Source organism: Mycobacterium sp. IDUB_19, assembly GCF_055419445.1.
Window position 1 is genome coordinate 140,617 of the sequence record NZ_JBVAXR010000005.1, and the last position, 93,977, is coordinate 234,593.

At 67.2% G+C, this 93,977-nt stretch carries 68 protein-coding genes and 2 tRNA genes (1 of these 70 running past the window's edge); 41 read left to right on the forward strand and 29 right to left on the reverse strand.

The window, feature by feature from the left end; translation table 11 throughout:
* The 5 genes from ACZY0B_RS06975 to ACZY0B_RS06995 all read left to right on the forward strand — a co-directional run.
* Positions 1 to 769, forward strand: partial view of a uroporphyrinogen decarboxylase/cobalamine-independent methonine synthase family protein gene (locus ACZY0B_RS06975; RefSeq protein WP_463763298.1) — the 3' portion only. Its footprint begins 245 nt before the window's first position; only the last 769 of its 1,014 coding nucleotides appear in the window; its start codon lies off the left edge, out of view; the stop codon is at positions 767 to 769.
* A 42-nt stretch (positions 770 to 811) separates the two neighbouring features.
* Positions 812 to 2,911, forward strand: coding sequence for an NAD-dependent DNA ligase LigA (gene ligA / locus ACZY0B_RS06980; RefSeq protein WP_463763299.1), 2,100 nt, complete (start codon positions 812 to 814; stop codon positions 2,909 to 2,911).
* Between the two features lie 38 nt (positions 2,912 to 2,949).
* Positions 2,950 to 3,558 carry a TetR/AcrR family transcriptional regulator gene (locus tag ACZY0B_RS06985; RefSeq protein WP_463763300.1) on the forward strand — a complete coding sequence of 203 codons (609 nt, stop codon included), beginning with the start codon at positions 2,950 to 2,952 and terminating at the stop codon, positions 3,556 to 3,558.
* Between the two features lie 170 nt (positions 3,559 to 3,728).
* Complete coding sequence (locus tag ACZY0B_RS06990) at positions 3,729 to 4,160, forward strand: MmpS family transport accessory protein (RefSeq protein WP_463763301.1); 432 nt, start codon at positions 3,729 to 3,731, stop codon at positions 4,158 to 4,160.
* Positions 4,157 to 7,072: an MMPL/RND family transporter gene (locus ACZY0B_RS06995; protein ID WP_463763302.1), complete on the forward strand. Its 2,916-nt coding sequence runs from the start codon at positions 4,157 to 4,159 to the stop codon at positions 7,070 to 7,072. The genes ACZY0B_RS06990 and ACZY0B_RS06995 overlap by 4 nt, the downstream gene beginning before the upstream one ends.
* A 10-nt stretch (positions 7,073 to 7,082) precedes the next feature.
* On the opposite strand, the gene ACZY0B_RS07000 is transcribed toward ACZY0B_RS06995, so the two are convergent.
* Positions 7,083 to 7,739, reverse strand: a complete 657-nt coding sequence (locus ACZY0B_RS07000; RefSeq protein WP_463763303.1) for an ACT domain-containing protein — start codon at positions 7,737 to 7,739, stop codon at positions 7,083 to 7,085.
* Positions 7,740 to 7,881: 142 nt separating this feature from the next.
* On the opposite strand from ACZY0B_RS07000, the gene gatC reads away from it, so the two are divergent.
* The 5 genes from gatC (at position 7,882) to gatB (ending at position 13,658) form a co-directional block, all read left to right on the forward strand.
* A complete protein-coding gene (gatC, locus tag ACZY0B_RS07005; RefSeq protein WP_463763383.1) occupies positions 7,882 to 8,181 on the forward strand; it encodes an Asp-tRNA(Asn)/Glu-tRNA(Gln) amidotransferase subunit GatC in 300 nt (99 codons plus the stop codon).
* A complete protein-coding gene (gene gatA / locus ACZY0B_RS07010; RefSeq protein WP_463763304.1) occupies positions 8,178 to 9,665 on the forward strand; it encodes an Asp-tRNA(Asn)/Glu-tRNA(Gln) amidotransferase subunit GatA in 1,488 nt (495 codons plus the stop codon). Before gatC ends, gatA begins: the two co-directional genes overlap by 4 nt.
* A 47-nt stretch (positions 9,666 to 9,712) precedes the next feature.
* Positions 9,713 to 10,744 carry an ATP-dependent 6-phosphofructokinase gene (locus tag ACZY0B_RS07015; protein ID WP_463763305.1) on the forward strand — a complete coding sequence of 344 codons (1,032 nt, stop codon included), beginning with the start codon at positions 9,713 to 9,715 and terminating at the stop codon, positions 10,742 to 10,744.
* A 118-nt stretch (positions 10,745 to 10,862) separates the two neighbouring features.
* Positions 10,863 to 12,083 carry a MinD/ParA family ATP-binding protein gene (locus ACZY0B_RS07020; RefSeq protein WP_463763306.1) on the forward strand — a complete coding sequence of 407 codons (1,221 nt, stop codon included), beginning with the start codon at positions 10,863 to 10,865 and terminating at the stop codon, positions 12,081 to 12,083.
* Positions 12,084 to 12,140: 57 nt separating this feature from the next.
* On the forward strand, positions 12,141 to 13,658 hold the full coding sequence (gatB, locus tag ACZY0B_RS07025) for an Asp-tRNA(Asn)/Glu-tRNA(Gln) amidotransferase subunit GatB (RefSeq protein ID WP_463763307.1): 1,518 nt from the start codon (positions 12,141 to 12,143) through the stop codon (positions 13,656 to 13,658).
* A gap of 25 nt (positions 13,659 to 13,683) precedes the next feature.
* Here gatB and ACZY0B_RS07030 read toward each other — a convergent pair whose 3' ends face one another.
* Complete coding sequence (locus tag ACZY0B_RS07030; protein ID WP_463763308.1) at positions 13,684 to 14,805, reverse strand: PQQ-dependent sugar dehydrogenase; 1,122 nt, start codon at positions 14,803 to 14,805, stop codon at positions 13,684 to 13,686.
* 244 nt (positions 14,806 to 15,049) lie between these two features.
* Between ACZY0B_RS07030 and ACZY0B_RS07035 the strand changes: the two genes are divergently transcribed.
* A complete protein-coding gene (locus ACZY0B_RS07035; RefSeq protein WP_463763309.1) occupies positions 15,050 to 15,892 on the forward strand; it encodes a DoxX family protein in 843 nt (280 codons plus the stop codon).
* Between the two features lie 17 nt (positions 15,893 to 15,909).
* Here ACZY0B_RS07035 and ACZY0B_RS07040 read toward each other — a convergent pair whose 3' ends face one another.
* Complete coding sequence (locus ACZY0B_RS07040; RefSeq protein ID WP_463763384.1) at positions 15,910 to 16,266, reverse strand: PH domain-containing protein; 357 nt, start codon at positions 16,264 to 16,266, stop codon at positions 15,910 to 15,912.
* Positions 16,267 to 16,617: 351 nt separating this feature from the next.
* Between ACZY0B_RS07040 and ACZY0B_RS07045 the strand changes: the two genes are divergently transcribed.
* The 4 genes from ACZY0B_RS07045 (at position 16,618) to ACZY0B_RS07060 (ending at position 20,517) form a co-directional block, all read left to right on the forward strand.
* Complete coding sequence (locus ACZY0B_RS07045) at positions 16,618 to 18,486, forward strand: acetolactate synthase large subunit (protein WP_463763310.1); 1,869 nt, start codon at positions 16,618 to 16,620, stop codon at positions 18,484 to 18,486.
* On the forward strand, positions 18,486 to 18,992 hold the full coding sequence (gene ilvN / locus ACZY0B_RS07050) for an acetolactate synthase small subunit (protein ID WP_463763311.1): 507 nt from the start codon (positions 18,486 to 18,488) through the stop codon (positions 18,990 to 18,992). Before ACZY0B_RS07045 ends, ilvN begins: the two co-directional genes overlap by 1 nt.
* A gap of 60 nt (positions 18,993 to 19,052) precedes the next feature.
* The gene (gene ilvC / locus ACZY0B_RS07055; RefSeq protein WP_463763385.1) at positions 19,053 to 20,054 is read left to right on the forward strand and encodes a ketol-acid reductoisomerase; all 1,002 of its coding nucleotides are present in this window, start codon (positions 19,053 to 19,055) and stop codon (positions 20,052 to 20,054) included.
* A 109-nt stretch (positions 20,055 to 20,163) separates the two neighbouring features.
* The gene (locus tag ACZY0B_RS07060; RefSeq protein WP_463763312.1) at positions 20,164 to 20,517 is read left to right on the forward strand and encodes a nuclear transport factor 2 family protein; all 354 of its coding nucleotides are present in this window, start codon (positions 20,164 to 20,166) and stop codon (positions 20,515 to 20,517) included.
* Between the two features lie 7 nt (positions 20,518 to 20,524).
* On the opposite strand, the gene wrbA is transcribed toward ACZY0B_RS07060, so the two are convergent.
* Positions 20,525 to 21,124 (reverse strand): NAD(P)H:quinone oxidoreductase, encoded by a 600-nt coding sequence (gene wrbA, locus ACZY0B_RS07065; protein WP_463763313.1) that lies wholly within the window; start codon positions 21,122 to 21,124, stop codon positions 20,525 to 20,527.
* Entirely contained in the window at positions 21,121 to 22,563 is a 1,443-nt protein-coding gene (locus ACZY0B_RS07070; RefSeq protein ID WP_463763314.1) for a phytoene desaturase family protein, read from the reverse strand. The genes wrbA and ACZY0B_RS07070 overlap by 4 nt, the downstream gene beginning before the upstream one ends.
* Before the next feature lie 29 nt (positions 22,564 to 22,592).
* Between ACZY0B_RS07070 and serA the strand changes: the two genes are divergently transcribed.
* Together serA and ACZY0B_RS07080 are read left to right on the forward strand one after the other, a co-directional pair.
* The gene (gene serA / locus ACZY0B_RS07075; protein ID WP_463763315.1) at positions 22,593 to 24,179 is read left to right on the forward strand and encodes a phosphoglycerate dehydrogenase; all 1,587 of its coding nucleotides are present in this window, start codon (positions 22,593 to 22,595) and stop codon (positions 24,177 to 24,179) included.
* Positions 24,176 to 25,198 (forward strand): 3-isopropylmalate dehydrogenase, encoded by a 1,023-nt coding sequence (locus tag ACZY0B_RS07080; protein ID WP_463763316.1) that lies wholly within the window; start codon positions 24,176 to 24,178, stop codon positions 25,196 to 25,198. The genes serA and ACZY0B_RS07080 overlap by 4 nt, the downstream gene beginning before the upstream one ends.
* Here ACZY0B_RS07080 and ACZY0B_RS07085 read toward each other — a convergent pair.
* Positions 25,098 to 26,414, reverse strand: coding sequence for an MFS transporter (locus tag ACZY0B_RS07085; protein WP_463763317.1), 1,317 nt, complete (start codon positions 26,412 to 26,414; stop codon positions 25,098 to 25,100). The genes ACZY0B_RS07080 and ACZY0B_RS07085 overlap by 101 nt on opposite strands.
* 105 nt (positions 26,415 to 26,519) lie before the next feature.
* Between ACZY0B_RS07085 and ACZY0B_RS07090 the strand changes: the two genes are divergently transcribed.
* The 4 genes from ACZY0B_RS07090 to ACZY0B_RS07105 all read left to right on the forward strand — a co-directional run bounded on the left by ACZY0B_RS07090 (position 26,520) and on the right by ACZY0B_RS07105 (position 29,116).
* Positions 26,520 to 27,320, forward strand: a complete 801-nt coding sequence (locus tag ACZY0B_RS07090; protein ID WP_463763318.1) for a fumarylacetoacetate hydrolase family protein — start codon at positions 26,520 to 26,522, stop codon at positions 27,318 to 27,320.
* A complete protein-coding gene (gltX, locus tag ACZY0B_RS07095; protein WP_463763319.1) occupies positions 27,317 to 28,783 on the forward strand; it encodes a glutamate--tRNA ligase in 1,467 nt (488 codons plus the stop codon). The genes ACZY0B_RS07090 and gltX overlap by 4 nt, the downstream gene beginning before the upstream one ends.
* A 115-nt stretch (positions 28,784 to 28,898) precedes the next feature.
* A tRNA-Gln gene (locus ACZY0B_RS07100) sits at positions 28,899 to 28,970 on the forward strand.
* A gap of 73 nt (positions 28,971 to 29,043) precedes the next feature.
* Positions 29,044 to 29,116, forward strand: a tRNA-Glu gene (locus ACZY0B_RS07105).
* Positions 29,117 to 29,121: 5 nt separating this feature from the next.
* Here the strand turns inward: ACZY0B_RS07105 and ACZY0B_RS07110 are convergent.
* Both ACZY0B_RS07110 and ACZY0B_RS07115 read right to left on the reverse strand, forming a co-directional pair.
* Positions 29,122 to 29,634, reverse strand: coding sequence for a PPOX class F420-dependent oxidoreductase (locus ACZY0B_RS07110; protein ID WP_463763320.1), 513 nt, complete (start codon positions 29,632 to 29,634; stop codon positions 29,122 to 29,124).
* Between the two features lie 96 nt (positions 29,635 to 29,730).
* Positions 29,731 to 30,432, reverse strand: a complete 702-nt coding sequence (locus ACZY0B_RS07115; RefSeq protein ID WP_463763321.1) for an IclR family transcriptional regulator — start codon at positions 30,430 to 30,432, stop codon at positions 29,731 to 29,733.
* An 86-nt stretch (positions 30,433 to 30,518) separates the two neighbouring features.
* Here ACZY0B_RS07115 and leuC point away from each other — a divergent pair, with 86 nt between their 5' ends.
* From leuC to ACZY0B_RS07130, 3 genes are all read left to right on the forward strand, one after another.
* Positions 30,519 to 31,958: a 3-isopropylmalate dehydratase large subunit gene (gene leuC / locus ACZY0B_RS07120; RefSeq protein WP_463763322.1), complete on the forward strand. Its 1,440-nt coding sequence runs from the start codon at positions 30,519 to 30,521 to the stop codon at positions 31,956 to 31,958.
* 20 nt (positions 31,959 to 31,978) lie between these two features.
* Positions 31,979 to 32,593 (forward strand): 3-isopropylmalate dehydratase small subunit, encoded by a 615-nt coding sequence (gene leuD / locus ACZY0B_RS07125; protein WP_463763323.1) that lies wholly within the window; start codon positions 31,979 to 31,981, stop codon positions 32,591 to 32,593.
* 195 nt (positions 32,594 to 32,788) lie between these two features.
* Entirely contained in the window at positions 32,789 to 33,418 is a 630-nt protein-coding gene (locus ACZY0B_RS07130) for an HU family DNA-binding protein (RefSeq protein WP_463763324.1), read from the forward strand.
* Positions 33,419 to 33,487: 69 nt separating this feature from the next.
* On the opposite strand, the gene mutT1 is transcribed toward ACZY0B_RS07130, so the two are convergent.
* From mutT1 to cofC, 3 genes are all read right to left on the reverse strand, one after another.
* Positions 33,488 to 34,435 (reverse strand): 8-oxo-(d)GTP phosphatase MutT1, encoded by a 948-nt coding sequence (mutT1, locus tag ACZY0B_RS07135; protein ID WP_463763325.1) that lies wholly within the window; start codon positions 34,433 to 34,435, stop codon positions 33,488 to 33,490.
* A 71-nt stretch (positions 34,436 to 34,506) separates the two neighbouring features.
* Positions 34,507 to 36,690, reverse strand: a complete 2,184-nt coding sequence (locus ACZY0B_RS07140) for an RNA degradosome polyphosphate kinase (protein WP_463763326.1) — start codon at positions 36,688 to 36,690, stop codon at positions 34,507 to 34,509.
* An 86-nt stretch (positions 36,691 to 36,776) separates the two neighbouring features.
* The gene (cofC, locus tag ACZY0B_RS07145) at positions 36,777 to 37,427 is read right to left on the reverse strand and encodes a 2-phospho-L-lactate guanylyltransferase (RefSeq protein WP_463763327.1); all 651 of its coding nucleotides are present in this window, start codon (positions 37,425 to 37,427) and stop codon (positions 36,777 to 36,779) included.
* Between the two features lie 143 nt (positions 37,428 to 37,570).
* Here cofC and ACZY0B_RS07150 point away from each other — a divergent pair, with 143 nt between their 5' ends.
* Positions 37,571 to 38,602, forward strand: a complete 1,032-nt coding sequence (locus ACZY0B_RS07150; RefSeq protein ID WP_463763328.1) for an NAD(P)H-dependent glycerol-3-phosphate dehydrogenase — start codon at positions 37,571 to 37,573, stop codon at positions 38,600 to 38,602.
* Between the two features lie 123 nt (positions 38,603 to 38,725).
* Positions 38,726 to 39,835 (forward strand): D-alanine--D-alanine ligase family protein, encoded by a 1,110-nt coding sequence (locus ACZY0B_RS07155; RefSeq protein WP_463763386.1) that lies wholly within the window; start codon positions 38,726 to 38,728, stop codon positions 39,833 to 39,835.
* On the opposite strand, the gene ACZY0B_RS07160 is transcribed toward ACZY0B_RS07155, so the two are convergent.
* Complete coding sequence (locus tag ACZY0B_RS07160) at positions 39,832 to 40,401, reverse strand: DUF3515 domain-containing protein (RefSeq protein WP_463763329.1); 570 nt, start codon at positions 40,399 to 40,401, stop codon at positions 39,832 to 39,834. The genes ACZY0B_RS07155 and ACZY0B_RS07160 overlap by 4 nt on opposite strands.
* A 214-nt stretch (positions 40,402 to 40,615) precedes the next feature.
* On the opposite strand from ACZY0B_RS07160, the gene ACZY0B_RS07165 reads away from it, so the two are divergent.
* Positions 40,616 to 41,584 carry a thiamine-phosphate kinase gene (locus ACZY0B_RS07165; RefSeq protein ID WP_463763330.1) on the forward strand — a complete coding sequence of 323 codons (969 nt, stop codon included), beginning with the start codon at positions 40,616 to 40,618 and terminating at the stop codon, positions 41,582 to 41,584.
* A 9-nt stretch (positions 41,585 to 41,593) separates the two neighbouring features.
* Complete coding sequence (locus tag ACZY0B_RS07170) at positions 41,594 to 42,277, forward strand: uracil-DNA glycosylase (protein ID WP_463763331.1); 684 nt, start codon at positions 41,594 to 41,596, stop codon at positions 42,275 to 42,277.
* Between the two features lie 17 nt (positions 42,278 to 42,294).
* On the opposite strand, the gene ACZY0B_RS07175 is transcribed toward ACZY0B_RS07170, so the two are convergent.
* Genes ACZY0B_RS07175 through ACZY0B_RS07190 form a run of 4 tightly spaced genes read right to left on the reverse strand, consistent with a single transcriptional unit; the run spans position 42,295 to position 46,054 of the window.
* Positions 42,295 to 43,125: an oxidoreductase gene (locus tag ACZY0B_RS07175; protein WP_463763332.1), complete on the reverse strand. Its 831-nt coding sequence runs from the start codon at positions 43,123 to 43,125 to the stop codon at positions 42,295 to 42,297.
* Between the two features lie 2 nt (positions 43,126 to 43,127).
* Entirely contained in the window at positions 43,128 to 44,381 is a 1,254-nt protein-coding gene (locus tag ACZY0B_RS07180) for a hypothetical protein (protein WP_463763333.1), read from the reverse strand.
* A complete protein-coding gene (locus ACZY0B_RS07185) occupies positions 44,374 to 45,603 on the reverse strand; it encodes a sulfotransferase family protein (protein ID WP_463763334.1) in 1,230 nt (409 codons plus the stop codon). The genes ACZY0B_RS07180 and ACZY0B_RS07185 overlap by 8 nt, the downstream gene beginning before the upstream one ends.
* A 4-nt stretch (positions 45,604 to 45,607) precedes the next feature.
* Entirely contained in the window at positions 45,608 to 46,054 is a 447-nt protein-coding gene (locus ACZY0B_RS07190; protein ID WP_463763335.1) for a nuclear transport factor 2 family protein, read from the reverse strand.
* 84 nt (positions 46,055 to 46,138) lie between these two features.
* Between ACZY0B_RS07190 and ACZY0B_RS07195 the strand changes: the two genes are divergently transcribed.
* The gene (locus ACZY0B_RS07195; protein WP_463763336.1) at positions 46,139 to 47,029 is read left to right on the forward strand and encodes an SDR family NAD(P)-dependent oxidoreductase; all 891 of its coding nucleotides are present in this window, start codon (positions 46,139 to 46,141) and stop codon (positions 47,027 to 47,029) included.
* A gap of 2 nt (positions 47,030 to 47,031) precedes the next feature.
* Positions 47,032 to 47,853 carry a mycofactocin-coupled SDR family oxidoreductase gene (locus ACZY0B_RS07200; RefSeq protein ID WP_463763337.1) on the forward strand — a complete coding sequence of 274 codons (822 nt, stop codon included), beginning with the start codon at positions 47,032 to 47,034 and terminating at the stop codon, positions 47,851 to 47,853.
* 21 nt (positions 47,854 to 47,874) lie between these two features.
* On the opposite strand, the gene rpmB is transcribed toward ACZY0B_RS07200, so the two are convergent.
* Positions 47,875 to 48,069: a 50S ribosomal protein L28 gene (gene rpmB, locus ACZY0B_RS07205; protein ID WP_463763338.1), complete on the reverse strand. Its 195-nt coding sequence runs from the start codon at positions 48,067 to 48,069 to the stop codon at positions 47,875 to 47,877.
* Between the two features lie 222 nt (positions 48,070 to 48,291).
* On the opposite strand from rpmB, the gene ACZY0B_RS07210 reads away from it, so the two are divergent.
* From ACZY0B_RS07210 to ACZY0B_RS07220, 3 genes are read left to right on the forward strand one after another with little or no spacing between them, the layout of a single operon-like run.
* Positions 48,292 to 49,977, forward strand: coding sequence for a DAK2 domain-containing protein (locus tag ACZY0B_RS07210; RefSeq protein WP_463763339.1), 1,686 nt, complete (start codon positions 48,292 to 48,294; stop codon positions 49,975 to 49,977).
* Positions 49,978 to 49,979: 2 nt separating this feature from the next.
* Positions 49,980 to 52,199, forward strand: a complete 2,220-nt coding sequence (gene recG, locus ACZY0B_RS07215) for an ATP-dependent DNA helicase RecG (RefSeq protein WP_463763340.1) — start codon at positions 49,980 to 49,982, stop codon at positions 52,197 to 52,199.
* Entirely contained in the window at positions 52,196 to 52,924 is a 729-nt protein-coding gene (locus ACZY0B_RS07220) for an HNH endonuclease family protein (protein WP_463763341.1), read from the forward strand. Before recG ends, ACZY0B_RS07220 begins: the two co-directional genes overlap by 4 nt.
* On the opposite strand, the gene ACZY0B_RS07225 is transcribed toward ACZY0B_RS07220, so the two are convergent.
* Both ACZY0B_RS07225 and ACZY0B_RS07230 read right to left on the reverse strand, forming a co-directional pair.
* Positions 52,909 to 53,754: an aldo/keto reductase gene (locus ACZY0B_RS07225; RefSeq protein WP_463763387.1), complete on the reverse strand. Its 846-nt coding sequence runs from the start codon at positions 53,752 to 53,754 to the stop codon at positions 52,909 to 52,911. The two genes, ACZY0B_RS07220 and ACZY0B_RS07225, sit on opposite strands and share 16 nt — an antisense overlap.
* Before the next feature lie 6 nt (positions 53,755 to 53,760).
* Positions 53,761 to 54,615 (reverse strand): aldo/keto reductase, encoded by an 855-nt coding sequence (locus tag ACZY0B_RS07230; protein WP_463763342.1) that lies wholly within the window; start codon positions 54,613 to 54,615, stop codon positions 53,761 to 53,763.
* Here ACZY0B_RS07230 and ACZY0B_RS07235 point away from each other — a divergent pair.
* The 7 genes from ACZY0B_RS07235 (at position 54,614) to ACZY0B_RS07265 (ending at position 63,004) form a co-directional block, all read left to right on the forward strand.
* Positions 54,614 to 55,732, forward strand: a complete 1,119-nt coding sequence (locus ACZY0B_RS07235) for an alpha/beta hydrolase (RefSeq protein WP_463763346.1) — start codon at positions 54,614 to 54,616, stop codon at positions 55,730 to 55,732. The genes ACZY0B_RS07230 and ACZY0B_RS07235 overlap by 2 nt on opposite strands.
* Before the next feature lie 97 nt (positions 55,733 to 55,829).
* Positions 55,830 to 56,597, forward strand: coding sequence for a DsbA family protein (locus ACZY0B_RS07240; RefSeq protein ID WP_463763348.1), 768 nt, complete (start codon positions 55,830 to 55,832; stop codon positions 56,595 to 56,597).
* Positions 56,594 to 57,241, forward strand: a complete 648-nt coding sequence (locus ACZY0B_RS07245) for a vitamin K epoxide reductase family protein (RefSeq protein ID WP_463763349.1) — start codon at positions 56,594 to 56,596, stop codon at positions 57,239 to 57,241. The genes ACZY0B_RS07240 and ACZY0B_RS07245 overlap by 4 nt, the downstream gene beginning before the upstream one ends.
* 10 nt (positions 57,242 to 57,251) lie before the next feature.
* Positions 57,252 to 60,656 carry a pyruvate carboxylase gene (locus ACZY0B_RS07250; protein WP_463763351.1) on the forward strand — a complete coding sequence of 1,135 codons (3,405 nt, stop codon included), beginning with the start codon at positions 57,252 to 57,254 and terminating at the stop codon, positions 60,654 to 60,656.
* Entirely contained in the window at positions 60,653 to 61,207 is a 555-nt protein-coding gene (rsmD, locus tag ACZY0B_RS07255) for a 16S rRNA (guanine(966)-N(2))-methyltransferase RsmD (RefSeq protein WP_463763388.1), read from the forward strand. The genes ACZY0B_RS07250 and rsmD overlap by 4 nt, the downstream gene beginning before the upstream one ends.
* 24 nt (positions 61,208 to 61,231) lie before the next feature.
* Positions 61,232 to 61,714 carry a pantetheine-phosphate adenylyltransferase gene (gene coaD / locus ACZY0B_RS07260; protein ID WP_463763352.1) on the forward strand — a complete coding sequence of 161 codons (483 nt, stop codon included), beginning with the start codon at positions 61,232 to 61,234 and terminating at the stop codon, positions 61,712 to 61,714.
* A gap of 36 nt (positions 61,715 to 61,750) precedes the next feature.
* Positions 61,751 to 63,004 carry a saccharopine dehydrogenase family protein gene (locus tag ACZY0B_RS07265; RefSeq protein WP_463763354.1) on the forward strand — a complete coding sequence of 418 codons (1,254 nt, stop codon included), beginning with the start codon at positions 61,751 to 61,753 and terminating at the stop codon, positions 63,002 to 63,004.
* A 12-nt stretch (positions 63,005 to 63,016) separates the two neighbouring features.
* On the opposite strand, the gene ACZY0B_RS07270 is transcribed toward ACZY0B_RS07265, so the two are convergent.
* Positions 63,017 to 63,703, reverse strand: coding sequence for a flavodoxin family protein (locus ACZY0B_RS07270; protein ID WP_463763355.1), 687 nt, complete (start codon positions 63,701 to 63,703; stop codon positions 63,017 to 63,019).
* Positions 63,704 to 63,752: 49 nt separating this feature from the next.
* Complete coding sequence (locus ACZY0B_RS07275) at positions 63,753 to 64,928, reverse strand: permease (protein ID WP_463763356.1); 1,176 nt, start codon at positions 64,926 to 64,928, stop codon at positions 63,753 to 63,755.
* A gap of 327 nt (positions 64,929 to 65,255) precedes the next feature.
* Here ACZY0B_RS07275 and pks2 point away from each other — a divergent pair, with 327 nt between their 5' ends.
* Positions 65,256 to 71,555, forward strand: a complete 6,300-nt coding sequence (gene pks2 / locus ACZY0B_RS07280) for a sulfolipid-1 biosynthesis phthioceranic/hydroxyphthioceranic acid synthase (protein ID WP_463763357.1) — start codon at positions 65,256 to 65,258, stop codon at positions 71,553 to 71,555.
* Positions 71,556 to 71,577: 22 nt separating this feature from the next.
* On the opposite strand, the gene ACZY0B_RS07285 is transcribed toward pks2, so the two are convergent.
* From ACZY0B_RS07285 to ACZY0B_RS07320, 8 genes are all read right to left on the reverse strand, one after another.
* Positions 71,578 to 72,840: a phthiocerol/phthiodiolone dimycocerosyl transferase family protein gene (locus ACZY0B_RS07285; protein WP_463763359.1), complete on the reverse strand. Its 1,263-nt coding sequence runs from the start codon at positions 72,838 to 72,840 to the stop codon at positions 71,578 to 71,580.
* Positions 72,841 to 72,857: 17 nt separating this feature from the next.
* Positions 72,858 to 73,688 carry an ABC transporter permease gene (locus tag ACZY0B_RS07290; RefSeq protein WP_463763360.1) on the reverse strand — a complete coding sequence of 277 codons (831 nt, stop codon included), beginning with the start codon at positions 73,686 to 73,688 and terminating at the stop codon, positions 72,858 to 72,860.
* Positions 73,685 to 74,500, reverse strand: coding sequence for an ABC transporter permease (locus tag ACZY0B_RS07295; RefSeq protein WP_463763361.1), 816 nt, complete (start codon positions 74,498 to 74,500; stop codon positions 73,685 to 73,687). The genes ACZY0B_RS07290 and ACZY0B_RS07295 overlap by 4 nt, the downstream gene beginning before the upstream one ends.
* Positions 74,497 to 75,498, reverse strand: a complete 1,002-nt coding sequence (locus tag ACZY0B_RS07300) for an ATP-binding cassette domain-containing protein (protein ID WP_463763362.1) — start codon at positions 75,496 to 75,498, stop codon at positions 74,497 to 74,499. Before ACZY0B_RS07300 ends, ACZY0B_RS07295 begins: the two co-directional genes overlap by 4 nt.
* A gap of 11 nt (positions 75,499 to 75,509) precedes the next feature.
* On the reverse strand, positions 75,510 to 79,925 hold the full coding sequence (locus tag ACZY0B_RS07305) for a type I polyketide synthase (RefSeq protein WP_463763363.1): 4,416 nt from the start codon (positions 79,923 to 79,925) through the stop codon (positions 75,510 to 75,512).
* Positions 79,926 to 79,927: 2 nt separating this feature from the next.
* Complete coding sequence (locus ACZY0B_RS07310; RefSeq protein WP_463763364.1) at positions 79,928 to 85,348, reverse strand: type I polyketide synthase; 5,421 nt, start codon at positions 85,346 to 85,348, stop codon at positions 79,928 to 79,930.
* Entirely contained in the window at positions 85,349 to 91,870 is a 6,522-nt protein-coding gene (locus tag ACZY0B_RS07315) for a type I polyketide synthase (protein ID WP_463763366.1), read from the reverse strand.
* Positions 91,870 to 93,977: beta-ketoacyl reductase (locus ACZY0B_RS07320; protein ID WP_463763367.1), on the reverse strand; the 2,108-nt coding region annotated here is incomplete at its 5' end. The genes ACZY0B_RS07320 and ACZY0B_RS07315, both read right to left, overlap by 1 nt.

Below are 93,977 nucleotides of genomic sequence, written 5' to 3' on the forward strand. Positions count from 1 at the left end.
CAGTTTCCTCGACGAGGACATGGACGCGCTAGAGGAAGCCTGGGAGACGGCCGGTCTGCGCGGTGGTGGACGGGTGGTCAAGGTCCAGGCTCCCGGTCCGATCACGCTGGCCGCCGGGCTCGAGCTGGCCAACGGCCACCGCGCGATCACCGATCCCGGAGCGGTGCGCGATCTGACGGCGTCGCTGGCCGAAGGCGTTGCCACACACCGCGCGGCGCTGTCCCGCCGCCTTGACACACCGGTGGTGGTGCAGTTCGACGAGCCGTCGTTGCCGGCGGCGTTGGGCGGATGGCTGAGCGGGGTCACCGCGCTGAGTCCGGTTGCGGCGCTCGACGAGTCGGTGGCCGTGTCGCTGCTCGACAGCTGCGCCGAGAGGGTGGGCGCCGAGGTGCTGCTGCACAGTTGTGCCGCCGATTTGCCGTGGGACGTGTTGCAGCGCAGTGCAATTAGCGCGATATCGGTCGATGCCGGCACGCTGAAGGCAGCGGACCTGGACGGGATCGCGGCGTTCGTCGAATCCGGTCGCGCGGTGATGTTGGGCGTGGTCGCCGCCACCGCTCCGGAGCGGCCGCCCGCTGCGGAGGAGGTGGCCGCCGCGGTCGTCGCGGTGACCGATCGGCTCGGGTTCGGCCGCTCGGCGCTGCGCGAGCGCATCGGCGTCACCCCGGCATGCGGTCTGGCCGCGGCGACGCCGGCGTGGGCCCGCACCGCGATCGAGCTGGCCCGTAAGGCCGCCGAGGCGATCGCCCGGGACCCCGACGCCATCTAACGCCCCGGGATCGATGTCGGGCGCCTTCGATAGCCTGCCAAGGTGAGTTCGCCAGAAGCTGACCCCACGCTGCCCGATTCCTTGGGGCCCGAGGTTCGCCGGCAATGGCGTGAACTCGCCGACGAGGTGCGCGAACACCAGTTCCGCTACTACGTGCGCGATGCGCCGGTCATCTCCGACGCGGATTTCGACGACCTGCTGCGGCGGTTGGCTGCGCTCGAGGAGCAGCATCCCGAGCTGCGCACACCCGATTCGCCGACTCAGCTGGTCGGCGGCGCGGGATTTGCCACCGATTTCACCTCGGCGGAGCACCTGGAACGGATGCTGTCGCTGGACAACGTGTTCAGCAGCGAGGAATTCGACGTGTGGACCGCACGCATCCACGCCGAGGTCGGCAACGACGTGCCCTTTCTGTGTGAGCTCAAGATCGACGGCGTCGCGCTGTCGTTGGTCTACCGCGACGGCCGACTGGTGCGTGCCGCGACGCGGGGGGACGGCCGCACCGGCGAGGACGTCACGAACAACGCGCGCACCATCGACGACGTCCCGGAACGGCTGACGGCCAGCGACGACTATCCGATCCCTGACGTCCTCGAGGTACGCGGCGAGGTGTTCTTCCGGCTTGCCGACTTCGAAGCGCTCAACGCAAGCCTCGTCGAGGACGGCAAGGCGCCGTTCGCCAATCCGCGCAACAGCGCCGCGGGGTCACTTCGGCAGAAGGATCCCGCGGTGACCGCCCGCCGCAAGCTCCGGATGATCTGCCACGGCGTGGGACACACGGAAGGATTTCGGCCGGCCTCCCTGCACGACGCGTACCTGGCGCTGGGTGGCTGGGGTCTGCCCGTTTCCGAACACACCACCCGGGTCCAGGACGCCGCCGGTGCGCTGGACCGGATCGCCTACTGGGGCGAGCATCGCCACGACGTTGATCACGAAATCGATGGTGTCGTCGTCAAAATCGACGACGTGTCGGTGCAGCGCCGGCTGGGGTCGACCTCGCGGGCGCCGCGCTGGGCGATCGCCTACAAGTACCCGCCCCAAGAGGTGCAGACCGAGCTGCTCGACGTTCGGGTCAACGTCGGCCGGACCGGACGCGTGACGCCCTACGCGGTCTTGACTCCGGTCAAGGTCGCCGGTTCGACGGTCGGGATGGCCACCCTGCACAACGCCGCCGAGGTCAAGCGCAAGGGCGTGCTGATCGGCGACACCGTGGTGATCCGCAAGGCCGGCGACGTGATTCCCGAAGTGCTCGGTCCGGTCGCCGATCTGCGCGACGGCACCGAACGCGAGTTCGTCATGCCTACCCACTGTCCCGAGTGCGGCACCCTGCTGGCTCCGGCCAAGGAGGGCGACGCCGACATCCGCTGTCCCAACTCCCGGTCGTGCCCAGCGCAGTTGCGGGAGAGGGTGTTTCACGTCGCCGGTCGCGGCGCGTTCGACATCGAGGGTCTGGGCTACGAGGCCGCAACCGCACTGCTGGCGGCCGCGGTGATCGCCGACGAGGGAGACCTGTTCACCCTTACCGAGGACGATCTGCTGCGCACCGAGCTGTTCACCACCAAGGGCGGCACGCTGTCGGCCAACGGTAAGCGGTTGCTGGCCAATCTGGACAAAGCCAAGGCGCAGCCGCTGTGGCGGGTGCTGGTGGCGCTGTCGATCCGGCACGTCGGGCCGACGGCCGCGCGCGCCCTGGCGACCGAGTTCGGCAGCCTCGACGCCATCACGTCGGCCTCGACCGAGGAGCTGGCAGCGGTCGAGGGCGTCGGGCCCACCATCGCCGCCGCGGTCACCGAATGGTTCACCGTCGACTGGCATCGCGCGATCGTGGACAAGTGGCAAGCGGCCGGCGTGCGGATGGCCGACGAGCGCGACGCCAGCGTGCCGCGCACGCTGGCCGGGCTGAGCATTGTCGTCACCGGTTCGCTGACCGGATTTTCCCGCGACGACGCCAAGGAGGCCATCGTGGCCCGCGGTGGTAAGGCCGCGGGCTCGGTGTCGAAGAACACCGCCTACGTGGTCGCCGGCGATTCGCCGGGCTCGAAATACGACAAAGCGGTGGAGCTGGGCGTGCCGATCCTCGACGAGGACGGCTTTCGCCGGCTGCTCGAGGACGGCCCCGCCGCGGACGTCACAGCCGATTAACTCCGGCAGTACTGGTCCGTACTGTCCGCAGCGGATCTATGGTGGGCGCTATGACCCAGACCGCCGATTCGTGCACGGAGCCATCACCGTGGTCTGCGCGCGAGGCCGAGCTACTGGCCGTCACCCTGCGGTTACTGCAAGAACACGGCTACGACCAGTTGACGATCGACGCGGTGGCCGGTGCCGCCCACGCCAGCAAGGCCACGGTGTACCGGCGCTGGCCGTCGAAAGCCGAACTGGTGCTGGCCGCCTTCATCGAAGGCGTCCGTCAGGTCGCGGTGGCGCCCAACACCGGCACCTTGCGGGGGGATCTGCTGCTGCTGGGGGAGACGTGCGGTCAGCATGGCCTCGAGCACGCCTCCACCATCCGCGCGGTGATGGTCGAGGTGTCGCGCCATCCCGCGCTCTGCGACGCCCTGCAGGAGCAATTCCTCAAGCAGCGCAAGGCCATGATTCAGCGCGTGCTGCAACAGGCCGTGGACCGCGGCGAGATCCGCCAAGACGTCGTCACCGATGAGCTCTGGGATCTGTTGCCCGGGTATCTGATCTTCCGATCCATCATCCCCGGCCGGCCGCCCACTCGTCGCACCGTGCAAGCTCTCGTCGACGGGTTCCTCATCCCCGGTCTCACTCGATCCAGCACGTAAAAATCAACGGCCGCGCGTCGATAGATGTGTACGGGCGCGTCTCTTGTAGAGTACGGTCCAGTACCGTACTGTGATATCCGTCGAGCGCCCTTGCGCGAGACGACTGCCGTAGTCATAGAGTGATCGAGAACGCCCGACCATCGAAAGGCCGACGGGTGAAGGCGATTTCAATGTCTACTTTGCTTAGGCAAGGGTGGATGGTGTTGGTCGCGGTACTCGTGGTCGTCATCGCGGGATTCGGAATCTATCGCCTGCACGGAATCTTCGGCTCGCACAACAACGCCTCGCCCAACAGTGGCCTGTCCAACGAAATTGTGCCGTTCAACCCCAAGCAGGTAGTGCTCGAGGTCTTCGGCGCACCGGGCGCGGTGGCAACGATCAACTACCTGGACGTCAACGCCCAGCCGCAGCAAGTCAAAAACGCGCCGCTGCCCTGGTCGTTCACCATCACCACGACGGAGCCCGCGGTCGTCGCCAACGTCGTGGCCCAAGGCGACGGGGACACCCTCGGTTGCCGCATCACCATCAACGGCGAAGTCAAAGACCAACGCACCGTCAACAAAGTCGACGCCTACACCTTCTGTCTGGATAAGTCGGGATGAGCAACCAAAGCAACGATCAGGAGACGCGGCCGTTCGTACCGCGAAACATCCGCCGGCTCGCGCTACCGATCCTGCTGTTCTGGGTGGCAATGGCCGCCATCACGAACATCGCGGTGCCGCAGCTCGAAGAGGTGGGGAAAACCCACAATGTGGCGCTGAACTCGCCAGATGCCCCGTCGCTCAAGGCGATCAAGCGCATCGGTCAAGCGTTCCATGAGTTCGACACCGACAGCTCGGCCATGATCGTGCTGGAAGGCGACAAGCCGCTCGGCGCCGACGCGCACCGCTTTTACGACGGAATGATCCGCAAGCTCGAGCAGGACAAAAAGCACGTCCAACATGTCCAGGACTACTGGGGCGACACTCTCACCGCGGCGGGATCGCAGAGCAGCGATGGCAAGGCCGCCTACGTTCAGGTGAACCTCGCCGGTAATCAGGGCTCGGCTCTGGCTAACGAGGGTGTGGGCGCGATCCGCGACGTCGTCGACCGCATGAGGCCGCCACCGGGAGTCAAGGTCTACGTGACCGGGGCGGCGCCGCTGATCTCCGATCAGTTCGATGTCGGCAGCAAGGGGACCGCGAAGGTCACCGCGATCACCATCGGGATGATCGCGTTGATGTTGTTCTTCGTTTACCGATCGGTGCTCACCACACTGCTGGTGCTCGCCACGGTCCTGATCGAAATGTCCGCCGCCCGAGGTCTTGTCGCGGTTCTGGGTAACGCCGGAATCATCGGGCTGTCGACGTATGCGACGAATATCCTGACCCTGTTGGTGATCGCCGCCGGAACGGACTACGCGATATTTTTCGTGGGCCGCTACCAGGAAGCGCGCGGGACCGGTGAGGACCGGGAAAAGGCTTTCTACACCATGTATCACGGCACCACCCACATCGTGTTGGGCTCCGGGCTGACCGTGGCCGGCGCGGTAGCCTGTCTGAGTTTCACTAGGTTGCCCTACTTCCAAAGTCTGGGTATCCCAGCCGCTTTGGGAGTCCTGGTTGCGCTATTGGCGGCGCTGACCCTCGGGCCCGCGATCCTCACGCTGGGCGCCAAGGCGGGCATCTTCGAACCCAAGCGGGCGATGAGAACCCGTGGCTGGCGGCGGATCGGCACCGCGATCGTCCGTTGGCCCGGCGCCGTTCTCGCGGCCGCGTGCGCGCTGGCCCTGGTCGGCCTGATCGCCTTGCCCGGATACAAGACCAGTTACGACACTCGTCCGTACATGCCGGCCAGCGCGCCGGCCAATGTCGGTTACACGGCCGCCGAGAAGCACTTCTCGCGGGCCCGGCTGGAGCCCGAGTTGCTGATGGTCGAGACGGATCACGACATGCGTAACCCGGAAAGCATGCTCATCCTGGACAAGGTGGCCAAGGCCGTGTTCCACGTGCCCGGGGTCGCGCAGGTGCAGACCATCACCAGGCCGCTGGGTACCCCGCTCGTCCACAGCTCGCTCGCGTTCGTGGTCAGCAATCAGAGCGCGGCGCAGCAGCAAAACCTGACCTACCAACGAGATCGGGCCGACGACGCGCTCAAGCAGGCCAACGAACTGTCGAAGACCATCAACATTTTGAAGCAGCAGTACGTATTGCAGCAGCAGCTCGCCGGGACCACCCACGACGAGACTGAAAGCTTTCACGACACGCTCGCCACGATCCAGGATCTGCGCGACAAGATCGCGAATTTCGACGACTTCTTCCGGCCGATTCGGAGTTATTTCTATTGGGAGAAGCACTGTTTCGACATTCCTGTCTGCGCCGCGTTCAGATCCCTGTTCGACGCGCTCGACGGCATTGACCAGCTCACTGAGAAGTTCGAGAACCTCACGGCCTCGCTCGACAAGCTCGACGCACTGCAGCCCAAACTGGTGGCGCTGATCCCGCCGCAGATCGACAGTCAGCAGACCAATCGCGATCTGACGTTGGCGAATTACGCCACGCTGTCCGGCATTTACGCGCAGACCGCGGCGGCGATCGACAACGCGACGGCGCTGGGGCGGGCTTTCGACGCGGCCAAGAACGACGACACCTTCTATCTGCCGCCCGAGGTGTTCAACAACCCCGACTTCATGCGCGGGCTGAAATTGTTCCTCTCGCCGGACGGCAAGGCCGCACGCATGATCGTGACGCATGAAGGCGATCCCGCTACGACCCAAGGCATTTCGCACATCGATCCGATGGCGAAGGCCGCGCACGAGGCCTTGAAGGGCACGCCGATGGCCGACGCGGGCATCTATCTCGGCGGGACGGCGGCGACGTACAAGGACATCCAGGACGGCGCCAAGTACGATCTGTTGATCGTGGCATTCGCCGCGCTGAGCCTCATCCTGCTGATCATGATGATCATCACCCGCAGCCTGATCGCCGCGGTTGTCATCGTGGGCACGGTGGCCCTCTCGCTGGGCGCCTCGTTCGGGCTGTCAGTCCTGGTGTGGCAGTACCTGTTCGGCATTCAGTTGTATTGGGTCGTGCTCGCGCTGGCCGTAATCCTGCTGCTGGCGGTCGGATCCGACTACAACCTGCTATTGATCTCCCGATTCAAGGAAGAGATTCATGCCGGCATCAACACCGGCATCATCCGGGCGATGGCCGGCTCCGGCTCGGTGGTCACCTCGGCCGGCATCGTCTTCGCCGTCACCATGTGCGCGTTCGTTTTCAGCGGTTTCCTGGTGCTCGGTCAGATCGGGACCACGATCGGCCTTGGGCTGTTGTTCGACACGCTGATCGTGCGCTCATTCATGACGCCTTCTATCGCAAGGCTGCTCGGTCGCTGGTTCTGGTGGCCGCAACTGGTGCGCCCGCGTCCGGCCAGCACGATGTTGCGGCCCTACGGCCCGCGTCCGGCGGTTCGTCAGCTGCTGCTGTGGGAAGACGACGACGCGGTGATGGCCGGCTCGAAGGCCGGGTCGCATTGATCGTCAGAGATCAGCGCAGCATGGTGGCGACGATCCCGGCCAGGTAACCCAGGCGCGCCACCTCCGAAGGCCGGAATTCCGGGCCCGGACGGCCCAGCACCACCGCCGTGTGCGGGTCGCCCAGCGGGGCGGCCACCATCGTGGTGTCCATGTCGCGCCACGCCTGCGGCACCCACTCGGCGGTACCGTCCAGCGTCGCGGCCTCCTCGATCGGCAACCACGGCGCCGAGACCGCGCGAGTTTCGGGCGCGCCGGGACTGGCGGCGAGGCGCTGCAGCCCCCCGTCGGAACGATGCATCACCGTGCACCAGCTCACCCGCAGGACCCGGGGCGCCTCGTCGGCCAGCACCTGCAGCCGCGCCGCCTTATCGCCGGCGGCGGAAACATGGTCGAGAAGTTCCAGCTCGCGGTGCGCTTCCAGCAGGCCGGTGTGCGGGCGCACGCTGTCCACCCGCACGCCGTGCAGCGACTCGGCCGCGGTGATCAGCGTGTCGGGCATCGCCCCCACCGGCAGTTCGATGACCAGGTCATCGGTCGCATAACCCGCGCGGCGCTCGACCACGTCGAGTGACAGGATGTCGGCGCCGACCGAACCGAGCGCCACCGCCAGCGCGCCCAGGCTTCCCGGGCGGTCGACGAGCTCGATGCGCAACAGATACGACGGCACGCGCCCACTTTTGCACAGTGCCGCGCGTACGGCATTTCCGCAGGGCGGGGTCGCCGACGAGGGTGAAACCAGCTTCACGGTGGGCGGCGAGCGTGCGGCCGGCTGCACGTTCGCGCCCGCAGCCCGGTTAGGCTTTTCGCTCGTGCCCCAGATCTCCCGCGACGAGGTCGCGCACCTGGCCAGGCTGGCCAGGCTGGCGTTGACCGATACCGAGCTGGACAGCTTCGCCGGCCAACTCGACGCCATCCTGACCCACGTCAGCCAGATCCAGGCGGTCGATGTCACCGGCGTCGAGCCGACCGACAACCCGCTCAAGGACGTCAACGTCACCCGCCCGGACGAGACCAGGCCGTCGCTGACGCAGCAGGAGGCGCTGGCCGCGGCGCCGTCGGCCGTCGACGGCCGCTTCGCCGTTCCGCAGATCCTCGGGGACAGCCAGTGAACGAGATCATCCGATCGGATGCCGCGACACTGGCCGCCAAGGTCGCCGCCAAGGAGCTGTCGTCTGTCGAGATCACCCAGGCCTGCCTGGACCAGATCGCCGCGACCGACGACCGCTACAGCGCGTTTCTGCACGTCGCAGCCGACGAGGCGCTGTCGGCGGCGGCCGCCGTCGACGCGGCGGTGGCGGCCGGCGAGCAGCTGCCCTCGGCGTTGGCCGGTGTCCCGCTGGCGCTCAAAGACGTGTTCACGACCGTCGACATGCCCACCACCTGCGGATCCAAGATCCTGCAGGGCTGGCGCTCGCCGTACGACGCCACCGTCACCGCCCGGCTGCGCGCGGCCGGCATCCCGATCCTGGGCAAGACCAACATGGACGAGTTCGCGATGGGCTCGTCGACGGAGAACTCGGCCTACGGCCCCACCCGTAACCCGTGGGACCTCGAGCGGGTGCCCGGCGGGTCGGGCGGTGGCAGCGCGGCGGCGTTGGCCGCCTTCCAGGCGCCGCTGGCCATCGGCACCGACACCGGGGGCTCGATTCGCCAGCCCGCCGCGCTGACCGCGACCGTCGGGGTCAAGCCCACCTACGGCACGGTGTCGCGCTACGGCCTGGTGGCCTGCGCGTCGTCGCTGGATCAGGGCGGCCCGTGCGCGCGCAGCGTGCTGGACACCGCGCTGCTCCATCAGGTGATCGCCGGGCACGACCAGATGGACTCCACCTCCATCGATGCCGCGGTGCCCGACGTGGTCGGGGCCGCCAAAGCCGGCGCGCACGGCGATCTGAGCGGCGTGCGGATCGGCGTGGTCTCCCAGCTGCGCGGCGAGGGCTACCAGCCCGGGGTGCTGGCGTCGTTCGAGGCCGCGGTGCAACAGCTGACCGCGCTGGGCGCTCAGGTGAGCGAAGTCGATTGCCCGCACTTCGATTACGCGCTGGCGGCCTACTACCTGATCCTGCCGTCGGAGGTGTCCAGCAACCTGGCGCGCTTCGATGCGATGCGTTACGGCCTGCGGGTCGGCGACGACGGCAGCCACAGCGCCGAGGAAGTGATGGCGCTGACGCGGGCCGCTGGCTTCGGGCCAGAAGTGAAGCGCCGCATTATGATTGGTGCCTACGCGCTCTCGGCGGGCTACTACGACGCCTATTACAACCAGGCGCAGAAAGTCCGCACCCTGATCGCTCGCGATCTCGACGAGGCCTACCAATCCGTCGATGTGCTGGTGTCGCCGGCGACACCGACCACGGCGTTTCGGCTGGGGGAGAAGGTCGACGATCCGCTGGCCATGTACCTGTTCGACCTGTGCACGCTGCCGCTGAACCTGGCCGGCCATTGCGGGATGTCGGTGCCGTCCGGGCTGTCCCCGGACGACCAGCTGCCGGTAGGGCTGCAGATCATGGCGCCCGCGCTGGCCGACGACCGCCTCTATCGCGTCGGTGCCGCCTACGAGGCCGCGCGCGGACCGCTGCCGGTGGCTCCGACCGTTTAGCGGGCCCAAATCGCGCCGTCAGTAGCCGGCACGGGCAAGATAAAGGGATGCGGATCGGAATTCTCACCGGAGGCGGGGACTGTCCGGGTCTCAACGCCGTCATCCGGGCGGTGGTACGCACCTGCGACGCCCGGTACGGCTCGTCGGTGGTCGGCTTTCAGGACGGGTGGCGCGGGTTGCTGGAAAACCGGCGCATCCAGCTGCAGAACGACGATCGCAACGACCGGCTGCTGGCCAAGGGCGGAACGGTGCTGGGCACCGCCCGCGTGCACCCCGACAAGCTGCGGGCCGGGCTGGACCAGATCAAGCAGACCCTGGACGACAACGGCATCGATGTGCTCATCCCGATTGGCGGTGAAGGCACGCTGACCGCCGCGCATTGGCTGTCCGAGGAGAACGTTCCCGTGGTCGGCGTGCCGAAGACGATCGACAACGACATCGACTGCACCGACGTGACTTTCGGTCACGACACCGCGCTGACCGTGGCCACCGACGCCATCGACCGGTTGCACAGCACCGCCGAATCCCATCAGCGGGTGATGCTGGTGGAGGTGATGGGCCGCCACGCGGGCTGGATCGCGCTGAACGCGGGGCTGGCGTCCGGTGCGCACATGACGCTGATCCCCGAGCAGCCCTTCGACATCGAGGACGTGTGCCGGCTCGTCAAGCGCCGCTTCCAGCGCGGGGACTCGCACTTCATCTGCGTGGTGGCCGAGGGAGCCAAGCCGACCCCGGGCTCGATCGCGTTGCGCGAGGGCGGGATTGACGAGTTCGGGCACGAACGCTTCACCGGCGTGGCTCAGCAGTTGGGCATCGCGGTGGAGAGGCGGATCAACAAGGAAGTCCGCGTCACGGTGCTGGGTCACGTCCAGCGCGGCGGCATCCCGACGGCCTACGACCGGGTGCTGGCCACCCGGTTCGGGGTCAACGCCGCCGACGCCGCGCACACCGGCGAATACGGCCAGATGGTGTCGCTGCGCGGGCAGGACATCGGCCGGGTGCCGCTGGCCGACGCGGTGCGCCACCTGAAGCTGGTGCCCGAGGACCGCTACGACGAGGCCGCCGCGTTCTTCGGCTGACACCGCGGCCCGGCGGGCAAACGACCGGTAGCGCCGGCGCGACGACCGTCTGAATTTGCCGCCCGATCGGCCAGCGTCGTAAACGAGCCGACTTTTCTGGTTTAACCGGCAGGTCGAAATGGCTACCCCAGCCGGTATGCGCAACCGCGAGGGGGTTCGCGGAGTCAATGCCCTATCTGCTGCTCCGGCGTATCCGTCGGGCACGTCGAAACCTGTGCCTCCTCGGGTGCCGAGCTGGCGGGCCGACGCCGATCCGACGGCGGCCACGGTGCCGGAGCCGCGCTATGGGCCGCCCGGGCGTCCGCCGCGGCCGTCCGGGCCGCCGACACCTTCCCCCGGGATGCGGGCACGGCGGGCGGCGGCGCCGTATCGCCGTGATCTGACGCTGGGCGGCACCGCTCTGGATGGCCTGGACCACCGGGAAAACGCTCCGTCGGGCAGGCGCGGCTGGCGAGAGGTGATCCACCGGGTGATCGGGATCGATCTCGGTCCGGGCAAGGACGCCGCATACGAGCAGGCGCTGCGCGAACGGATCGGCACCGGCATCGGCGGCGTATTTCCGATCGCCGTGCTGAACTTCAAGGGCGGCGTCGGCAAGACCGCGGTCGTTGAGGCGCTCGGGTCGACTCTCGCCGAGGCACGCGGCGACCGGGTCATCGCCGTCGACATCGACGCCGGAGACCTGGCGGAACGCCACGGCCGCCGCAACCCGCTGAGCCTGGCCGATCTCCTTGCACGCGATTCGGTGACCCAGTACGCGGAGATCCGGGCGCACACCCACATGAACAGCTTCGGCCTGGAAGTGCTCGGGTTGCCCGACTACGGCCGCACCGACTGGCGGTTGGAGCGCCAGGACATCGCCAAGGCGTTTTCGATTCTGCGCAAACACTATTCGGTGGTGTTGGTGGATTGCGTCAAGGCAATCAATTCCAGCGTGATGGACGCGGTGCTGCCCGAGGCGCGGGCTCTTGTGGTGGTCAGCGGCACTTCCATCGATGCGGTACGTAAGAGCAGGACGACGCTGGAGTGGTTGTCCAACAACGGATATCGGCAGCTGATGAAGTCGACGGTACTTGCCATGAACTACACCGAGCCGGCGAAGTTCGACGGTGTGGTCACCAACGAATTCGCGGCACTGGCTGCTCGCGTCGGTGCCACCGTGGTCTTGCCCTTCGATCGCCACGTGCACGAGGGCACAGAGCTCGGGCTGGATCGGTTGAGTAAGGAGAGCCGGCGCGGCTACCTGGAGATGGCGGCCGCGCTGGGCGACATGGCCGCCGGCCGGGCCGTAGGCCAGAAAGTCGAGCTGCGGTCCTGGCGGGAGCCCCGCTTGTCCTGATCGCCGGCTGTTGTGCCGGGCCCGGCGGTCCGCGCCGCCACCATTAGGATCGTTTCCATGACTGTGACCTCCGGGGCGGCTGAGCTGCTGGATTACGACGACGTCCTCGCGCGTTTCGATCCGGTGCTCGGGCTGGAAGTACACGTCGAGCTGTCCACCGCGACCAAGATGTTCTGCGGCTGCTCCACCACATTCGGTGCCGAACCCAACACCCAGGTGTGCCCGGTGTGCCTGGGGTTGCCGGGTTCGCTGCCCGTGCTCAACGGGGCCGCGGTCGAGTCGGCGATCCGCATCGGGCTGGCCCTGAATTGCGAGATCGTGCCGTGGTGCCGCTTCGCCCGGAAGAACTACTTCTACCCGGACATGCCGAAGAACTACCAGATCTCGCAGTACGACGAGCCGATCGCCATCAACGGCTACCTCGACGCGCCGCTGGAAGACGGCACCACCTGGCGGGTCGAGATCGAGCGTGCTCACATGGAAGAGGACACCGGCAAGCTCACTCACCTGGGCGGCGAGACGGGCCGCATCCATGGCGCGACGACGTCGCTGATCGACTACAACCGCGCCGGCGTGCCCCTGATCGAAATCGTCACCAAGCCCATCGAGGGAACCGGAGCCCGGGCACCGCAGATCGCCCGCGCTTACGTAACGGCGCTGCGAGACCTGTTGCGCGCGTTGGAAGTATCCGATGTACGGATGGATCAGGGCTCGATGCGTTGTGATTCCAACGTGTCGCTGAAGCCGACCGGTGCCACCGAGTTCGGCACCCGGACCGAGACCAAGAACGTCAACTCGCTGAAAAGCGTTGAGGTCGCGGTTCGTTACGAAATGCAACGCCAGGCCGCAGTTCTGGTGTCCGGCGGTCAAATTACGCAGGAAACCAGGCACTTTCAGGAAACCGGCGGATTCACCAGCCCGGGTCGCGCCAAAGAAACGGCGCAGGACTACCGCTATTTCCCCGAGCCCGACCTGGAGCCCGTCGCGCCCAGTCGCGAGCTGGTCGAGCAGTTGCGTCAGACCATCCCCGAGCTTCCGTGGTTGAGCCGCAAGCGGATTCAGGAAGAGTGGGGTGTTTCCGACGAGGTGATGCGTGACCTCGTCAACGCCGGCGCGATCGAATTGGTCACCGCGACCATCAAGCATGGCGCGTCCAGCACCCAGGCGCGCTCCTGGTGGGGAAACTTCCTGGTGCAGAAGGCCAACGAGGCGAACATCGAATTGGACGAGCTGGCCATCACGCCCGCCCAGGTGGCCGCGGTGATCGGACTGGTCGACGACGGCAAGCTGTCCAACAAGCTGGCCCGCCAGGTCGTCGAAGGTGTGCTGGCCGGAGAGGGCGAACCCGAGCAGGTGATGACCGCACGCGGTCTGGCGCTGGTCCGCGACGACTCGGTCACCCAGGCCGCGGTCGACGAGGCCCTGGCCGCCAATCCCGATGTGGCGGAAAAGATTCGCGGCGGCAAGGTGGCCGCGGCGGGCGCGATCGTGGGCGCGGTCATGAAGGCCACCCGCGGGCAAGCCGATGCGGCACGGGTGCGCGAGTTGGTGCTGGCCGCCTGCGGGCAGGCCTAACGCGAATCAGCAGGCCGCGCGCCGTCTAGGCCTTGTCGTCGTTGTTGCGCGGGAAGCCGCCGCCCTGCGGGAACAGCGGGAAGACCACGTCGTCAAGTTTTTCGGCGTCACCGGCGGTCTTGTTGATGGTGGCGCCCCAGACGTTTCCGTCGGGCGACATCCGCAGGGCCCACGCGTGGGCGTGGGTGTCTTTTCGGACGACGTCGGGTTCACCGGTGACCGCGCCCGTGTTGGGCGCAAGCCGCACTGCCACCGTCGATTTGGTGTTGACCAGGTTGACCATCACGGTCCCGTCCATCGCCGCGCATCCGGCCACGCCCGGTTTGTCCGGCCACGTCCACACCGTGGAGACCTCCGAGGCCTTGGTGATGCGTTGCAACCGGTCCGCGGTCGGCGTGCGGTCGGCGACATACAGCGAGCCGTCGACGGGATCGACGCACAGGCCGCCGCCCGAGCCGACGCCGGACAGCGCCGTCGTCGGCGGTGCCTGGCCGACGGTGGTCGGCTGCTCGATGCGCAGCACCTTGCCGGCCAACGATTTAGGGTCGGCGGCCATGGCCGGGTTACCGGCATCGCCGGTCAGCACCAGCAGCGTGGTCGGGCTGGTGAACAGCAGTGCTCCGGTGTTTCCCGTGGCGCCCTTGGGAATCCCGGTCAGGATGTCCTTGGGGATATCGCCGTCGGCGATGCGGATGACCCGGTTATCGCTGGGCGTGCTGATGTAGGCGTACATCAGGCGGTCTTGGGTGTAGGTCGGCGACAGCACGATATCCATCAAGCCGCCATCCCCGGACGGGTCGACCGGGATGACCAGTTTCACCTTCGGCTCGGCGCTGACCGAGATCTCCTTGACTGCGCCGGTGGTGCGTTCGGCGACCAAAGCGGTTTTGCTGTCGGGCCCCATGATCAGGCCGCTGGTGCTCTCCAAGCAGCCCTGCATCACTCCCGGAGCGGGGCAGGCCTTGGGGAAAGGCGTGGGCGGCAGCGGCGGCGGCGGGGGAGGCGTCGAGCTGGGCTGCGGCTTGAGTTCCGGGGCGGTGGTGAAGGGCGCGGACGCGGCGTCGTTGAACCGCGCGCAGCCCGTCGCCACCAGCATTACCGCGCAGAGCGCGGCGAGCCCGCACCGAACCGGCCACCCCAAACGCATGACCGACAGGCTACGGATAGTGCGGGCACCGGCGCCACAGGCGTGCCCTTGTGGACGCCCGCAAGCCGGTCGTGCAGGGCGGGCGGTGGGCGCCGGTTCTTCGGCGCGCGTTCCCTATTTCGGAACGATCGAGAGCCCATTTGGGGCCAATCCGGGCCTGTTTAGCGGTCTGAGCGTCAATTACCTGGCGAAAGCGCCGCACAAATCCCCGATTCACGCCCGCAATGCCCTTACCCTGACACCCGTGACCGGTCAATCTAATGACGCACCCTGGCAGCGGCCCGGCGAAGCTCCGGAGCCGGCCCCGGGACGCCCCGCCGCAGCGCGCTTGGTCGACCCCGAAGATGACCTGACCCCGGTCGGGTATCCGGGCGACTTCGGACCCACCTCCGTCATCCCTTATCAAGACCCGAACCAGGCGCCCAGCCCGGCCGCACCGTCGTACCACGTCCTCGACCAGCCGGAGCCGCTGCCGTACGTGCAGCCGCAGTCGGCGCCCCGGCATTTAGCGGCCGAACCCGCCGAGATCGACGCGAGCGAGGACTTCGAAGCCGAACGCGCCATCGGTCGGCGCGGCACCCAGAATCTCGGTTTGCTGGTGTTGCGGGTCGGCCTCGGGGTGGTGCTCGGTGCGCACGGCCTGCAGAAGCTTTTCGGCTGGTGGGGCGGTCAGGGCATCGGCAGCTTCAAGAACTCGCTGTCCGATGTCGGCTACCAGCACGCCGACATCTTGTCCTATGTGAGCGCGGGGGGTGAGATCGTCTCGGGCGCGCTGCTGGTCCTGGGGTTGTTCACCCCGGTGGCCGCGGCAGGTGCGCTGGCGTTCCTGATCAACGGTCTGCTCGCCACCGTCTCGGCGCGGCCGCACACCTTCGGGTTTTTCCTGCCACAGGGGCACGAATACCAGATCACGCTGATCGTGATGGCCGTCGCGGTCGTGCTGGCCGGACCCGGCCGCTATGGCCTGGACGCCAACAGGGGATGGGCGCATCGGCCCTTCATCGGGTCGTTCGTGGCGCTGCTGGCCGGCATCGCCGCCGGTATCGCCGTGTGGGTGCTGCTCAACGGGGTCAATCCGGTCGCCTGAACTGCCCCGCTAGGCCGTCATCGGTAGGGATTGGGTACGCGCCCGGAACTGACTGCCGTCAGCTGCGGCAGCGTCGCGAAAGTGACCGCCGGCAAGCGCAGCTCCGCCCCGCTTTTCAGCTTGGCGCGCCCCCAGGAACCGCGGTGGAATCGCAGTCCGTCGATGTCGTCCCAGCCGACCGTCTGGCTCCCCAGCAGGTTTCGCACCGTCACGCCCTTGTCGTCGGCCACCGTGCGCAGCCGGATGATCAAAGCCGACAACAGCACCGGGATCGCCAGCAGCGGCGTCGCTAACGGCCACGCCAGCACCGGGATCAACAATCCGAGGGTCAAGAATCCCACGGCGAAGTGCGCGATCGGTGAGATCTTGATCACTACGGGCGCGGGTGTCGGGGCGGTAGAACCGGAAGCCACCCAAGCATCATTTCACTCCGGCTTGCGTTGACGATCACGCGCCGACGCCGGCGCCCGGATATCGGTCCCCGCCGCACTGGATTTGACGGTTGAGCAGTGCGAAGGCTACCGTCGAACGTTATGGAAACCACCGGAAAGCCCGGGATGCTCGTAGTAATTAGTCGGCGCGTTGGCGGCTGACTAGCTCCTGCAGCATGTGAAGCTATCCGGCACCAACGCGCAACCCTCGATCAGCGGGAGCTGACGGGGGTTTTTTCTTGTGTATCAACGAAACTCCACAGCCAAATCAGGACTAAGAGGACAATTACCAGAGTGAGCGCACCCACCAGGCCACAGACACCCGGGTCGCAGCATGGCGACGACTGGGCACCGGACTCCGCTGAAGGCGCAGCAAAAGTTCCGGCCAAGCAATCCAAACATATTGCACCGCAACAACTTACCGGCGCACAGTCGGTAATCCGGTCGTTGGAGGAGCTCGACGTCGAGATCATCTTCGGGATCCCGGGCGGCGCGGTGCTGCCGGTCTACGACCCGCTGTTCGACTCGAAAAAGCTGCGGCACGTGCTGGTTCGCCACGAACAGGGCGCCGGTCACGCGGCCAGCGGCTACGCGCACGCCACCGGCAAGGTCGGCGTCATGATGGCCACGTCGGGCCCCGGAGCCACCAATCTGGTGACCCCACTGGCGGATGCGCAGATGGACTCGATACCCGTGGTCGCCGTCACCGGCCAGGTCGGGCGGTCCCTGATCGGTACCGATGCCTTCCAAGAGGCCGACATCTCGGGCATCACCATGCCGATCACCAAGCACAACTTCCTCGTTCGCTCCGGCGACGACATTCCCCGGGTGCTGGCCGAGGCTTTCCACATCGCCTCGTCGGGGCGTCCGGGCGCGGTGCTCGTCGACATCCCCAAGGACGTGCTGCAGGGCCAGTGCACGTTCAGCTGGCCACCGCGGATGGACCTGCCCGGCTACAAGCCGAACATCAAGCCGCACAACCGGCAGATCCGTGAGGCCGCCAAGCTGATCGCGCGTGCGCGCAAACCAGTGCTCTACGTCGGTGGCGGCGTCATCCGCGGCGAGGCGACCGAGCAGCTGCGGGATTTGGCTGAGCTGACCGGGATCCCGGTGGTCACCACGTTGATGGCACGGGGCGCGTTCCCGGACAGCCACCCGCAGAACCTGGGCATGCCGGGCATGCACGGCACTGTTGCCGCGGTGGCGGCGCTGCAGCGCAGTGATCTGCTGATCGCGCTGGGCACCCGCTTCGACGACCGGGTGACCGGACAGCTCGATTCCTTTGCGCCCGAAGCCAAGGTCATCCACGCCGATATCGACCCGGCCGAGATCGGCAAGAACCGGGCGGCCGATGTGCCGATCGTCGGCGACGTCAAAGCCGTCATCACCGACCTCATCGCGATGCTGCGCCAGTACGAAACCCCGGGCAAGATCGACATGACGACCTGGTGGGCATATCTGAACGAGGTTCAGTCGACCTATCCGCTGAGCTACGGCCCGCAGAGCGACGGCAGCCTGAGCCCGGAGTACGTGATCGAGCAGCTCGGCAAGATCGCCGGGCCCGACGCCATCTACGTCGCCGGCGTGGGTCAGCACCAGATGTGGGCTGCCCAGTTCATCTCCTACGAGAAACCACGCACCTGGCTCAACTCCGGCGGGCTGGGCACCATGGGGTTCGCCATCCCGGCGGCCATGGGCGCCAAGGTCGCTCGCCCCGAGGCGGAGGTCTGGGCGATCGACGGCGACGGGTGCTTCCAGATGACCAACCAGGAGTTGGCCACCTGCGCGATCGAGGGCGTGCCGATCAAGGTGGCGCTGATCAACAACGGCAACCTCGGCATGGTGCGACAGTGGCAGAGCCTGTTCTACGAGGAGCGCTACTCGCAGACCGATCTGGCCACGCACTCACGCCGCATCCCGGACTTCGTGAAGCTGGCCGAGGCATTGGGTTGTATCGGATTGCGTTGCGAGCGTGAAGAAGACGTCATCGACGTGATCAATCAGGCGCGTGCGATCAACGATTGCCCGGTCGTGATCGACTTCATCGTCGGCGCCGATGCGCAGGTGTGGCCGATGGTGGCCGCCGGGACAAGCAATGACGAGATTCAGCACGCCCGCGGCATTCGGCCGTTGTTCGACGACGAAACCGAAGGGCACGCCTGATGTACGCCAAGACGCACACACTTTCGGTGTTGGTCGAAGACAAGCCGGGTGTGCTCGCGCGCGTCGCGGCGCTGTTCTCCCGGCGCGGTTTCAACATCGAGTCGCTGGCTGTGGGTGCCACCGAGCAGAAGGACATGTCGCGGATGACCATCGTGGTGTCCGCCGAGGAGACTCCGCTCGAGCAGGTCACCAAACAACTCAACAAGCTGATCAATGTCATCAAAATTGTCGAGCAGGACGAGGACAACTCGGTGGCTCGCGAGTTGGCGCTGGTCAAGGTGCGGGCCGATTCCACCACCCGCGCTCAGGTAATCGAAGCGGCAAACCTGTTCCGCGCCAAGGTAGTCGACGTATCCCTGGATTCGCTGACCGTCGAGGCGACCGGTACCCGCGGCAAGCTCGAGGCGCTGCTGCGAGTGCTGGAACCGTTCGGTATCCGCGAAATCGTCCAATCGGGAGTGGTGTCGCTGTCCCGCGGGCCGCGTGGTATCGGCACCGCCAAGTAGCGTCGCGCACTCCAAAAGTCCAACGAGAAGGAGAGATTCACCGTGCCAGAGGCATTAAAGATGTTTTACGACGATGACGCAGATCTGTCGATCATTCAGGGTCGCAAGGTCGGCGTCATCGGATACGGCAGTCAGGGGCACGCGCACTCGCTGAGCCTGCGCGACTCGGGGGTGCAGGTGCGTGTCGGGCTCAAGGAGGGCTCGAAGTCACGGCCCAAGGTCGAAGAGCAAGGTCTGCAGGTCGACACTCCGGCCGAGGTCGCCAAGTGGGCCGACGTCATCATGCTGCTGGCGCCCGACACCGCTCAGGCCGAAATCTTCACGGAAGACATCGAGCCGAACCTCAAGCCCGGCGACGCACTGTTTTTCGGCCACGGGCTCAACATCCACTTCGATTTGATCAAGCCGCCCGGCGACGTCACGATCGCGATGGTCGCCCCGAAAGGACCCGGACACCTGGTGCGCCGGCAGTTCGTCGACGGCAAGGGCGTGCCGTGTCTGATCGCCGTCGACCAGGACCCGACCGGCAAGGGCGAGGCGCTTGCGCTGTCCTACGCCAAGGCCATCGGCGGTACCCGCGCCGGCGTCATCAAGACGACCTTCAAAGACGAGACCGAAACCGACCTGTTCGGTGAGCAGGCCGTGTTGTGCGGTGGCACAGAGGAATTGGTGAAGACCGGTTTCGATGTGATGGTCGAGGCGGGCTACCCGCCGGAGATGGCGTACTTCGAGGTGCTGCACGAGCTCAAGCTGATCGTCGACCTGATGTACGAGGGCGGCATCGCCCGGATGAACTACTCGGTGTCCGACACCGCGGAGTTCGGCGGATACCTGTCGGGGCCGCGCGTCATCGACGCCGGCACCAAGGACCGGATGCGGGAGATCCTGCGCGACATCCAGAGCGGCGAGTTCACCAAGAAGCTGGTCGCCAACGTCGAAGGCGGCAACAAGCAGCTCGAGCAGCTGCGCAAGGAGAACGCCGAGCACCCCATCGAGGTCACCGGCAAGAAGCTGCGCGACCTGATGAGCTGGGTGGACCGCCCGATCACCGAGACGGCATAGGGCTTTTCGCGCCGAACGTGCACTCAGGGCGAACTTTCGGCGATTTTCTCGCCGTGAGTGCACGTTCGGCAGCTTAGGACGAAGCCGGGCTGACCAGGATGGTGACCGCGTGAACCTTGATCCGGTCGCGTTCAGCAGGCAGTGGGTCGATGCATGGAACGCTCACGATGTCGAGGCGGTGCTTGAGCACTTTCACGACGATGTGGTGTTCACGTCGCCGGTGGCCGTCAAGGTTGTGCCAGAGACCGGCGGAGTCGTTCGCGGCAAGTCGGAACTGCGACGTTACTGGGCCCGGGCGTTGCAGCGTATTCCTCACCTGCGGTTCAGCGTTGAGGATGTCTACCTGGGCATCGACACCATCGTCATTGCGTACCGCAACCAGGATGGTGACCGGGTGAGCGAAGTTCTCCGGTTCAGCGGCGACCTGGTAATCGAAGGCCACGGAACGTATTTGGTGCGGTAGCCGCGGGTTACGACGTCAGGCGGTCGGCGATTGTCACGACGCGGCGCGCCAGGTGCTCCAACGCGTCGCCGGTGATGTCGCCGATGTCCTCGATGTTGTCGTGCGTGGTGACCAGGCTGGCCCCATAGGGGTTACCGTCGACGAACTTGCTGGGATCGGTGTACCCCGGCGGCACGAGGATACCGCCGAAGTGCATCAGCGTGAGGTAGAGCGCGACGAGCGTGGTCTCCTGGCCGCCGTGCACGGTGTTCGACGACGTGAAGCCGGCGTACACCTTGTCGGCCAGTTTGCCCTCGGCCCACAGCCCGCCCAGGGAGTCCAGGAAGGTGCGCAACTGCGACGCCGGCGAGCCGAACCGGGTGGGCGAGCCGAAGATCACGGCGTCGGCCCACACGATGTCGTCGCCGCTGGCCGCGGGAAGGTCCTTGGTGGCGTTGTAGTTCGCCGTCCAGGCCGGGTTCTGCGCGAAGGATTCCGGGTCGCGCGTCTCGGCGACGGGGCGTACCCGTACTTCGGCGCCGGCGGTCTCGGCCGCCGCGGCGACGCGCTTGGCCATCGTGGTGCCGTGGCCGGTGGCCGAGTAGTAGATGATCGCCAGTTTGGTCATGGCGTCAGCTTAGGCATCTCCCTGATGCCGAATTCGCGGCGCAACAGGCTGCGCGCGGCGAAGTAACCGGCCATGCCGTGCACCCCACCGCCCGGCGGGGTGGCCGCCGAACACAGATACGCCTTCGGAATCGGTGTGCGCCAAGGGTCCAGCCGCGGTGTGGGCCCGGCGATCGCGCGCCACGCGGAATTTCCGCCCATCCCGATGTCGCCGCCGACGTAGTTGGCGTTGTGGTCGGTCATGTGTGCGGCGGGCACCGCGCGGGCAGCGAGCACGACGTCGCGAAAGCCCGGTGCGAACCGCTCGATGGTTGCCGTGACGGCCCCGGTGGCGTCAAGGGTGGAACCCGACGGGACGTGGGCATATGTCCAGAACGGGCGGCGACCCCGGCTGTCGATGCGGCCGGGATCGGCGATGTGCGGTGCGGCGGCCAGCACCATCGGCCACTGCGCATGGCGTCCGGCCGCGATCTCCTGCTCGGCGAGCGCCATCTGCTCCCGGCCGCCGCCGAGATGCAGGGTGGGTGCCTGGCTCAGGCGCGGATCCGACCACGGAATCTCGTCGCTGAGCACGAAGTCGACCTTGGCGACTCCGGGGCCAAAGCGGTAGCGGTGCAACGCTTTAGCGTAACGGTCCGGCAGGGCGCCACCGTATATCCGCAACAGTGCGGTCGGCGCGGTGTCGAAGGCGACGACACCGTTTGGCGGGTCGGTGATTTCGACGCCGGCGGTCACTTCGCCGCCGTGCGCGCGCAGGTCGGCGAGTAGCGCGTCGGTGATCGCCTGGCTGCCACCGACCGGGATCGGCCAGCCGACCGAATGGGCCAGCGTCGCCAGCATCAACCCGGCCCCGGCCGCCGTCATGGACGGCATTCGCGAAAGCACATGAGCGGCAACGCCGGTGAACAGCGCGCGACTGTCGTCTCCGTTTAGTAAGCCGGCCAGCGACCCCCACGCCGGCGTGCCCTGTGCCAGCATCCGCAGTCCCAGGCGCAGCGCGCAGCGCGGCGAACCGGGCAGCGACCGCTTGTCGCCGAGCAGCAATTCCACGACGGCATGCCAGTCCGTCACCAGCGGACCCAGCAGCCGGCGCCAGGACGCGCCGTCGGACAGCTCGGCGCAAGTGCGCTCAAGGTCGCGGTAGGCGATCGCCGCCGGCCGACCCGGCAGCGGATTGCCGTAGGCGATGTCGGGTACCGCCAGCCGCACACCGCGGGCGGGCAGGTCGAACTCGGCGAAAAACGGTGACGCCAGCGCCAGCGGGTGGACCGCCGAGCAGATGTCGTGTTCGACTCCGGGAAATTCTGGGTCGGCCGCGGTGCGCGCACCGCCACCCAAGGTGGGCTGCGCCTCGACGACCTGCACTTTGAGTCCCGCGCGGGCGCAGATGACGGCCGCACAGAGCCCGTTGGGTCCGCTGCCGACGACGGTGACGTCCATCGGACAATTACAGCCGATACGCTGGCGGCGTGAACTTGCCTGTTGTGTTAATCGCCGACAAACTCGCTCAATCAACTGTTGCCGCCCTCGGTGACCAGGTCGAGGTGCGCTGGGTAGACGGTCCGGATCGGGAGAAGCTGCTGGCAGCGGTGCCGGAGGCCGACGCGCTGCTGGTGCGTTCGGCTACCACCGTCGACGCCGAGGTACTGGCTGCGGCTCCCAAGCTCAAGATCGTCGCCCGCGCCGGGGTCGGGCTGGACAACGTCGACGTCGACGCCGCTACCGAACGCGGTGTCCTGGTGGTCAACGCTCCGACGTCGAACATCCACAGCGCCGCCGAGCACGCGATCGCGCTGCTGCTGGCCGCGTCCCGCCAGATTGCGGCGGCCGACGCCACGCTGCGTGAACACACCTGGAAGCGGTCGTCGTTCTCGGGCACCGAGCTTTTCGACAAGACCGTCGGCATCGTGGGGCTGGGCCGGATCGGCCAGTTGGTCGCGGCGCGTATCGCGGCGTTCGGCACCCACATCATCGCCTACGACCCCTATGTGTCAGCGGCGCGCGCCGCACAGCTCGGCATCGAATTGCTGCCCCTGGACGAACTGCTGACCCGCGCCGACTTCATCTCGGTGCACCTGCCGAAGACGTCCGAGACGGCCGGCCTGATCGACAAGGAGGCGCTGGCCAAGACCAAGCCCGGCGTCATCATCGTCAATGCCGCGCGTGGCGGCCTGGTGGACGAGGCGGCGCTGGCCGAAGCGATCAGCAGCGGCCAGGTTCGCGGCGCCGGGCTCGACGTGTTCTCCACCGAGCCGTGCACCGACAGCCCGCTCTTCGAGTTGCCGCAAGTGGTGGTGACGCCGCACCTGGGGGCGTCCACCGCCGAGGCGCAGGATCGCGCCGGTACCGACGTCGCCGAGAGCGTACGGCTGGCGCTGGCAGGGGAGTTCGTGCCGGACGCGGTCAACGTCGGCGGCGGCGTGGTCAACGAGGAGGTGGCGCCCTGGCTGGACCTGGCGCGCAAACTCGGCGTGCTGGCTGCTGCCCTGTCCGATGGTCTGCCCGCGTCGTTGTCGGTGCAGGTGCGCGGCGAGCTGGCAGCCGAAGACGTTGAGGTGCTGAAGCTTTCGGCTCTGCGGGGTCTGTTCTCGGCGATCATCGAGGACCCGGTCACCTTCGTCAACGCTCCGGCGCTGGCTGCCGAACGCGGTGTGACCGCCGAAATCAGCACGGCCACCGAGAGTCCCAACCACCGCAGCCTTTTGGATGTGCGGGCGGTCGCCCACGACGGCTCGAGCGTCAACGTCGCCGGCACGCTGTCGGGTCCGCAGTTGGCCGAGAAGATCGTTCAGATCAACGGCCGCAACTTCGACCTGCGGGCCCAGGGCAAGAACCTGGTGATCAACTACATCGACCAGCCCGGTGCGCTGGGCAAAATCGGCACCCTGCTGGGCGCGGCCGAGGTGAATATCCAGGCCGCGCAGCTCTCCGAGGACGCCGAGGGTCCGAGCGCGACGATCCTGCTGCGCCTCGACCAAGATGTGCCCGACGACGTGCGGAAGGCGATCTCGCTTGCGGTCGGCGCCAACAAGCTCGAAGTGGTTGACCTGTCATGAAATTGGCGATCATCGGCGGTGACGGCATCGGACCCGAAGTGGTCGCCGAGGCAGTCAAAATCCTTGATGCGGTCAAGCCGGGCGTGCAGAAGACCGAATACGACCTGGGCGCGCGGCGTTTCCACGCCACCGGTGAGTTACTGCCCCAGTCGGCGCTCGCCGAGCTGCGGGAGCACGACGCGATCCTGCTCGGGGCGATCGGTGATCCCTCGGTGCCCAGCGGCGTGCTGGAGCGAGGTCTGTTGTTGCGCCTGCGCTTTGAGCTCGATCATCACGTCAATTTGCGGCCGGCCCGGTTATACAAAGGGGTGAGCAGCCCTTTGAAACTGGAGGGGCCGGGAAATCCCAACATCGATTTCGTGGTGGTGCGAGAGGGAACCGAAGGTCCCTACACCGGTAATGGTGGCGCGATCCGGGTGGGAACTGTCCATGAGGTGGCGACCGAGGTCAGCGTCAACACCGCGTTCGGAGTGCGTCGCGTGGTGGCCGACGCGTTCGAGCGGGCCCGGCAGCGTCGCAAGCATTTGACGCTGGTGCACAAGAACAACGTGCTGACCTTCGCCGGGAAACTGTGGTCGCGAGTCTTCGCGGAGGTCGGTGCGGAATATCCCGACGTCGAGGTGGCCTATCAACACGTCGACGCCGCCACCATCTTCCTGGTCAACGACCCCGGACGCTTCGACGTGATCGTCACCGACAACCTGTTCGGCGACATCATCACCGACCTGGCCGCGGCCGTGTCCGGCGGAATTGGCTTGGCCGCCAGTGGAAATATCGACGCGACCCGGACGAATCCGTCGATGTTCGAGCCGGTGCACGGCAGCGCACCCGACATCGCCGGCAAGGGTATCGCCGATCCGACCGCGGCCATCATTTCGGTGGGGATGCTGCTCGCCCATCTTGGTGAGGCCGACGCCGCTACCCGGGTGGACCGGGCTGTCGAGACGTATCTGGCGTCTCGCGGGGACGAACGGCTTTCCACCAGCGAAGTCGGCGAACGGATCGCAGCCGGGCTGTAGTTCGCGCCCTGGTTTCTAAGCCGGGCGGCAGCAGCTTGGTCGGCACCAACGGAATCGCCATCAACGGGAACAGACCGCATAACGCCCACGCCGCTGGATATTTGGCCGCGTCGATCAAGACACCGAACAGCGGGGCACCCGCTGCCGCCATCAGCCGCTGTGTGGTGTTCTGCGCGCCCAGCGCGCGTCCGCTCCAGAACGGCCCGGCGTATTCGGTGATCGCCGTTGCCTCCAATCCGTTGTCGAGCACGGCGATTACCGAGATGGCAATCATCAGCGGCACTTCGAACAGCCAATCGTGCTCGTCAGCGAGAGCGAGCACGAACAACGTCAGCGTCGCGGCGATGGAGATGATTCGCACCGGTCGCATTCGCGAGCCGACCCGGTCCGACCAGCGGCCGACCGCGATCCGGCCCACCGCCCCGAGCAGCTGCGACAGGGTGACCCAGCCGCCGGCGGCCGCGACCGACCAGCCGTGGTCTCTCATCAGCCACACCAGCATGAACGTGACGGTTACGGTCTGCGGCATCATCAGCAGGCCCGCCACCGCGTGGATTCGCCACAGCACCAACGATCCTCGGTACGGACTGGCCAGTTCCTGCGCGGTGGCAGCTTTCCGTGATTTCCGCGGCGGGTCGATGATTCCGATCGCGCTGGCCACCGCGGAGATGGTGCACGCAAACGCCGGGAACATCAGCCCAGCGCGCAGACCGTGCTCGGCCAGCTCGGGCATCACCAACGCCCCCATGGCAATACCCAGCGGCTGGGCGGTCTGGCGGATGCCCATCGCGAGGCCGCGCTGGTGCGGCGGGAACCAAGCCGACACCAGCCGGCCACCGGCCGCGTTGCAACTCGCGGCCGCCATGCCGCCCAGAAACAGACAGACACCGACCGCCGCCATCGAATGGACCGAGGCTGCGGCGTAACTCGCCGCCGCGGTGAGCGCCGAGCCCAGCGTCAGCACGACCCGCTCGCCGACGCGGTCGAGCACGTAGCCCCATCCGACTAGGGTGACGACCATGCCCCAGCTGGGCATCGACGACAGCAGACTGGCTTCGGTCAGTGGAATTCCGCGCTTCGCCTCGAGCGAGGGAATCAAAAAAGCAATGCCGTTGATGAAGAGGAACGAACTCGCTGTCACCCACAACGAGATGATCGTGATTGACCAGCGTGCGCCGGCGCTCAGTTGGCCCGTACCCTCCGGGTCCGTGGGCATCCGCTCATGCTTGCACACGCCTTTTGAGAATTGTCCCTGGCTCGCTGGGCAGGCCCGCATCGCCCGGCTGCTAACGGCCTCGCGACCGTCACTAGGCTCACCTGAATGCGCCTTGGTCGAATCGCCAGCCCGGACGGTGTCTCTTTCGTCAGCATCGAGGGTCCGCTGGAGGATCCCAGCGCGATGATTGCCCGCGAGATCGCCGAGCACCCGTTCGGCACGCCCACGTTTACCGGTCGCTCATGGCCGGTCTCAGACGTCCGGCTGTTGGCCCCGATGCTGGCCGGCAAGGTGGTCTGCATCGGCAAGAACTACAGCGACCACATCGCCGAGATGGCAAGCTTCGGGACGGGGTCGGCCGCGGCGGATCCCATCATTTTCCTCAAGCCCAACACCGCCATCATCGGACCGAACGTGCCGATTCGTTTGCCCGCCAACGCATCACCCGTGCATTTCGAGGGGGAGCTGGCCGCGGTGATCGGCCGGCCGTGCAAGGACGTCGCCGCCGCCCAGGCCGCCGACAACATTCTGGGCTACACGATCGCCAACGACGTGTCGGCGCGCGATCAACAAAAGGCCGACGGCCAGTGGACTCGCGCCAAGGGGCACGACACCTTCTGTCCGGTTGGGCCGTGGGTCGTCACCGACGTCGACCCGGCCGATCTCGCGCTACGCACCGAGGTGAACGGCCAAGTCAAACAGGACAGCCGCACCTCGCTGATGATCCACGACGTCGGCGCCATCGTGGAATGGATCTCGGCGGTGATGACCTTGCTGCCGGGCGATCTTATCCTCACCGGGACGCCGGCCGGAGTCGGCCCCATCGAGGATGGCGACACCGTCTCCATCTCGATAGAGGGCATCGGCACCCTCTCCAATCCCGTAGTCCGCAAAGGAAAGTCGTGACTGCGCCAAGCGCCGTTCGGGTCCGCTTCTGCCCATCGCCCACCGGCACCCCGCACGTCGGGATGGTTCGCACCGCCCTGTTCAACTGGGCCTATGCGCGGCACACCGGCGGCACCTTCGTCTTTCGCATCGAGGACACCGACGCCGAGCGTGACAGCGAGGAAAGCTATCTGGCCCTGCTCGACGCGTTGCGCTGGCTGGGGCTGGATTGGGACGAGGGCCCCGAGGTCGGTGGACCCCACGGCCCGTACCGGCAGTCGCAGCGCAGCGAGATCTACCGCGAGGTGGTGGACAAGCTGCTCGCGGCGGGTGAGGCCTACTACGCGTTTTCGACGCCGGAGGAGGTCGAGGCCCGCCACGTCGCCGCCGGTCGCAACCCCAAATTGGGCTACGACAACTTCGACCGGCAACTGACCGATCCCCAGCGCGCGGCGTTCCTGGCCGAGGGCCGTAAGCCGGTGGTGCGGCTGCGGATGCCCGACGAAGACCTCACCTGGGACGACCTGGTGCGCGGGACCACTACCTTCGCGGCGGGCTCGGTGCCCGATTTCGCGTTGACCCGCGCAAGCGGAGATCCCTTATATACGTTGGTCAACCCGTGCGACGACGCGCTGATGAAGATCACCCACGTGCTGCGCGGGGAGGACCTGCTGCCGTCGACGCCACGTCAGCTGGCGTTGTACCAGGCGTTGATCCGAATCGGGATCGCCGAGCGCATTCCGGAATTCGCCCACCTGCCAACCGTATTGGGGGAGGGAACCAAAAAGCTGTCCAAGCGCGACCCGCAGTCCAATTTGTTCGCCCACCGCGACCGGGGCTTCATCCCCGAAGGGCTGCTGAATTACCTTGCGCTGCTGGGCTGGGCGATCGCCGACGATCACGATCTATTCAGCCTCGACGAAATGGTGGCCGCGTTCGACGTGGTCGACGTCAACTCCAACCCGGCCCGATTCGATCAGAAGAAGGCCGACGCCCTCAACGCCGAACATATCCGGATGCTCGACGTGGCCGACTTCACCGGCAGGCTGCGCGACTACTTCGACGTGCACGGACATCGCCTTTCGCTCGACGAGGCGGCGTTCGCCATCGCGGCCGAGCTGGTGCAGACCCGCATCGTGGTGCTCGGCGACGCGTGGGACCTGCTGAAGTTCCTCAACGACGACGAGTACGCGATCGACCCCAAGGCCGCCGCCAAGGAGCTCGGTGCGGACGGAGTCGCTGTGCTGGACGCCGCGCTGACGGCGCTGGACGGCGTGACCGACTGGACCGTGGCCCAGATCGAGGAGGCCCTCAAAGCCGCATTGATCGAGGGTCTCGAGCTCAAACCGCGCAAGGCGTTCGGCCCGATCCGGGTCGCCGCGACCGGGACCACGATCAGCCCGCCACTGTTCGAGTCCCTCGAGCTGCTCGGCCGCGACCGCAGCCTGGCGCGGTTGCGGGCCGCGCGCGACGAGGCGGTCTAAATCTTTGGTAATCTGCACAGCGGTTCGCAAAGGCCGACAACGGCTGGCAGCGGCGGTCTTCGAGGCTGGTAACGGCCCGCGAAACCCGCTCTGAACAGCGGTTTTAGGCAGCCAATGGGGTATGGTGTAATTGGCAACACAGCGGTTTCTGGTACCGCCATTCTAGGTTCGAGTCCTGGTACCCCAGCAAAAGTCTGTCAGCTGAAAGCGATTAGGTGGCCCCCGTCGGGTGAGCTATGCTGGCAGCTCGGATCGGTTCTGGCCCCGTCGTCTAGCGGCCTAGGACGCCGCCCTCTCACGGCGGTAGCGTGGGTTCGAATCCCATCGGGGCTACAAATTTACTGGCCGGTCCCCAGCACGGCCGGGGCGGTTGATCCGCCCACCGGCATCGGCGGCAAGCCAAGTTTGCGGTGATCCCACGAGCGCGAGCGCCGGGCGACGATGCGCACGCAGACCCGCTTGTTCATCATCTGCTCGACGAACGGCTTCATCTCGTCGGTGTAGGGGCCGGTGTAGCGCTCCCACACGCTGACCCCGACGCGATGCGAGACGTCGGGATCGTCGACGATCTCGGCAACGCCTTCGAAGGACACTCCACGCAATGTGTCGTAGGTGTCGCCGTCCTCGATCAAAAAGGTCACCCGCGGATCGCGGGTCAGGTTCACGGCCTTCTGAGACTTGGCTTTGGTCTCTATCCAGATTTCGCCGTCGACAACCCCGTACCACATGGCCGTCAAGTGCGGCTGGCCGTCGCGCCCGATGGTGGCCATTGTCCCGGTGCGGCTCTTGACGACGAAGTCGGCGATCTCATCCTCGGTCATGACGATGCTCGCGCGCTGATTGGTTCCCATCGCGTCAGTTTGTCAAATGGCTTTTCGGTGTGCGTTCAGGGCGCCCTGTACGCACACTGGCCGCCCTGAACGCACACTCGAAGCCTGGGGAGCCGACTACAGACGGCGAGCCATTGCGTCGGCGGCCGACAACAGGTCGGCGGCCCAGCGCGCTCCGGGACGCCGGCCGATCCGGTCGATGGGTCCCGACACCGAGATGGCCGCGACGACCACGCCGCGGCCGTCGCGCACCGGCGCCGACACACTCGCCACCCCCGGCTCGCGCTCGGCAACGCTTTGCGCCCAACCGCGCCGGCGCACTTCGGCCAGCGTCCGGTCGGTGAACTTCGCCGTCGGCAGCACGGCGTTTTGCGTGGCTGCATCGCTGTGAGCCAGCAAGACTTTGGCCCCTGAACCCGCCGTCATCGGCAACCGCGCGCCGACCGGGACCGTATCGCGAAGGCCCGCAGCCGGTTCCAGGGCGGCCACGCAAACCCGCGACGTGCCCTCGCGCCGGTAAAGCTGCACGCTTTCGCCGGTGGTCTCGCGCAACTGGGGGAGCACCGCCGCGCCGGCTGCCAGCAACGGATCGTTGACGTGCGCGGCGAGTTCGGTCAGTGCGGGCCCCAGCTGCCAACACCCTTCGTCGTCGCGCGCGAGCAGGCGATGTACTTCCAGCGCGGCCGCCAGCCGGTACGTGGTGGCCCGGGGAAAGCCGGTCCGTTCGCACAGTTCGGCTAACCCGCAGGGAGATTCCGCGATCGTGTGCAGCACACCCACGGCTTTATCCAGGACGCCGATGCCGCTATGCTGTCTCATAAAGAGATACTAGCGTCTCGCATTCTGAGATCACAGCCCAGCTTGATCGGCGAGCCGCGAATGAGGCGAATAGAGGCGAGTTCACGATGGGAACCGAAGTGCCTGCCGGCAAGCCGCGCACTCTGGCCGAAAAGGTTTGGGCCGACCACGTTGTGGTATCCGGCGCGTCAGGCGATGGGGCCGGTGCGCCCGACCTGATTTACATCGACCTGCATTTGGTGCACGAGGTCACCAGCCCGCAGGCGTTTGACGGCCTGCGCCTGGCCGGCCGTCCGCTGCGCCGGCCCGATCTGACGCTGGCCACCGAGGACCACAACGTCCCCACCGTCGACATCGACAAGCCGATCGCCGACCCGATATCGCGCACTCAGGTCGAAACGTTGCGGCATAACTGCGCCGAATTCGGTGTCCGCCTGTATCCGATGGGCGATATCGAGCAGGGCATCGTGCACGTTGTCGGACCGCAATTGGGGCTGACCCAACCGGGAATGACGATCGTCTGTGGGGACAGTCACACGTCCACCCACGGAGCATTCGCTGCGCTGGCAATGGGAATCGGAACCTCGGAGGTCGAGCATGTGCTGGCGACCCAGACTTTGCCGTTGCGGCCCTTCAAGACAATGGCGGTCAATGTCGACGGCCAATTGCCGCCCGGCGTCTCGGCCAAGGACATCATCCTCGCGTTGATCGCGAAGATCGGCACCGGTGGCGGCCAGGGCCATGTCATCGAATACCGGGGTAGCGCGATCGAGGCGCTGTCGATGGAAGGCCGGATGACGGTCTGCAACATGAGCATCGAAGCCGGCGCGCGGGCCGGAATGGTGGCGCCGGACGAGACCACCTACGAATTCCTGCGTGGCCGCCCGCACGCGCCGACCGGCGCGCAGTGGGACGCCGCACTGCAGTATTGGCAACAGCTGCGCACCGACGACGGCGCCGTTTTCGACACCGAGGTCTATCTCGATGCGGAGTCGTTGACCCCGTTCGTCACCTGGGGGACCAATCCCGGCCAGGGAGTGCCGTTGGGTGCGGCGGTGCCGGATCCCGATCTGATGACCGACGACGGCGAGCGGCAGTCCGCGGAGAAAGCGTTGGCATATATGGACCTTCGGCCGGGTATGCCGATGCGCGAGATCGCGGTCGACGCGGTGTTCGTCGGGTCTTGTACCAACGGTCGTATCGAAGATCTGCGGGTGGTGGCCGAGGTGTTGCGCGGTCGCAGAGTGGCCGACGGCGTGCGAATGCTGGTGGTTCCGGGCTCGATGCGGGTACGCGCGCAGGCCGAAGCCGAGGGCCTCGGTGAGGTATTCACCGCCGCCGGGGCCGAATGGCGGCAGGCCGGCTGCTCGATGTGCCTGGGTATGAACCCCGATCAGCTCGCGCCCGGCGAGCGTTGCGCCGCGACGTCCAACCGCAACTTCGAAGGGCGCCAGGGCAAAGGCGGCCGTACGCATTTGGTGTCACCGGCCGTCGCCGCGGCAACCGCGGTACGCGGCACGCTTTCCGCTCCGGCTGACTTGAACTGAAAACGAAATCGAGGACGAAGATGGAACCCTTTCAGACCCACACCGGGATTGGCGTGCCGCTGCGGCGCTCCAATGTCGATACCGATCAGATCATTCCTGCGGTGTATTTGAAGCGCGTCACCCGGACCGGTTTTGAGGATGGATTGTTCGCGACGTGGCGCTCAGATCCGTCATTCGTGCTCAACCTCAGTCCCTTTGACCGAGGCTCGGTCTTGGTCGCCGGACCCGACTTCGGGACCGGATCGTCGCGCGAGCATGCCGTGTGGGCACTGATGGACTACGGGTTCCGAGTCGTCATCTCGTCTCGATTCGGTGACATTTTTCGGGGCAACGCGGGCAAGTCGGGGCTGTTGGCGGCCGAAGTCAGCCAGGACGGTGTGGAACTTCTTTGGAAGCTCATCGAGCAGAGTCCGGGGCTGGAAATCACTGCCAATCTTCAAGATCGAAATATCACCGCGGGAACGACGGTGCTGCCGTTCAAGATTGACGATTACACCGCGTGGCGATTGCTCGAAGGACTCGATGATATAGCCCTTACGCTGCGGAAACTCGACGAGATCGAATCTTTCGAGGCGGCCCGTCCGGACTGGAAACCGCGCACTCTGCCCGCCCCATCAACTCCTCGATCGGGGTGAATTCCGCCCGGATCCTCTTAGATAGCAAGGCTTATTTTTCGCCTGCGTCACCGACCAAGGGCGGCAACCGGATTGCGGAAATTCCTGTCGCTTAGCCGTGAAATTGCGCGTGGCGCTTGGAAATTTGCTAGGTAAGGGTTTACCGTGTTCGCTAGTCGGTTCCCAAAATGGGACCACTGGCTTCGGAGGGTTTGGATGAACAAAGCAGAGCTCATAGATGTGCTCACACAGAAATTGGGCTCGGACCGTCGGCAGGCGACCGCCGCTGTCGAGAATGTTGTCGACACCATTGTGCGTGCGGTGCACAAGGGCGACAGCGTGACCATCACCGGGTTCGGTGTGTTCGAACAACGGCGCCGCGCAGCACGTGTGGCCCGCAACCCGCGTACCGGTGAGACGGTGAAGGTAAAGCCGACGTCCGTCCCCGCGTTTCGTCCGGGTGCTCAATTCAAAGCGGTTGTCGCTGGCGCACAGCGCCTCCCGTCGGAAGGACCGGCCGTGAAACGTGGAGTTGTTGCAGGCGCAGCCAAGAAGGTTGCTAAGAAGGCTGCGGTGAAGAAGGTTGTCAAGAAGGCCGCCGCCAAGAAGGCGCCCGCCAAGAAGGCGCCCGCCAAGAAGGCTGCGGTGAAGAAGGCGCCCGCCAAGAAGGCGCCCGTGCGTAAGGCCGCAACCAAGGCTCCGGCCAAGAAGGTTGTGAAGAAGGCTCCGGCCAAGAAGGCCGCGACCAAGGCGCCAGTGCGCAAGGCCGCAACCAAGGCTCCGGCCAAGAAGGCTGTGAAGAAGGCTCCGGCCAAGAAGGCCGCAGTCAAGCGCGGCCGCAAGTAACGTAGTAACCGAGTTCAGACGCGAATACCCTTCGGGCGGCAAGTCTGCCCCCGAAGGGTATTTCGCGTGTCAGGCCCTGACGTTGGCGGCCAGCGCGCCGCCGATGTGATCGGCCCCGACCAGTCGGCCGTCGGACAGCGACAGCACCCAAGTACTGCCCTTGTGATTGCGGGATTTGTCGGGGCGCACTCCGTCGCGCTCGCACCACCATTCGATCAGATCCGGGATCACCTTGCCCTGCGAGCAGATCACCGGTGTGCCCTTGTGCTCGGCGATACGCAGCATCCGGTGCCGGCTGCGTTTGGGGTTCTTGGCGTACGACTCCTCGGTGAGGGTGGGCTCGTTCTCGATCGTCACACCCAGCTCTTCGGCGAGCGGCTCAACGGTCTGGTGACAGCGCACCCGATCGGCGGCGTACACGTCGGTGGCGCCGAACGCCATCAGCTGTGCGACCAACGCTTCGGCCTGTGCGCGTCCTCGTTTGTCCAACGTTCGCTTGGTGTCGTCTCCGGAGAAGCGTGACTTCCGGCCCGCCGTACCGTGCCGGACCACCAATACGGTGTGCGTGTCAGCGGGCTGTTTTGCGAAGCGCTGCAACACGTTTCGGTCTTGGGCGTAGTCGAGTTTCTTCATCGCGTCGGCGACGGGCAACCAGATCAGCTTGTCGACCTCTTTGCCCGGTTCGAATTCGCCGCCGGTGCTCCGCGCCGCCCAGTAGTAGACCTTTTTGACACCCTGGTCGATCGGATAGCTCACCTTGTTGAGGCGCCTGCCGAGCACGCAGTGGTGTCCGGTCTCCTCGAGCACCTCGCGCACCGCGGCCACCGGTGCCGTTTCGCCGGGGTCCACTTTGCCCTTGGGCAGTGACCAATCGTCGTAGCGGGGACGGTGGATGACGGCGATCTCGAGCTCGGGGTTGGCCGAATCGGCGCCGGCTTGCCGCCACAGCACCGCGCCTGCGGCGTAGACGATGCGCTTGCCTGAGCGCCGACCGCCTGACGAGTTCTGGTCCGACACCACACTCCTGCAGGTCAATTCGGCCAGCGCCACACCGGCCTTGGGGTGGCCTGGAAAGTTACCACACGGCGTCAGTCGCTGCGGTGGCGCTCCATCAGTGACTCCTGGTGGTCGCGCACCGAGTGTCCTTCCCGCGGCGACGCGATCCACTGCCCGTCCGACTCGAGTTCCCAGCACCGCGTGGACGGATCCAGCGCGGACTCGAACAAGTCGTTCAGATACGCGGTCAGCTTCGGATCCTTGACCTGAACCAGCGCCTCGACCCGGCGGTCGAGGTTGCGGTGCATCATGTCGGCACTGCCGATCCAGAACTCGTTGATGCAACTGAAATGCATGATCCGCGAGTGCTCCAGGAATCGGCCGAGGATCGAGCGGACCGAAATGTTTTCCGAGAAGCCCTCGGTGCCCGGGCGCAGCGCGCAGATGCCGCGCACCACCACCTCGACCCGCACGCCGGCCCGCGACGCGCGATACAGCGCGTCGATGACCTGCTCGTCGACCAGAGCGTTCATCTTCATCCGGATCCGGCCACCGCCATGTTCGCGATGCGCGGCAATCTCGCGCTCGACGCGCTCGATGATTCCGGTGCGAACGCTGTGTGGGGCAACCAAGAGGTTGCGGTAGGAGACCTTGCGCGAGTAGCCGGTCAGTGAATTGAACAAGTCCGTCAGGTCGGCCCCGATCTCCGGGGACGCCGTGAGCAGACCGACATCCTCGTACAGTCGCGCGGTCTTCCCGTTGTAATTGCCGGTCCCGATATGGCAGTAGCGCCGGATGGTCGAACCTTCGCGCCGTACCACCAGGCAGGTTTTGCAGTGCGTCTTGAGTCCGACGTACCCGTAGACGACGTGCACGCCCGATTGCTCAAGGGTGCGTGCCCAGCGGATGTTGGCCTGCTCGTCGAAGCGCGCCTTGATCTCCACCATTGCCACGACTTGCTTTCCGGCCTCGGCGGCTTGGATCAGTGCCCGAACGATCGGCGAGTCACCGGAGGTGCGGTACAGCGTCTGCTTGATCGCCAGCACGTTGGGGTCGGCGGCCGCCTGCTCGATGAATCGTTGCACGCTCGTGGAGAACGACTCATACGGATGGTGAAGCAGCACATCGCCTTCGCGCAGCGTCGCGAAGATGCTCTTCGGTGTCTCGCGGTCGGCGAAGGCGGGACTGGTGGCCGGAATCCAGGTGCGGTCTTTCAGTGCCGGCCGGTCGACGCCGTAGATCTGCCACAACGACGAGAGGTCGAGAAGCCCGGGGACCTCAACGACGTCACCGGGATTCACGTCGAGTTCGCGCAGCAGCAGCTCCAACATGCTCTCGGTCATATCGTCGGCGATCTCGAGTCGCACCGGCGAACCGAACCGCCGGCGCGCCAATTCCCGCTCCAGCGCCTGCAGTAGGTCCTCGTCGCGGTCCTCTTCAACCTCGTACTCGGCGTTGCGGGTAATGCGGAACGCGTGGTGCTCGACGATTTCCATGCCGGGGAACAGCACCGGCAGGAACGCCGCGATCAGCTCTTCGGTTGGCAGGTACCGGATCACGGCCCGGCCCTCGTCCGTGTCGCCGGGGCTTTGAAGTTCGACGAAGCGATCGACGTTGTCGGGCACCTTGACTCGGGCGAAGTGCTGACCACCGTCGTCCTTGACCGTGACGGCGAGGTTCAGGCTCAGCCCGCTGACAAACGGGAACGGGTGCGCCGGGTCGACGGCGAGCGGGGTCAAGACCGGGAAGACCTGCTCGTTGAAATAGGTCTGCAGTTGGTCGCGCTCGGCTTGATCCAGATCGGCCCACGTGACGATATAGATGCCTTCTTGTGCGAGTGCCGGTCGCACCGAGTCGAGGAATTCCCGGGCGTGCCGGGTCGCGATCCGCTGCGTCTGTTCGCCGATGCGGGCCAGTTGCTCACGCGGTGTCAGGCCGTCGGCCGAGCGGACCGACAGTCCCATCTCGTCGCGGCGCTTGAGGCCGGCCACCCGGACCATGTAGAACTCGTCGAGGTTGGACGCGAAGATCGCCAGAAACTTGGCCCGCTCCAACAACGGCAATGAGGTATCGGCGGCCAAGGCCAGCACGCGCGCGTTGAAGTCCAGCCAGCTCAGTTCGCGGTTGAGGTAACGCTCCTCCGGCAGCACGTCGTCGATCGCGGCGGGGGTCGCCGCGGGTGGTGCTCCCACGGCGTTGTCGCCGGAATGCCACGCGGTCTCGTCGAGCTGTGCTTCAGCTTCGATATCGGTCACGATGGAATCATTGCTCATCACCCGCTGGTGCTGCTAGCGCTCGGTAGAGATCCATTCGCCGTTGGCGAGCCGTTCATCCGCCGGACAGGTTTGCCAGGCGCCTTTTCTCAATGCTGCGCGATGGCGCGCGCGGTTGCCGTTCCGACACCGAGACGGCGGGCGGCCACCAAGTCGGCAGGAGTGTCGACATCGCAGCGCAAGCCGGGCCATGCTCCCGTCAGCTCGATCGCGCCCGAACGGCGATGCCGCTCGGCCGATTCCGACCCGAAGTGTGGATCCAATGCGGCGCCGAATGCGCACAGCGCCGCGGTACCGGTTGCCAGCCGGTCGGCAACGAAGGAGCGCCGATGCTGGCGTGCGGCAGCGATCGCGCCGGCCAGCTCCTGTGTCTGTAAAGCGGGCAAATCACCCTGCAGTGCAACAACATTGGAGAAAGACTGGGCCACAGAACGTTCGGCGGCGGCAATGGCGTGGTTCAACGGATCCTCATGGCCTTGCGGTGTCGGGTCGGCGAGCACCTGCGCTCCAAGTCCCACCGCCGCGGCCGCCGCGGCGTCGTCGGGAGTGATGACCGTGATCGAGCCGACCGATGCGACCCCCGCCGCGGCGGTCACGGTGTCCACCAACATCGCCAGCACCACGGTTTCCCGGGTCCGCGCCGAGAAGACCGGAGCCAGCCTGGTCTTGGCGGCGGCCAACCGCTTGACGGCGATGATCAACGCGATATCGCCCGCACCATCATCCCTTGCGCCGCTCATGACTCAATCCTGCCAGCGCCGCCTTTCGCCCCGGTCAGCGAGCCGGGGCGCCCCGCCTCGCGGGGGACATGGTGACGGTCCCCGTCCCTGTTCTAGGGTGTAGCGGCTGCAGATGCCGCGTGGATGACAGATCGGGATGAGAAATGGCCAGCACATCGGGCGCCGTCGCGGTAATGGGCGCCGGAGCATGGGGAACCGCGCTGGCCAAGGTGCTCGCCGAGGCCGCCGAAACGACCGGAGCACCGGCAGCAGAGATCACATTGTGGGCACGTCGATCCGACGTCGCCGAGCAGATCAACACCACCCGATACAACCCCGCCTACCTGCCCGGCACCTTGCTACCGTCGGCCATCCGGGCCACCGGCGACGCGGCCGAGGCGTTACGCGGCGCGACGACCGTGCTGCTGGGCGTCCCGGCGCAGAACCTGCGGAGCAACCTCGAGCAGTGGTCCGGCCTGATCGCCGACGGTGCGACGCTGGTCAGCCTGGCCAAAGGCATCGAACTGGGCACCCTGATGCGGATGAGCCAGGTCATCGTTTCGGTGACCGGAGTCGACCCGTCGCAGGTCGCGGTGATTTCCGGGCCGAACCTGGCCAGCGAGATCTCCGAATGTCAACCCGCCGCCACCGTGGTCGCGTGCAACGACTCCGGCCGCGCGGTCGCCGTGCAGCGCATGCTGAACACCGGGTACTTCCGCCCGTACACCAACAGCGATGTGGTCGGCACCGAGATCGGCGGGGCCTGCAAGAACGTCATCGCGCTCGCGTGCGGGATGGCGGCCGGCGTCGGCCTGGGCGAGAACACCGCCGCGGCGATCATCACCCGCGGCCTGGCCGAGATCATGCGGCTGGGAATCGCGCTGGGCGCCAAGGGCGCGACGCTGGCCGGGCTGGCAGGCGTGGGTGACCTGGTGGCCACCTGCACATCGCCGCATTCGCGCAACCGGTCGATGGGTGAGCGCCTCGGCCGGGGCGCAACCATGGAGTCGGCGCTTCAGGGCCAGGACGGGCACGTCGTCGAGGGCGTGACCTCGTGCGAGTCCGTGCTCGCGCTGGCGTCCAGCTACGACGTGGAGATGCCGCTCACCGACGCGGTGCACCGGGTTTGTCACAAAGGACTCTCGGTCGACGAGGCGATGGCCCTGCTGCTGGGCCGCAGCACCAAGCCGGAATGAGCCCGTTCGCCGGTGCGGCAGGCTGGCAAAACCCGGTTAGCGATCGGCGACCCGACCTGTCGGCGTCCCAAGCGGTAGCCTCTCCAGGTTGTGAACGCCAGCGACGAGACGAGCCGGGCACCCGTGTCACGGGGTAGCCGGGTGCGCGTTGCTGTCGTCTTCGGTGGGCGCAGCAACGAGCACGCCATATCGTGTGTGTCCGCGGGCAGCATCCTGCGCAACCTCGACCCACAGCGATTCGATGTGGTCGCGATCGGCATCACCCCCGAAGGGTCGTGGGTGCTGACCGACGGAGACCCGGATGCGCTGGCGATCTCCAACCGGCAACTGCCGGGGGTGACCACCGAGTCGGGCACCGAGCTGGCGTTGCCGGCCGATCCGCGGCGCAGCGGCCAGTTGGTGTCACTACCGCCCGGCGCCGGCGAAGTCCTCGGCTCGGTCGACGTGGTGTTCCCGGTGCTGCACGGCCCTTACGGCGAGGACGGCACGATCCAGGGCCTGCTCGAACTCGCCGGCGTGCCGTACGTCGGAGCCGGTGTGCTGTCCAGCGCGGTCGCGATGGACAAGGAATTCACCAAGAAGTTGCTTGTCGCCGAGGGACTTCCCATCGGCGCGTACGCGGTGCTGCGTCCGTCGCAGCAGACGCTGCCCCCCCAGGAGCAGGAGCGCCTGGGGTTGCCGGTGTTCGTCAAGCCCGCACGCGGTGGGTCCTCGATCGGTGTCACCCGTGTCGCGCGTTGGGGCGAGCTGGCCGCCGCGGTGGCGGATGCTCGCCGCCACGATCCGAAGGTGATCATCGAGGCCGCGATCAATGGTCGCGAGCTGGAATGCGGCGTCCTCGAAATGCCAGACGGTGCAATAGAAGCCAGCACGGTCGGCGAGATCCGGGTGGCCGGCGTACGCGGACGCGAGGACGGCTTCTACGACTTCGCGACCAAATACCTTGACGACGCAGCCGAATTGGATGTACCCGCCAAGGTCGACGACGACATCGCCGACGCGGTGCGCGAATTGGCGATCCGGGCGTTCAAAGCCATCGACTGCCAGGGCCTGGCCCGGGTCGACTTCTTCCTCACCGACGACGGGCCGGTGATCAACGAGGTCAACACGATGCCGGGGTTCACCACGATCTCGATGTACCCGAGGATGTGGGCGGCCAGTGGCGTCGACTATCAGACTCTGCTGTCGACCATGGTCGAAACGGCCTTGGCCCGGGGTACGGGTCTGCGCTAACGCCCGCCGGGCCGAGCGGGATCGATGGGCACCGCCGTGATGGTGTGGTCGATCACTTCGGAGAGCTGCTGGATCGGTGTCGGCCCGGATCCCGACGGCAGGGTCAGTGCGAGATACACGGGCCGGTCCACCGTGTACCAGGTGGATCTTCCTGCGTCACCGGCGGATTGCTGTTCGGCTGTCACTTCGAACCACTGCACCCGGTCGACGATCTGGATCGCCGATCCGACCACGAAGCCGGTCGGGCGGTCCAGCCCGCAGCGCAACACCACCGCCTCGCTGCCGGTCGCGGCGCGCCAGGCGGTCGCGCCTTCGGGCGCCGGCTGCGCCAGTGGCGCACGCTGGTAGTCCCCGAGCCGCTGCGGCAGTGCCGCCGAGAGTGCGTGGCATGCGGAACTGTCGGCCTGTGGCGCCGGCACGGGGGAAAGGGCGACCGGCTGCGGCGGTGCTTGGCGGGTTGCCGCGATGACAAGGACGATTCCGATCGCCACGACCGCCACCGCAACCGCGGCGATCAGCAGGGCCCGTGGCGGTCCGCCTGGGTCGTCGGTGTCCGAACTTGCCATCACCGCCCGGATGTCGACGAAAGAGCATCGACCACCCGGGCACCTCCCATGCTCATGCACAACTGGCCCTGCTCCTCCTCAGGCGGCACACGCCCGCATCGTCGCAGCGCTCTACACTGGCGCCGTCCGCTTACGCGGGCAGGGACCAAACTTACCGCAGGTCGGACCGCGGTAGGAGGGCCGCACACGGTCGGTGCGCGCGACAGGAGGTGACGTGCGCGAAGACGTAACTGGGGAGTCGCCCACCTTGGGGCAGCTCGGTGAATTCGCCGTCATCGACCGGCTGGTCCGCGGGCGCACGCAGCCCGATGCCGTGCTGCTGGGACCCGGCGACGATGCGGCGGTGGTGTCGGCCGGCGACGGCCGGACCGTGGTGTCGACCGACATGCTGGTGGCCGGCCGGCATTTCCGGTTGGACTGGTCGACGCCCCGCGATGTCGGCCGCAAGGCGATCGCGCAGAACGCCGCGGACATCGAGGCGATGGGCGGGCGGGCCACGGCATTCGTGGTCGGCTTCGGCGCACCCGCCGATACGCCGACGGCGGACGCGGACGCGTTGGTCGACGGAATGTGGCACGAGGCAGCGCGAATCGGCGCCGGCATCGTCGGCGGCGACCTGGTCAGCGCGCCGCTATGGGTGTTGTCGGTGGCGGCGCTGGGCGACTTGGGCGGCCGGGCGCCGGTGCTGCGTTCCGGCGCGAAAGCCGGGGCGGTGCTTGCCGTCACCGGCGAACTGGGCCGCTCCGCTGCCGGATACTCACTGTTGGACAACGGGATTGGCGGATTCGACGAACTGCGTGCCCGTCATCTGGTGCCCGAACCGCCCTACGGGCAGGGCGTGGTGGCCGCGGCGGCGGAGGCTCAGGCGATGATCGACGTCTCCGACGGCCTGATCGCCGACCTGCGGCACGTCGCCGACGCGTCCGGCGTGGGGATCGACCTGTCCACCGCGGCGCTGACCCCGGACGCCGATGCGCTGAACGCGGCCGCGGCGGCGGTGGGCGCCGATCCGTGGTCGTGGGTGCTGGGCGGCGGCGAAGATCACGCGCTGGTGGCCTGTTTCGCCGGCCCGGTGCCATCCGGGTGGCGCGTCATCGGTCGGGTGCTCGACGGGCCGGCCCGGGTGCTCGTCGACGGCGCCGACTGGCAGGGATACGCGGGCTGGCAGTCGTTTGGCAGTTAAGGTGGCGCAGTGACCGCGCGCCCGTTGAGTGAACTCGTCGAACCGGGGTGGGCCGCCGCGCTGCAGCCGGTGGCCGAACAGGTGACCCAGATGGGGGAGTTTCTGCGAGCCGAGATCGCGGCCGGCCGCAAATACCTACCTGCCGGACAGAACGTCTTGCGCGCCTTCACTTTTCCGTTCGACCAGGTGCGAGTGCTGATCGTCGGGCAAGACCCGTACCCGACGCCGGGCCATGCCGTGGGCCTGAGCTTCTCGGTGGCTCCCGAGGTACGTCCGCTGCCGCGCAGTCTGTCCAATATCTTCGACGAGTACTCAGCCGACCTGGGCTACCCGCAACCCTCGTGCGGCGATCTGACGCCCTGGGCGCAGCGCGGCGTGCTGCTATTGAACAGGGTCCTCACGGTGCGTCCGAGCAATCCGGCGTCGCATCGCGGCAAGGGCTGGGAGGCGGTCACCGAATGTGCCATTCGTGCCCTGGTGGGGCGGTCGCAGCCGATGGTGTCGATCCTGTGGGGCCGCGACGCGTCGACACTCAAACCGGTGCTGGCGGAGGGTAACTGCGTGGCGATCGAGTCGCCACACCCGTCGCCGCTGTCGGCGTCGCGCGGATTCTTCGGCTCGCGCCCGTTCAGCCGCGCCAACGAACTACTCGCCGGGATGGGAGCCGACTCGATCGACTGGCGGCTGCCCTGACCGCGGCGGGCGGGCCGTCACGACTCCGGGAAGTTCACGTCCTTGGTGACGGATTTCCACTCCTCGATCGACGCCGACATCGCGGCGATCTTGTCGCGCATCGCCTTCAGCACGTCGCGGCCGAGCAGTAGCCGCAACGGGGGCTCGTCCAGCGTGGTCACCATCAGCACCGCCTCGGCCACCTTGCGTGGGTCGCCCGGCAGGTGATCGGCGAACTGCTTGATCAGGTCCTTGCGTGCTGCCACGTCGGCGTAGGCGGCGATCGGGCTGCCCGATTCCTTCATCGACCGTGTTGCCCAATCGGTGCGGAAGGCGCCCGGCTCGATCGCGGTCACCTTGATGCCCAGTGGTCGAACCTCGGTGGCCAGCGCCTCGGTCACCGCCTCGAGCGCGAACTTGGTCGACGAGTAATAGGCGTTGGGCGGGTTGGCTACCAGACCGGTCATCGAGGAAATGTTGATGATGTGCCCCGACCCGCGGGCACGCATGCCGGGCAGCACCGCCTTGATCATGTCGACGGACCCGAAGTAGTTGACGTCGAACAACTTTCGGACCTCGGCGTCCTCGCCCTCTTCCACCGAAGACAGATAGCCGTGACCGGCGTTGTTGACCAGGACGTCGATGCCGCCGAACGCCTCGTCGGCCGCCGACACCGCCCCCGCGATCTGGGCGGCATCGGTCACGTCGAGGGCCACGGCCACGGCGCGGTCGGAGAATTCGTCGGCGAGATCGCCCACCGCGTCGACCTTGCGCGCGGTCACCACCACGCTGTGGCCCGCTGCCAAGGCGGCGCGCGCGATCTCGCGGCCAAAGCCGGTGGAACAACCGGTGATCAACCAGCGCGCCATCGTTAGATCGTTCCCTCCGGTAGCCGGCGCAGATAGGCCTTGCGCCGGTCGGCCAGTTGGGCGGCGCGCTCCTGGGCGCTCACCCGCGGCAGCTGGGGCACCTCGGCGTCGAGCCGGTCGAGTTTGATCACCCGTCCGCGGGCGCCCAGGTCGTCGCGGGGACCGGTCTCGCCGAACTCGGCCATGCGCAGGGTCAAGATGGCCTCGGCCAAGCCGTCGGAGTCGATCCAGTTGGCGACGCCGGGATCGACGGGCGAGATCACGTAGGTGTAGGTGCCGTCCTGGTTGGGGACCGACTGCGCCTTGTTGAGGCTGCCGGTGCGGTCGACGAGATCGAGCGTGGTGCCCCAGATATTGCTCAGGGGAACGGTGAAGTATTCGGCGCCACCGTCGCTGAGGTCGACCACGAACGCCTCGTCGGGCTCGAGTTCGAAACGCCCCATCACATAAACCTGGTTGCGCATCGCGCCGACCTTGTCGGCCGACCAGGCCAGGTTGAAATGGTTGGCGGGCATCTTGTACACACCGTGGCTGAGCTTGCCGGTGAAGTTGGCGAAGTAATCCATCATCGCCGCGGTGGCGTCGGCCTGCTCGTCGAGGGTGCGCGCCGGCCTTACAGTAGAAGCCGGACGACCGCCAAGGCGTTGTACCTCAATATGATTGGGGTCGTCGCGGCCCCAGTCCAGCAGCACGTCACGGATGTAGAACTCGTGGGCTTCCCCAGATGTCTGCACGTGGTTGGGACGGCCGTTGGCGGGATCGGCGTCGACGGTGATGGTGTAGCTGCCGTCGGCCTCGACCGCCATGGTGCGGCCGTTGAGCACGTTGACGGTGCCCATCCGTGCGTCCCACAGCGTGAAGTAGTTCTCGGTCATGCGGTGCTCGCCGACCCGGCCGTGGATCTCGTAGCGTTCGTCGCCCGAGATCGGTATGACGCGGTACACGCTGTCGGGATTGTCGATGCCCCAGCGTGATCCGGGAATGCGACGGCCTTCCACGGGGTGCGCCAGCCGGGTGATGCAGCTGACCTTGGGCCGCAGCTTGTCCTGGTTGGACGACCACACCGCCGCCGAGAACATCACCTCGGCGAACGAATCGTCGAACCGCTCGCGCATCGCGTCCGACGCCTTGGCCCGGCCCAGCCAGGTCTGCGCCACGCTGCGGTAGGCGGCTTTGACGGTCGGGTGCTCGATCAGGTCGAGGGCGGCCAGCTCCTGTTCGCGCTGGGATGCGGTCGAGACTGGATCGTCAGGCATGCGCTGTTCCTCCGATGTGCTGTCTAAAACGCTTGTTGTACAAGGTGAATCGCTCGTCGACCTGCTCGGGTGCCAGGCCGTAGTTTTCCAGTCCGTATGGGGGGCGGGCGGCCTCGCGGGGACGCGCCTTGAGCCAGTGCCGCATCGCGGCCTCGGCGATATCGGTGAGTGGCAGGCCGATGGCGCCGTAGACGCGGGCCACCTGCCCGATCGGATCGGCCACCGCCTCGTCGAATCCGATGTCGGTGACCACCGCGGCTTCCCCGCCCGGTTCCAGGGCCCACCCGTCGCGGATCGACATGGCCCGGTCATTGGTCCAGCCCATCCTTGCCAGCCATTGCGCGCCGACCCGGTGCACGTCGACGGTGTCGGCGTGCATCGCGTGCAGGGTGGCGTTCAAACTGGCCCCCGAGGCGATCGTGGTGCGCGGGTCGCGATGCATGTGGACGATGTGCAGGTCGGGAAACTGCGCCCGCAGTAAGTCCAGATAGCCCAGGTGCGCAGGGGATTTCAGCACCCAGCGTTGTGCTTGTTGGCCACCCCCCGGACAGCGTTGCCGCTTCTGCCATCCGACGAATTGCAGCATGCGGTGCAGGTGGTGATAGGCGGGGGAGAAGTCCTGCTCGTCAAGCCAGGACCGGTAATGGGGAAGGTGGGCACCGGATTCGGGGACATGGGATAAAAATGCGTCGGCCAGAAAGACGATCTCTTCCTCGGCTTCGGCCGCGTACATCGGGTGGATGGCGAACAGATCCGGGGCCAGCTCACGGGATTTCGCTTCTCGCGCTTGGCTGATCGCGATGCGGGGATCGGCGGCGTCGGTGAACTGATAGTCCAGGCGGGGTGCGACCTCGACGACCTCCCAGCCGTAGGCGCAGCGCAAACGCGGGTCGGCGGCCAGTAGTCGTTGCAGCAGCGTCGTGCCGCTGCGCATCATTCCGACGACGACGATCGGAGCGGCGACCCGCTCCTCGAGGATCTCCGGGTGGCGGCGGATCCACTCCTGGGTACGAAGCCGCATGCGCAGGCTGTGCACGATGCCCGAGCGCAGGATGTGCACGCCGATGGCGTTGAGGTCGGCGCGCGCATAGTCGTCCAGCAACACCCGCAGCGGACCCTCGAATTCGCCGGGGCCCCATTCGGTCAGCGTCTCCTTGCGCTGCGCGTCGGCCAGCACGGCGGCCGGGTCAAAAGCGTTGTCGAAGGCGTTCGAGGCTGCCACGCGCTCAGAACTTCAGGTGCTGGCTGACATCGCCGACCTGGTCGACGAACATGATGCGGCTGTCGAACCACCACGCGCCGTCCACCCGGTGAAAGGTGTCCTGGTAATGCCCGGTGACGATCACCTGCAGCGGAAGGTCGGGGGTGGCCTGCGTGACGCAGTAGTAGGACGTGCTGCGTGCGGTCCCCGCGGCATCGTCGAGGTGCAGCTGCACATTGGTCGTGTTGTGCTTGGTCTTGGGGGTGCCGTCGTCCTCGTAGATGCGGGTGGCCATCTCGTACATCTGCCGCACCCGGGCGGATCCCTCGAACACCGTCTCCGGTGGACCGTGTTCCATACCGCAGATGCGGCCATGCTCGAAAAGTCCGGCGACCCCGTCCAGGTCGCCACCGTCGAGGAGTTCGGCGTAGGCGTAGATCAGGTTGGTGATTTCTCGCGCGCTGTCACTCATGCCAAGCCACTCCTGTGCCGTTTGCAGATCATGTTGGCAGAACTGACCCAACTTACATAGAACCGCCCATTACTCTTAGTCGCCGTGACGTTACCTTGGACGCCGAGCCGCCTCGGCAACTTGACCGGCAAACGAGTCATCGTGACCGGGGCAACCCACGGCGTGGGGCTGGGCACCGCGCAAGCTCTGGCCAAAACCGGCGCCCACGTGATCCTGGCCGTGCGCAACACCGAGTTGGGTGAGCAACGCGCCGCGGCGATGGGCGGCTCGACGTCGGTGGTCAAGCTCGATCTCGCGGACCTGTCTTCGGTGCGTGCCTTCGCCGATCGGGTCGACGGGGAAATCGACATCCTGATCAACAACGCCGGCACCCTCACCGATCGACGCATCGAGACCGTCGACGGCTTCGAGATGACGCTGGGCACCAACCTGCTCGGACCGTTCGCGCTGACCAACCTGCTGCTGCCCCGGGTGCGCTCGCAGATCATCAACGTCGGCTCCGACGCGCACAAGTCGGCCACGCTGCGACTCGACGACATGCACCTGCGCCGCGCCAAGTGGACGAGGCTGGGGTCCTATGCGGCCTCCAAGCTCGCGGTCATGTTGTGGGGGCTCGAGCTGGACCGTCGACTGCGGGCCGGCGGTTCGGCGATCGTCAGCCAACTCACCCACCCGGGGTGGGTGGCCTCGAACATCTCGAACGTCTCGGACGCGCCGTTGATGTCGTTGGTGCAAAAGGCCGTCAAGGTGGTGGCCGACCGGTTCGCCAACGACATCGACGAGGGTGCGGCGCCCACCTTGTACTGCATCAGCGAACCGGTGCCGCCGGGCAGCTTCGTCGGTGTCAGCGGCAGGATGGGCCTGCGCGGCGGCCCGGTGCTGATCGGTCGTTCGGAGCTCGCGTGCGATTATGACGCGGCCGCCCGGCTGGTGGCGTTCGCCGAGGAACAGACCGGGACAACGCTGGAGGTATAGCCATGGGTGAACTCGACAATTCGGTCGCCGTCATCACCGGCGCAGCGCGCGGCCAGGGTCGCAGCCACGCCGTGGCGCTCGCCGAACAGGGCGCCGACATCATCGCGGTGGACATCTGCGCCGATATCGACGCGATTCCCTACCCGCTGGGGACCAAATCGGATCTCGACGAGACCGCACGGCTCGTCGAAGCCGCAGGTCGAAAGGTCGCGACCGTCGTCGCCGACGTCCGCGACCTGACCCAGCTGGAGGCCGGGGTGCGCAGCGGCATCGACGACCTCGGAGAGGTGGACATCGTCATCGCCAATGCCGGGGTGGTGGCGATCGGTGACCCCGAAACCAATTCCGAGCCGGTGTTCACCTCGATCGTCGACACCAATCTCAAGGGGGTCTGGCACACGCTGCTGGCGACGGTGCCGTCGATCATTCGCCGGGGCCGGGGCGGTTCGATCGTGATGGTCAGCTCGTCGCAGGGCCTGACCGGCCGGGGTGGCGACGGCAGTGCCGCGATGTTCGCCTACGCCGCGTCCAAGCACGGCGTGGTGGGCTTGATGCGTTCGGCCGCCAATGCCTATGCGCCACACAAGATTCGGGTCAACTCGGTGCATCCGAGCGGTGTCTCGACGCCGATGATCATCAACGACTTCGTGGTGAACCGGATGCTGGAGAATCCGAACCCGGCGGTCTCGCAGATGTTGTTGCCCGACGTGCCGTTGGTCGAACCGCAGGACGTGACGGAAGCGGTGCTGTGGTTGGTCGGTCCCCGTGCGCGCTACGTGACCGGCGTGTCGATACCCGTCGACGCCGGGCACATCGTGATGTAGCTGCGGCCGGCTAGCCCCGGACTAGCCCCTGAGGACCTTGCCGGCCTTGATGCAGGACGCGCAGGCGTTGACGCGCTTCTTGTTGCCGCCGGGACGAGCCACGACGTGCACGGTCTGAACGTTCGGGTCCCAGCGCCGGCTGGTGCGCCGGTGGGAGTGCGACACCGACTTGCCGAAGCCGGGGCCTTTCCCGCAGATGTCGCACACAGCGGCCATCGTTCAAGCTCCTCAAATGTTCTCGGGGGTCCGGCACGGATAGTCGAGACGCGCCGCGACAGCCCAGGATACCGACTCTGGTGGGCAACCACCAAAACGATCCACAACTGACTCCCCGGCTTAGCTCTGACGCTGTCGCCGCCGCTGGCTAGGCTCAGTAGGGCGGTCAGCCCTGGCCCGCCGGCGGCTGGCTCGAATGAGGCTCCGAGGAGGTGGGTCACAGTGGGCAATCCGGATCGTCCGCTCGACGCGCCGGCCTTGCGGGACTGGGCGCACACCGCGGTCAGCGACCTGATCACTCACATCGACGAGATCAACCGCCTCAACGTGTTCCCGGTCGCCGACTCCGATACCGGCGCAAACATGCTGTTCACGATGCGTTCCGCGCTGGCCGAGGCCAACGCGGGGATCGGCGTCGACGGCGGCCCCAGATGCGTGTCGCGGGTCGCCTCCGCCCTGTCGGTGGGCGCGCTGAACGGCGCGCGCGGCAACTCCGGGGTGATCCTGTCGCAGATCCTGCGGGGTATCGCCGACGTCACCGCGACCGCGGCCGCCGCTTGCGGCGGTGAACTGCCGCACCTGGACGCCGCGCTGCTCGGCGCGGCGTTGCAGCGCGGCGTCGAGCTGGTGATCGCCTCGATGGGCGGCCAGGAGGTCGCGGGGACCATCGTCTCGGTGCTGCGAGCCGCCGCCGACGCCGTCGACGAGTGCGCGAACGACGGGCTGGCCTCGGCGATCACCGCGGCCGGCGACGCTGCGGTGGTCGCGCTGGAAAAGACCCCTGAGCAGCTGGATGTGCTTGCCGATGCCGGTGCCGTGGACGCCGGCGGGCGGGGCCTGCTGGTGCTGCTGGACGCGCTGCGCTCGACGGTCATCGGGCAGGCGCCGGCCCGCACGGTCTATGAGCTCTCGCCGCGCGCGGCGCCGACGGCGGGCACGACCGAACGGCCCGCGCCGCAGTTCGAGGTGATGTACCGGCTCGACGGCTGCAATCCGCCGGCCGCGAATGCCCTGCGGGACCGGCTGATGGGCTTGGGTGATTCCGTGGCCATCGCCGCCGCGCCCTTCACCAATCAAGCGACGTACTCGGTGCACGTGCACACCGACGATGCGGGCGCCGCCGTCGAAGCGGGGCTGGCGGCCGGGCGGCTCAGCCGGATCGTGATCTCGGCGCTCAGCGGCGGGGCCGTCGGGCGACCAGCGGGCAGCTGGACCAGGGAACGCGCGGTGCTGGCCGTCGTCGACGGCGACGGCGCCGCCGAGCTGTTCGCCGGCGAGGGTGCCCACGTGCTGCGGCCGGCCGCGGACGCGGGCGACCTGACCACCGACATCAGCGCTCACCAGCTGATGCGGGCAGTGGTCGACGCCGGTGCCGCGCAGGTGATGGTGCTGCCGAACGGCTATGTGGCCGCCGAGGAGCTGGTGGCCGGCTGCACCGCGGCCATCGGCTGGGGCATCGACGTGGTGCCGATCCCGTCGGGGTCGATGGTGCAGGGGCTGGCCGCGCTGGCCGTGCACGAAACGGACCGGCCGGCCGTCGACGACGGCTACACGATGGCCCGCGCCGCCGGTGGGGCCCGGCACGGATCGGTGCGCATCGCGAGCCAGAGCGCGTTGACCTGGGCGGGTCGGTGTCAGCCGGGCGACGGCCTGGGCATCGCGGGTGGCGAGGTGCTGATCGTGGCCGCCGACGCGGCCGCGGCCGCGAACGGACTCATCGATCTGTTGCTGGCCGCGGGCGGGGATCTGGTGACGGTGCTGGTCGGCGCGGGCATCGAGGCCGACGCCGATGCCACCGCGGTCTGCGACATCCTGGGCGAGCACGTCCACGACAACCATCCCGGGACCGAGCTGGTGACTTACCGGACCGGGCATCGCGGTGACGCACTGCTGATCGGGGTCGAGTAGCCGTGGTGTCGCTGTCCGATCGGCTGGACTACGTGCTGGGCGCCAAGGCCGCGGAGTCCCTCGACGAGGTGTTCGGCATCCGGACCGTCGACGACCTGCTGCGCCACTACCCCCGCAGCTACACCGAAACGGCCGCGAAATGGGATGCCGAGGACGAGCGGCCCGAACAGGGTCAGCACATCACCCTCGTCGACACCATCACCGACACCCACTCGTTCCCGATGAAGAAGAACCCGAGGCGCAAATGCCTGCGCATCACCGTGGGCTCCGGTCGCAGCAAGGTGACCGCGACGTTCTTCAACGCGGACTACCTCGGCAAGGACCTCACCAAGGGCACGCGGGTAATGCTCTCCGGCGAAGTCGGATACTTCAAAAACGTCATGCAGCTGACGCACCCGGACTTTCTCATCCTGGACTCGGTCGGTGGACGCAACCGCGGCAGCAAGTCGCTCAAAACCATCGCCGACACCGCTCCGGCCTTCAGCGGCGAGGATCTGATGTCGGCATTCGACCGCAGGTTCTTCCCGATCTATCCGGCCAGTACCAAGCTGCAGAGCTGGGACATCTATGCCTGCGTGCGCCAGGTGCTCGAGGTCCTCGATCCGGTGACCGATCCGCTGCCCGACGAGCTGATCGCCGCCCACCACCTGATGTCCGAAGATGCGGCGCTGCGCGCGATTCATCTGGCCGAGGACGAGGCGGAACGCCGGCACGCGCGGGAGCGATTGACCTTCGACGAAGCCGTCGGGCTGCAGTGGGCGCTGGTGTCGCGCCGGCATGGTGAGCTGTCGCAATCGGGACCACCGGCACCGCCACAGTCTGATGGTCTGGTCGCAGAACTATTGCGGCGCTTGCCCTTCGAGTTGACCGCGGGACAACGCGAAACGCTCGACGTGCTGTCCGAGGGCCTTGCGGCCACTCGCCCGATGAACCGGCTGCTGCAAGGTGAGGTCGGCTCCGGCAAGACGATCATCGCGGTGCTGGCGATGCTGCAGATGGTCGATGCGGGTTACCAGTGCGCACTGTTGGCGCCTACGGAAGTGCTTGCCGCACAACATCTTCGGTCGATCAACGATGTGCTCGGCCCATTGGCGATGGCCGGCCAGCTGGGCGGGGCCGACAACGCGACCCGGGCCGCGCTGCTGACCGGATCGATGTCGACCGCGCAGAAGAACCAAGTCCGCGCCGAGATTGCCGGCGGTGAAGTGGGCATCGTCATCGGCACGCATGCCCTGCTGCAGGATTCGGTGGAATTTCACAACTTGGGCATGGTCGTGGTCGACGAGCAGCACCGGTTCGGCGTGGAGCAACGAGACCAGTTGCGCGCCAAGGCTCCTGCCGACATCACGCCGCACCTGTTGGTGATGACGGCGACACCGATACCGCGCACGGTCGCGCTGACCGTCTACGGCGACCTGGAAACCTCGACGCTGCGCGAGCTGCCGCGCGGACGCCAGCCCATCACCAGCAACGTCATTTTCGTGCACGACAAACCCGCCTGGCTGGACCGCGCCTGGCAGCGCATCCGCGAGGAGGTCGCGGCCGGCCGGCAGGCCTACGTGGTGACGCCCCGTATCGACGAGACCGACGAGTCGGAGAAAAAGGAAGAAGACGCGCGCCCGACGGAAACCGCCGAGGGCCTGTTCGCCCGATTGCGCTCCGGTGAGCTGTCGAATCTGCGGCTGGGGCTGATGCACGGGCGGTTGCCCGCCGAAGAGAAGGACGCCGCGATGGCGGCTTTTCGCAACGGCGAGACCGATGTTCTGGTGTGTACCACCGTCATCGAGGTCGGGGTCGACGTCCCCAATGCCACCGTGATGCTGGTGATGGACGCCGACCGGTTCGGGATCAGTCAGCTGCATCAGCTGCGCGGCCGCATCGGCCGTGGCCAGCATCCGAGCCTTTGTCTGTTGGCCACCTGGAGCTCGCCGGGCTCGCCCGCCGGCCGGCGGCTGCGCGCGGTCGCCGAAACCCTGGACGGATTCGCCCTTTCCGAGCTCGATCTCAAAGAGCGCCGCGAAGGAGATGTGCTGGGCCGCAACCAGTCTGGCCGGGCGATCAATTTGCGGCTGCTGTCGCTGGCCGACCACCTGGCGTTCATCGAAGCGGCGCGCGAATTCTGCACCCGGGAATATGAATCCGACAGCCGGCAGCCCGGATTGGCTTCGCTGGCAGCGCAATTCACCGATACCGACCGCATCGAATATCTGGACAAATCGTGAACCGCAAGGTGCTGCTGTGGTTGTCGGTGGCTGCGGTGCTCGCGGTGCTGGTCGCCTATCAGACGCTGGATTCCACGGCGGCCAAGCATGCGGAAATCACCGCCCGCGCCGATGTGCCCACGGTGGCGCCGGGAACTGATGTGCTGGCCGGCATTGCGGTGCAGCCGCTACGGGTGCACCGCTACGACTACCGCAGGGCGGCCTACGGCGACGCCTGGGACGACGACAACGACGCGCCGGGCGGGCACAACGGCTGCGACACCCGCGACGACATTCTCGACCGTGACCTCGTTGACAAGACCTACGTGGCGATCAAGCGGTGTCCCAACGCCGTGGCCACCGGCACGCTGAATGACCCGTACACCAACACCACGATCGCCTTCCAACGCGGCGCCAAGGTGGGCGAAGCGGTGCAGATCGACCACATCGTCCCGCTCGCTTACGCCTGGGATATGGGAGCGTTCGGCTGGCCGGATCCCGAGCGGCGGCGTTTCGCCAACGACCCGGCGAACCTGCTGGCCGTCCAGGGGCAGGCCAATCAGGACAAGGGCGATCTGCCGCCGGCATTGTGGATGCCGCCGAACAAGGCATTCGCCTGCCAGTACGCCATGCAGTTCATCGCGGTGCTGCGTGGGTACCAGCTGCCGGTCGAGCAGGCGTCGGCGGGCGCATTGCGTCAGGCCGCCGCAACCTGCCCGACGGGAACGGGTCAGGCGCCGTCGTAGGTGTCCGGGTCCGGGCGCAACCGAGTTCCGTCATTGAGCGCGTTGATCGCGTCCATGTGCTCGGCGGCCAATTCGAAATCGAACACGTCGATGTCGGTGGCGATGTGCTCGGCGTTGGCCGAGCGGAAGACGACCGCGTTACCCAGCTGCAGGTTCCACCGCAGCAGCACCTGCGAGGGCGTCTTGCCGTATTCGCCGGCGACCGAGTTCACGGTCGGGTTGTCATTCAACTTGCCCAGTGCCAGCGGCGTGTAGGACTGCGTCACGACATTGTGCTGCGCGTTCGTCTTGCGCATGTCGGCCTGGTTGAGCAGTGGGTGCAGCTCGATCTGATTGACCGCCGGTGTCGTGAAGACCAGATCGATGACCATCGACAGGTGCTCCTCGGTGAAGTTGGCGACGCCGATCGAGCGGGCGCGTCCGTCGCTGCGGAGTTGCAGCAGCCCACCGAAGGAGTCCACATACATGCCCTGCGGGGCGGCCGGCCAGTGAATGAGGTAGAGGTCCAGGTAGTCCAGGCCCAGTCGTTCCAGGCTGGCGTTGCAGGCATCCTGAGAGCTCGTCAAGCCCTGGTCCGCGGTGGCGAGTTTGGTGGTGACGAACAATTCCGCGCGGGGAATCCCGGAGCCGGCGATCGCGCGACCGACCGCGGCTTCATTGCCGTACGCCGTGGCGGTGTCGATCAGCCGGCAGCCGACCTCCAGCGCCGCCGATACCGCGCGTTCGGTCTCGTCTTCCGACAAATCCGCGACGCCGAGGCCGAGCACCGGCATCGTGTTTTCGTCATTGAGAGTGATCGAGGGTGCGGCGAGGCCCGCATCGCCAGTCAACGTCATTCACCTACCTGTGAAACTGAAGGTTCGTGGATCAGGACCAAGCCGCGTTCCGTCGTCCAGCGAGGAAATCGCCGCCATGTGACTGGCGCTGAGTTCGAAATCGAACACGTCGAAGTTGCTCGCAATCCGTGCAGGGTTCACCGACTTGGGGATCACGATATTACCGAGCTGGATATGCCACCTAATCAACGCCTGGGCGGGTGTCCGCCCACTTTCTTCGGCGATGGCGGTGACGGCCGGGTGTGTCAGCAGCGCTCCTTGCCCCAGCGGCGCCCACGCCTCGGTCGCGATACCGCGCTGGGCATGGACTTTCCGTAATTCCGTCTGAGGAAAACGAGGGTGCAGTTCGACCTGATTGACCGCGGGAACGATGCCGGTGGCATCGATCAGAACCATGAGGTGCTCGGCCTCGAAATTGCTGACTCCGATGGACCGGATCCGGCCCTGGTCGCGCAGGTGAGCGAAAGCCTTGAAGGTTTCGACGAACTTTCCCACCGCGGGCAGCGGCCAATGGATCAGGTAGAGATCGAGATAGTCGAGGCCGAGCCGGTCCATGCTGGCGTCGAAGGCCGTCAACGTGCTGTCGTAGCCCTGGTCCGCGTTCCACAATTTGGTCACCACGTAGAGTTGGTCGCGCGGCACGTCGGACTCGGCAATCGCGCGCCCGGTTTCCCGTTCATTGCGGTAGGCGGCGGCGGTGTCGATATGCCGGTATCCGGCGCGCAGCGCACTACTCACCGCCTGCTGGGTCTGCGCCGGAGGGACCTGGAAGACTCCGAGCCCGACGGTGGGGATCGCATGACCGTCATTGAGCGTGACTACGTTTTTTCCGTTTTTTTCTAGGGGGCCCGCCATGACACAGAGTCTGCCAGGCGCACCGGACCTGCATCTGGAACCCGGGCGTGGATCGGCTCACTGGGCCAGTCGCGTGCAGGACATTGTCACCAACGTTGGCGTCAAGGTCATTCCGTGGATTCCGACGCCGGCCAAGCGGGTGATGTTCGGCGGCCGGTCGATCATCATCGACGGCAACACGCTTGATCCCACCCTGCAGCTGATGCTGTCTGGTCTGCGGCTGGGCGGTATCGACGGCTTGGCGGTCGATGGCGACCCGCTGGCATCGCGTATGCAGATGCGCCAGTCGATCCTGGCCATGCCCGGGCCCCAGATTCACGTCACGGTTGACGACCTGACGATCCCCGGACCCGCCGGCGAGATCCCGGCGCGGCATTACCGCCCGGCCAGTGGCCAGGCCTCGGACTTGGTGGTCTTCTACCACGGCGGGGGCTGGGTGCTCGGCGATCTCGACACCGCCGACCCGCTGTGCCGGCTGACCTGCCGCGACGCCGGAGTGCACGTGCTGTCGATCGACTACCGGCTGGCTCCCGAGCACCCGGCGCCGGCCGCCATCGACGATGCCTATGCGGCGTTCAAGTGGGCCTACGAGCACGCCGGCGAACTCGGCGCGATCCCCGGGCGTGTCGCGGTCGGCGGAGACAGCGCGGGCGGCAACCTGGCCGCGATCGTGTGCCAGCTGACGCGCGACGAGGGTGGCCCGGCGCCACTGCTGCAGTGGCTGATCTACCCGCGGACCGATTTCACCGCGCAGACCCGGTCGCTCAGCCTGTTCGCCCGCGGCTTCTTGCTGACCAAGCGGGACATCGACTGGTTCACCGCCCAGTACCTGCGCGGCACCGGCATCGACCCGGCGGACCCGCGGGTATCGCCGCTGCTGGCCGAGTCGCTGTCCGGGCTGGCGCCCGCGCTGATCGCCGTTGCCGGGTTCGACCCGTTGCGCGACGAAGGCGAGCGTTACGCCACGGCGCTGCAGGCCGCCGGCACCGCCGTGGATCTGCGGTGCTTGGGTTCGCTGACGCACGGTTTCGCCAGTCTGTTTCAGCTCGGCGGCGGCAGCGCGGCCGCGACCAGCGATCTCATTTCGGCCCTGCGCGCCCACCTGAGCCGGGCCTGATTTGCCCACGGGCGCTCGCCGGTAATCTAGAAGCGCCATCCCGACCGCGGTCGAGACGCCCGAAAGCCGACCTAAACACAGAAGGACCAGGGAACCTGTGGCCGACAAATCGAAACGTCCCCCCCGATTCGACCTGAAGTCCGCAGACGGCAAGTCCGGCCGCCTGATTCAGATCGGCGGTACCGCGTTCATCATCATCTTCGCGGTCGCGCTCGTCTTCTACATCGTGTCGTCGCATCACGACAAGAAGGGCGCCGTCGCCGGGCAGGGCGACACGGTGCGCGTGACGTCGAGCAAGGTGGTCAACCAGCCCGGGACGAACAACCCCAAGGCTGTGGTGACCTTCTACGAGGACTTCCTGTGCCCGGCCTGCGGTAATTTCGAGCGCACCTTCGGGCCGACGGTCTCCAAGCTGATCGATTCCGGCGCCATCGCCGCCGACTACTCGATGGTGGCCATTCTCGACAGCTCCAAGAACCAGAACTATTCCTCGCGGGCGGGGGCGGCGTCCCTGTGCGTCGCCGACGAGAACATGGATGCGTTCCGCCGCTTTCATACCGCGCTGTTCACCACCGGTATCCAGCCCGACGAGCGGGGCACCAGTTTCCCCGACAACGCGAAACTGATCGAACTCGCCCGTGAAGCCGGCGTCGTCGGCAAGGTGCCGGACTGCATCAACAGCGGGAAGTACCTCTCCAAGGTCACCGGGGAAGCTGCGGCCGCGAATATCACCGCCACCCCGACGATCAAGATCAACGGCGAGAACTACGACCCGTCGACACCCGATGCGCTGGTCGCCAAGATCAAGACCATCGTGGGTGACGTGCCGGGCATCGACGCACCCGTCGCCCCGCCGGCTTCGTGACGGTCGCGGTGTCGGTCGAACCCGCCGAGCGATCCGGCGACCCGACACCGGCTTCGACGCGTGACTCATCCGCGCCGACGCTCAGTGCATGGTGGGTGCTGATCGCCGGCGCGGTCGGCCTGGCCTCGTCGGCGACCCTGACGGTGGAGAAGATCGACATCCTGCTCAACTCGTCCTACGTGCCGTCGTGCAACCTCAACCCGATCCTCTCGTGCGGCTCGGTGATGATCACGCCGCAGGCATCGGTGCTTGGCTTCCCGAACCCACTGCTGGGCATCATTGCGTTCACCGTCGTGTTGGTTGCCGGCGTCCTGGCAGTAGCGAAAGTATCTATACCTCAATGGTTTTGGTCCGCGCTTGCGGCCGGACTACTGGTCGGTGCGGGGTTCGTGCACTGGCTGATCTTCCAGAGTCTGTACCGGATCGGGGCGTTGTGCCCCTACTGCATGGTGGTGTGGGCGATGACGATCACGCTGCTGGTGGTGGTCGCGTCCCTCGCATTTCGTCCGGTGCTCGAGAGCCGCGACAGCACCGCGGCACGGTTGCTCTACCAATGGCGATGGTCGATCACCGCGCTGTGGTTCACCGGGGTGTTTCTGCTGATCATGATGCGTTTCTGGGACTATTGGTCGACACTTCTGTAAGGAGTCGAAGGTGATCTCCAAGGTGCTGGTGGCCAATCGCGGCGAGATCGCGATACGCGCATTCCGCGCGGCCTACGAACTCGGTGTCGGCACGGTGGCCGTCTACGCCTACGAGGACCGCAATTCGCAACACCGGCTCAAGGCCGACGAGTCCTATCAGATCGGCGACGTCGGTCATCCCGTGCGGGCCTACCTGTCCCTCGACGAGATCGTCGAAACCGCCCGCCGGGCCGGCGCCGACGCCGTCTATCCCGGGTACGGCTTTTTGTCGGAGAACCCGGACCTGGCCGCGGCCTGTGCGGCCGCCGGCATCACGTTCGTCGGCCCCAGTGCCGAAATCCTTGAGCTGACCGGAAATAAGGCGCGGGCAATCACTGCCGCCCGCGAAGCCGGGCTGCCCGTTCTCACGTCCTCGGCGCCGTCGGCGTCGGTCGACGAGCTGGTGGCTGTGGTGGAGTCCGAGGCCGAAGAGATGCGGTTTCCGTTGTTCGTCAAGGCCGTTGCCGGTGGCGGGGGACGCGGCATGCGCCGCGTCGCCGACATCGCCGCGCTGCCCGAAGCGATCGAGGCGGCCAGCCGTGAGGCCGAGTCGGCTTTCGGTGACGCAGGCGTCTATCTCGAGCAGGCGGTGATCAGGCCGCGCCATATCGAGGTGCAGATCCTGGCCGACAACGCCGGCAACGTGATCCATCTGTACGAGCGCGACTGCAGCGTACAGCGTCGTCACCAGAAGGTCATCGAATTGGCGCCCGCGCCAAACCTTTCCGTGGAGCTGCGAGACAAGATTTGCGCGGACGCCATCACTTTCGCCCGGCACATCGGGTACAGCTGTGCGGGCACCGTGGAGTTTCTGCTGGACGAGAGCGGCCACTACGTCTTCATCGAGATGAACCCGCGGATTCAGGTGGAGCACACCGTGACCGAGGAGATCACCGACGTCGACCTGGTCTCCAGCCAGCTGCGTATCGCGTCCGGCGAGACGCTGGACGACCTGGGCCTACGGCAGGAGAACATCCGTCCGCACGGCGCCGCGTTGCAGTGCCGGATCACGACCGAAGATCCGGCCAACGGGTTCCGGCCCGACACCGGCCGGATCAGCACGTATCGCAGCCCTGGCGGTGCCGGCATCCGTCTGGACGGCAGCACCAACCTCGGTGCGGAGATCGGCGCCCACTTCGATTCGATGCTGGTCAAATTGACCTGCCGGGGCCGCGACTTCCACACGGCGGTGTCCCGTGCCCGCCGTGCGATCGCGGAGTTCCGGATTCGCGGGGTCTCGACGAATATTCCGTTCCTGCAAGCGGTTCTGGAGGACCCGGACTTCCAGGCCGGCCGGATCACCACGTCGTTCATCGACGAGCGGCCACAGTTGCTGACCGCACGAGCGTCGGCCGACCGCGGCACCAAAATCCTCAACTATCTGGCGGACGTCACCGTCAACCACCCGCACGGCACCCACCCGTCGACGGTGTACCCGCACGACAAGCTGCCCTTCATAGACCCGACCGATCTCGAGGTGGCGCCGCCGGCCGGATCCAAGCAGCGGCTGGTTGAGTTGGGGCCGGAGGGCTTTGCGCGCTGGCTGCGCGAATCGCCTGCGGTGGGCGTGACCGACACGACCTTCCGTGACGCCCACCAGTCGCTGCTGGCGACCCGGGTACGCACCAGCGGGCTGATGATGGTGGCGCCCTACCTGGCCCGGACGATGCCGCAGCTGTTGTCGGTGGAGTGCTGGGGCGGTGCGACTTACGACGTGGCGCTGCGCTTCCTCAAGGAGGATCCCTGGGAGCGGCTGGCCACGCTGCGCGAGGCGATGCCCAACATCTGCCTGCAGATGCTGCTGCGGGGCCGAAACACCGTGGGGTACACGCCGTATCCGGAACTGGTCACGACGGCCTTCGTCGACGAGGCGACCGCGACCGGCATCGACATCTTCCGCATCTTCGACGCGCTGAACAACCTGGACTCCATGCGCCCGGCGATCGACGCGGTCCGCGAAACAGGTTCGGCGATAGCCGAAGTCGCGATGTGCTACACCGGAGACCTGTCCGACCCGGGCGAGCAGCTCTACACGCTCGACTACTACCTGAACCTGGCCGAGCGGATCGTGGAGGCCGGAGCGCACGTGCTGGCCATCAAGGACATGGCCGGACTGTTGCGACCGCAGGCCGCGCACAAACTGGTCAGCTCGCTGCGCAGTCGCTTCGACCTGCCGATCCACGTGCACACCCACGACACCCCGGGCGGTCAGCTGGCCAGCTACCTGGCCGCCTGGCAGGCGGGGGCCGACGCCGTCGACGGGGCCGCCGCGCCGCTGGCGGGAACCACCAGCCAGCCCGCGCTGAGTTCGATTGTTGCCGCCGCCTCGAACACCGAACACGACACCGGTCTGTCGCTGCAGGCGGTCTGCGCGCTCGAGCCGTACTGGGAGGCACTGCGAAAGGTCTACGCTCCCTTCGAATCCGGGCTGCCTGGACCGACGGGCCGGGTCTACCACCACGAAATCCCGGGCGGCCAATTGTCGAACCTACGGCAGCAAGCGATTGCGCTGGGGCTGGGGGATCGATTCGAACAGGTGGAGGAGGCCTACGCCGGTGCCGACCGCGTGCTGGGCAGGCTGATCAAGGTCACCCCGTCGTCGAAGGTGGTCGGCGACCTGGCGCTGGCTCTGGTGGGCGCCGGATCCAGTGCTGACGAATTCGCCGCCGACCCGGCACGATTCGACATCCCGGAATCGGTGCTGGGATTCCTGCGTGGCGAGCTGGGCGATCCGGCCGGTGGCTGGCCGGAGCCGCTGCGCAGCGCCGCGCTGGCCGGCCGCGCGCCCGCCAAGCCGGTCCCGCAGCTCAGCGGAGAGGACGAGGCCGTCCTCGCGCTGACCGGGCATAAACGTCAGGCCACGCTCAACCGGCTGCTATTCCCTGGTCCGACAAAGGAATTCGAGGAGCACCGGGACATCTACGGCGATACGTCGCATCTGTCGGCCAATCAATTCTTCTACGGTCTGCGCCAAGGCCATGAGCATCAGGTCACACTGGAACGCGGGGTCGATCTGCTGATCGGGCTCGAGGCCATCTCCGAACCCGACGAGCGTGGCATGCGCACAGTGATGTGCATCATCAACGGTCAGCTCCGCCCGGTGCTGGTGCGCGACCGCAGCATTGCCAGCACGGTACCGACCGCCGAGAAGGCCGAACGAGGCAATCCCGACCACGTCGCGGCGCCATTCGACGGGGTCGTCACGGTTTCGGTGGCCGAGGGCGATCGGGTGAGCGCCGGCGCGACGATCGCCACCATCGAGGCGATGAAGATGGAAGCTCCGATCACGGCTCCCAAAGACGGAACCGTGGCGCGGGTAGCGGTGTCGAGCACTGCGCAGGTCGAGGGCGGAGATCTGCTGGTGGTGCTGAGCTGACCCGCATCATCGGCGGCGTCGCCGGAGGGCGGCGCATCGCGGTGCCGTCCCGGGGAACCCGGCCGACCACCGATCGGGTGCGCGAGTCGCTTTTCAACATTGTCGCCTCGCGGCTGGATCTGACCGGTCTGGCGGTGCTGGACCTCTACGCCGGCTCGGGTGCACTGGGTCTGGAAGCGCTCTCGAGAGGCGCGGCCTCCGCGCTGTTCGTCGAGTCCGATCAGCGCACCGCGGCCGTCATCGCGCGCAACATCGAAGCCCTGGGTCTGCCCGGTGCGACGTTGCGCCGGGGCGCGGTGGCCGCGGTGCTGGCGGGTGGCGCCGGATCCCCGGTGGATCTGGTGCTGGCCGACCCGCCCTACGACGTCGAGACCGCAGAGGTCCAGGCCGTCTTGGCAGCTCTGAGCATGCACGGCTGGGTGCGCGAGGCGAGTGTTGCGGTGATCGAGCGCGCCGCCGCCGGCCCACCGCTGACCTGGCCGGACGGCTGGACCCGGTGGCCGGACCGTGTTTACGGCGACACCCGTTTGGAACTGGCCGAATTTGGCTGACGCGCCCTGCTACCTTGGTCGCTTATGAGCGGCGCCGTTTGCCCGGGCTCCTTTGACCCGGTGACGTTGGGCCACATCGACGTCTTCGAACGCGCCTCGGCCCAGTTCGACGAGGTGATCGTCGCGATCCTGACCAACCCCGCCAAAAAGGGGATGTTCGACATCGACGAGCGCATCGCGATGATCGAAGAGGCGACGACTCATCTGCCGAATCTGCGCGTCGAGGTCGGGCAAGGCCTGGTGGTGGACTTCGTCACGTCGCGCGGGATGACCGCGATCGTCAAGGGCCTGCGCACCGGCACCGATTTCGAATACGAGTTGCAGATGGCGCAGATGAACAAGCACGTCGCCAATGTGGACACATTTTTCGTGGCCACCGCGCCGCAGTACTCGTTCGTGTCATCGTCGTTGGCAAAAGAGGTCGCGATGCTGGGCGGCGATGTCACGGAGCTGTTGCCGGAATCGGTGAACCGCCGATTGCGGGAGAGACGTTCCCGTGAACGGTGACCCCCCTCCGTTGGCTGTCGCGGGGGACTAGGGCCGATGAGCTCTGCCGAGCGCGAGTTCGACATCGTCGTTTACGGTGCCACGGGTTATTCCGGCAGGTTGACGGCGCAATACCTGGCGCGCGCGGCGACCGACGCCCGCATCGCGCTGGCCGGGCGCTCGCGTGAGCGGCTGCTGGCCGTGCGCGAAACATTGGGGCCCGCAGCACAACAGTGGCCGCTGATCGTGGCCGACGCGGCACGGCCCGCGGCGGTGCAGGCGATGGCGGCCCGCACCCGGGTGGTCGTGACGACGGTGGGCCCGTACACCACGTACGGCTTACCGGTGGTGGCGGCGTGCGCCAGGGCCGGAACGGACTACGCCGACCTGACCGGTGAGGTGATGTTCGTCCGGGCCAGCATCGATCGGTACCACCAACAGGCCGTCGACACCGGTGCCCGGATCGTCTTCTCGTGCGGATTCGCTTCGATCCCTTCGGATCTCAATGTCTACCAGCTCTACCGCCGGGCACTCACCGACGGCTCCGGTGAACTGTGCGACACCACCCTGGTGTTTCGCTCCTTCTTCCAGGGTGGGGGATCCGGCGGCACCGTCGCCTCGGAATTCGAGTCGATGCGCACCGCGTCCGGCGATCGGCAAGCCCGCCAAGAGATGGACGACCCGTACACGCTGACTCCCGACCGGGGCGCCGAACCCGATCTCGGCCGGCAGCGGGACTTCCTATGGCACCGGGGCAGCCGGATCGCGCCCGAACTCGCCGGCTGCTGGGTGGGCGGCTTGGTGTGGGCGCCGCACAACACCCGAGTGGTTCGGCGCAGCAACGCATTACAGAACTGGCCTTACGGCAGGCGATTTCGTTACTCGGAGACCATGAGTTTGGGAAAATCCTTCGCGGCGCCGGTGGCTGCCGCAGCGGTGACCGGGACGCTGGCGGGTGCTTTTGCGTTGGGCGCCAGGCACTTCCGGCGAATACCGCAGCGCTGGCTGCATGCCGTCGCCAAGCCCGGCACCGGACCGGGCCAGAAGATGCGCGAACGCGGCCACTACACGGCCCAGACGTACACCACCACGACGTCCGGTGCCCGGTACTTGGCGACCTTCGCGCAACAGCTTGACGCGTACAGCGGCACCGGGGTCCTGCTCGCCCAGTGTGCTCTGGCGCTGGCGTTCGATCGCGATCGGCTCTCCGACTTGCGCGGCGTGCTCACCCCCGCCGCGGCGATGGGCGACGCATTGCTGACGCGGTTACCGTCCGCCGGGGTATCGATGAACACGGTCCGGCTGAGCTGAACCCCGCCGCGCTCAGCGCAGCGCGGGTTGGTTGGTCAAGCGGTCCGCCAGCTCGACGGCGAAGTGCCGGGTCTGTTCCAGCTGATAGGGCTGGACGTTGGTCGCGGGAATCGGCACGCCGAAGTACCGGTCACGGTATCGGCCCGATCGCAGGTAGCTGATCATCGAGAGCCCGGAGGCGAGCTGCCCGCCGAGGTATTCGAAGTGGATGCCGCCGAGATACCGGCCGCCGCGCTTTTCCCCGAGCTTGCGCGCGAGCCGGAAATTGCCGCGCCAGTAGCGGCGGCACACGCAGAACGCGGCGAAGGGGGTATCGGCGAGCAGCTTGCCCGCCTCCGCGGACCTCAAGAAGGTGCGCATCGGCATGTTCATGGTGAACCACCAGGTCGACGATCCGATGCAGACCAGGTCGTACGCGCCGTTTCGCACCTCGTCCGGGGTCGCGATCTCCCCGGCGGCGCGGCGCGCCTGGGCGGGAAGCATGCTGAGCAGATCGAGCATCGCGTGACGCAACGGGAAGCGGGAGAACCGCTCGGCGTAGCGGTGGTCGGTGAACTCGATCCGGGCTTTGTGGACGTCGAAGCCGCGCTCGCTGAACACTTCGCCCGCGGCCTCGAGCACCCGCAGTGCCTGCCCCGTGAACGTGTAGTAGAGGAGCAGGACCCGAGGGTTGCGGTCGCCGGTGACGTCGGACGTCATCGGGCTAACCTAACAGAAATTGTTCGGTGGCAGGGGAATTCATGGCGGACTAGTGGTGGTGCTGCTGATCGGGCGCAGGGTCGGGAGAGCCGCCCATCATCCGCACCATCGGCATTCCGCCCGAGGTGATGAAACGGACGACCAGCGCTGCCGTGATCAGCAGGAAGATGATGTTGAGCCAGGTGGTGTAGTTCCAGGAGATCGCCGCCTCCATGACCGTGGCGTTGCGCTGGCGCGGAATGAGATTGGTTGTTCCGAAGATCAATTCGACCAGGTATCCGGCCGCGACCATGGCGAGGTAGAAGGTGCCGAGGATAGTCAGCATCATCTTGGTGCCGTAGTACTTGCGGTAGATGTTCAGGATCGGCAGGATGATCAGGTCGGCGAAGATGAAGGCGATGACGCCGCCGAAGCTGATACCGCCGTTCCAAAGCACCGCTGCCAGTGGCACATTGCCGATCGAGCAGACGAAGGACACGATCGCCACGATGGGGCCGACGATCGGTCCCCACAGCGTCGCCAGGTCCGGATGATCAGTCAAAAAGAAGCTCTGCCAAAAGGTTTCGGGAACCCACGCCGCGATGGCGCCCGCGATCAGCAAGCCGATAACGAGGTCGCGCAGTATCGCCAACCATTCCATCACGAACACGTGCGACACGGAGGTAAAGCCCTCGGCGGAGAACACCCGCTGCCAAAACGACCCGTCCCGTTGGATCGACATGTCCATGGCGGCGTGGCCTTCCATCGAGCCGGCGATTCCCCGCTCGGCCTGCTCGCGGGCGGCGTCGACGAGGCGGGAGCGCACGAACAGCCGGAACAGAACGGCCAACACCACGATCATGATCGGGCCGCCGACGAACTCCGCGGCGGTGAACTGCCAGCCCATCAACAGGGCCAGGATGATGCCCAGCTCCACCACGAGATTGGTGGAGCCGATCTCGAACGCCATCGCGGCGGTGAAGTCGGCCCCCTTGCGGAACAGCGACCGCGCCAACGCCACCGCGGCATATGAGCACGACGACGACGCCGCGCCCAGCCCGGCCGCCACCGCCAGGGTGCGCGGCCGGTCGTCGCCCATCAGGCTCACGATCGTCGAGCGACGCACCACCGCCTGTACCACCGCCGACAAGATGAAGCCCAGGATCAACGCCCAGGTGATCTCCCACGTCATCGACCCCGCCAACGCCAAAGCATGACCGAGGGCCGCTAGCGCTTTGCCTGTCACTGGGGCCTCCCCAGGGGTTGCGTGATGCGGTGATTATCGCGCATCGGCTGCGGTGGCGCGCGGCTCGCACATCAGCTCGAACGCCATCCAGATGGGCGCTAAATTGCCTGATCAGCGCCTCGGCCAAGCCTGTGAACAGGCAATTCACCCATTCCCACGCCGCGGGTGAGCCGGGCGTTTAAGCTTGGGCGGTTCGTATATTTCCGTGTCGATACCCGGATTAGTGGTTCTGCGAGCGCTGCTACGGGGGTTCCGTTGCGCGTATCGACATTCTGGTGGTGCTTGGGGAGGCATCGCCGGATGAACTGAGACGAGGTATGGACGGCGATGCAGTCGCGTGTCACTCCCATTGCGGTGATCGGGATGGGCTGCCGGCTTCCCGGCGGCATCGACTCACCTGACGCGTTTTGGCAAGCGCTGCTCCGTGGCGACGACTTGGTGACCGAGATCCCGCCCGACCGGTGGGATGTCGAGGACCACTACGACCCCGAACGCGGCGTCCAGGATCGGTCGGTGTCGCGGTGGGGCGGATTCATCGACGACGTCGGCGGTTTCGACGCCGCCTTCTTCGGTTTCGGGGAACGCGAAGCGACCGCCATCGACCCGCAGCACCGGCTGCTGCTGGAGACGTCCTGGGAAGCGATCGAGCATGCCGGCATCGTGCCGGCCTCGTTGAGCGGCTCTCGCACCGGAGTGTTCGTGGGGCTGTGCCAGCAGGACTACACCCTGATGACCGGCGACGCCGGAGTGCTGGGCGACGCCTACGGCTACACCTGCACTCCGTTCAGCATGGCGTCGGGACGAATCGCCTACGGGCTGGGGCTGCAGGGCCCGGCCATCACGATGGACACCTCGTGCTCGTCGGGTCTGCTCGCCGTGCACATGGCGTGCCAGAGCCTGGGCAGCGGCGAGAGCGATCTCGCCCTGGCCGGTGGCGCGATGCTGGTGCTGGACCCGCGGGTGTCGACTTCGGCGTCGGGGCAGGGCATGCTCTCGCCCACCGGCCGCTGCCACACGTTCGACGTCGCCGCTGACGGGTTTGTCCGTTCCGACGGTTGCGCGGTGGTGATGCTCAAGCGCCTGGCCGACGCGCAGCGCGACGGCGACCGGATCCTGGCGGTCGTGCGCGGCACGGCAGCCAATCAGGACGGGCGTTCCGAGACGATCACGACGCCGTCGTCGGACGCCCAGGCCGCCGTCTACCGGGCGGCGTTGGACTGCGCCGGAGTGGACCCGAAGACCGTCGGCATGGTGGAAGCGCACGGCACCGGAACCCCGAAGGGTGACCCACTCGAATTCACCAGCCTCACCGAGGTTTACGGTGCCGCCGGCAACCGCGTCGCACTGGGATCGGCCAAGGCCAATGTGGGGCACACCGAGGCGGCCGCCGGTGCGGTCGGGTTGGTCAAGGCCGTACTCGGATTGCGGCACGGGGTGGTGCCGCCGATGGCGCATTTCACCCGGTTGCCCGACGAGCTCAAGCAGATCGACACCGGATTGTTTGTGCCACAAGAGGTCACACCGTGGCCCGACAAGGGCGACGGTCAGGGTGACGTGCCAAGACGGGCCGGGGTGACGTCGTTCGGAATGTCGGGCACCAACGTGCACGCCGTTCTCGAACAGGCACCCGAGACGCCAACCGGCACAACGGAGAACCGCGAGGCCGGGCCGCTGTTGTTTACGGTGTCCTCGACGTCTGCCGACGAGCTGCGCCGCACCGCGCGACGACTGGGCGACTGGCTGGACGCCAACAAAGCGGGTCTGGCCGCCCCCGATCTCGCTTATACCTTGGCGCGCCGGCGTGGGCACCGGACCGTGCGCACCGCGGTGGCCGCCGACAACCTCGACGAGCTGGCCGCGGGACTGCGCGAAATCGCGGACGGTGAAACGCCTTACCCGCCGGCGGCGGGTCACGACGACCGCGGCCCGGTGTGGATCTTCTCCGGTCAGGGCTCGCAGTGGGCGGCGATGGGCGCGGAGTTGCTGGCCAACGAGCCGGCGTTCGCCGCAACCGTCGCGCAAGCAGAGCCGTTGATCGCGGCGGAGTCCGGGTTTTCGGTCACCGAGGCGATGTCGGCGCCCGAGACGGTGACCGGTATCGGGCGGGTGCAGCCCACCCTGTTCACCTTCCAGGTCGCGATGGCCGCCGCCATGAAGGCCTACGGCGTGCAGCCCGGCGCGGTCATCGGGCATTCGATGGGCGAGATCGCGGCGGCCGTCGTCGCCGGCGCGCTGTCGCTGGAAGACGGCGTCAAGGTGATCTGCCGGCGCTCCGGGTTGATGTCGCGGGTCGCGGGTGCGGGAGCGATGGCTTCGGTGGAGCTGCCCGCGCAGCAAGTGCGGGATGAATTGGCCGCCCGTGGCATCAGCGACGTCGTGGTGTCGGTGATCGCCTCGCCGAACTCGACCGTGATCGGCGGAGCCGGCCAGCCGGTGCGGGATCTGGTCGCGGAATGGGAAGCCCGCGAGGTGATGGCCCGCGAGGTGGCGGTGGACGTCGCGTCGCACACTTCTGCGGTCGACCCGATTCTCGCCGACTTGGCCGACCAGCTCGCAGACCTGGCGCCATCGGTGCCTAGCGTGCCGTATTACACTGCGACGCTGGATGATCCGCGTGCCCAGCCGGCTTTCGACGCCGGCTACTGGGTGAACAACCTGCGGCAGTCGGTGAAGTTCGCGGCCGCGGTGCAAGCCGCCCTGGACGACGGTCACCGGGTGTTCGGCGAACCCTCGCCGCACCCGCTGCTGACCCGCGCGGTCGAACAAACCGCCGGCGCCGCCGACATCACCGTGGCGGCCCTGGCCGGCATGCGGCGCGAGCAGCCGATGCCGCGCGGACTGCTCGGCTTCCTGGCGGATCTCTACAGTGCCGGCGCCGCAATCGATTTCTCCGTGCTGTATCCGGGCGGGCGCCTGGTCGACGCCCCGCTGCCGACCTGGACTCGCCAGCGGCTGCTCGTCGAATCCAGCGGCTCGGCGGCCCGGGATCGGTCCGCGATCACGGTGCACCCGCTGCTGGGCGCACACGTCCGATTGCCGGAAGAACCCGAACGCCATGCCTGGCAAGGCGAGATCGGCACCGCGGCATTGCCGTGGCTGGCGGATCACCAGGTGAACGGTGTCGCGGTCTTCCCGGGGGCCGGCTTCTGCGAGATGGCGCTGGCGTCTGCCGCCGAGATGCTCGGACCCGACGCCGAGGTGCGTGATGTCCGATTCGAGCAGATGCTGCTGATGGACGACGAAACCCCGGTGAGCGCCGTGGCTTCGGTGCGCGACGCCGGAGTCGCCGAGTTCGTCGTCGAGACCGATCGCGACGGGGAACGCACCCGGCGGGCGACCGCGGTGCTGCATGCCGTCCCCGAGGACGAACAACCACAGCGGCGCGACATCGCTGCCCTGCTGGCCACGCACCCGCAGCGGACGGACGGCGCCGCGGTGCGACGTGTGTTCGCCGAACGAGGTGTCGATTACGGCCCGGCCTTCACCGGTTTGGTGGCGGCACACAACGCGGAAGGCAAGAGCCGCAGCGTTGTCGTAGAGGTCGAGTTGCCAAGGGCCGTCCGGACGCAACAGGGCGGTTACGGCGTTCATCCCGCGTTGCTGGATGCCTGCTTCCAGGCGGTGCTGGCGCACCCGGCCATCAAGGATGCTTCACAAGTCGGTCTGTTGTTGCCGCTGAGTGTGGCACGGCTGCGCCGGTATGCCCCGATGCGCGGTACCCGCTACTGCCAGCTGCGCATCGTCTCGGCGAGTGAGTCGGCGCTTGAGGTCGATCTGGATCTGCTGGACGAGACGGGCGCGGTACTACTGGCCGTGCAAGGCCTGCGCATGGCGGCCAGTGGCGGCGGCACCGACCACCTGATGGCCGAGCGGCTGCTGACCGTCGAGTGGCAGCAGCAGACGCTGCCGGCGGTGCCCGAGCGCGCGGTGGGAAGCTGGTTGTTGATCAACACCGCCGAGGCCGACCTGCTGGAGTCGAGGCTCACCGATGCGCTGAAATCCCTTGGTGCACAACCCACCACCCTGAACTGGACGGAGCAGGCCGACCACTCGGCCAACACCGCCGCGTTGTCCGCCGCGGTGCGTGGCGGTCTTGAGGGCGTGGTGATCGTGTGCCCGCCGCCGGCCGGCCAGCCCGACGAGCAGGGTCTGCTGGCGGGCCGTGAGCAAGTGCGTCATGTGGTTCGCATGATCCGCGAGTTGCCCGAACTGTCGGCCGAGCCGCCGCGGCTGTTCGTGCTGACCCGGCGGGCCCAGATCGTCTTGGACGACGACGACCCCAACCTGGTGCAGGCCGGGTTGCGTGGCCTGCTGCGAGTGGTCGGCGCGGAGAACCCGCAGCTGCGAACCACCCAGATCGATCTGCAGGACGACGGCTCGCTAGACCAAGAGGTCGAACTGGTGGCCCAGGAGCTGCTGTCCGGCTCACCCGAGGACGAGACCGCCTGGCGTGGCGGCCATTGGTACACGGCACGGCTGCGCTGCACGCCGCTGGGTGCCGACGAACGCCGAACCACCATCGTCAACCACGAATCCGACCAGATGCGTGCGGTGGTCCGCCACCCCGGCGATCTGCAGACGATGGAGTTCGTCGCCTTCGACCGCAAGACCCCGGAGTCGGGCCAGGTTGAGATCGCGGTCGACGCGTCCAGTGTCAACTTCGCCGAAGTCCTTGCGGCCCTGGGCCGTTACCCCGACTTGGAAGGCGAGCCACACCAGTTGGGATTCGACCTGGGTGGTGTGGTGACCCGAGTCGGCGACGGCGTCACAGACCTGATGGTCGGCGACCGGGTGGGCGGCTTCTCCGGATTCGCCAACGGCAGCTGGGGCACGTTCGTCACGTGCGATGCCCGGCTCGTCGCCGCGCTGCCGTCGGCCGTGACCACGGTCCAGGCCGCCGCGGCGGCAACCGCATACGGTACCGCGTGGTACGGGCTGTACGAACTGGCCCGAATTTCGGCCGAGGACAAGGTGCTGATCCACTCCGGTACCGGCGGCGTCGGTCAGGCCGCGATCGCGATCGCGAAGATGGTTGGCGCGCAGATCTTCGCCACCGCGGGCAGCCCGGAGCGGCGAGAGCTGTTGCGGGACATGGGCATTGAACATGTCTACGACTCGCGTAGCACCGCGTTCGCCGATGAGATCCGCCGCGACACCGACGGCTATGGCGTCGACATCGTGCTCAACTCCCTGACCGGTGCGGCGCAGCATGCCGGAATCGAGCTGCTGGCCTACGGCGGGCGGTTCGTCGAGATCGGCAAGCGCGACATCTACGCCGACACAAGGCTGGGGCTGTTCCCGTTCCGTCGCAACCTCACCTTCTACGCCGTTGACTTGGCGCTGCTCACGCACACCCACCCGCGCCGCGTCCAGGAGCTGCTGCGCACGCTGTACCAGCGGATCGCCGATGGCGACCTGCCGGCGCCGGCGTGCACCGAATACCCGCTGTCGCAGGCGGCTACGGCGATCCGGGTGATGAGCGGTGCCGAGCACACCGGCAAATTGGTGCTCACCGTGCCGCGCACCGGGCAGACCCGCGCGGTGCTGCCGCCGGAGCAGGCCCCGGTCTTCCGCAAGGACGGCTCCTACATCGTCACCGGCGGCCTGGGCGGCCTCGGACTGTTCCTGGCCGGCCAGATGGCCAAGGCGGGTTGCGGACGGATCGTGCTGACCGCGCGCTCGGCCCCCACTCCGAAGGCGCGTCAGGCAATCGAGCGACTCCGCGCGAACGGGACCGACGTCGTCGTGGAGAGCGGCAACATCGCCGAGGCCGACACCGCCGCCCAGGTGGTGGCCGCGGCCACCGCGACCGGCCTTCCGCTACGCGGCGTGCTGCATGCCGCCGCGGTGGTCGAGGACGCCGTCCTGGCCAACATCACTGACGAGCTGATCGACAAGGACTGGGCTCCAAAGGTCAACGGCGTGTGGAACTTGCATCACGCGACGGCCGGACAGCCGCTGGACTGGTTCTGCTCCTTCTCATCGGTGGCCGCGCTGTTCGGCTCGGCCGGTCAGGGCGCGTACGCCGCGGCCTCCAGCTGGCTGGACGCGTTCACCCACTGGCGCCGCAGCCAGGGTCTTCCGGCGAACACGATCGCGTGGGGGGCGTGGGGCGAGATCGGCCGTGCCACCTTCCTGGCGGCCGGCGGTCGCACCACGATGATCGCCCCGGACGAGGGGGCGCAGGCGTTCGAGACGTTGTTGCGTTACGACCGGGGCTACACCGGCTATGTTCCGACGACGGGTGCGCCGTGGCTGGCCGCGCTGGTTGCGCGCAGCCCGTTCGCTGAAGCCTTCCAGGACTCCGGGGACCAGCATGGAGCCGAAAGTTCCGCGCTGCGTGCCGAATTGCGGACGCTGTCGCCCGGCGAGTGGCCGGCGCGGCTGCGCCGCCTGATCGCGGATCAGACCGGCTTGATTCTGCGCCGCGCGATCGACCCCGACCGTCCGTTCGCCGAGCACGGCCTGGACTCGCTGGGCAACCTCGAACTGCGAACCCGCATAGAAGCCGAGACCGGAATCCGCGTCACGCCGAAGACCATCGCCACCTTCAACTCCGCGCGTACGTTGGGGCTGCACCTGTCGGAGGCGCTGGCGGCAGAAGAGGGTCAGCCGGCGGCCTCGTAAGCCGCGCAGCGCTGGTTCGTGGTTACTCCACGACCCAGCTGTCCTCTTCGGTCAGCAGCGAACAGAGCAGCGAATGTATTGCCTCCAGTGGCTTTTCCCGCCCCGGCAGGTGGGCGTGGTGCTCGATAAACAGCCGGCCCGCGAAACTTCCGCAGCTGTACAGGTCCACGGGCGCGCGGGTGGGGAACCAAAGTTCGCTCTGAAAGTCGTCCAGGTCCATGTCGTCAGGTGTGCGCAGCGGAGGGATCGTGCCGGTGTCCGTGACCAGCACCACCGGGGGCAGTCCCGCCGGGGTGCCCTGGTATTGCAGGTTGAAATGCAGCGCGGATTGCTGAATCACGCCGTCGGACAGGTCGGTCCGGAACGAATCCACGATGCCGCGGGCCAAATCGACAAGGTCGGTGTCGGGCCTGATCTCCGCGAGGTAGGTCGCCACCCCCAGCGGCAGCGTGCTGCCGGTGAGACTCACCGGGGGCGACAGCAGATAGCGCAGATCAACCGGATAGATGTAGGGAATCGGAATGTGCGGGGTTTTCCGCAGTTCCCACTCGGCCAGCAGGATCGCGGCGGCTACCACGGAGTTGAGGCTGAGCTGATTGGCCAGACCGAACTCCACCAGTTCGGCGGTCTCTTCCTCGGTGAACCGGATCCGGGCGATCGGAATCGGTTGGATTGAATCGGGATCCGCCATCTCGGGCGGCTTCTCCTGGGCCGGCAGGTCGTAGGCGAATAGCGCCTTGAACAGCTTTTCCAGCCCGGACCGCTGTTGCTTGGTCACACCACGCTGTTCGAGCAACAGCTCCAGCGCTTCGGGTGCGGGCTGCGGAATTATCGGGGCCGGGGCGCCGGTGGTGACCACATCGGTGTAGAGCGAGAAGAGTTCTTCGATGAGACCGAACGCGTGGTGGGCGTCGGCCAGGCTGTGGTGGGTGTAGAGCGTGATCGCGGTGCGTCCGCCGCTGCGCTGCAACCGCAGATTGAGCAGGGTTTGGTTCTGATCCAGATGCATGCCCGCGGTTTTCGACGCGGCATCGGCGTCGTCGTCGACTACCCAGATGCCCGGGTGCATCAGGTCTTCGGCGATGATCTGGTAGCGACCGTCGTCGGCCCTCTCCAGCCGGCCGGTGAAGACCGGGTGGGATTCCAGCAGCGCGTCGAAGGCGTCCGACATCGCGTCGAGGTCGACGGGACCGTTGACATGCGCGGTGAACGCGAAATAGGTCTCGTTGACCGCGAACACTTCTTCGCTGCGCGTCAACTTTCGGATCACGGATCCGGGAAACACTCCTCATACCCCCTTGTTCAGCATGTGCTGGCCCGTCGATAGCCCAAAAGCGTTGGCACGACACACACGACGGCGATGCCGCCGGCCCACAGCAGTGTGGCGATCATCGGCCACCGCACCGGGCCGCCCATCGACAATCCGCGCATCGCTTCGATCGCGTAGCTCATCGGCTGGTGCGCGACGACCGGCTGTATCCACTTGGGAAATTGGTCCACCGGCAGGAACCCGGTGGAGAACACGACCGCGAGGATGTGTCCCAGCGTCACCGTCTCGAGCAGAAAATTGTTGGCCGTGTACAGCGCAACCATCGTGATCAGGGTCGCGAAGGCCAGCCCGAAGATCAGCGGAACGACGAACCAGGTCAGGGTCGCGAGAATGCCCTGGTGGAACCGGAATCCGAGAATCATGCCCACCGCCAGCACAACCAGCGTCGTGATCATGATCCGGACTGTTTCGGCGACGATCCGCGAGAGCACACCCGACCCGCGGTGCACCGGCACCACCCAGAGCCGGCGCAGCAGGCCGTTGTTGCGTTCGCCGATCAGGCCGATCGCCCCTACGACGGCACCATTGATCGTGGCGGCGAGCGCGTTCAGCGGGACCGTGCCGTACAGCGCGCTGTGACCGCTGACCTGTGAAATGACGTTGCCCAGAATGATGTTCAAGGTCAGCAGGAAAAGCACCGGCAACACCAGCGCCTCGATCACCGCGGTGATGTCGCGTGCCCACCCCAGCAGGATCCGCCGGGTCTGGACCCGGGTTTGCGACACCAGCGCCCGCAGCGAATTCTCGTGGTACTGCGCGTGGTGCCCAGCCAAACCGGTGGCGCGCTCGTGTACCAATGTCATTTCGCCCGCCTCGACAAAACGATCACCGACGTCGGTATCAGGAACGCGGTCAGGCCGGCCAGCCAGGCCAGCGTCGGCGCCAGCACCGCCCAGCTCACCGGCGTGCCGTACGGGGCCGCATCACCGGCCAGGGCGCGCAACGCGGTCACGAACTGCGACACCGGCTGGTTGCGCACAATGGGCTGAATCCAGTGCGGAAACTGTTGGGCCGGTTGAACTCCGGTGGACAGCAGCCCGAAGATCAACGGCGGCAGGATCAGCAGCGGCGTCATGGCCTCCGGATTGCGGCTGCCGGTGCCGATCAGGTCCGCGCCGAATGACAGCACCGACCCGATCGCGACGACCAACAGGACGAACGCGACGGTGTACACCACCGACTGGTGGAACCGGAATCCGATCACGTAGCCGCAGACCACTGCCACGGCCACCGAAATCGTGCACCGGTACACCGCGGCGGAGATACGGGCACCCACCGGTGCGAACGGAGACATCGGCATGGATCTGAATCGGCGATTGATGCCCTTCACCGAATCCGTTGCCGCCCGAAAGGCCGTCGACATCGCGGCGAATGTGATGGCCTGCAAGGCGATCAACGGCATCACGTATTGCGCGTAGCTGCTGCACAGGGTTTTGGTGGCCGTCCCCATCACCTGATGTAACGGGATGTAGAAGCCGGCCGTGAAGACCACCGAGGACGCGATCGTCACGACGAGCTCACCGTTGCGCAGGGTCGGCGCGATGAAGCGCTTGGTCAGTACCCACCATTGCGCGAGCGGTGAGAGGTGGCGCTCGGTGGTGGTCGCGGCGGTCACCCGGCGGCCTGTGTCGCAACGGGAGTGCGCTGCCTGGGGGATTCGTCTGTCAACGCGAGGAATACGTCGTCGAGTGACGGGCGCCGCAGCGCGACGTCGGCGACGTCGATGTTGGCCGCGGCCAGTCGACCCACCGCCTCGATCAGCGTGTTGGCGCCATCGGGCGCCGGTATCGCGATGCGATCCGATTCGGGTGTCAAAGCCGCCCTGATCTTCTCGGGCACCAGCGAGCCGAGCGTGTCCGCGATCGCGACCAGATCCTTGAGATTGCGCGGCACGATCTCGCAGTAGCTGCCGCCGGTGCGCTCCTTGAGCTGATCGGCGGTTCCCTCGGCGATGACGCGTCCGTGGTCGATCACCACGATCCGGTCGGCCAGCGCGTCGGCTTCCTCGAGATACTGCGTGGTGAGCAGGGTAGCGATGCCGAGACCCTTGAACTTGCTGACCAGGTCCCAAATGCTTTGTCTGCTGCGCGGATCCAGCCCGGTGGTGGGTTCGTCCAGGAAGACCACCTGGGGCCGGACCACCAAACCGCAGGCGATATCGATGCGCCGGCGCATCCCGCCCGAGTAGGTCTTCACTCGCCGGTCGGCGGCGTAGGCCAAATCGAATTCGTCGATGAGTTCCTTGGCGCGGGCGTGGGCCGCGGACTTCCGCAAGCCGAACAGCTGACCGAACATCACCAGGTTTTCGGTGCCGCTGAGCATGTCGTCGATCGCCACCTGCTGACCGGTGAGCATGATCGAGCGGCGCACTCCGGCCGGCTCGGAAACGACGTCGCAGCCCGCGACCACCGCGCGGCCGCTGTCCGGCCGGCTCAGCGTCGACAGGATGTCCACCAGCGTGGTCTTGCCCGCTCCGTTCGGACCGAGCAAGCCGAGCACCTCACCGCGACCGACTTCAAAGCTGACCTCGTGCAGGGCCACAAACTCGCCGAAGGTTTTGCGAACCTTGTCGACGATAACGGCCTTCTCAAAGTCCTTGTGCGCGTTAACCACTGAAGTTCACCTCAACCCGCGTCGAGCGCCGACAGGTCCACCAGGGCCAGTTCCACGGGTTGCGAACCCGCGGCGGCGTCGTCGGGGACCGCGGTGACGGCGTCGGCGATCAACTCGCGCAGCGCGATCGGGAAACGCTGTGCCAGCGCTTCGGCTTGCGTGCTCTGCACCCGGCGAGCGTCATACCACCAATCGAGATGCAGCATCCCGGAGTGCCGGTACACCCGGAACTCGATGGCGTGACCGAGGCCCGGAATCGTGTCGCGCACCGGCATCGCCGCGTCGGAGTCGAATTGCACCGCCGCGTCGATGGCCGGCAGCTGGGGGATCGCGCCGGCGTATCGGAAGTGCACGTCCGCCGAGCCCGCGGCCGAAAGCAGCCGCGCGGTAGGCGCATAGAGGTGCCGCAGCAGCCCGTAGCCGATGCCGTAGTGCGGAACGGATTTGACCGTGTCGCGCACGGCTTCCAGCAGTTCAGTCGCCGGAGTGTCGGTGGCACACCCAAGCGCGATCGGGTAGATCGTGGTGAACTGCCCGATGGTTCTGCGCAGGTCGACATCCGGCCGTAGCACCGAGCGGCCCGGCCCTTCCAGGTCGACGGCGAGCACACCGGAGCCGATTGTCCCGGCGATCGTGTGACTCAGCGCGGCGAGCAGGATCTCCTCGACCGACCAGCCGAGCACCCGGCGCGCGTCGTCGACCTCCGACGTCTGCTCGACGGTCAGCGTCGACGGCACCTTCTTCAGGTCGTCGCCGTGCGGCGGCCCGGTGACCTCCGCGTTCGCCGGCCGCAGCGTGGCCATGTTCGAGCTCTGAAGCCAGAAGTCGCGGGTGTCGAGCACCGCCGGGTGTGTCGCGAGAGCCGCCGAACGCAGCGACCATTCCCGCCACGAGGTGGTGTTCGGCGGCAGCGAGATGTCCTCGCCCGCGAGGCGTTGGGTGAATGCGCTGAAGATGTCGGCGATCAGGATTTCCCGCGATGTGGTGTCGGCGACGATCTCGTGCAGCGACAGCACCAAGTAGCACGCACCTCGGGGACCCGAGACGTAGACGGCGGTCAACGGCGCCCTCAGATCACCCTGGGCAGTCAGCTCGGCGGCGATGTCGAGCACCGCTGCCCGTTGCGCCTCGGTGTCCGATGCCACGCTATCCGGAAGCGAACGCGTGGACAGCGCCCCGAATTCGGCTGGTGCAGCGATGTGCTGCTCCCACGCTCCGGAGCGGTCGACGAGTTGCAGGCGCAACGCGTCGTGGTGGTTGGTCAGGGCGGTGAGCACCGACCCGACATCGTCAACCCTGACGCTCGAGTCGAGGCGCAGGATCAGCGGTACCCGCCAGCGTCCCGCCTCCTGCACGCCCTGCTCGAGGAAGTGCGCGACATTCGGCGGAATGGTCGGATGCGCGCTGGCCTCAGCAGGTTTCGCCAAACCGCCGGCCGCGTACTTCGCATCGACGTGCGCCGCCAGGGTTCCCAGCGTCGGGTTTCCGTAGAGGTCCTGCGGGCTGACGTCCAGACCCGCGTTGCTGGCGTTGGTCGCGATGCCGATCGCGATCAGGGAATCACCACCGAGGTCGAAGAAGTTGTCGGTGCGCCCGATGGAATTCAGACCCAGGCACTGCATCCAGATCTGCCGCAACACCGCCTCGGTGTGCGACTGCCCGTTGACTGAGACATCGGGGTGGACGGCTGCGCCGTTGGTGGGCCCACCCGCCACCACGTGTTCGTCGGCGACCCGCTCGGCCCAGCTGACCGGCTTGGGGTCAACCCAATGCCGTTCGTGCGCAAAGGGGTAACCGGGCACGGAGATGATGTGCTGCTTGGGCCCCGTCGCCGGTGTCCAGTCGACCGGCACGCCCGCCGACCACAGTTGGCCGAGGCCGAGCAGGAAGGTGTCCCGGTCGTCGACGTTCTGAATCGGGTGCCGCATCAGCCGAACCGCGCGGTGCCCGCCCGACCACTTCGGGTGCCGCATCGCCGAACCCGTCAGGCTGCCGCCGGGGCCCACCTCGACCAGGATGCGGTCCGGATCGCTGAGCAGCACGTCGAGTTCGTCGGCGAAGCGGATCGTGGAACTGATTTGGCGCGCCCAGCTGGCCGGATCGGTGATCTGTTCATCCGTCATCCAGGTTCCGGTGAGGTTGGACAGCAGGGGGGTGTTCGGCAGGCCGAGCTTGACGCCGGACAGGAACTGACCGAACTCCGCCGCCATGGCATCCATTGCGCTGGAATGGAATGCATGCGTGGCGCGCACTCGCCGCGCGGTGATGCCGGCCTCGCGGAGCCGTTGGGTGAACGCGCGGATCGCGTCGTTAGGGCCCGCGACGACGCAGTTGCCCGGGTCGTTGACCGCGGACAACTCGACGCCGGGGGTGAGGTACTCGGCGATGTCGTCGGGACCCAGCGCCACGGCCACCATGGAGCCCGGCGGGGACTCATGCATCAGGCGGGCACGCAGGGCCACCAGCTTGATCGCCGTCTCGAGGTCGAACACCCCGGCCAGGGTGGCCGCGATGTATTCGCCGGTGCTGTAGCCGATGTACGCCCCGGCGCGCACGCCGTACGTTTCGACGAGGCGCGCCAACGCGTATTCGACCGTGAACAGCGCCGGCTGCGAACGGTCGATGCGTTCCAAATCCGTTGTGGCGTCGCCGAATATCTCCGCGTGCAGGTCGATACCCATCTCGTTGCGAAAGCCCGCGACACAGGCGTCGAAGTGTTCGGCGAAGACGGGCTCGGTGTCATAAAGCCCCCGGGCCATCCCGACGTGCTGAGCGCCCTGCCCCGGGAACATGAAAACGACGTGCTTCGAGCTCTCGACGCTCTCGCCGATGGATTCCCCGACGAAGACGTTGTCGTGCTCGGACGCCCGCAACACCGTGGCCGCGTGCTCGCGGTCGTGGACCACGGCCGCCATGGTGATGGCGTGCTTGCGGCGCCCGGCGAGGGTGAATGCGACGTCAGACAGGTCCGGGCCATCCGGGGCGGCCAGCGCGGCGGCCAGTGTGGTCCGCGATTCTTCGAGTGCCGCCGTGGTTCGTGCCGAGAGCAGCAGCACCTGGGGACCGGCGGACCCAGTCTGTGCGGGAGCCGCTGGCGCCTCCTCCACCACGACGTGCACGTTGGTACCGCCCACCCCGAACGAGCTGACTCCGGCCCGGCGCACTCCATCCCACTCCCAGGGGCCGTACTTGCTTTGCACGGTGAACGGAGTCTCGTCGAGACGCAGCTCCGGGTTGGGGCTGGTGTAGTGCAACGTCGCGGGAATCGCCTTGTTCTTCAGGCACATAATGGTTTTGATGAGACCCACCACACCGGCGGCCACCTCGAGGTGACCGATGTTCGACTTGACCGATCCGAGGACACACGGTCCGGGCCGGGGTGTGTCGGATACGGCGAACGCGTTGCGCAACCCCTGGACTTCGATCGGATCACCCAGCGGCGTGCCGGTCCCGTGCGTCTCGACATAGCTCACCGTCGAGGCGTCGATGCCGGCGACCGCGTGGGCTTCGGCGATGACGTCGGCCTGGGCGGCCGGATTCGGGGCCGCGTAGCCCATTTTCATGGATCCGTCGTTGTTGATCGCCGATCCGCGGATCACGGCGTGAATGCGGTCGCCGGCGTCCAGAGCGGCCTGCAGCGGTTTGAGGGCCACCATCGCGACACCGCTGCCGAACACCGTGCCGTCGGCGCGCACGTCGAAGGGCCGGCAGTGACCGACGGCCGACATCATCGATCCAGGCGAGTTCCAGTAACCGACATGATGCGGTACCGACAGCGACACCCCGCCGGCCAGCGCCATGTCGCACTCGCCGGACAGCAGGCTCTGGCAGGCCAGGTGTACCGCGACCAACGACGACGAGCACGCGGTCTGCACGGTCAGGCTCGGGCCGCGGAGGTTGAACTGGTGGGATACCCGCGTCGCCAGGAAGTCCTTGTCGTTCTGCAGGAACAAATTGAATTGCTCGAAGTTGAGTCCCGTTCCCATGAAGGCGTTTTGGCCATGGTGTGACGACAGGTTGTGCAGCAGGTAACCGCTGGGGGAGCAGGTCCCGTAGACGCCGATGGAGCCGTCGAACAGCGCGGGGTCACAGCCGGCGTCTTCGAAGGCATGCCATGCGCATTGCAGGAACAACCGGTGCTGGGGATCCAGCATCCGAGCGAATTGCGGGGGGAAGCCGAAGAATTCGGCGTCGAATTCCTCGATGCCGTCGACGATCGGTGCGCGCCGCACATATGCCGGGTTCGCCAGCACCTCGTCGCCGACCCCGGCCGCTCGCAGCTCGTCCTCGGAGAGTGTGGTGATCGATTCTTCGCCGCGCGCAAGGTTGTCCCAGAACGCCGACACGCTGTTGGCGCCGGGGAATCTGCCGGCCATGCCGACCACCGCAATTGCGGTGTCCGGCAAAGCTTCTTCGTTGGTGCTCATGCTTACTGTCCTCGCTTCCGCCGCATCGCGGCTCCCTGGCGCGCCGCGGCGCGCTGTTGTGCTCGGTCGCGAACCGCGTTACCTCGATCGAGGTCTTGTTCAGGCTCGGCGAGGCCGAGCTGGCGGATCACATCGACCGTGAGGTCTTGCAGCGATGCACCTTGCAGGATCATCGCCACCGGTGGCTCGATGCCGAAATCCGCACGCGTGGTGTTGCGGATCCGCACTGCCATCAAAGAGTCCATCCCGAGTTCGGTCAGCGGCATCCCGGTGTCGACGGCCGACCGATCGGAATAGCCCATCACCCCCGCGATGCGTCCGCACAGCCGTTCGCGCACGACTTCCCGTGCCTCGGCCGGGTCGAGCTCGCGCAGCGCCTCGGGTCCCGCCCAGTCGCCGCCGTCGCCGGCGACGTCGAGTTCGGACACCACGCTGGTGAAATAGCCGAGGTTACGGATCTCGGGGAACGCGAGCATCGCGCGGTCGGCACGCAGCCGGGTGACGCCGGTGTGGCACCGGTCGGTGGCCAGCAGCGCGTCCATGGCCGTGATGCCCTCCGCCGGACTGATGGGGTCCAGCGGGCTGCCGACCAGCGACTGCGCAACACCCACTTCCGACCACGGTCCCCAATTGATCACCGCCGCCGGCATTCCGGCCGCGTGGCGCAACGACACCAGCGCATCGAGCCACGCGCTTGCGCACGCGTACGCGCCCTGCCCGGCCGAGCCGAGCAGCGAGGCGGTGGTGGAGAAGCCCACCCACCAGTCGAGCTCACGTCCGGCGCTGGCTTGGTGCATCCGCAGCGCGCCGGCGGCTTTGGGAGCCCACACTCGCTCCAGGCTCTCCTTGCTCATCGACAACACCAGGCTGTCGTCGATCACCGCGGCTCCGTGCACGATGCCGGCCAATCGGCGATTCTGGTTCTCGGCGGCCGCGACCAGGCGTTCGGCCACGCCCGCCGATGCGATATCGCCGCACACCACCGAGACCTCGGCACGGCTTTCCAATTCGGCCAGCACTTTGCGCGCCTCTTCCGACGGTTCGCTGCGTCCGTTGAGCACCACCCGGCCCGCGCCGCTGTCGACCAGCCAGCGGGCGAAAACCAGGCCGAGGCCGCCGAGGCCACCGGTGACGATGTACGACGCGCCCGACTCGACGACCGCGTCGCGCACCGGCTCGCCGAGGGGAGCTCGGCGGAGCCGCTCGACGTACCGCTGTCCGCCCCGCCAGGCGACGATGTCGTCGAAATTGGCCGCGGAATCCCGTGACTCGAGTTCGGCAGTCAATGCGGACGCCGGATCCCGGGTGATGTCGAGGTCGATGAGCGTGGTCCGCAGGTCGGGATGTTCGTAGGCCAGCACCCGGACCAGACCCCGCAGCGCGCCGATCGCCGGGCGGCCCGGCTCGTCGTGAACGGCGAGGCCTCCCGGGGTGACCAGCCACAGCCGCGGTGACCGGCCGTGCCAGCCGCCGAGAATCGCCCGCACCACCGTGGAGATCGCCCACACCGAATCCCGGGCGCGGGTGAGCCCGCCGTCGGTGATCGCCGAGGCGTCCGTCGGGTGCGGGCCGTCGTCGATGAACGCGACCACACCGACGGGCGGGCGCTCGGGGTCGCCTGCCGTTTCCGCGAATGCGGCGAGCATGGCGGCCTCATCGCCGAGATCGGCGGTGATCACCCGGTGCGCCGGTGAACGCCATTGCTCGACGAATTCCTCGGCCTTGGAACCGGCATCGGTGAGCACGAGCCAACTACCCGGAGCATCGGAGGAGCCCGTGTCCGCGAGCGGCGCTTCCACCCAGCTGGTGTCGAAGATCTTCTGCGCCAACGGCAATGGCGCGCTGCGCCGCTCGACACGGCGCAGGTAGAGGTCGTTGATTTCGGCGGTCACGTTTCCGGCGTCGTCGGTCAAGGTGATCTTGCCGAGTTTTCCGGCGCCGCCCTCGTCGAGGTCCATCAGCTGAGCTCGGCAGCGAGCATGCCGGCCGGGATTGCCGTACACCCGTAGCGACTCGAAAGAGACTGGCAGATAACTGATTTCGGCCGAACCCGTGGCAGCGGCGGCCTCCTCGTCCGGTATCGCCGCCGCCAGACCCTGCAGGGCCGCATCCAGCATGACCGGGTGGATGCGGTAACCCGGATGCCTGGGCGCCTCGTCGGGCAGGGTGATCTCGGTTTCCACCGAACCGTCCGGCAGCCGGTGGATCTGGGTCAGCGCCGCGAAGGCGGGACCATGATTCTGGCCGGTCAACCGCAGGACGGCGTACAAATCGGCCGGCGACACCGAGGTTTCGCCGGGTTGGGCGCCGGACGCCAGCGGCTCGGGGGCGGCGTCCGGCGAGACCGCGGCCCTGGCGGTCGCGTGCCGGGTCCAGCCGGCCGGGGTGCGGGAATAGATTTCGATGCGGGTCTTGTCGTCGGCGCCGCGGGTCAACTGCGTGGTCACCTGGGTGTGGCCGTCGAGGGGGAGCATCTGCTCGACCTCGAGCTGGTTGATGGCCAGGGTATCGACCGGTAGGCCGAACGCTTCACTTGCTGCGGCCAAAGCGATTTCGGCGAACCCGGCGGCCGGCATGATGGCTTGCCCGAAGACCTTGTGGTCGGCCAGCCATCCGCACACGTCGGTGCCGACATCGGCCTGCCACACGTGGTCCTGGCTCGAGGGAAGTTCGACGTGCAGGCCGAGCAGCGGGTGCGTGTCGATCGAATCCGTCATCGCCGAGCGGTCGGCGACCCAGAAGTGTGTGTGCTGCCAGGGCGTCACCGGGATGTCGGCCAGCCGGCGGGTGGTGTCGATCTGCGGGAGCTTGCCGACCGCCGCGAGTTGGGTGTGGAAGGCGATGGTGTCGTCGGTGTCGCGTTGCAGGGTGCCGACGGTCATCAACTGGGCCCGGTTTTCGAAGTCGCCGAGCGTGTCGTCGATGGCGTAGGTGAGCACCGGGTGCGGGCTGACCTCGATGAAGGTGTGGTATCGGGCGGCCGCGGTGGTGATGGCTTGGTGGAAGCGCACCGGGTTGCGCAGGTTGGCGGCCCAGTAATCGGCGTCCAGCACCGTGTGGGGCTGCTCGCTGGTGGTGCTGATCATCGGAATGGTCATCGGTTGTGGCGCGAGATCGGCGAGCGCGGAACGCAATTGCGGTAACACCGGGTCGATGATCGGGTGGTGGGAGGCCACGTCGACGTCGATGCGCCGGGCCAGCCGGTTTTGGGCGGCCACCGCCGCGATCACGGCGTCCACCGATTCGGGCGGGCCGGCGATCACGGATTGGCGCGGCGAGGCATGAACGGCCAACGTGACCTGCGGGTAGTCGGCGATCAGCTTCGCGGCGGCGTCGGCGTCGAGCTCCAGCAGGGCCATCGCGCCCTGGCCGGCCAGCTGCGCCATCAGGCGCGAGCGGGTGGCGATCACCCGCAACCCGTCGGCGGGAGTCAGCGCCCCGGCGACGACGGCGGCCGACACTTCGCCCATCGAGTGGCCGACCACGGCGTCGGGCGTCACGCCGTACGAACGCCACAGCGCGGTCAGCGCCAGTTGAATACCCACCAGCACCGGCTGAATGCGGTCTATGCCGACGACCTCGACACCGTCGGCGAGGGTCTGGCGCAGCGAAAAGCCGGCCTGGGCAAGGAAATCGGGCTCGAGCTCGTCGATGGCCGTGGCGAACGCCGGCTCGTCGGCCAGTAACTGCCTGCCCATGCCGACCCATTGCGAGCCCTGGCCGGAGTAGACGAACACCGTGCCCGGCCCGGTGAAGCCGTCCCGGCATTCCAGCACCCCGGGAACGGGGCGGCCGTCGGCCAGCGCCCGCAGCCCGGCCACCGCGTCCGCGCGGTCGCGCGCGACCACGACGGCGGCCTTGGCGTGGCGGGCCCGGTGGTGGTTGAGCGTGTGCGCGACATCCGCCAACGGTGTCGCCGCGCCGGGTCCTTGCATCCAGTCGGCCAGCCCCGCGGCGAGCGAAGCGGTCCGCTGCGGGCTCTTACCCGAGACCACCAACGTGGACACCCGCGGCCCGGAACCGTTCGCCGGAGCCGACTCTGGGGCCTGCACTGGGGCTTGCTCGATGACCACGTGCGCATTCGTTCCGCTCAGGCCGAACGACGACACGGCCGCCCTGCGCACACCCGCGGGCCACGCGGTGGCCTCGGTCGGGACGAACAGCCGAGTCGACGAGGGGTCGATGGCCTGGTTCCACCGGGTGAAGTGCAAATTGGGCGGAATGTGCCCGCGCGACACGGCCAGCGTCGCCTTGATGAACCCGGTGATCCCGGCCGCGGCCTCCAGGTGACCGATATTGGTCTTCACCGACCCGAGTGCGCACGTGCCGTCGCCGCGGCCGTAAGTGGCTGCCAGCGCCTCGAACTCGATCGGATCGCCCAACACCGTTCCGGTGCCGTGGGTCTCGATGTAGTTCACGCTGTCCGCGGGCGCGTCGGCCAGGCGTAGCGCGGTGGTGATCACGTCGCGCTGTGCGGCCGCATTCGGTGCGGTCATGCCGTTGGATCGGCCGTCCTGGTTGATCGCCGAACCGCGAACCACCGCCAGCACCCGATCACCGTCGCGGGTGGCGTCGGCCAACCGCTTGAGCACCACGACGCCGCAGCCCTCGCTGCGCACGAACCCGTCGGCCAGGGCGTCAAAGGTCTTGCACCGTCCGGTCGGCGACAGGGCCGACCACTTGGACAGCGCGATGCTGGTGAACGGCGACAGCATCAGCTGAACTCCACCGGCGAGTGCCACGTCGCTTTCGCGCAGCCGCAGGCTCTGGCAGGCCAGGTGCAGCGCCACCAACGACGACGAGCACGCGGTGTCCACCGCGACCGCGGGGCCGCGCAGCCCCAGCAGATAGGAGATCCGTCCGACCGCCGCGCTGTGCGGGTTTCCGGTGCTCATGTACGCGTCGATTTCGGCGCGGCGCTCGAGGTTGACGATCGTGTAGTCCCACGCCGACAACCCCATCATTGCCGCGGTTCGGGTGCCGCTCAGCGAATCCGTGCGCAGCCCAGCGTGTTCGAGTGCTTCCCAGGCGACTTCGAGCAGTATCCGCTGCTGGGGGTCCATTGCTTCGGCTTCGCGCGGGGTGATGCCGAAGAAGTCGGCGTCGAACCCGGCGACGTCATCGACAAAGCCTCCCCATTTCGTCGTCATCCGCCCCGGTGCCTGTGGGTCGGGGTCGTAGAACGCGTCCGCGTCCCAGCGATCTGCGGGCACCACGTCGACGGCGTCGCGCCCGTCCATCAGCAGCTGCCAAAAGCTGTCCGGCCCAGTTACACTGCCCGGCAACCGGCAACCGATCCCCACCACCGCGACCGGTTCGGCGACATCGGTGGGAAACGTCGTCCCCGCGCGCACAAGTTCGCGTGCAAGGACCTCGCGCGCCTTGGGTGACATCTGCGCCGCGCGCTCGGCAAGACTCGTCATTTACTCACTGCCCCCGGTTGCCGTCTCCAGCTCGCTGGCCGCAACGAGGTCGGACAGCAATTCCATTTCTTCAACCGACAGTTCGGATTCGGCCTCCGGCGTCGGTTCGGCTTCGGCCATGGACTCGTAGCCGAGGCGTTCGCACAGTGCGCCGGCGAGATCGGTGATGGTCGGGTAGGCCCAGACCAGCGCGGCCGGCAACATGGTGCCCAGGCTCGCTTCGAGCCTGTTGCGCAACTCGAGAGCCATCAGCGAGTCGAGACCAAGCGACTCCATCGGCCGATCGGGATCGATCGGTTCGGTCGAGCGCAGCACCGCCCGGATTTCACCGGCGATCGCGGTCGCCAGGCGCGCCGGGCGCTCGGCGGCGTCGCAGGCGTCCAATTCCGTGCGGATCGCGCCACCGCCGCGTCGCTCGGTGGTGGTCAGGTCCTGCAACTTCGCGAACAGCGAGGAACCCGCCGCCGACGGGAAGGATTGGAACCACTGCCGCGCGTCGAGGCTGAAGACACCGGTGCGTGCCCGGTCGGCCGCCAGGGCCAGCTGCATTGCCGCCAGCCCCTGTTCGACGGTGATCATCGCGACACCGAGGTCGGCGAAGAACTGGGCGCGACCGACCTCGGCCCATGGGCCCCAGTTGATCCCGACGGCGGGAAGCCCGAGCGAGCGCCGATAGGCGACCAGGCCGTCGACCCACGAGTTCGCCGCGGCGTAGGTGCCCTGGCCGGGTGCGCCGAGCAGGGATGCCACCGAGGAGAACGTCAGCCACCAATCGACGTCCAAGTGCGCGGTGGCCTGGTGCAGGCGCCAGCTGCCGGCGACTTTCGGGGTGAACACCCGCCGCGCGGCGGCATCCGTGATGTTCAGCACGATCTCGTCTTCGAGAACCATTGCGCTGTGCAGGACTCCGGCCACCCGGAACCCGGCGTCTTGCACCGCCCGCACCAGCCGGCCGGCCGTATCGGCGTCGGCGATGTCGCCGGTGACCACCTCGACGTGGCTGCCTGCGGCGTTCAATTCAGCGATCGCTGACCGAGTCTCGTCGCTGGGAGCCGAACGCCCATTCAGCACAACCAATCCCGCGCCCTGATCGACCAGCCACTGCGCGACGACGAAGCCGAGACCACCCATGCCTCCGACGATGATGTAGCCGCCGTCGGGGCTGACCAATGGTTGCGGGGGCGGTGCCGCGATCGCTTCGATGTCACCGCCGGCAGGTATCGACACGACGATCTTGCCGGTGTGGCGCCCGGAGGCCATCAGCCGGAACGCGTCGGCCGCCTCGGGAAGGCTGAACTCGGTGACCGGGAGTACCTGCAGCTTGCCGTCCGCGACCTGCGCCAGGATGTGCCCGAGCATTTCGCGATACCGCGCCGGTTGCAGCTTCAAATTCAGGTCGAGGTCGACGACGGAGAAGGACGCGCTTTTCGCCAGCCCGGCCAATCCCAGACTGGCGTCGGCGTGGACGTCCTTCTTGCCCAGCTCGATGAACCGGCCGCAGGGGGCAAGTATCTGCACACCGCGGTGAATCGCTTCGCCCGGAAGCGAATTGAGAATGACATCCACGCCGTAGCCGTCGGTGATGTCGAGGATCGCATCGGCGAATTCCACGTCTCGGGAGTTGCCGACATACTCGACACCGAGTCCGGCCAGCATTTCGCGCTTGGCATCCGACCCGGCCGTCGTATAGATGCGGGCCCCGATCATCTTGGCGATCGACACCGCGGCCAGGCCGACACCGCCGGTGGCGGAATGGATCAGCACCCGCTCGCCGGGTGCCAACCGGCCGACCTCGCACAGTGAGTGCCACGCGGTCAGATACGCGATGCCGAATGCGGCCGCCTCGCCGTCCGGCAGCGCCTCGGGGACCGGTGCCACCAGATCGGCCAGCGTTGTCATGTGTGAGGCGAAGGCGCCGGGGCCGAACGCGATGACGCGCTGTCCGACCTCGACGACGTCGACGTCTGGGCCGATCGCCGTCACGAAACCGACACACTCGCCGCCGATCACCGGCGGGGCACCGTCGAGTCCGGGATACACGCCCATCGCCTTGAGCACGTCGCTGAAGTTGAGGCCCGCGGCGACGACGCGAACTTCCACCTGGCCTGCGGAAGGCGGAATCCGCTTCACCGCATGTACTTTCAGCTCATCCAGCCGCCCCGGCTGGTCGATCTGCAGCCGCACGGCGGCCCCGCCGTCCAGGCTCACCACGGTGCGGCGGGATTCGGCGGCAAGAGCGCCGGTCGCGTCGACGGGCGCAGGCACCAACCGGTTGACATACCGTTGCTGTTCGCGCAGCGCGATCTCGTCGTGCTCCGCACCGGCCAGCAGCTCCTCGGTCAGTGCGGCCAGCGTGCCGGATCCATCGGCGTCGATGTCGACGATCGTGGTCCGCAGTTCGGGATGCTCGAACGTCAGCACCCGGGCGATGCCCCGAAGTTGGGTCTGCGCCAGGGTGACTCGGTCGCCTGAATCGAGCTGTTGCGCGCCGCGGGTGACGATCCACAGCCGGGGGCTGTTGCGAGCCCCCATGCGCGTCACCGTCTTGGCGATGTCGGCGATCTGCAGCGTGCGGGCCTGGGCCAGTTCCAGCTGCGCCTGGTCGTCGCGGGCCTCGTCGATGCTGCGCGGCGGGCAGACCACGACGATGCTGTCCCATGGGTTTCGGGTAATCGCCGCGCGCAGGCTCGCGGTGTCGGTGGGGGACACCAGTTCGATCTCGGCGACACCGTCGCGCAGCGACGACCGCAGCGCGGGCAGCAGCGAGTCGTCGGCGGTGGCGTCGCCGATCAGCAACAAGCCATCGAGCGTGCCGGCCGGCTTGTCCAGGGGTGCGGGTTCCCATGCCACCGTGTACAGCTGACTGCTGACTTCGGTTGCGCCGCTGGATGACCCGAGTACCGCCATCTCGACTTCGTCGATGACGAGCAGCGGCCGGCCATCTGGGTCGGTCAGCGTGACGTGACCGCGGAGCCGGTCGGGGCTATCAGTGGCGGCCAGTGAGCCTATCGAGCAGACACCGCCGGTGATGTCGCCGTAAACATGAACGCCCGCGAAACGTATTGGCAGCACCAGGGTCTGGCGGGCCGACTGCCCGCCGGCCAGGTCGGTCGCGATCCGGGTGGCGCCGAGGGCCTGCACGGCGATGTCCATCATCACCGGGTGCAGGCCGAAGCTGCGGGAACCGGTCTTGGCCGTCGCGGGCAACCGCACGTCGGCACGGGCGGCACCGGACTTCGCGACGGCGAGTCCGACGATTCCGCGGAAGGCCGGCCCGTGTTGCTGCCCCGCGCCCCGCAGCCGCTGGTAGAGGTCTTCGGGTTTGAGCTCGTCGGCCACCTCGTCGAGCGCCGGCCGCGGTGCCTCGTCATCGGACACGGTCTCGCGGGCAACCGTGGCGGTCGCGTGTTTGATCCACCCCGAAGTGGGGTTCTGCGTGCGCATTTCGATCCGGCACGCCTGTTCGTCTCCGGTGAGCGTGGTGACCAGCACGGTGTCGTCGGTGACGTGCAGCATCTGGTGCAGGCTGAGCTCGCGGATCATCCAGCCCGGTGAGCCTTCCGCAGCTGCGAATGCGTCCGTCGCCGCGGCCAGCGCGACTTCGGCGTACGCCGATCCGGGCAGCACGCAGAGGTCGTCGATCACGTGGTCGCCGAGCCACAGCAGATCCGGGCGCAGCTCGCACTCCCAGATCCGGGTGCCGGTGGTGGGGTCGGTGACGCCGATGCCGAGCAGTGGGTGGGTGTCTGCCGTGTGGTGGGCGGCGATCGTGGGAGCGATCCAGTGCCGGGTGTGCTGCCACGGTGTGGTGGGCAGCACCGGGTGGGGCTCGCACGGGTGCGGCGTCTGCGGCGGGTGGCTGGTGCGCGTGGTGTTGAGGTTGGTGTGGAAGGTCAGGGTGTCGTGCGTATCCCGTTGCAGGGTGCCGAGACTCAAATAGTCGGCACCGCCGTTGTTGTCACGGGCGGCGAGGGTTTCGTTGATGGCATGCGTCAACAATGGGTGGGCACTGACCTCGATGAAGGTGTGGTAGGGACCAGCTGCGTCGCTGAAAGCATGAGCGATCGCCTGTTGGAAGCGCACCGGGTTGCGCATGTTGACGGCCCAGTGTTCGGCGTCGAATGCCGCTGGGGCTTGCAGGTTTTCGTAGGTGGTCGAGATGATCGGAATGGTCGGCGGTTGCGGGTTCAGACCGGCCAGCTCGGCGCGCATCGCGGGCTGTAGTGCGTCCATGGCCGGGTTGTGCGGGGCCACTTCGATGTTAACCCTGCCGGCGAACTGGCCCTGTGCGCGCACCTTCGCGATCACCTCGTCGATCTGCGCGTTGGGCCCCGAGATGACGGTCTGGCGCGGGGAGGCATAGATCCCCACCGTGACCTGTGGATGGTCGGCGATCAGCGCCTGGGTGGCGTCGGCGTCGAGCTCGAGCATTGCCATGGTGCCTTGCCCGGACAGCGGTGCCATCAGCCGCGATCGGGTCGCGGTCACCCGCAACCCCTCGGCCGGGGTCAGCGCGCCCGCGACCACCGCCGCGGCAACTTCGCCCATCGAGTGCCCGATCACCAGATCCGGGGTCACGCCGTAGGAACGCCACAGCGCGGTGAGCGCGAGCTGCATGCCGATCAGGCCGAGCTGAATCTGTTCGATGCCGTCGAGCGCCTTGCCGGTAGCGATCACGTCGTGCAGCGAAAAGCCAGCCTCGGCAACGAATGTCGGCTCCAGCTCGGCGACCGCCGCGGCAAACGCCGGCTCGTCGGCCAGCAGCTGGCGGCCCATACCGGGCCACTGCGATCCACGGCCCGAATAGACGAATACCGTGCCCGGCCCGATCGACCCTTCGTGGCAGTCCACCACGCCGGGGGCGGGTTCGCCGGCGCCCAGCGCGCGCAACCCCGCGACGGCCTGGTCGCGGTCGGCCGCGACCACCGTGGCGAACTTGGTCTGCCGGGCCCGGTGATGGTTGAGCGTGTGCGCGACATCGGCCAGCGCCACGTCGGCACCCGGGCCTTCCATCCAGTCGGCCAGCACCGACGCCGTCGCCGCGACCCGCTGCTTCGTCTTGCCCGACACCAACAGCGTGGTTATGGCCGGGCCAGATCCCTGCTGCGGCAACGGCACCGACACCGGCTCCACTGCCTGCTCGATCACGATGTGCGCATTCGTCCCGCTCACACCGAACGAGGACACCCCGGCCCGGCGCGGTTGCCCGGTGGCCGGCCATTCCATGTCCTCGGTGGCGATGGCCAGCTTCGACACGCCTTCACTGGCGTGCGGTGTCAGCTCGCGAAAGTTGAGGTTGCGAGGAATGCGGCCGTGCCCGACGGCCAGCACGGTCTTCATGAACCCCGCGATGCCCGCCGCGGCCTCCAGGTGACCGAGATTGGTCTTGACCGCTCCCAGCACCAGTGGAGCCCGATCCCGCCGGTCGGCGAAAACCTTGCTCAGTGAATCCAGTTCGATCGGGTCGCCGAGCGGAGTGCCGGTGCCGTGCGCTTCGATGTAGTCGATGTCCGCCGGCGTCAACTTGGCCGACGTCAGCGCCTGGTGAAGCAGCGCCTGCTGCGCCGGGCCGTTCGGAACGGTCACCCCACTGCTGGCGCCGTCCTGGTTGACCGCCGAACCGCGCACCACGGCGAGGATGCGGTTGCCGTCCCGTTGCGCGTCCGAGAGCCGCTTGAGCACCACCACTCCGGCGCCCTCGCTGCGGACATACCCGTCGGCGCCCGCGTCGAATGTCTTGCACTGGCCTTCCGGCGACAGCATTCCCCACCGCGAGCAGGCGATGCTGGTTCCTGGCGCGAGCAGCAGGTTGGTCCCACCGACCAGCGCCGTGTCGCTTTCGCGCCAGCGCAGGCTCTGGCAGGCCAGGTGGATCGCCACCAGCGACGACGAGCACGCCGTGTCCAGCACCACCGCGGGACCGCGGGCCCCGAGCAGGTAGGCCATCCGGCCGGCCGCGAAATTGGCTGAGTTGCCGGTGAGTACGTAGGCGTCGAGGTCTTCGGGCCGCACCGTGCCGGACATCTTCAGCATGTAGTCGTAGGCGGTGACACCAACGAAAACCGAGGTCTGGGTGCCGCGAATGGTATGCGGCGGGATGCCGGCGTTCTCCAGCGCTTCAAAGGCGACTTCGAGGAACAACCGCTGCTGCGGGTCCATCGCCGCCGCCTCGCGCGGGGTGATGGAGAAGAACTCCGCGTCGAACTCATCGGGCTCCCAGTTGGACAGGAAGCCGCCTTCGCGGTTGCAGATCGTGCCGGGAATCGTGTGGTCCTCGGTGAAAAGAGCGTCGGCGTCCCAACGCTGCGAGGGAACGCGCACGATGCCGCTTCGCCCGTCGCGCAACAAGTCCCAGAACTGTTCCGGGTTGTCGACACCACCGGGGAACCGGCAACCCATCCCGACAACCGCGATCGGCTCGGTGCCCGCCTTTTCGGCGATCTCCAGACGAGCGGACAGATCATCGATCTTGTGCAGCGCTTCGGCGATGATCGCCCGGCGATCTGGTGTCGGGGTGGTCATCAGGTCCCTCTTAGTCTTTCCGAAAGTTGTTCCAACAACTCGGCTTCGCTGAATTCGTCGTAGGTATCCGCGTCCGGTTGCTCGTCGGCCTCGCCGAGCTCGGGCAGCACCGTGGCCAGATAGTCGGTGAGGCTGTACACGGTGGGGTAGTCGAAAACCACGGAGGCCGGCAGGAATTCACCGAGAGTGTCGGACAATGTCCGCTGCAGGGTCACGCTCATCAGCGAGTCCATCCCGAGCTGAAAGAAACCGGTCGAGGGATCCAGCGACTCCGTGGGCGGCAGGCCCATCACATTGGCCGCCAGGCGCGCGACCTGGTCGAGCAACATGTCGTGGCGCCGATCCGGCTGGCACTTGCCCAGGGCGATGCGGAATTCGCTTTCCGGCATTGCCGTCTCACCTGGGGTCGGCAACAGATCGTCGACGATGCGCAGTGATCCGCGGGTCCGGTAGGCCGCCGCCAGCAGTGGCCAATCGGCTTCGACGACAACGGAATGCACCCCGGCAGCCGGGCTCATCGCCCGGGCGAGCCCGCCGATGGCGATCTCGTCGTCCATAGGCAGCAGCCCGGATCCCATGCTGACCTGGCTGAAATCGTGTTCGGCGTCGGCCAGTGATTTCCACAATCCCCAGTTGACCGTGGTGGCCGACAGCCCCATCACGCGACGCGCGTACGCCAGCGCGTCCAGGTAACCGCTGGTGGCGGTGTAGTGGGCCAGCCAGCGTGACCCGGTCAGGCCGGAGATAGAGGAGAACAGCACGAAATGGCGCACCGGCTTTTCCAGCGACAGCCGGTGCAGCACCGCGGCGGCGTCCAGCTTGGGCGCGAACATCGCCGTCACATCGTCGTTCGTCATCTCGCTGAGCAGGACCGGCTGACCGGCGAAGGCCGCCAGATAGATGCCCTCCAGCGGAGGTAAGTCGGCGCCGAACCGGTCGAACAGCGCGCTCATCGCCGTCTCGTCGGTGGCATCCGCCGCGACGGCGGTGAGGGTAATTCCTTGCAATGCAAGGCTTTCCGCGAGTTCATGCAGTCGCTGGCCGGGGTTGCGGGAGACCGCGACGATGGTGCCGGCGCCCATTCGCGCGAGCTGGCGGATCAGGTGCGGCCCGATGTTGCCGGTAGCGCCGATGACGAGTTGCGCGGCGTCGGGATCCAGCGTGACCGCGTCGGCCGGTAGCGCACGCTTGCGCAGCCGCGGCACGTGCCGTCGTCCGGACCGATACACGACCTGGTCTTCGCGATCGGTGCTGCCCGCCTCGGCGAGCACCTGCCGCGCACGCAGCTGTACGGGTACCGAGCTGTCGAAATCGATTATCCCGCCCCAGATTTCGGGGTGCTCGAGCGCCAGCGTGCGGCCCAGGCCCCACAGCGCCCCGTGGCTGGGGTTGGCGCGATCGCCCTCCGCGATGGGCTGAGCGTTGCGGGTCACCAGGAACAGCTTGGCCGGCGAACTGCTGGCCGCCATCGCCGAGGCGAGCCGGCGGACCTGATGGAAGAGTTGGTAGGCCGTTCCGACATCGAGCGGATCGGCCGGGATCGGAGGTGCGTAGAGCACGTGGTCGACATCACCGAGCGCCCCACCCAACGCGGCCGGATCGGCGTCCGCGGCTCGCACGTCGGCCAGGCAACCCAGCTCGGCGGCCAGGGCCGCGTCGCCGACCACCAGCCACCGGCCGGCGACCGTGGTCTCGGCGTCGGGGAGCGGGGTTGCCTCCCACACGACCTGATGCGACCAGTCGTCGAGCGCGCCGCCGACATCCGGTGACGAATGGGTTTGCTGCGCAGCGCCGTTGCGTTGCGGTGCCGGTGTCCGGGTTTCGGCGGCGGTGAACCAGTGGTGGGTGTGGTGCCAGGGGGTGGTGGGGATCTGCGGGTGTGGTTCGGGCGGATGCGGAGTCTGCGGCGCGTTCGCGCGGTCGGTCAGATAGAGGTTGGTGCGGAAGGTGACGGTGTCATCGGCGTCACGCTGCAACGTGCCGATACTGGTGAATTTCCGCTCGCGGTGCGCGTCTTCGAGCGTCTCGGTGACGGCTTGGGTGAGTAGTGGGTGGGCGCTGATTTCGATGAAGGTGTGGTGGTCGGTTGCGGCTTTGGTGATGGCTT

Excerpts from the sequence above, each read along its gene's own strand:
- ACZY0B_RS06985 (WP_463763300.1), top strand. The coding sequence starts at position 2,950 with ATGGTGGGCGCTATGACCCAGACCGCCGATTCGTGCACGGAGCCATCA.
- ACZY0B_RS06990 (WP_463763301.1), top strand. The coding sequence starts at position 3,729 with ATGTCTACTTTGCTTAGGCAAGGGTGGATGGTGTTGGTCGCGGTACTC.
- ACZY0B_RS06995 (WP_463763302.1), top strand. The coding sequence starts at position 4,157 with ATGAGCAACCAAAGCAACGATCAGGAGACGCGGCCGTTCGTACCGCGA.
- ACZY0B_RS07015 (WP_463763305.1), top strand. The coding sequence starts at position 9,713 with ATGCGGATCGGAATTCTCACCGGAGGCGGGGACTGTCCGGGTCTCAAC.
- ACZY0B_RS07020 (WP_463763306.1), top strand. The coding sequence starts at position 10,863 with ATGGCTACCCCAGCCGGTATGCGCAACCGCGAGGGGGTTCGCGGAGTC.
- gatB (WP_463763307.1), top strand. The coding sequence starts at position 12,141 with ATGACTGTGACCTCCGGGGCGGCTGAGCTGCTGGATTACGACGACGTC.
- ACZY0B_RS07030 (WP_463763308.1), bottom strand. The coding sequence starts at position 14,805 with ATGCGTTTGGGGTGGCCGGTTCGGTGCGGGCTCGCCGCGCTCTGCGCG.
- ilvN (WP_463763311.1), top strand. The coding sequence starts at position 18,486 with ATGTACGCCAAGACGCACACACTTTCGGTGTTGGTCGAAGACAAGCCG.
- ilvC (WP_463763385.1), top strand. The coding sequence starts at position 19,053 with ATGTTTTACGACGATGACGCAGATCTGTCGATCATTCAGGGTCGCAAG.
- wrbA (WP_463763313.1), bottom strand. The coding sequence starts at position 21,124 with ATGACCAAACTGGCGATCATCTACTACTCGGCCACCGGCCACGGCACC.
- ACZY0B_RS07070 (WP_463763314.1), bottom strand. The coding sequence starts at position 22,563 with ATGGACGTCACCGTCGTCGGCAGCGGACCCAACGGGCTCTGTGCGGCC.
- ACZY0B_RS07080 (WP_463763316.1), top strand. The coding sequence starts at position 24,176 with ATGAAATTGGCGATCATCGGCGGTGACGGCATCGGACCCGAAGTGGTC.
- ACZY0B_RS07085 (WP_463763317.1), bottom strand. The coding sequence starts at position 26,414 with ATGCCCACGGACCCGGAGGGTACGGGCCAACTGAGCGCCGGCGCACGC.
- ACZY0B_RS07090 (WP_463763318.1), top strand. The coding sequence starts at position 26,520 with ATGCGCCTTGGTCGAATCGCCAGCCCGGACGGTGTCTCTTTCGTCAGC.
- ACZY0B_RS07110 (WP_463763320.1), bottom strand. The coding sequence starts at position 29,634 with ATGGGAACCAATCAGCGCGCGAGCATCGTCATGACCGAGGATGAGATC.
- ACZY0B_RS07115 (WP_463763321.1), bottom strand. The coding sequence starts at position 30,432 with ATGAGACAGCATAGCGGCATCGGCGTCCTGGATAAAGCCGTGGGTGTG.
- leuC (WP_463763322.1), top strand. The coding sequence starts at position 30,519 with ATGGGAACCGAAGTGCCTGCCGGCAAGCCGCGCACTCTGGCCGAAAAG.
- leuD (WP_463763323.1), top strand. The coding sequence starts at position 31,979 with ATGGAACCCTTTCAGACCCACACCGGGATTGGCGTGCCGCTGCGGCGC.
- ACZY0B_RS07130 (WP_463763324.1), top strand. The coding sequence starts at position 32,789 with ATGAACAAAGCAGAGCTCATAGATGTGCTCACACAGAAATTGGGCTCG.
- cofC (WP_463763327.1), bottom strand. The coding sequence starts at position 37,427 with ATGAGCGGCGCAAGGGATGATGGTGCGGGCGATATCGCGTTGATCATC.
- ACZY0B_RS07150 (WP_463763328.1), top strand. The coding sequence starts at position 37,571 with ATGGCCAGCACATCGGGCGCCGTCGCGGTAATGGGCGCCGGAGCATGG.
- ACZY0B_RS07160 (WP_463763329.1), bottom strand. The coding sequence starts at position 40,401 with ATGGCAAGTTCGGACACCGACGACCCAGGCGGACCGCCACGGGCCCTG.
- ACZY0B_RS07175 (WP_463763332.1), bottom strand. The coding sequence starts at position 43,125 with ATGGCGCGCTGGTTGATCACCGGTTGTTCCACCGGCTTTGGCCGCGAG.
- ACZY0B_RS07180 (WP_463763333.1), bottom strand. The coding sequence starts at position 44,381 with ATGCCTGACGATCCAGTCTCGACCGCATCCCAGCGCGAACAGGAGCTG.
- ACZY0B_RS07190 (WP_463763335.1), bottom strand. The coding sequence starts at position 46,054 with ATGAGTGACAGCGCGCGAGAAATCACCAACCTGATCTACGCCTACGCC.
- ACZY0B_RS07200 (WP_463763337.1), top strand. The coding sequence starts at position 47,032 with ATGGGTGAACTCGACAATTCGGTCGCCGTCATCACCGGCGCAGCGCGC.
- rpmB (WP_463763338.1), bottom strand. The coding sequence starts at position 48,069 with ATGGCCGCTGTGTGCGACATCTGCGGGAAAGGCCCCGGCTTCGGCAAG.
- ACZY0B_RS07235 (WP_463763346.1), top strand. The coding sequence starts at position 54,614 with ATGACACAGAGTCTGCCAGGCGCACCGGACCTGCATCTGGAACCCGGG.
- ACZY0B_RS07230 (WP_463763342.1), bottom strand. The coding sequence starts at position 54,615 with ATGGCGGGCCCCCTAGAAAAAAACGGAAAAAACGTAGTCACGCTCAAT.
- coaD (WP_463763352.1), top strand. The coding sequence starts at position 61,232 with ATGAGCGGCGCCGTTTGCCCGGGCTCCTTTGACCCGGTGACGTTGGGC.
- ACZY0B_RS07265 (WP_463763354.1), top strand. The coding sequence starts at position 61,751 with ATGAGCTCTGCCGAGCGCGAGTTCGACATCGTCGTTTACGGTGCCACG.
- ACZY0B_RS07270 (WP_463763355.1), bottom strand. The coding sequence starts at position 63,703 with ATGACGTCCGACGTCACCGGCGACCGCAACCCTCGGGTCCTGCTCCTC.
- pks2 (WP_463763357.1), top strand. The coding sequence starts at position 65,256 with ATGCAGTCGCGTGTCACTCCCATTGCGGTGATCGGGATGGGCTGCCGG.
- ACZY0B_RS07290 (WP_463763360.1), bottom strand. The coding sequence starts at position 73,688 with ATGACATTGGTACACGAGCGCGCCACCGGTTTGGCTGGGCACCACGCG.
- ACZY0B_RS07305 (WP_463763363.1), bottom strand. The coding sequence starts at position 79,925 with ATGAGCACCAACGAAGAAGCTTTGCCGGACACCGCAATTGCGGTGGTC.
- ACZY0B_RS07310 (WP_463763364.1), bottom strand. The coding sequence starts at position 85,348 with ATGACGAGTCTTGCCGAGCGCGCGGCGCAGATGTCACCCAAGGCGCGC.
- ACZY0B_RS07315 (WP_463763366.1), bottom strand. The coding sequence starts at position 91,870 with ATGACCACCCCGACACCAGATCGCCGGGCGATCATCGCCGAAGCGCTG.